We start from the raw sequence: 115,343 nt of genomic DNA, 5'->3' as shown, positions 1-115,343 counted from the left end.
CACTTCGTTAGCCATCAATCGAGATGATCCGCTCTTTGCCGTGGCATCCGAGTGACTTTGGTGTATCACGCAACGCAAACTCGTTCGGCGAATTTTTTAAAGTTTGCGGCACGGATTGAATTCCGGCCGCAAACTCCTTATCCGAGCAGTCCGTAGGCACTGGTTGGCAACGTTACACTTTTGGGCCAATGCGTGGATGTAGCGTGGTCCAAGTCCAGTAAACGACTAATGTGACGGCAAAGCCCAAGAAGTATCCTAAAGATGACGTTCGAAAAATCCCCAAAGCCAAGGGCCCTGTAAAAATGGGTGTAGCGGTGGTGGAAAGGGCAATACCCGTTCCCAAGATCCATGAGGTCATCGCCGCCTTGGCGGATGCTCTGGGCGCATGGGAAACGTTCATTAAGGCAATGGCAGCCCAAGGTGCTAAGAATCCCGCAATAAGACTTAAAAATGCTTCAAAGGAAAAGAGAAATTGTTGAGACACCAACAAGACATAAAGACTGGCACCAATAGAGACAACGGCATCAACACCTATTGTTCGAGAACGAGGCACTTTGACCCCAGCAGCCAGCAAACTTAATCCGGATGAATACGCATCCAGAATCCCGCCAGCGATAATACCAATCATGGTCACGACTAAGTAGGGAATTTCAGCCCAGGCTGGCATCCATTTTAGTAATAACGCAATGGGATTCACCGCTGAAGATAAATCAGGAGCACTTTGACTGAGCAGGAGTCCTGCAAACATCATTAATCCCGTCGAAATAATGGAACCCCATGCCGCCGCTTGAACAACATTTTGCGGCGGAACGGTTTTTGGCAAATGGCGTGTATAGTCAGATGCTGTTGTGACCCAAGACAGGACACTTGCTGCCACCACGATCGTCACGGCTGGGAGAAAACTGGCAAGCCATGGTCCCGGTGCTTTGGTCAGAATCAGATGCCATTTGATATGCGGGATAAATGCCATGAGTACCAGAAGAGTTAATACCCCGAAAATATACGAGAACCATTGCTGAAATCTTTCAATTAGGGCGTGCCCGAAAAAGGCAATAGTTAGTTCTAGAGCGGCGGACAGAATCAAGGACAGTAGTACCCATAAGACCGTTATTGGAACACCTAGCAATAATTTAAGAATGGTTTCCATGGCATAAGTGGCGATGACAAGAACCACTGTTTCCCAACCTAACATGTTTATCCATGAGACAATCGCCATAAATCGATTGCCATGAACACCAAAATAGCGCGCTGAGTATGCCATAGTCGGGATGCCTGTGCGCTGACCGGGAAGTCCCAGATATCCGATGATCCAGTATGCGGATAAACCCACGATCAAGGCGAAAACGCTCTGCCAAAGCGACAGGCCGAACGTCCAAATAACGGCGCCAATAACCAAATAGGCAAACGAAAGATTTCCCGCGAACCATACCCAAAATAGTTGAGGAGCCCCACCATACCGGTCGTGATCGGGAACTGGTTCAATACCAATAGCCTCAATCCTCCATAGAGGGGGTTCGGTTTGACGATCTCGAGATGTCATTAGACTTAGCGCGGCTGATAGTGCCGTCTTCTTTGGCGAAAGCACGCCGCGCTCTTACCTCCTTTCAAACGGCTTTTATGCCGATACCCGCCATGTTGAACATCGGAAATTCATAGATTGCCGTGATGCCATTTCATCTTCCTCAGTTCTTCTGGAATATCACTCGTTTTAGAACCATGTAGAGTTGGTTGTTGTCTTCATGGTGCATCTTGATTCTATGACTTTTTTACCATGATGAGTTTGTCAATCCATGAACCTATCCTACTAAGTCTGATCCGCCATCCCTCGTTGTTCGGGTGCATGGTGTCATTTTTGTTGACTTAACATGTGAATTAAATGAACGAGTGCTTGATGGGTTGAGACATCGATGGCGTGATTGTGACCCATACGCACAATATAGCCATTAATGGCATCGATTTCGGTGACTTTGCGCTGTTCGATGTCTTGCAACATCGAAGATTTATTTGTTGCAGTAGCCTGACAAAGTTGCAATATGCGGGAAGACAAGTCGTCATCGATAGACAATCCTATAGTTTTTGCTACATTGGTTGCTTCATGGATTAGCGCTGTAGACAAGGACCAGAGGGGAAGGCGGGGAAGCTCACCATTGGGTACGTTGGCCAAAGCCGTAAGGGGATTGATGACACTATTGGCAATGAGTTTAATCCATCGCTCCCGTAACACCATCTTAGCGGAGAGAAATTTCCAAGAAGATGTGAGATTCAGGATTTGTAATTGCTTTTGCCACAGAGGTAGAAAAGGATGAGGCAATAGGGGCAGGATCGTTTGGCCAACGGCACTGACGCGTGCAGCAGGAAGCTGTGCTTGGTTATCCCAATAGGCGGTCACGGCATCTGTGGTAATGCCCACCATCAACTGTTCTGGCGCGAGGGGAGGGATTAACGCCTCCTCTTGACCCATACCATTCATGGTTGAGATGACCAATAATTCTTGGGGAGCGTCTTGCAAAAATTCTCTCACAAGAGGCATCGCAGGCCATTTTACGGCTAAAATGACCACGTCGAATAAAAAGGCGTGGGCATCACTCCAAGGCAAAAAGCGCGGCGTCACCAGGGTTTTTTGCTCACCGTTTTTGAGCAGAAAAGGGCCGCCGTGACGGCCCACCATAACAGGGTCTAGAATATCAAAAAGTTTGGCGTAATAGCGAGCCATGGCTCCCGTGCCGATAATAGCTAATCTCATTGTCCATAGTCCTCAAGAAATTTGTTCCATTCGCTATCTGGTATATGGTAGGTTTCGTTATCACTGGGGAAAGATTTCTCCATCACGGCATGGCGGTAATTTTGTAAGCCCTGGATCATCGCGTCACGAATATGAGCAAAGGGCCTTGCAAATTTGGGCAGAGTAGGACTCAATCCAAGACAGTCATGAAAAACCAGGACTTGTCCATCAACCTGTGAACCCGCGCCAATGCCAATGGTGGGTGCCTCAATGTGTTGCGTGACAAACGCGGCGACCCGGTCAGGAATACCTTCTAAGACGATTGCGCTGACGCCATGGTCACTGAGTTCTTTGGCATCACGAATGAGGCGTTCAATACTCGCGGACGTCTTGGCTTGGACTTTATAGCCCCCCATAGTATGAATACTTTGGGGTGTTAATCCTAGATGGCCGATGACGGGGATTTTTTCTCGGATGAGGGCGTCAACCACGTCGATAATTTCATGACCACCTTCTAATTTCACTCCGTTTGCCAAAGTTTCTTGCATAATACGTCCAGCGTTTCTCAATGCGGTTGGGACATCGGGATAAGTTAAAAACGGAAAGTCGACAATCATCATGGTGTGGGGGGCGCCACGCCGAACCATGGTGGCATGATGGATCATGTCATTGAGGGTTACCGGGATTGTGGAGTCATAGCCCATTGTCGTCATACCTAAAGAATCACCGACAAGAATGACATCCACTTTCGCTTCTTCGGCGACTTGTGCCTGTACGACATCATAGGCTGTAATCCACACTGAAGGTCTTTGTCCTTTGAGGGCGCGTAATTCGGGTGCAGTCAGCATACAAATCCTCCGTTTACAAATTTGCTATGTGAAAAACCTAACTAGTGACGATGTACTGACTATGTACGTTTAGTATCTGACAATTTGTTAGATTGACTTCAATTATAGTCGTTCACAGGGAATTCGCGGTAGAATGAATTTGAAATTGACCTATAAAGGGGAAGTCCATGTGAATTGGGATTTAACACCGGATGAACAGATGATTCAGAATACTGTGAGAGAATTTGCCAATGAAAGGGTGCGCCCTGGGGCTGACGAACGGGATGAGACGGGGGAGTTTCCCTGGGATATCATGCAAGAAATGGGCAAGTTAGGGTTTTACGGTTTGCCATTTTCTGAAGAGTGGGGAGGTTCCGGCGCAAGTACTATTAGTTATGCTTTGGCAGTCGAAGAAATCGGTCGTGTGGATGCATCTTTGGGACTCGGATTTGCTGCTCATGTGTCTTTAGGCTGTTCACCTATTGCCTACTTTGGAACATCCCAACAAAAGGAAAAATATCTTGTGCCCGCCATTTCAGGGGAATTTTTGGCGGCTTTTGGTTTAACTGAACCGGAGGCCGGGTCGGATGCAGGTGGTACCCAAACTTTTGCTAAGAAAGATGGAAATGTTTATCATATTTCCGGTACAAAAATTTTCATCACTAATGCGAAACATGCTGGCTATATCGTGGCTACAGCACGAACGGACCGGGAACAAAGACAAATCTCGGCTTTTATTATTCCTCAAGGAATTCCAGGTCTTAAGATTACGGCTAACTATAAGAAAATGGGTATGCGCTCTAGTGAAACCTGCGAAGTATACATGGACAATGTTGAAATTCCTGAAGAAAATGTCTTAGGTGAAGTGGGCAAAGGGTTTCACCAATTTCTTGACATTTTGGATGGGGGCCGCATCAGCATTGGCGCCTTGAGTGTCGGAGTCGCTCAAGCCTGCTTAGATGCCTCATTAAGTTATAGTCGTCAGCGCAAGCAATTTGGAAAAACCTTGGATCATTTTCAAGCGATTCAGTTTAAGCTGGCTGATATGGCTATGGAAGTAGAGCTTGCCCGTATGATGGTTCTCAAAGCGGCTTGGTTAAAAGATCAACATCGGCCTTATGCCAAAGAAGCCGCCATGGCCAAATTGTTTGCTTCCGAAACGGCGATGCGGGCTGCTTTACAAGCGGTACAAATTCATGGTGGAGCGGGGTATATGCATGACTTCCCCGTAGAACGCTTTATGCGGGATGCTAAACTTCTGGAAATTGGAGAAGGGACATCCGAAATTCAGCGGATTGTGATTGCCCGCCAATTGGAGCTTAAAGGGTAATGTCAATAGAATCTTCACAAGGGTTGATGGTGCGTGAACCATGGATGACCCAGTTAACGGAAGATCATCTTCGGTACTGGACACGAATCAGTCATGTTCCGTTTCTCCCGTCATGTTGGGTCGATATATTAGCAGGATGGTTCGGGGGAAGCATATTTTCCGTCGACCGTCCGGGTCCTTGCATGCCTCTTATGCCAGAATCGATTCGTGTAAAGAGACTTCTCAACCATTTTCCTAACCCTTGGGCTTTGAGTGCCACGGCCTTCGGCCGCAGGTGGCTCTTTTCTCACCAGGCGGTAGAGGCGGCCATTGAAGCCTGGGGAGCCTGGGATATCGCATATACGGTGGGAGGACCATATTTTGTCCGTTGGATGAACCACGTGCCTCACCGGCAGCGAGGCAATCAGGTATTTGTTTATCGTTCCTCTCCCATACCGGGATTTTGGGCTTATCAGAGCGGATCAAGAATTTTATTGTGGCATGCGTTAATTTTAGGACCAGTGGGCCTGTGGGACCAAGAAATCATTCAACCATCGCCAGGCTTGGCTTTAAGACGTGATGACCGTAATGTGTGGTATTGGCGTGGAGAAGCTGTAACCGATGGTATATGGTTGACGAGTGGATTTCGTCCCATCATTGCACTTGATGGATGGTTTTCAGAAAAATATATCGGAAACAAAGGGGAATTGAACATATGACAAAGATTGTCGCAAGTTTAGCGGGCACCGTTTTCAAAATTCTTGTTGCGCCAGGGGACGTGATTTCACCCGGACAGGAAGTCGTCCGTCTTGAATCAATGAAAATGGAAATCCCTATTGAAGCGGAAATCGGCGGGCGCGTAAAAGATGTGGTTGTTCACGAGGGCGATTTTGTTAATGAAAGTGATCCTTTGATTATTTTAGACGATGAGATGTGATATCAGGATCTGGGGGTGATTCTTTTAACCTCTAGCGTTCTTAAGTTCAGTATTCATTAAAACGAGTCAAGACCTTGATGTGGTTGCTTTAGAGGACTGCAATTCAAAAAGGTCATTGTGTGAAAGGCGGAAGATATTGTGACAGCTGATGAATTGGCGCAAGCCCGGCAAAAAGCGTTAGCCGGAGGACCTCCTAAATATCATGAACGACTTAGTGCCGCTCATAAATTATCCGTGCGCCAACGGCTCGACCTGTTGCTCGATCCTGGCTACGTAGAAGACGGATTATTTGCCAATGCGTTAGCGGATGACGACTTGGCGGCCGATGGTGTGGTAACCGTGATGGGGACCATTGATGGTCGTCCTGTTGTGGTCATGGCGAATGATCCCACCGTGAAGGCAGGTTCATGGGGAGCAAGAACCGTTGAAAAAATCCTCCGTATTCAAGAAAAAGCCATGGATATGAATTGTCCCATTTTTTATCTTGTGGATTCGGCAGGAGCCCGGATCACTGATCAAGTCGAAATGTTTCCGGGACGTCGAGGAGCCGGACGGATCTTTTATAATCAGGTTAAATTGTCTGGACGAGTTCCCCAGATTTGCTTGCTATTTGGGCCCTCGGCAGCAGGAGGAGCGTATATTCCCGCATTTACTGATGTTGTCATTATGGTGGATAAAAATGCTTCGATGTATCTGGGATCGCCCCGCATGGCTGAAATGGTCATAGGAGAAAAAGTCAGCCTGGAAGAAATGGGTGGCGCTCGTATGCACTGTTCGGTGAGCGGGAATGGCGATTTATTGGCGGCGGATGAAGAGCAGGCCATCTTATGGGGCAAGCAATATTTGTCGTATTTTCCGAATCATTATACGGAAAAACCTCCTGTTCGTTCGCCGAAAGATCCAGTGCCCACCAATTGGGATCAGGTGATTCCCACGAATCAAAATGTTCCATTTGATATGCACCAAGTAATTTGGGGATTGGTGGACGAAGGCAGTTGGTTTCCCATTAAACCGCTGTTTGCCCCCGAAATTATTGTGGGATTTGGCCGCCTTCATGGGGAACCGATTGCGATTGTCGCTAATCAGTCCAAAGTCAAAGGCGGAGTATTATTTGTGGATTCGGCGGATAAAGCTGCGCGGTTTATTAATTTAGCCGATGCCTTTAATATTCCGCTGTTGTTTTTGGCAGATGTACCGGGATTTATGATTGGAACCAAAGTTGAGAGACAAGGGATTATTCGTCACGGCGCAAAATTTATTGCCGCTGTCTCTGAGGCTACAGTGCCTAAGATTAGCGTGATTGTTCGTAAGGCTTATGGAGCGGGACTATACGCCATGGCTGGCCCTGCTTTTGGAGCCGATGCTGTCTTAGCCTTGCCGACCGCACAAATTGCTGTGATGGGACCGGAAGCTGCTGTGAATGCGGTTTACTACAACAAAATTCAGGAGCTCGAAGGCGAAGAACGCCAAGCGTTTATCCGCGCTCAACAAGAGGCCTATCGTCAAGACATTGACATCTTGCGATTGGCATCGGAATTGATTGTGGATGATGTTATTGATCCCCATAATCTTCGAGACGAACTCATCCGGCGATTTCATTTATATCAAAATAAGTCCCGGGACTTTAGCATGCGTCGGCATCCTGTAAATCCCGTTTAAGAAAAGAGGTGCAGACAGATGGCATGGCAATGGAAGGAACCGGAATTTGTGTGGTTTCGGGATGTGTCACCCCGAGATGGACTTCAAGCAGAACACGTTATTTTAAATACGGAAGATAAAGTCCGGCTGGTTAATCAATTAGCGCAAGCTGGTGTTCCTCGAATTGAAGTCACATCATTTGTTAGTCCCAAGTGGCTTCCCCAAATGGCGGATGCTGAACAAGTGATGACGTCCATTGAACGCAAACCAGGGGTTGTTTATTCGGTGTTAGTGCCTAATCCCAAAGGCGCCGAACGGGCTATCGCGACGAAACCTGATGAAATGACTGTTTTTGTATCAGCCAGTGAGACCCATAATCAAAAAAATGTGCATCGCTCCATTCATGAATCGCTTGAGGGATTTCATGATATTTGTGCGATGGCTAAGCCGCACGGAATTACAGTGTCTGCAGTTATTGTAACGGCTTTTGGTTGCCCTTATGAGGGCATTGTCCCGTTGTCCTCGGTATTAGAATTGGCTGAACGATTACAAGATCTCGGTATCTCAGAAATCGCTTTAGGAGATACCGTGGGGGTTGCCAATCCTAAACAGGTGGCTCAAATGGTGCAAGCGTTTCAGCAGAAATTGCCTGGAATTCAATTGGCGTTGCATTTTCATGATACACGAGGGACGGCCCTGGCCAATTTATTAGCAGCGGTCGGCAGTGGGGCATCACGATTTGAAACGGCGTTGGGAGGCATCGGGGGGTCCCCATTTTCTCCCGGAGCGGGAGGAAATTTATCCACTGAAGATAGTGTCTATTGCTTGACAGAAATGGGCATTTCTACGGGAATTCATTTGCAGCAATTACTATCCACGACGCAGTTTTTAGTGGAAAAGTTAGGGCATGATGTGCCGTCTAAGGTGTTTCATGCTGGCGGTAAAATGATTCCGGTGAATGCAAAAAATTAGTTGTGGTTAGTTTTTGTAAGGCTATTTGATGAAGAAGGGATGGTACCGGGATGAACATCCAAATTGAGCGGAAACCCATTGGTAAAATCATTTTAAATCGCCCGGAAGTCCGTAATGCATTAAACCGCGAAACGATTCAAGATCTGATTCATGCATTTTCGACGTTGGGACAAGACCCGGAAGTTCGTGTCATTATTCTCAGTGCGCAAGGAGAAAAAGCCTTTTGTGCCGGGGCGGATTTGAATGAAGTGGCCACACTTAAAACCGTAGAGTCCGTTCGCCATTATTTTTCTTTAATGGCCACGTTAATCGAAACCATTCATCAGGTGTCTGTGCCCGTTATTGCCGCTACATTTGGTTATACATTAGCTGGGGGCATGGGACTAGCAGCAGCAGCAGATTTTGTGATTGCGGCTGAAGATGGGTATTTTGGTTTGCCGGAAGTGAAAATTGGCTTATTTCCTATGGTTGTCATGGCACCTATTTCCCGGCTGATTGGACCTAGAAGAACGTTAGAACTTGCTCTGACAGGGCGTTTGGTGAAGACAGAAGAAATGAATCAATGGGGATTTTGCAATGCGGTAGTTCCTTTTAGCGAAGTACAGCGTCGAGCCATGGAGTTGGCTGAGATGATTAGTTTAGGTAGCCCTTTGATTACACGAATGGGCAAAGAAGCATGGAGCCAAGCCCAGGACTTGGAATATCATAAAGCCGTTGAATATCTTAAAAATATGGTATCCCTCGTTGCGATGTCTGAAGATTCCCGTGAGGGGATCAAAGCCTTTCAAGAAAAACGTCCTCCCCAGTGGTCATCTTCACCGGCATCTAGGTGATGCGGCTATTTTTCGAGGGTCTGGAACTTTGACGAAAAGTTCCAGACCTTTTTGATTGATAAACCCCTATGGGGTGGGTATAATAAAACCAGAAAAGCGAACAAATGTTCCACATGGAGAGATCAAGATGATTATTTATTGGTATTTAGGACATATTGTCCGGTCTGGCCATATCCTTCAAGAACCTTATATTGTCGTCCGCGACCATGTTGTATTTGATGTCGATAGACAAGGATGGGATCTGGGAATTCACCCCAACATGCCAGTTGAAGAAATTAAATGGCATTATCCCCAAGCCAAATGGATCCCTTGGCGTTCTGAAGATTATCAACAGACTTATAATCACCTGTCATCTTGGCTAGAACAACATACGATTTCTTATCGACTGGAAGATGTCCGAGAAGGTTATTGGCAACAGTCTGAAATCCGTTATGATGAATGGCGCCAATTAATTAAAGAATTGGTGCCACGGTGGGCCTTACGTATCCGAATGGGAATATCTATTCACCCATTACTTTCTCGGTGGATCTCCTTATATGGGGAAAAATATCCTCAGTGGGTGGAAAGATGGCAAGAGGATGCACAAATTGCGTATGTTCTTCCATCACAGAATACCGAGAGAATGTGGGAAGAAATACCTTTAAAATGGTTTTCTCATCTGCCCGTACGAACCATTCAGGAATGGAAACGACGTGGATGGGAAAAAGTCGGAGATGTTCCTTATGTCCATCAGTTTTTGCAAGAGCAGAAGAACTCGTTCTCATTGGCTTTTCATAAATCTCGGGAACCTATTCGTGTCACAATGGGTTTTGAAGAACCTCTTCAGCAGGGATTTTTAGAATTAATTCGCTATTTGGCAGAGAAAGTGGGAGAGACTCTTCAAAAAAATCATCAGGGCAGCCGGTATTTCCGGATTATCTGGCAAGATGATCAAGGGATCGAAGTTCGAGAACGTAAATGGCCTTTGCCCACTCAAAATATTCAGCAGGTCGTGACGCGTTTTTTGTCCCTCGTTTTGCGTCTTCCTTCCGCTTATCTGGAACGTGTGACATTGGAAGCTCATCATCCCGAGGCTTTAAATTCGGACCAGTTAATGTGGTGGGCCTCTGTTCCAGCGCACCATACAGAAATGGTACATGGTTTGTCACCCATTTCCCGACGTGATCAATTACTGCAATATTGGGATCCCTGGCGCCGTACTGTTGCCGGAAAGAACTAAAAACTCAAATCGGCTAAATTAGGGCGGTTCTGGATCGTTCAATCTAAAAGAGACATTGCTGTTTTGGGACTCATATAGTGGGCTTTGTCACCGTTAGTTTAAGAAAGACACTAGTTTAGCGGAAGCGAGGATAGATCCATCAGAACGGAGCACTGATTACACAAAGAAGGAGGACGTGGCGCTTCTCCTTGGTCTCAAGGACCGGGTTTTGCGCCGAGAATATCTGATGAATGGATTTTTATTCGGAATTAGAAGATCAATCAAAATCTCTGGTTAAAGTCGAACTAAAAGATCGTGTGCCTTATCGGTTCTGGTGGCACGGTCAATTTCATAAAATTATTCGCATTATTGATTATTGGCGAGATGTTTCGGAGTGGTGGCGTGGAGAACCTGAACTGTGGTTTTGGAGAGTATTAACGGAGAATCAAGGAGTTTATGAATTAGTCTGTTACCCTCAAAGTAATCAATGGTGGATTTATCGTGTTTACGATTAGAAAGGCGGTGTAACTTTTATGGGGAAGGTTATTGTCTTTCCAACAACCACGCATTCAGCTCCTATTCGTATCGGTCATCATGTTTTTCGGATTCGAAAAAATTCTCCTTTGGATCATCTTTACACTCGTGCGCTACCCCTCATTAAAAAACTGCAGGCAATGGCTCTTCAATAGCATAATACCTAGGATCAAGAGGACTTGATCATTATGACGTTGACGCGACCGGGAGCACATTTGCATGTCCATTCAGCTTTTTCATTTCTCGAAGGGGCATCATTACCGCGTGATTTAATTAGGCAAGCGGCCGCAGAAAATATTACGACTGTAGCCCTAACAGATACACACCGTATATCCGGCATTGTGACATTTTTAAACGAAGCGAAACAGTTCGGAATTCGAGCTATAGTCGGCGCAGAAGTTGAAGTAGAGGACCTGGGACGTCTTGTTTTGCTTGTGCCAAACACGGTAGGTTATTCCGCTTTAGTGTCGTTATTATCAGAGGCTCATCTTACATCGCCCCGCTTGAATCCTCGTGTGAGTTGGGACATATTGGAGCGTCATGGTCCGGGGCTTGTGGCCTTAACAGGCGATCGCCGAGGAATTTTGGGACAGGCATGGTTTAAACAACAGAAGACGCAAATGCCTGTGATTCTTGAGCGGTTAGCCGCGATTTTTGGGAGATCTAATCTATTTATTGAAATGGCCGCTAATTATCTTCCCGGTGACGGTGCTTTTTTTCATGCGTTAACCGATTTGTCTGCATGGAAAAAAATTCCGACCATAGCAACTTCTGCTGCCCACTATGCAGAGAAAAAAGATTTTGGGACTTTTGATTTATTAACATGTATCCGACTGGGGCAAAAGATTGAAGAGATTGATCCATCACGACATTTAAATGCTGAAAATTATATTAAGCCATGGTCGGCGATGGAAACGGCATTAAGTCGTTGGCCTGAAGCCCTATCCAATACTTTACAATTAGCGGAACGCTTGGAAACACCAAATATTTTAAATCAACGTTATGCCCCTCGTTTTGCTTTACCCTCAAATGTAAGTGCTCAGGAATATCTTAGGACATTAGTCAAAAAAGGCGCCCAATGGCGGTATAAGGATCGTCTGACCAAAGTATGGCCACGCATTGAACACGAACTGAAAATTATTGAAGCCTCAGGGTTTACCGAATATTTTCTTGTGGTTTGGGATGTTACTCGTTTTGCCAGAGAACATCGCATTCGATTTGCAGGGCGTGGATCGGCTGCTGATTCTGTCGTCGCGTATTGTTTAGGGATTACAGAGGTTGATGCATTTTCTCGCAATTTATTATTTGAACGATTTATGAGTCCGGAACGTCAAGAAATGCCAGATATTGATATAGATTTCGATGCGCGTTACCGGGATCAAGTGATTGCGTATGTTCACAGTCGGTATGGAGAAGAACATGTGGCACGGGTGGCCACGTATCAAACTTTTCGTCAACGTTCGGCTCTACGTGAAGTGGGAAAAGTCTTAGGGTTTCCAATTGAAGAGTTAGACCGCGTCGCGAAATCGCTTCCCGAAAGTTCTCTATCTCATATTATATCTCATTGGAATGAGATTCCTGAGTTGCGGCAATATCCGGAACACTCTAAACTCCAAACGCTTCTGCAATGGGCGGCAAAAATTGAAGGATTACCTCGTCATATTGGGACACATTTAGGAGGAGTTGTGATTAGTGATCGACCGTTATCCGCCATTAGTCCGCGCGAAATCTCACAAAAAGGTGTCCAAATTATCCAATTTGATAAACGTGATGTGGAGACATTGGGACTGCTGAAATTAGATTTATTGGGATTAAGAACTTTTACGGCTGTTGACATTGCAACCCAAACGATCTTGCACGATACACCGGATTTTTCTTATGATGCGATTCCCTTACATGACGTAAAGACCTATGAACAGTTGCAACAAGGAGAGGGGATTGGGGTTTTTCAACTCGAAAGTCCAGCCCAACGCTCTTTAGCCCTCAGATTGCAGCCTGATCGGTGGGAAGATATTGTCGCAAGCCTCGCATTGATTCGACCGGGACCTATTAAAGGGAATATGGTGGATCCCTTTATCGCCCGCAGACAAGGGAGGGAATCTGTAACCTATTTGCATCCAGCATTGGAGCCGATTTTATCGAAAACATATGGCGTTGTGCTTTTTCAAGAGCAAGTGATTGCCATTGCGAGCACCTTAGCTGGATTTACTCCAGGAGAAGCTGATGCTTTAAGACGGGTGATGACTCACGCTCGGTCGGTTGAAGATATGCAAGAACTCGGACAAAAATTCAAAGAAAAAGCCCAGCAACGGGGTGTGTCAATAGAGGTTGCTGATGCGGTGTTTCAGCAAATTGTTGGGTATGCCAGTTATGGATTTAATGAAGCACATGCAGCGGCTTTTGCGGAAACCGCTTACCGTACAGCTTATCTTTTAAGACATTATCCTACAGAGTATTTTATGGGATTACTTAATGCGGAGCCGCTCGGTTATTATCCTATCGATGTGCTTTTGGTAGAAGCTAGGCGTCGGGGTATTAAGATTTATCCTATTGATATTAATAAGAGTGATGTAGGAGTCACAAAAGTGGGAGAAAGGGCTCTGAGAATAGGACTTGGGTTTGTTAAGCATTTAGGATTGAAGTTAGCTAACCATATTGTCAGTAACCGGCCAAAAGAAGGATTTCATTCGCCACGACAATTGCTTGACTTGGGATTAACGGTGACTCAAGCGACGATAACCATTCATATTGGCGCCTGGGATAGCCTCAACGTTCCCCGAAATTTTTTGATAGAAGACTTAATGTTACCGCAGGGTCTCTATTTAAGGGCGCGTTATGCCCAATCGGGTTCTCCTCCTTCTTTGACTACACAAAATGCATGGGACTATCAATATTGCGGGTTCGGACAACATCAGCAATGGATGGCACCATGGCGCGAATATCTTCGTCGTCAAGGATTTCTGTCGACGTCAGATATACGTCAAATGAAAACGGGACGTTTTGCCCGGTGTGTAGGATTATTAATTCGCCCTCATCGTCCGCCCACACGGAGTGGGAAGACCGTCGTATTTTTTTCTCTTCTAGATGAAACGGGAGTTTTAGAAGCACGGTTATCCCCTCAAGGTTATCAACAGTTTGGTCATTTGCTCTTTGGTCCGACGACATCGGTTATTATGGTAGGAGGACGTGTTGAAAATCGTGGAATGGATGTGCGCACTATCACACCGTGGGCTTATCAAGATATTCCTCATTAACAGAATGAAACATCGTGATGAGTTCTAAGACACAGGAAGGAGATGCGAATGGATACAGGAGCGAAGTTTGACTGGACAGAACCTGTTTATGATTTTCGGCGTCGTGGAACGTTTATTATTTCGACATCGGATGGAGAAAAAAGTCATATGCATAATGGGTGCTGGATTAGCCCCATGTCGCACAAACCTCCGCGTATGGGTATTGCTATGGCTAAAGAAATGGAAGGAGCAGCAATCGTCCAACGTGGACGCCGCATAGGCCTATCGTTAGTGGCCGAAGACCAAAAGGATTTATTAATACGTTTTTTGCAAGGAGCCCAGACTCCAGAGAAGCTAGGGGTCGATGAGATTATTTATGGCGAACAGACGGGTGTGCCGCTATGGGCCAACGCGGTAGCACATTTTGAATGCTGGATTGATGACTGGATTGATTTAGGAGATTTTTATTGGCTGATAGGTAATACCGTCACAGCTAAAATCATTCGCGAAGTCCCTGATTTATTAGTGAATGATATTGGCGCTATAACCAAAGTTAAAATGCCATTTCGGGGATATGCAGATGTGAGAACATTGCCTGAACGCCCAAATTAAGTAACAGTTGGCACAAAATTCTTCACAATTTAAAAGGATTTTTTTAATCAGATCGCGAACAGTACAGGATAAATTGGACTGTACTGGGAGATAACGATGCGCGAGCAGTCAATATGGCAACGTTTTGAAACCGATGACGTGATATGGGCGTCTCGTTCGTTAGAATGGACGCTAGCGGCAATATTTGCCGTGACAGTACCATTTAGGTGGGTTGTCTGGATTATTGTGGGCTTATATTGGGCAGCGTCTGTAATCGTACGACAACACCGACACAACAAGAATATGCTCAGCCGGTTTAATATGGTGATGATTCCCATCGATGTCTTTCTTATATCGGTGGGAATTCACATTACCGGCGGATTTGCTAGTCAAGCATTTTTGTTATATACCCTTGATTTATTATTTTTAGCAGTGTACTCTTCTATTTTTTGGGCAGCATGGGGAACGCTCGGCATCTTACTGGCCTATGCATTGGCATCTCATGGCTGGAACAACCCGCAATTTTGGTGGCGTGAATTAATTCTTGGGTTTTTAGGTATCACGGCCACGGCATTAGGGTTATCAATGCGGCAAACCATCCGTGCGCTGTATAATAGCAGCTTGCCCATGGAACAAATTCAAGCATTAAAAAGTTTGCAGGAGTCCGTCGTTAAACTGTCGAGCTTACCAGCTGTAGTGCAGACTATTTTACAAACAGGACTCCAACTACTCGATATCGAAGCGGGTTATGCAGCCAAATGGACCACGTCGGGTAAACTCAAGTTAATTGCCCAGATCGGATTAGATGTCGAAGGCGAATGGGATCCGCGGGAAAGTTATGAACTACCGGCATTAACATCTTTAGATATTACTTATTTTAAAAATTTAGCAAGTCATGAATCGGTCAAAGTGGGACATGGCCTCTTATCCCGTGGTTATCGGGAATTAGTTTTGGTTCCTTTGAAGGATGGCGATCAAATTATTGGCATTTTAGCCTTTGCCGGTGTACGGAAAAAGACTCCCTTGAATGACCATCGCGTTATTCTTGAAGGACTCGCCGATATGGTCGTGAATCAAATTCGTTTTGAAGGGGCACAAGCCAATTCTCTCAAACGGGGAAGACTGCTAGCGGTGTTGGAACGGGTTGGGCGGATTGTTAACCGCAATTTAGAAATGGAGACACTGTTGCGATCATTGCATCAAGCAGTGGCTGACGAACTTGAAACGGATTCTTTTTTTGTGGCTTTAACCTTACCCAATGACCCAGGCCATATTCTGATGCAATATTTATATGATGAAGGGAAAGAATATCCTCCAGAGGTTCTCGCGATTGGGCCTGGAACACCGACGGAACAGGTCTTATTACGGAATGAACCCTTATTATTGCGAGACAATATGGGAACCTCGCAATTGACGGGATCGTTCCGCGTGCCCAAAAGCGCCATTTTTTCTCCATTGGTCTATGAAGGACGGATTATCGGGGCAATGTCGGTTCAATCGTATCGCATTGATTATGATGATGACCATATGGAGTTTGTGTCCTCTGTGGCGTCACAAGCCGCCATCGCTATTCAAAATGCTCAGTTATACCAGAAAACCGAGTCGATTGCTTTGACCGACTATCTCACTAACCTTGGTAATTCTCGTCATTTTTCTCTAGTCTTGCGTTCCGCGGTCGATTATGCCGTGGCCACGAATACAGCATTGTCTCTTCTTCTTATCGACTCAGACAGTTTAAAACAAATAAATGATCGGTATGGACATATCGCTGGTGATACGCATCTCCAAATTTTGGCTAACGTTATCCGCCGGAGTATTCGTGATCGTGATACGGCCTGCCGTTATGCAGGCGATGAGTTTGTAATTATTTTACCGGAAACTGAGCTCAACGAAGCACTTCGCGTGGGGGAACGTATTCGTCGCGAAATGGATGGGAAGTTTGCATGGAAAGATTCTATGATTGGCGCAACGATAAGTGTGGGAGCGGCAGAATTCCATCCGCCCATGACTGCAGAGGAATTATTTGCTGCGGCGGATCGGGCGATGTATGCTGCAAAACGTCAAGGAAAAAATCGCGTAGCTGCTGGTTGAATGTTGACCACAGACCAGGGGGATGATAAAATTGCTTTTGTTGCGACGCCAACAAACGAGCCGAAAGAAAAGTCTTGACCGAAGACCATGAGGTCTTTATAATAAGAAAGCGCGGTTCGCAGTGGACAGTGGCAAATGGGGATGTAGCTCAGTTGGGAGAGCGCTTGAATGGCATTCAAGAGGTCAGGGGTTCGATTCCCCTCATCTCCACCAAAGACCCCATGGTCTAGAGGCCTAGGACATCACCCTTTCAAGGTGGTAACGCGGGTTCGAATCCCGCTGGGGTCACCAAATTGGGCCATTAGCTCAGCTGGTTAGAGCATCCGCCTTTTAAGCGGAGTGTCGAAGGTTCGAATCCTTCATGGCCCACCAAAATTAGGCCAGTAGCTCGAATTGGTAGAGCAGCGGACTCCAAATCCGCGGGTTGGGGGTTCGATTCCCTCCTGGCCTGCCAGATATGCGGGTGTAGCTCAATGGTAGAGCCTCAGCCTTCCAAGCTGATTACGTGGGTTCGATTCCCATCACCCGCTCCAGTGTCGGGGCTTTAGCTCAGCTGGGAGAGCGCCTGCTTTGCACGCAGGAGGTCAGCGGTTCGATCCCGCTAAGCTCCACCATTATTAAATCAATATTGGGGAGTCGCCAAGTTGGTAAGGCACGGGACTTTGGATCCCGCATTCGCAGGTTCGAGTCCTGCCTCCCCAGCCATTTTATGAAACCGCAAGTGATTGCGGCTTTTTGTTTTGCAACAAAAAACTTAAATCATGAAACTTAAATCGTGAATTAAACGGCATACTCTCGAAGGGCCTTTAAATACCATTATGCGATATGGTGGCTATGGAAGAGAAGATCGAATGCATAGTTCCATCAACAACCTCCTCTTAGTCTGTTCAGTTCAGGTGAAGGAAACCCAATACATGGAAGGCATTGCATGGTTCATGTGTCATGTTATAATTTTTATGACATAGTCGCTAAAAAGGTCGGCTCTATCGATGAAGAGGTACTGGACGTGGTTATTGGGTCTCATCCCAAACCCGGCGTGGATTTTGAGAGAGTCATATTATGAAGTTTAAGTAATTTTAGTAACGGAAGTTTGAAGATGATTAGTCCATTACTATGATAATGGACTAATTTCTATGAGGTGGCTGGCGTTTTTTGAGCGGTTGTGGTGGGCCACATTATCATGTGAAGACCGATTGAAGTGCGCCGTCTTGTAACGTGCAATTTTGCTAGAGGTGGAAAGGAGGAGCGGGACGCCAAGATGACGTGTTGTTGGTGTCATCTTGCGTTGGTCTTCAAGCCGAAGGAATCCCGCGAATTTTTGTGAATACACAAAGCATGGGTTTTATCATCGGGGTCGCTGCATTGCTTACGGTGGGCGGGTTATTTATTCCTCAAACCACCTCACTGGGTCAAAATATTACAGAAGCCCATGTAACAGGATGGCAAGGGGAATACGAAAGCGATATTCACGCGTATAAACTGCGTGTCGAGGCAGGGACTCCACAGACGACAGTCGTTATCAATATGAAACCATTGCCGATGAAAGACTTTTCGATTCATAAGGGAATGGATTGGTTTACGCCTGTAGACGCAATTGCACCCATGCGGGCGGCCTTGGCCGTTGACCCTCATCTGGTCGATCAAGCCTTAGGAACTCGCAACAATGTGTTTACGCCATTAACACCCTTTCCTGGCAATCCAGTATCGTACAGCGCTGGAATGTTGCAACAACTGGCAAAAGATCATATTAATCCGGATGAATTTGGAGGCCCCAACATTCCTCCTGGTTCTGTTCCCATATCCCACTTACCGGGTGGTGTGCTACAGATTGATACACTCGCCAATGCAAACACCTTAAAGCAATGTGAGCCCGGAGAAATGCCTCCCGAGCTCACCCATCTTATCCATCAATATGGCTAATGTCTTATGAGGTCTTTTTGGCCAGAGACGAACCCATTTCGGCAAGACCCATGGCGATGATCATAATCACCATATGGGTAATTCCGAGTGCATTACTCTTTACGGAGAAAAAGAGACCAATAAACCCTCCGAGGACAATGAGAATAGCGGCGGCCCACATGGCGCCGCTTCCTCGTTGTTTGGTCCGGCTCAAGGAAATAGCTAAAAACCACATCACAATTGCCACAATAATCCCAGCAGCGATATGGACGTCAAGCGTCGTTGCCGTAAAATGAAAGACGTTGAATAAGCTGCCTAGACCCAGTAAAAAGGCAATGAGAAAGGCAATGCGCATAATCATCACATTAAATTTTAAACTGGCCAGTGAAGAGGAATTGTTATTTGCCATATTTTTGCTCCTTTGTTTTTACTTATTCACCACAATATCCCAACGGTTAACAAAATGCCAATCAGCACATGAATCCGCCCTATTAACGGGACAGCTTTCGGTAAGACTTCCGGTTTGTGCAATGCGCTGAGACTTTTGACCACTAAGGGCAGAGCCAGCCATACTAAAAGAGCACTGAGGGGCAATGAACCAAAGAAAACCATCACCGTAATCCATCCCAAGATGATGGCAATCATGATGTTGAGCGCGAAAAACCCTCCTTGTTGACCAAGAACAATGGCCAAGGTTCTCCGCCCATGATTCCGATCTTTGACATAATCGCGCAAATTGTTGGCGAGAAGAATAGTGGCTACGGAAATGCCAACGGGAATCGATAATAAAACTCCTTGACGAGTCATGATGTCTCCGGCCGCGAACTGGGTCGAGAGCACTTCAATAGGTCCCATAATAATGGTGACCAACACCTCACCAAAGGGGGTTGAGGAGATAGGGTGGGATGTGCCTGTGTATAAAAACCCCGCAATGATGCCCATTAAGCCCATCGCCAACAATATCGGACCTCTAAAGGCAACAAGAATTAGACCGAGAACTAAGGCGATGGCGTAGATGATTAATGCCGAGTACCATACGGTTTCAGGCCGTACTTCTCCGGTGACGATAATTCCGCCGATACCCAGTGACTCGTGATCATCCAGACCTCGTTTATAATCGAAATACTCGTTCAACATATTGGCGCCAATTTGCATAATCAGGGCGATGACAAAAATATCAACCCATGCCCACAAAGCAAAATGATGAGATTTGATAGCCAAAGCTCCCCCAACCAACAACGGAACAACCGTTGCCATCAGCGTTGGTGGGCGACTGACTTTGAGAAACTGCTGCCATGTCATGGCTAATACCCTCGCTTAATTCGATATTAATCGATATTAAATATCATAATATTTCATGAAACGCCCCATTTTGCCACATTTGACGGAGTTCTATGCGTCGTAATTTTCCGCTGGCGGTTCGTGGCAGCGTTTCAGCATGATAATATTTAACAGGCCGCTTGATAGCCGACAAATGCCTGTGCGCCCACGTTATACATTCTGCTAACGTGATAGGGGCCGTTGTCACTAACATGATCAGGGGGACCTGTCCCCATTCTGCGTCCTCCATGGCTAATACGCCCGCATCGGAGACTTTCGGGTGCGCTAGAAAAGCCCTCTCAATTTCGGTTGGCGAAATATTTTCTCCGCCGCGAATAATGAGATCTTTTTGTCGGTCTATGACGTGAATATATCCATTTTCATCGAGAAACCCAATATCGCCGGTTTTCAGCCAATCGTGCCAAAATACCGCTTTCGTTTGATCGGGATCATGCCAATAGCCCTGAAACACCGTGGGACCTTTAACGACAATTTCCCCGGTTTGATGTGGTTTATGGGTGACGGAATGATTGAATAATATGGCCACGTCGGTTGGATAAATGGCATGGCCCGCATTTTTGTGAATGCGGGATTCGTGAAGTAATTGGGTGGCGATTTGAGAACTCGTTTCTGTTAATCCATAAGTTTGCACGACCGGCAGCTGGCGGGTCAGAGCCTCATCAATGAGTGTGGGAGCCGGTGGCGCCCCACCGAGCAAAATTAATCGCAAACTGGTGGGAAACGGCTTGTTGGCCGACAAGAGTCGGTAAAGCATAGTGGGAACCAAAGACATCAAAGATATGGGATAACGGCTCATCATCTCCAAGACCTCGTCGGTCTCAAAACGAGGAAGGAGAACGATACCATTTCCGGTGATCACACTACGAAAAATGATGGACAGGCCGCCAATATGGTATAACGGCATCACATGTAGCCATAGGTCCGAAGCTAAAGTGCCATTATGGATGGCACTAAAACTGGCACTATAGAAAATGTTGCCATATGATAACAAAGCGCCTTTGGGCTGCCCCGTGGTTCCCGATGTGTACATTAAACATTGGATTTGGTCGAGATCGATGAAAGAGGGGTCGGCCAGAGGCTCTTCGTTAAGATGATCCCATAATTCCTCAATGGTGATGGTGTGAGAAAATGATGGAACTTTCGAAGATGGAGCAATTACTACGGCGGGTTCGGCATCATTCAACATGGTTTCTAGATCAGTCAGCATCAGACGGGGATTGAGTGGCACTAATATGGCGTGAAGCCTTGTTAATGCGTGAATCACGGCTACAATGGGCATAGAGGACTCTGCCAAGATGGCAACACGCGACCCGTCATTGATGCCTAAACGCGAGAGCCTGGTGGTCAATCGCCGAACGAGCAAATCCAGTTGTAAGAATGTCCAGAGCTCCTGACCATTGGTTAGAGCCAAACGGTCAGGAGTGAGCTGGGCGCGCATTGATAGCCAATTAGGAATGAGGTTCATCGCCATGAATTAGGGTAGACGCGGAAATTTAGAAAAATCGGGTTTCCGTTTTTCTAAAAATGCGTTTTTCCCTTCTTTAGCCTCCTCGGTCATATAGTAAAGCATCGTAGCATTACCCGCTAATTCTTGTAAACCGGCCAATCCGTCTGTGTCGGCATTAAAGGCTGACTTAAGGAATCGGATAGCAATCGGGCTCTTTTCTAAGATTTCCTTGGCCCATTGTACCGTTTCTTCTTCCACGCGTTCCAAGGGTACAACGGTATTAACAAGTCCCATCTCTAACGCTTCTTGTGCGGAATATTGTCGGCATAAGTACCAGATTTCGCGGGCTTTTTTGTGTCCAACAATGCGAGCGAGCAAAGTGGCTCCGTACCCGGCGTCAAAACTTCCCACTTTGGGACCTGTTTGTCCAAAAACTGCATTATCGGCTGCAATCGTTAAATCGCAGACAATATGAAGAACATGTCCACCCCCGATAGCATAACCTTTAACCATCGCGATAACGGGTTTAGGCAATGCCCGAATTTGTTTTTGTAAATCAAGAACATTTAGCCGGGCAACGCCTTCATCATCCACATAGCCACCTTCACCGCGAATGCGCTGGTCTCCTCCTGAACAAAATGCTTTGTCGCCTTGACCGGTAAGAATGGCCACCCCGATGTTGGGGTCATCGCGAACAATATTAAAGGCATCGGAAAGTTGAAAAAGAGTCTGAGGACGAAACGCATTACGAACTTCTGGTCGATTAATGGTAATTTTGGCTATGCCTTCGTACTCTTCTAATAAGACATCGGAATACTCTTTTTTTAAGGTCCACTGAATTGACATACTTATCACCTCGATAAAATTGTTAGGTAAAACTGTTCAATCGCCGACAGAAACGATGCGGGTTGTTCTAAGTGAACGGTGTGCCCAGCATGGGCGATATTCACCCATTGACTGTTCGGCATCATGTGATGAAGTTTTTGACCAATACGCTGGTATTTGTCATCATATTGGCCTGTCACAATGAGTGTGGGCGCTCGGTAATAGGGTAAAATCGGCCATAATGACGCTTGATGGCCAGTTCCTGCGGCTCTTAGGCTTTGAGCTAGTCCATAGGGATGATGACCAAACCGAATTTCTTCTTGGCGTTGTAGGATAGCATTAGGTAAGGTCCTTTGACTGGCAAATAAAGGAATATGGCTCCAATAGGGGATAAACCATTCAAGACCTCGAGTTTCAATGTATGAGGCCAGTTGCTCATCGTGTTGTTGGCGAAGGATCCGCTCAGAAAGATTATCAATGCCAGCTGTAGCGCTCTCTACGATAAGAAAATCGACCATGTTTGGAGCGTATAATGGCATATGTAATGCGAGTCGTCCTCCCATTGAATAGCCCAATACCCCCGCCTTGGTAATTCCTAATTGTTCTAAAATCTTTTGGAGATCACGAGCTGTGACATGAAGAGACATCTCATGGGGATCAGAGGAATAGAAACTTTGACCATGGCCAGGCAAATCGGGCATGACAACTCTGAACACCTGTGTCAGTGCTGGGAGCAAATCACTCCAAGATGCATGACTTCCGGTAAAACCATGTAATAATAAGAGCGCAGGCAAGGCCGGATTTCCTGCCATAGAAATATGGTAGACACGATTATGATTTATCACTATAGTTTGCGACGTTGAGTTTACCATTTTTCTAACCTTCTTTGGGGACTTTTGTTTCGCGCCTGCATTTATCCGGTATATGGGTCTTAACCTTGCCAGAATTCATAATGCATGACCACATTCTCTGGTCGTCCACGAGTTTGCCATTCTAAAATGCGCAAACCCTTAAGGGATACTAAATCCGAGAAGGCCCTTTGAAGTTGATCATGAGTCTTCGCCAGGCGGTAGTGAGCGCCATATAACAGTGCCGCATGCTCGAATGTTAGACCATGGGGAGTTCCAAATAAGGTTTCAAATTCTTCGTGATCAAGACGGCTTTGGGGAAGAAAAGAAAAAATCCCACCTCCATCATTATTTATCACAATGATTAGCACATCCAAATTATATTTTTTGGCTGCAAACAAGCCATTCATATCGTGATAAAATGCTAAATCTCCAGTTATCAAGACGGCTTGTGATTTCATGGCCGCAATCCCCATGGTTGTGGAAATAATGCCATCAATGCCATTTGCTCCCCGGTTTGCCCAAAATTGAATAGACTTATCGGGATTTTGGGTAAATGTATCAAGATCGCGTACAGGCATGCTGTTACTGACAAAAACGTCCACGGGAGCTACAGGGGTTAGCCACTGATTCAGATGGTAGTATAGAAATGGTTCCGCAGGTTCGCGAAGGGTTGGCATCGTGTTTTCAATACGAGCTAACATCTCGTGATGCTTTTGCATCCAAAATGTGTACCAGCGGGAATCGGATGAGAAAGATTCCAATTCCAGTTGTTGATTAATGGCTACAAGAACCTCGTTGAGGTCGCCCTCAATTACCTGGCCGGGCTGTAACTGGGGTTCCCGGTAACTATTTTCCCCGTCCACAATAATTGCATAGCTATTTTCGGTATATAAATTTAATGCCTTTGAGGTCATTGGCGCTCCAAACCGAATGATACAGTCGATAATGGGTAAATCCGTGCGATTTCGCAAAAAGGCATCATAAGTCCCGATAATGTGAGGGTCTAGACCGCGTATATTGGATAACGGGTCAGCAAAAATTGGCCACTGGAGCTTTTCCGACAATCGTAAGATCTGTGTCAAGGCTGGGCGCATCAATCCAGCTCCCACTAAAATGAGTCCTTGGCGGTAAGAACGCAGAGAATGGACCACATTCCGAATAAGGACCGGATGAGGTGACGCAATGCTGGGAATTACTCGTGGCGTCGGCATCATGGTTGATGACCTCATAGTGTCTTCAATCAGTAACGGTTCTCGAAACGGGAAATTAAGATGAACGGGGCCATGGGGCTGGATTGAGGCATAATAGACAGCTCGTTCTGCGGTAATGGCCGCAAAACGGTTCAGGGCTTCATCCCCATTAGTAATGGGCATGTCTTGAAACCATTTCACGTGACTGCCATATAGGCGTACTTGGTCGATGGTTTGACTGGCACCTGAATCACGCAGTTCAGGAGGACGATCGGCCGTTAATATGATGAGGGGAACATGTGCCCAATAGGCCTCAACAACTGCTGGCATAAAATTGGCGGCTGCTGTTCCCGAAGTGGACAGGAGAACCACGGGTTTGCCACTGACTTTGGCCATGCCTAAGGCAAAAAAAGCAGCCGATCGTTCGTCCATTAAAACGTAAGGAGTGATTTTTCCCTGTCGCTGTAGAGCCAAAGCCAAGGGCGTTGATCGAGAACCTGGGCAGATAACGGCTTCAGTGACTCCACTCGCATAAAGAGCATTGACAAAAGACGATAAATATTGAGTAACATCATGAATTTGAGACATTAGTCATTCACTCCTAAGGCGTTTAACATGGCTTGCAATTTCCATTCCGATTCCGCCAGTTCCCGTTCGGCAATCGAGTCTTGCATTATGCCGCATCCCGCGTAACAATGCGCGGTGCGGTCTCGAATTAAAGCGGAACGGAGAGCAACCCAAATGCTTCCATTTCCCTGTAAGTCCATAAATCCGACACCGCCGGCATACCATCCCCGGTTCAATCCTTCATATTTTTGCAGCCATTCAATCGCTGCTTCCCGCGGCTCGCCGCCTACTGCTGGCGTAGGATGAAGAAGCGTTGCCAAGGACAATAGACTGGCATTTTCCCGCAATTGTCCCTCGATAGGTGTCCACAAATGGTGGACATTAGACAGGGTGAGAACTTGAGGCCGCTTTGGCATCGTTAAATTAGCGTACGGGCTCAGGGTATCGGTAATGCGTTTGACAACGGTTGCGTGTTCTCTCTGGTCTTTCTCACTGGACAGTAAGTCAGTGATCTGAGCGCGATCATCTTCTGCTGTTTTGCCGCGCGGCATAGTCCCGGCCAGCGCCATAGTGCGCAGATGATGGTTGTGTACAGCAATTAAGCGTTCAGGAGTCGCACCTAAAAACGTATGTCCTTGCGATTTTATGGCAAAAATTGTCGTGGAAGGGTTATGATGTTGCAAGCGTTTTAAGATATTCCCCAAATTGGGAGACGTGGCAAAAGTGGCATCCACACGCCTAGCTAAGACTAATTTGGATAGATGGCCTGATCTCAGGGCAGAAATGGCATCATCAACGCGTTTGGTCCATTCTTGGGCTGAGGGATAAGACTGAGACCCGAGTACTTTGGGAGAACATGTAGAAACCGGGTGCATAACACTGTCAAAAATTCCCGCATAATAATCAAGAATTTCATTCAATGATTGATGGCGATCAATAAACAGGGTGAGCTGCGCTGAATACCCATTTGCGGTTTTTCGAATAAAGAGAGCCGGCACTGTCCAATGGGAAAAGCTAAACGCATCCCACAAATGATCCGGACTCGGTGATGAACTAAAAGACCATCCACCGGCTATAAGTGTGTTGGGCCGTAAACCCATTTCGATGAGGTTCAACCTCTCGCGGTCAAAAGACCGTAAAGCGGACACATTTGGCAACTTCCATTGTTTGGCAATACCGAGACCCAGAAATTCGTCTCCACCATTCGTGCGAATATACCAACCATCCTTAACCGCATCTAAAGGAGTGGTGAGATCGGACACAGGAGATTGCACATCGTGTTGATAAAAGCACGAAGGATAATCTGCTTGACATTGTTTATATCGTTCTGTCAGTACTCGTTCGATATTCAATTCCGTACCAACTGAATGCGTGTTCATATTGTCATAATAGGACTGTATGGCCAAGAAATCAATGAATGCGTATGATTCTTGAAAGGAACATTTCGAGGAGGTTTTTGGCGTGGCGTCCAAAATGTGGGGATTGCAAACAAAATTATTGGTGGAACAATATCTAGCCCAAATGTATCCACAACTAGCTAGTCAGCTTACGTTATTTGCCGAAGGATGGGATTATAGAATTTACCTGACGTCAAAAGAGATGGTCATAAGAGTTCCCAAGAATCCCTGGTCACAAACGCACTTACAATATGAAATGGCGAAACTTCATACATTATCCCTCCCTCTAGATTTTCCTCACTACATCAAAACATCCGGAGCATTAGGAGTTTATCCATTAATTTCAGGGAAGGATTTGCGGAGAGCTACACCGACGGATCATATGATTCGACAATTGGCACAATTTTTGCGCACATTGCATCAAGATACATACCTGCCTCAAAAAACGGTTATCAGTCATCACCGCCACCGGTGGGTGAAACGTTTTGAGCATTTATACCAGGAAACGCAAGAGAAAATTTATCCTTTACTCAGTGTTAAAGAACAGCGCCGCACTAGCCATTATTTTGACCAGTTTCTTGATGACATCTCCCAATCTTCATGGTCAGTATCCTTGATTCATGGAGATCTCACCCCAGAACACATAATTGCGGAGAATGGATTCATCAAAGGCATCATCGATTTTGGTGACATGACGGTAGGGGATCCCGCATATGATTTAGCCGGAATTCCTATCCAATGGGAAACAGATGAATTGGCTCTTTATGCTCAGCAAATCGATTCGGACGGCCATAGACAATTTTATCGACAAATGAAGGTCTTACATACCATTTTACATGGTCTTGACCAAGGACATGTGCAAGACGTAGAACAAGCCATCGAAATGTTTCGGAAGGGAATTTGATTTCTAATGCGAATAACGTACTATGTTTTGGATTTGCAGCATAACAATCATAATGAAATAACAGTGCAAGGTTGACGAATTTAGTCGAAAAAAATTATGTAAAATTCGGCATTTAGCACTTGTTATTTTTATCACGAATGGTATAGTGCTTGTATAACATTTTTCGTCGGAGTGTACCTAGGGATCCGCCCATAGTGGGAAGGACCAAGCGGTACAGGCTCCTTGTAGGAGCTACACCATGGGGATAAAAGACCCGTGGCAGGTTCGGCAGTAGTTGAACTTGCTCTGGGTCTTTTTGTGTTACCCAGAGAAAAGTTTCTGCAATGACGGGGAATTATAATCCGTTAACCACTGACAGCGAACCGAGGACGGTGGAAGCTCGGGCTTTGGCCGGATTATTGTCTCACCCCTGAGCATGCTTCCCGAGACCGGCATTGACCGGAGGTAGACGAAGCCGGATGAATTCCGTTATCAGTCGCACGAGTCCTCTTTGAACAAAGAGGAGAAGTAAGGGTGGTACCACGCAACCGCGTCCCTTTCAGCCGTCACGGCGAAAGGGATTTTTTATTTGAGATGTAAGGGGGTTTGCACTTATGAATCCATTTATCGGTGTGGAATTGCAAGATAAGCCAGGCGCAATTCAACGGTTGCTGTTAATGCTTGGACAACGGAACGTGGATATTGAACAAATGACGATTAAAAAAGACCGGGACACATCGCGATTGACCGTTATGATTGGTATTGCGGGCACGCACGAACGAGCTCAATGGATTCGTCGGCAAATGACCCGGCATCAAGATGTGACTCGCACCTTTATTGTGAAAAATAGTTACCATACAGTGCTTGTGGCCGCCGTCCCAACACAAAAGCCGACGCATGTTCCTTTAGTTTCCGCTACACCCATTGATTCCCACGCGGGGTATTACACGGTCGCAGGACCAAGGCATGCCATAGAACAGTGGATTGAAGACAATCACGCCCGTGTTTTCGCACTATTTCCAAGTTGTTTGACACTTAAGATTAGTGACAAAATGCCAAAAAAATCAGTCTACCACACTCGAGGAGGATGGAATCATGAACGCAAAATTATATTACGACGACAACGCCGATCTGAGGTGGTTAACCGGTAAAACCGTTGCAGTCATCGGATATGGGAGTCAAGGTCATGCACATGCATTAAACTTACGCGAGTCTGGTGTTAACGTGATTATTGGAATTCGGCCGGGGCGCTCCCGCGACCGGGCGAATGAGCAAGGATTTCAAACCATGGATGTCAAAGATGCAGCCCAAGCAGCCGATGTCATTCAGATTTTAACACCAGATCATTTACAAGGACCGTTATACGAGGAATGTATCAAACCAGGACTCAAACCGGGTAAAGCCTTAGCCTTCGCGCATGGATTTGCTATCCGTTTTAAACAGATTATTCCACCGAATGATGTCGACGTCTTTATGGTTGCGCCCAAAGCGCCAGGACATTTGGTTCGAAGGCTATATGTTGAAGGACAAGGAACTCCGGCACTGGTGGCCGTGGAACAAGACGCGACTGGTCACGCTCTTGATATTGCTTTGGCTTATGCAAAGGGCATTGGAGCTACACGAGCCGGAGTGATTCAGACCACTTTTGCTGAGGAAACCGAAACAGATTTATTTGGTGAACAAACGGTTTTGTGCGGGGGAGTGTCCCAACTCATTCAAGCAGGATTTGAAACATTAGTAGAAGCGGGATATCAGCCCGAAATTGCTTACTTTGAAACCCTTCATGAATTGAAATTGATTGTGGACCTGATTTATGAAGGCGGAATGGGGGCCATGTGGTATTCGGTTTCCGATACAGCCGAATATGGCGGGTTGAGTGTGGGACCGCGGATTGTAACCCAGGAGACCAAGCAAGAAATGGCACGAGTTCTGAAAGACATTCAGGATGGAACCTTCGCGGAACGTTGGATGGCCGAAAACGCCAAGGGGCGCCCGGAATTCAACCGGATGCGACGCGATGCCAAAGAACATCCGGTGGAAAGCGTTGGACGGGATTTGCGCTCGATGATGTCGTGGTTGAAACCATCTGTAGTAGAGGAGGATGGGATTCAAAAGGAGGTCAAATCATGACAGATACTGTCAGGATATTTGATACAACCTTGCGAGATGGAGAACAATCCCCTGGGGTGGCGTTAAGTACTCAAGAAAAATTAGCGATTGCCGAACAATTGGCGCGCTTAGGTGTGGATTATTTGGAGGCCGGTTTTCCGCAAGCTTCACCAGGAGATTTTGAAGCGGTATCGCGGATCGCGGAAAATATTAAGGGCCCTACCATTACAGCCTTGGCCCGCTGTAACCGTCAGGATATCGAGCAAGCTGCACGGGCACTGGAAAAAGCGGATAAAGCCAGGATTCATGTATTTATTGCGACGTCTCCGATCCACATGCAAGCGAAATTACGGATGACGCCTGAACAGGTCCTAGAGCGCATTGACCAAATGGTACGGGTCGCACGCATGTATGTGGACGATGTGGAATTTTCATGCGAAGATGCTACGAGGTCCCAAGTCGAGTTTTTGGTGCAAGCAGGACGATTAGCCGTGGATGCGGGAGCGACCACACTGAATTTTCCTGATACCGTCGGCTACACCACTCCTCGTGAATACTTTCAGCTCATCACTCATCTCAGAAAGGCCATAGCTGATCCTCGCATTACATTGTCTGTTCATTGTCACGATGATTTGGGCTTGGCCGTCGCGAATTCCTTGTCGGGCATTGAAGCAGGGTGCCGTCAGGTGGAAGTGGCGATCAACGGTATTGGTGAACGCGCGGGAAATGCTTCTTTAGAAGAAGTTGTCATGACCTTAACCGCAAGACAGGACCAATATCATGTCCAGCATCACATCAAGACCCAAGAAATTTACCGGGCAAGCCAATTAGTCAGTCAGTTAACGGGAATGCCAGTGCAGCCCAATAAAGCCATTGTGGGCAAGAACGCCTTTCGCCATGAATCCGGTATTCATCAAGATGGCATGTTGAAAGATCGTTCAACCTATGAAATCTTAACGCCTGAAGCCGTCGGTTGGGGCATGACCAAGCTTGTGTTAGGTAAACATTCAGGCCGTCATGCTTTGCGTCAGCGCTTAGAAGAATTGGGTCTTCATGCCACCCCAAGCCAAATTGACCAGATCCAGCAGCGCGTGAAAACGTTAGGAGAACTGAAGAGTGATATCAACGATCAGGACTTAGAAGCGATCTGGCAAGAAGAAGTTGGGCAAGTTCGCCGCTCACGTAATACGGAATTAGTTCATTGGCAAGTCAGTACAGGAAGCCATAATCGGCCTGTGGCTTATGTTTCCGTCCGCGTTGGCCAAGAAATTCGCGAGGACTCCGGAAGTGGCGATGGGCCTGTACATGCTCTCTTTCAAGCTTTTGCGCGGGCCCTGTCGCTGGATCATGTGCAATTAACCTCATATCATCTGGCACCGATTTCACCCGGAGAAGCGGGGCTCGCCTCAGTTCGTGTCGAAATTCATGGATATGATTGCGAAACTCGGGGCCAAGCAGCAGACAGTGATGTGATGAAGGCCACAGCTGTGGCGCTTCATGAGGCCTTAGCCTATCTCTTTGAGCGGGTCCAAAATGTCGTGGCATAAAGACAGAGCTTATTTAGGAGGATACTATGGCGAATCACCAACTTTTAGTTTTGGCAGGGGACGGTATCGGACCAGAAGTTACAGGCGCTGCATTACAAGTTCTCGATAGGGTGGCGGAAATTGGGGGATGGGTTGTTGAAATAGAGCGCGCCGATATTGGCGGAACTGCTATCGATACTTATGGGGATCCATTTCCGGAAAAAACGCAAAGGGCTATCGACAAAGCTTCCGCGGTATTACTAGGAGCTGTCGGTGGACCCAAATGGGACCAGGCACCCAAAAGACCTGAGGCTGGTCTGCTCGCGATGCGTCAATACATGGGATTATGGGCCAATTTGCGTCCCTATCACGTTTTTAAAGGGCTAGAGCATCTTTCCCCATTACGCAAGGCCCAGGTTGATGGCATTATTTTTCGGGAACTAACGGGAGGATTGTATTTTGGTGAGCCCAGAGGGCGCCGGTTTTTGCCCGGAGATCTCGAAGTGATTGATACCTTGCAATATCGGCGTTCGGAAATGTGGCGCATTATCAAGTTGGCTTTTGAGTATGCACGAGATCATCACCTGACCCTAACATCTGTTGATAAGGCTAACGTCTTAGAAAGCTCACGGGTATGGCGTGAAGTGACTGATGAATTGTCCAAGCAATTTCCCGATGTGCCGGTTGTGCACCGTTATGTTGATGCCTCCGCTATGGATTTAGTCTTGAACCCCGACCGGTATCAAGTCATTGTGACGGAAAACTTGTTTGGCGATATCCTAAGCGACTTGGCGGGAGGCTTAGTGGGTTCATTAGGACTTCTCGGTTCATCGTCCGTGGCCGGAACGCCTGGAACACGGGGCTTGTTCGAGCCGGTGCACGGCTCAGCGCCGGATATTGCCGGAAAAGGCATCGCCAATCCGACAGGGGCCATGTTATCCCTAGCCTATCTTGTGGGGTGGAGTTGGTCAGAGTCAGAAGCTCAACAGTTGATTGAATCGGCTGTGGCTGAAAGTTTGGCGGAAGGGCCTCATACGCCTGACCTGGGGGGCAATGCCAGCACTGAAGAATTTACCCAGGCGGTCATACAACGTCTTGAACACATTTGGCAAAGGAGGAAGATATCATGACTGGAGCAGAGTTAACCTGGGAAGTATTGTCGCGGTTAGGTACCACGGTTGTGTTTGGAGTTCCTGGTGGCGCAATTTTGCCGCTCGTTGATGCGTTAGCGACACGTCAAAATGATGCCATTGAATTTGTGGTTTCTCGCCATGAAGCGGCATCCATCCATGCGGCGGATGGTTATGCACGAGTCACGGGAAAACCGGCTATCGTTTTGGCAACCTCGGGACCTGGAGGCACCAATGTTATTACCGGACTGGTCACGGCTATGACTGATTCTGTACCAGTAGTTCTGATTTTAGGGCAAGTGCCGACAACGTTAATAGGGACTGATGCCTTTCAAGAAGCTGACTTGTTTAGTATGACGATGCCCGTTGTTAAGCATAGTTGGCGTATAACGGATCCCCAAGAAGTGGCGGATGTCCTGCTGCAAGCATGGGAGACGGCCCGTAGCGGACGTCCGGGACCAGTTGTTGTTGAATTCCCAAAAAATATTCAATTCATGGAGTGTCCGGAATGGAAGGGTTTGCCGGCAAAAGACGCACCTGAAAGCGAATGGGAAGAAAAGCCGATTACATGGGCACGAGCCAAATCCTACTTGCGTTCGGCCTCGCGGCCCTTACTGTATGTGGGTGGAGGGGTTGTCTCGAGTGGCACGCAAGATTATGTCATGCAATTTGCAGAAACCTATGATTGTCCTGTTGCACACACCTTAATGGGCATTGGAGCTTTCCCCAGTACACATCCCAAGGCACTGGGGATGTTAGGGATGCATGGGACCTGGTATGCTAACAATGCCATGCAACATGCCGATTTGGTTATTGCATTAGGTGCTCGGTTCGATGACCGGGTCACCGGAAAACTGGATGAGTTTGCGCCTAATGCACGGATTATTCATGTGGATGTGGATGCCGCCGAATTAAGCAAGTTGGTTCGGCCCAACGTCGCTATTCATGGGGATTTGCGGCGCGTTTTACCGAAAATGCTGAAAATCGTACCGAATACGACGCATTCCGAATGGTGGGATACGATTAATCAGTGGAAAGCGTCTCACCCATTACGAATTAATCCGGCACCTGAAGGGACCATCGCATCTCCTGCGGTGATGCAGGTCATCAACCGTCATTTACGACCGGATGACATTGTGGTCACCGAGGTGGGACAACATCAAATGTGGGGAGCACTCTTTCTCCGTCGAGAAAAGCCTCGCACATTTCTTACCTCGGGTGGAGCGGGAACCATGGGATATGGGTTTCCAGCCGCTATGGGAGCACAATTTGCTGCGGGGAATAATCGCGTCATTTTAATTGCTGGAGATGGGAGTTTCCAAATGAATCTCCAAGAGTTAGCCACCGTCGCTCAATACAATATTCCTATCTGGATGATTGTGTTGAACAATGAGGGACACGGCATGGTACGGCAATGGCAAGATCTGTTTCATGGCAAACGCCGTATCGGTGTAGACTTGGTGAATCCCGATTTTGTTCGCTTAGCTGAGTCCTTTGGTATTCATGGATTTAGTGTAAATTCTGAAGAAGCGTTAGACGAAGCTTTGCGCATTATGGAGTCCATTAATGGCCCGGTATTGTTGGAAGTAATGGTCCCCAAAGATGAACACGTATTTCCCATGGTTCCTGCTGGGCAACCATTATCGATGGTGCTAGAAGGTTAAGATGGGATACCGCAAGAGATGCATATACAGGAGGCGCGCATAATGAGTGAACTAAAGATCTTCTTCAATGGGGCCATGGTACCCGCTACTGAAGCACGTGTGTCCGTGTTCGATCATGGGTTTCTTTATGGGGACGGCATCTTTGAAGGTATTCGGGCCTACGAAGGCCGTGTCTTTAAACTGGAAGAACACTTAGACCGTTTATTTGATTCCGCCAAAAGTATCCTATTAGATATTCCATATACGCGCGAAGAACTTGCGGAGGCTGTCTGTGCGACCGTTCGCGAGAACGGTCTTACAGATGCCTATATTCGTCTTGTTGTGTCCCGCGGACCAGGGGATTTAGGTTTGGACCCAACGAAATGTTCGCATCCTAGTGTTATTATTATCGCGGATCGGATTTCATTATATCCTGAGGAACTTTATCAACGCGGTTTAGAGTTGGCCGCGGTATCAACGAGGCGTCCGGCTACCGATGTCTTAAACCCTTCTATAAAATCTTTAAATTACTTGAATAATATTTTGGCCAAGATTGAGGCTAACTTGCGCGGACTTCCCGAAGTCGTACTGCTTAATCACCAGGGCTATGTTGTGGAAGGCACGGGAGACAATATCTTTATTGTTCGCCAAGGTGCCTTGATCACTCCTCCAACATATGCGGGGATTCTCAATGGGATAACACGTCAGGTTGTTATCGCGCTAGCGCGAGAGATGGGGATTACTTGCAGGGAAGAAAACATTACGTTGCATGACTTATATACGGCTGATGAATGTTTCTTAACGGGAACGGCTGCTGAAGTGATTCCGGCTGTGATGTGTGACGGACGTGTCATTGGCACGGGCCGCGTGGGCCCCATAACGGCTAAGGTCTTAACTGCCTTCCGTGAATATTCCCGGTCCTCAGGTGTTCCGGTATACGACACGGATGTGGCTACTGCATGATTGACGGAACCGTCGTTTATTATCAGGGGTCTCCGGGTGCGTTTAGTGAAGCGGCCATTCTGTCACATTGGCCGAATGCGATGCCCCAAGGGTTTCCCACGTTTGCCGAGACCTTCCAGGCCTTGCAAGACAACCCCAATGCGGTGGGATTATTGCCCATCGAAAATGCCTACCGGGGACCTGTCTATGATGTTTTAGATTTACTAACCGCCTCAACCCTGTCCATTTGGGCTGAGGCGGTTCAGCCTGTTGAATTGGCCTTAATGGCCTATGGGCATTCCGATTTGTCCCGTATTAAAAAGGTGCGTTCTCATCCCCAAGCCTTGATGCAGAGTCAAATGTTCTGTCGTGAGCATGGGCTTATCGTTGAAGTGGCGTTGGACACTGCTGGCAGTGCCAAGGAATTGTTAGAATCTCGGAGGGAAGATGTTGGAGCCATTGCCAGTCCCCGAGCTGCGGAAATTTATGGTCTCAATATTGTACGACGTGGAATCCAGGATCATCCCGATAACCGAACGCGATTTTGGCTATTGAGTCAGCGACCGATTCATCTCACCTCACCCTTGAATCGGATGAAGACAAGTGCAGTGTTTGATTTACCCGATAAACCAGGGGCCTTAGTCAATTATTTGCTGTGGTATAAGAAATTTGGGCTAAATCTCTCGAAAGTCGAATCACGGCCACGACCTGGCGCCCCCTTTGCATATCGTTTTTGGATTGATGTCGTGGGAGACGCCCAAAGCCTCGATCAGGCTTGGGAAAGTGGCCTGTCTGATTTGGAATGGTTTAGGCGTTTTGGTACCTATCCTGTTTTGAGTGAATGACCATGACATGGAAAAATGAGAAATAGGTGCCACGAAATTGGTGATATGATAACACTATATTGTTAATGACACAGCAACAAGGCATTCGAGGTGTTATTAAGAATGTCTTGTTTTTCGTGCGTCAAAGGAGGGGCTGCTTTTGCCAAGCTCAGAACTTCCGATTATTGGAAAAATTTCACCGGAAGTATTTCAAGATTATGTTTATCCCAATTTGGGCGAGAAAAGACCTGAAGTGCTTGTCGGACCACAGTCAGGAGTGGACATCGCAATAACGAGGGTTGCCCCGGGGACGGTTATGGCGACAACCACCGATCCTGTTTTTATTGTACCCGCTTATGGCTGGGAGAGGGCTGCATGGTTTGCCGTCCATATTCTAGCATCTGATGCCGCTACATCAGGCTTGCCGCCGTCTTTAATGACAGTGGATTTAAATCTTCCTTTGAGTATAACTACAGCCGAATTTGAGAAGCTTTGGACAGCCTTTGCTCATACCTGCCAACAATTGGGGATTGCGGTTATCTCCGGACACACAGCGCGTTATGAAGGCTGCGAATATCCCATGGTGGGGGGCGCTACGGTGATGAGTATCGGTCCGGAAGATCGTTACATCACCACCGGTATGGCCGAAAAAGGCGATATGGTATTGTGCACCAAAGGAGCAGCCATAGAAGCTACCGGTCTTTTTGCGGCAACCTTTCCCGATTATATTCGACAACATGTTGGGGAGGACATTTGGAAACAAGCCGATGCGCTATTTGATCACATGACGGTGGTAGAGGACGCTCGAATTGCAGCGGAACAAGGGGTTCGTTCAGACGGGGTAACGGCCATGCATGACGCTACTGAGTGCGGGGTGATAGGGGGAGTCTACGAAATTGCAGAAGCTTCGAATCTCGGAGTTGTTTTGCAAGATGACAAGATTATTGTCCGTCCTGAGACGCAAGCCATTTGTACCTTAACGGGAATTGACCCCTTGATTTCGATTAGTGAAGGCACATTACTGTTGACCGTGAAACCCCATGCTGTTGATAAGGTAATGGCCGCACTGGCAGCGCGTCATATTGACGTATCGGTGATAGGCGAAATGCGCGATGCATCAGAAGGTATGTGGCGCGAAAGGCAGGGCAAACGCATACCGTTGGAGCATCCGCGGATTGATCCATTTTGGGCTGCCTTTGGTCGTTTAGCTCAAGGGGGTCAAGCCTAATGGTTGCCAGAGCTCTAACCATTGCTGGATCGGATTCCGGAGGCGGAGCCGGCATTCAAGCCGATTTAAAAACCTTTTCCGCCTTTTCAGTCTATGGCATGTCCGCGATTACCGCTGTGACAGTTCAAGATACGATGGGAGTATATCGAATCGTCGCAATCGATCCCGACGTTGTGGCACAACAAATTGATGTGGTAATTCGCGATTTAGGAGTTGATGCCATTAAAATTGGCATGCTCTTTTCTGCAGACATCATTGATGCGGTAGTCGATCGATTGCGCCATTATCCCGATATTCCGGTGGTATTAGATCCGGTCATGCGGGCAAAGGGAGGGACATCGTTGTTAAGTCCTGGGGCAGAAAATCAAATGCGTGAACAATTGCTCCCGCTTGCTACAGTTATTACACCAAATCTTCCTGAGGCGGAAGCCTTAACGGGTCGGATTATTCGTTCTCCTGAAGATATGCGTAGCGCCGGCACGGCGTTGCTCCAATATGGTGTCCCCTACGTGCTCGTCAAGGGAGGGCATTTGGACGGCTATCCCGCCAATGATTTGCTCGTGTCTCAGCATGAAGAATTATGGCTCGAGGCGCCTCGTGTAAATACGGTGAACACTCACGGTACCGGTTGTACATTATCTAGTGCGATTGCTGCCGGTCTTTCTCAAGGACACGATGTGCCCAAGTCCGTAATCCAAGCCAAGAACTATGTGACTCAAGCTATTTTAGAGGCTCCATCTTTGGGCCATGGGCATGGTCCCTTATGGCATTTTCCGGAGAATCGTCTATGAATCTCCAATTACATGTGCTCATAGATCCTGTGCAAATGTCGCGTGAATCCTTACCGGAAAACATGAAGCAAATGGCTGAGGGAGGAGCAAGTGTCATTCAGTTGCGGGCGAAATCGGCCACAACCCGGGAATTATTGGATTATGGACAGGTTGTGAAAGAACTCTGTCAGCAATTTCGCCTCACATTTATTGTCAATGATCGTGTTGATATCGCTTTAGCCTTAGAGGCCGATGGTGTCCATGTCGGACAAGATGACATGCCTGTGGCAATTGTGCGCAAACTCGCACCATCAATGCTTGTCGGATTGTCTGTCAGCTCCTTGCAAGAGATTATGGGAGCCAAGAATTGTCCTCCTGACTATTTCGGACTGGGACCGGTCTTTGCGACATTAAGCAAAAGGGATGCGGGAGAACCTTTAGGAATAGACCATACAAAGAAATTGACTCAAGTCGCCAATACGATAGCTCCTGTTGTGGCGATTGGCGGCATTAATCAAAATAACGTGGATCAGGTTTGGCGTGTGGGTGTTCACGGCATTGCTGTGATTTCAGCGGTAATGCATGCACCGGATAAAAAACAAGCGTGTGAAGAGCTATTGGCTCCCTATGATGGTCAATAAATATTGGACATATTCCGGAGTCCAGTATTGATCAAACGCGCCGTAGCGCTCAACCGACACTTCCTGGTTGCTCGGTGGTTGAGTTGATGCAACAGGGAGCGTGTACAGCTGATCTGACAAAAATCACTCGTAGAGCAGAAACTGCCACCCCACCGTGTTCGCTCAAACGTGGCATCATATTGTCTGCGAATCTGGCACCGCGCCCTTCACGCCTTTCGCCGGGAATGTGATCAGCCCATACTAGCGTGCTTATAGCTATCAGGCGCATCACGATGGACTTAGTGCGGTGACCATCCTCGACAAAGGATGCATCAGCCGATTCGCCCGGGGGGCTTGTGAGTTCAGGGAGGATTAAGGCATAGGGCCTGAACTCTGCCCTGTAGGACGGTGAGGTTAAGATTTTCAGATAATATTGGGAACAATAGCTGTTCGTTGTTGCGCTTGATGAACACGCAGATGGGGAGCCACATCATTACGTAATGTGTTAAGGATAGACGTTGATGTCGTGGTGGGGATATCACACTCTACGTGAACATTATCTTGAAAATTGACATTGTATGAAATGTTTTTTGTCATAAGAAAATTTTCCGTCCGACCCCATTCTGAATAGGGAATATCAAGGATGACAGTCATCACATCTTCTTCATGCCCCAATTGGGCATGGGACAATGCGTTGGCTGCTGCGTCTTGGTAGGCATGAACCAAGCCGCCCGTGCCTAACTTGATGCCGCCGAAGTACCGGACGGTGACAATGGCGGTTTGAATCAAATGACGCTTTTGAAGCAGATTGAGTGTTGGGGGACCCGCGGTGCCTGTTGGTTCACCGTCATCGGTCATTCGCTCGACCCCGGGCTTGATGATATAGGCCCACACGTAATGAGTCGCTTTGGGCCAATGTTCTGTGGCATGATGAAGAATTTGCTCAAAGGTTTGCGAAGAAGGACAGTAAAATGCGCGGCTGATAAATCGTGAATGGCGCACCGTGATCTCTGTCCAATCTCCGTGTATGACTGCATTCATGCTCTCATTTCGACCGCCTTCCAGATGGCATCCAAATTACGTACCGCTATAGTACTGTCTTGCCAAAATCATTCGCAACTGAACATCTCATGTTATTTTCATTTTATTTTATAGAAATCTTTTATGGGGAGAGACTCAGCACCATTGTATAGCCCGAGAATGTGGTAATAAAAGGCGTTTCACCGATGAAAAATTATACTTTATTCCCATGAGGATAGGCGTGTTAGAAAATCCGTTAAATATTTGTGGTAACATATGAAATTTGGGACAGCACAGAACAGTATCAAGGGCGAAGAACATGATGACGATATAGGGGAGTCGAAAAAAATCCGTGTGGCTGAACATCATGGCGAGAGAAAATGGCTGACAACCTGGCTTAAGAAGTCGCATACACATATTCTATGGAAATGCTATCGGTTTTGTGGCAGACTAGCCACTTTTTGGCGTCCATGGTATCGTACATTTGAGATAGAACACATTATGTCGCTCACGAGCGCAGGCTGGAGGTGAATGGATGGACATGGTGCCCGCTTCAGGCACAGATGTTAAACAGTCTGCCGACTGGATTGACTGGTTAGCAAACCACCATGATGCAACTTTGAGCCTCCATCCCGAAATTATGATATTAGCGGCCAGATACGGGGATGGCCATTTACGTGCGGCAAAGGCTATTGCTTTGCAATTATTAATGATGGATAGTCAATTACGGCTAGGAATTTTGGATTATTACCGTTTTGTGAATCCTGGCCTTGATAATCTCATCCGGTGGGGTTATTTAACCAGCGTTCGGCGTGCGCCATCATTGTGGCGATGGTTTTATACGTCGACACAGAATATTGATCCATTGTCAAGAACTCAGCGCATGATTAATCACATTGGCATCAAGCGATTTTATTCGGCATTGAAAGATATGCCGCCAAAACTCATTGTTTCTACCTATCCTACCGCTGCGGGTGTCGTTTCGACACTCAAGCAGCAGGGTAAACTTGATGCCATTAACTATGTAGTCATGACCGATTATAGTGTGCATACACAATGGATACACCCGGCCGTCGATATGTATTTTGTTGGTAGTGAGGATATGCGCCAAGAATTATTAGACCGTCACATTGATCCCAGTAAAATTATTGTATCGGGTATTCCTGTTGATGAACGTTTTCAAGAAACGGTTGACGAGCATGCGGTCAGGCAAAGCCTTCATATCGATGATAATCTTCCCATTATCTTGTTTATGGGAGGCGCGTATATGCCCATTGCCGAATATGTTCAAGTTTTAAAGATTCTTGATCATGTTCCAGCAAAGCATACGACGATTGTGATTGCAGGGCACGAAGAATTGCGTTTGACATTAGCTAAACAATATGAACAACAGGCCCGTAATCCGATGGTCGTACTAGGCTATGTCAATAACGTGCATGAATTAATGGCGATATCGTCGCTTTTGATTAGCAAAGCAGGAGGATTAACAACTACCGAATCACTGTGCCGGGGATTACCTACAGTCATTTATCGGCCCATCCCGGGGCAAGAAGATGCCAATGCGGAATTTTTGGTGCGAAATGGTGCGGGCCGAAGGGCGCACACGGAAGAGGATTTGGGGGAGATTGTTACGCATTTGTTAGAACATCCATGGGAACTTAAAGCCATGGCTCATCAAGCAAGAAGTTTAGGTCATCCCGATGCGGCTCAAATTGTGGCAAAACATATCTATTTAGCCTTGCGAACTGAGGAAGCCAATGCTCCAGCGTAATCATTTGTCGCTTCCTCAGTCTTTATTGTTAATTGCATTGGGACTCGCTGAATTTGCACGAGGGGCATTAATCATTTCGTTGTTGCCTGCCTATGTCACAGGGCCTTTAGGGGCGTCCTTGACTATCGTGGGATGGGCCTTATCGAGCCATTATTTCTTAGATACCGTGTTTCGTGGGCCAGCGGGATGGCTGGTCGATCACATTGGTGTGCCCCGTGTTTTGACCATGGGCTTGGCAATTGAATGTTTATCTTTGATCGGAGCGATGAACACCCGGCATCCGGCCATGATTATCGTGTTTGTTGCCTTATTAGGAGTGGGGACAGCAACTCACTGGCCTGCGGTGGTTACTGGCACAAATCGTCTTACCGAGCCCGAACGGCGGGCATCCATGATGGGACTGGTTTTTGCTGCCTGGCTAACGGGTTCCGGATTAGGCCCTGTACTCATTAATTTTCTCTTAGGTGGGCGAGACCGGACAGCATTTTTAGTCTTAATTGCCGCAGATGTGGTAGCCTTCGCGGTAACCATTTGGATAGCAGATCCGCGGTTGATTCAACTGCATCATCATCAACCGAAAGCTCGACATTTGTGGCACACGTTATGGCGTTTTCGCTGGGTGATCCCCGGAACTTTTGTGCAAAATATGACTTTAGGTCTTATGCTTCCGATCTTACAGCCTTTTACCACACGCGTATTACACTTAAGTCATTTACAATTTGCCGAATTACTGCTCGGAAGTGGGGCTTTTACCGTTTTGCTTTTGGTGCCCATGGGGAAAATTACGGATCGTTTTGGATTACGGGTTCCTTTAGTGGGAGGTTTTTTTATTGCTGGCATAGCGTTATTGGGGATTGCGTTTTTTCGAGAGTTCTTCGAACTCACGATTTTCGGGGGCATACTAGGTCTGTCCTATGCGATGATTCTTCCGTCATGGAACGCCTTTTTAGCTGGATTGATACCTAAAGAAATTGAAGGGTGGTTATGGGGCGTCTTTATGACCGTCGAAGGATTGGGTATGTCGGTCGGACCTATTGTTGGCACTCGTCTTTTTTCTGTACAAATTTGGTTACCCTTTGTGGCTTCAGCGGTCATTTTATTAATTATGGGATCTTTTTATGCATCTTTCCCGCTGAAAGAGAAAATACAAAGCTAAAATCGTGAATGAAGGAGAAGTCGTATGTGGGGAGTTCTTGGCGGCATTGTATTTCTATGGGCTATCTTTTATCTGTTGCCTGATCTCATTTGGCACCATTTACAATGGAAAGCGATGTTGGGTACACGCGATCATCATCAAATCGCGTTGACTTTTGATGATGGTCCGGGTCCAGATACTCCGAAAATTCTTGAAGTCCTCCGCACTCACAATGCTCATGCGACGTTTTTTGTGGTAGCCGAACGTGCCCGACATTATCCCGAGTTACTACACGAGATGGTTCGCGATGGCCATGAAATCGGATTACATGGCTATCAGCACCGGTCCATGTATCTATTTTGGCCATGGAGCGTATACCGTGAAATCCAGCATGGATTGGATACCATAGAAGCGATTGCTGGTGTACGGCCAGTGTCTTATCGTCCTCCTTGGGGACATCACAATTTGATGACATGGATAATTGCTCAACGTCTAGGTTTGCGACGGGTTTTGTGGACTATTGCTCCAGATGACTGGAAAGCCGGAAAAACAGCACAAACGATTGAACATGATGTTGTTCAATTAGCTCATCCCGGTGCCATCGTCGTGATGCATGATGCCGGGGGAAACCGTGAGGCCACGGTGCAAGCCTTGGGACCCATCATCGATAAGGTACGCAACCTGGGCCTTAATCCGGTTACTATTTCTGAACTGGACCAGGAAAAATCCGAACTCCGGCGTTGGTGGACCTGGTGGGAAATTAGGTTTACACGGCAGTGGGACATTGACACGATCCCCTCTTCGTTAGGTGGTGATCCGGTATTACGTTTAGGTTTGATCAAATACCCCTTCAAGCCGGCGGTATTATCTACTGGGCGAATTATATCGCGGGGACAATGGATGGGTGAAATTCATTTTGGCAATCCCGCCTTATCTCAGCTGAGTTCCAGTCGGGCTGGGGGATTGCGCGCTTTTCACGCTGTGTTACGCAGTTTAACAGATCTGGCAAATTTTGTGGCAGAGAGTGAAAAATACCAGGACATCGTTGTAGTCGGAGGAATCACCTTATTAGATGCGTCAAGCGCTATTGAGAAACTAGGATTTGATCGTATTCCCGTTTCGGGCACACGTAAATGGTCTATGTGGTTTTATCTCATAATTCTTATGGCCATTTACCACGCGGATGGGTGGAGTACCTTAAAACGATTTCTGCGGCTGAAGCCCGTTTTACTGCTTATGGATCGGGATACCTTAATGAGCCGATATCTTCGGTCTTCAAACCCCAGGCGCGCATAAGCTATTCAACGCTTTTTTGGGACATTACCGCTAAAAGGCGTTCCCGAAATCCTGGGTTGTTTTTCATGCGCCCGACTAAATCAAGAACCACACTTTCGAGATAGGTGCGTTCTTCTCCTGCTCCAGGCTTCATCCAAGACATCATCACGTCGGCCAAAATTTTGGAAATCATGGCTTCTCCCTTGGGAGATTCCAAATATTTGCGAAACCATTCATCAATACGCGGTTCAAGAAATGATTCAAATTTTTGCTCGAGCATTTGTTCGACTCCCAGAATTTTCATCGCGGTTTCCCTCCCTTAAGGTCTTGAGTTAATCTTTAAATCCCTATGGCATACTCACGGGGATCGATGCCATTTTGAATGCCCCAGCCTTTTTCTAGATGATCTAAGCGTGACATTCAATGTGGGTACGTTTGTTGTTCTTAGTCATGCTAACATGCCCGGTGCTTGGTTGACGATGGGATCAGGTCCTAATGGAAAATTCCGGGTAACTATCCACATAGGATAACGAATACATATACAGCAGGATTTTTCCAACCATAAACATCGTCACGGAGGGGAGTACACAGATCATGCAATTTGATGCCCATAAAATCATTGATGCGCCACCTAATAGGGTCTTTCCTTTGCTCATGGATCCGGCCGTATTAATTGACAGCATGCCTGGTTTAAAAACTATGCAGGAACAATCCCCAGGTATTTATGCTGTGGAAATGGAATTAGGGATTCCGGGTTTTAAAGGACAATACCGAGGTGAAATGCGTTTAGATCAGGTGGTTGTTCCTCACCGTTATCATCTGCTTCTAGAAGGGCAAGGACCCAACGGGGATATCTTTATGTCTTTAGATGTGACGTTGACTAGTAGTCATGAAGGACAAACAGATTTACACTATCAAGGAGAAGGAATTTTTGGTGACCAATCCAATTCTCTTACGCAAAAAGTCCTATCCGGTGCCGGGAATGTCATTTTAGGGCAATTTTTTAATGCGATAGCGAAAAGGGCTCGGAAAATGCCTCATTAAGATTGAGAACGGGAGGCGTCTAGTGGGTTTCATGAGTAGCATATCGTGAACGGCTCAACAAAGCATAATGGCCGACTTTTGTCATCCAAGGCGGGACCTCCCCTTTCGGCGTGACTCGAGATGTTCTATTGGCCATCGTGAATCACTGGAAAAAGGGAAAGATCAAGATGGGGCCAGGGCTCATTATGAGATTTCAAGGCGAGAGGGTACAAAGAATTCGGATCTATTTCCTATGGTTGCTTGTGGCTCTACATCATCCCGAGCGACTATTCACAAGTCTAAATATGGTGAGCTATATTCGTAATGCCGAATGGGGACAGGGCGTGTTCTGTTGGGTGAATCGATTACATGCTGGTATTCATAGCCAATGAATAAGCGCAATTCTCGCTTTTCATGCGAAATTGACCCATTGTATAGAACATCGCTCACAAGATGACAGCGTTTCCAAATCTCCATTGTTCGCTTATTCGGTGATGCGTGAGTTGCCTTAGGATGTTTTTGATATCCGGTCTTAAGCAAACATAAATTCTTATCGCTATCCATAATTCAAGGTGACCATGCATTGGGGTGGGACGGTCAACTCATCTTTGCCGATTGACCACTTGAAGATTATCCGTTAGCATGGCGTATTTTAGCACTAACACACGTAACGCAAAGAAGAAGAGAATGCCCGAAGGATGGTGGGAAATGCAAACAGTTCGAGGAATTACCTACCACATGTATGGTGAGGGACCTGAGGCGGTGTTGTGTCACCCCAGTTTGGGGTTAGGACAATTCTTATTTCATCGCATCCGTCCCGCGTTATCTCGGGAATATACAGTTGTGCTGTGGGATCCCCGTGGAGTGGGAGATAATGGGCACTTTTATCCGACACTAGAAGATTGGGTCGGCGACACGATCGACATTTTACGGGATATTAATAAACCGGCCCATCTTTTAGGTGTTTCGTTGGGAACATGGGTGATGAGCCGCGTCGCCGCTGTTAACCCTGGTCAACTTGTGCGCTCTTTAACGCTTATTGGGGCAACTCGCGGCTTTTCTCACGGAGAACAAGAGATTGCCGCGAGGCGTCAGCAGTTGGAGCACATGACGATGCGGGAATTTGCTCAGAATTATGCTGATAATACGTTAACTGTGTATGCGTTGCCCGAAGTCAAAGAAAATCTGGTTCTAGAAATGGGTGAAGTTGACAAAGAGAAATATCTGCAAGCGATGCAAGCAATTTATACGGTACGCAATGAAGAGGTGTACCGGCAAATTGCGGTTCCGACATTGGTGATGGTGGGTGTGGAAGATACCCGGACACCGCCAGCAGAAGCTGATGAAGTCCAAAAATTGATTAAAGGTAGTGAGGTGAAAGCGTTACCGCGCTGTGGGCACCTGGCCGTTTTAGACCAACCTCAACGGGTCATTCATGAATGCCGCTATTTTTGGACTAATGGTCATATGGCAGACGATTAAGGGCAACTAGTGGCGATGATGCATGAGGATTTCGTGATATAACAATTTTTTCTTTGCCCCAGTTCACATGTGCAGGTAAAATATATGAGGAGTTTGTTCCGATATAAGCGGCAGGAGGGGGAAGTGATGGACTACGATGACCGTCGACGTTATCGTCGGCTTAAGTTATTGACGACCATCGGTCCCACCCTCTTTGTCGCCGTTGCCGAAACCGTGCGGTTTTATTACTTGAGACGCATTTTGCCTCCCGCAAGTGTCAGTCTGGTGGCGGTTGCCGTCACGTTGGTCGGAGCCGCTGGATTTTCGTCGTATGTTTTTGACGTGATTGAAAAAATGGAAAATGAACGTCGTGAGTATCAAGATGCTATGCTTGCGCTTCAAGAACGAGAGCGTCTAGCACGCGAAATGCACGATGGGCTTGCACAAACGTTGGCTGTTATTAATTTAAAAGTTTATCAAGCAAAAACGCTTTTAGATGGCATGCGGTTGGACGAGCTGCGAAAAGAATTGGACGATATTCGTTGTGCCGTGAATAAATCCTATTCCGAAGTACGACAATCGTTATATGACTTGCGTGCGGGAAAACGGCTGGAAGAAGGATTTTGGACGGCGGTTCGAACGTTGGCTAATGATTTCCAAGAAGGAACAAAAGTTGCCGTGGAAGTCGAAGCTTTACCTAATGATGGCGTACCGTGGAATGATATGGCTTCCGTGCAAATTTTACGGATTATTCAAGAATCCCTTGCGAATGTGCGAAAGCACGCCGAAGCCAAACATGTAAAAATTACCGCAGCAATTCATGATGATATCGTAGAATTAAAAGTGATTGATGATGGTAAAGGCTTTGTTATGGGAACGACTCCGCCCAATCATCATTTTGGTTTGGGGATAATGCAAGAAAGGGCCCAGACTTTTGGAGGACGAGTGTCGATCCATTCACAGCCCGGTCAGGGAACCGTGGTGACGATTACCTATCAGATTGATGGGGATAAAGGGGGAGAGGTTGTTGGAAAAGGCAAGAATTATGTTAGTGGATGATCATGCGCTGTTTCGCTCCGGCATGGCATCATTATTAGCGAGTCGTCCTGACATGGAAGTGGTAGGGGAAGCAGAGACGGGCGAGGAGGCGGTGCGCCTTGCCGAAGAACTCATGCCGGATTTGATTTTAATGGATATCAATATGCCTGGTGGCGGAGGGCTTGAAGCGACTCGGATTATCAAAGAGCAGATGCCCTATGTAAAGATTGTGGTTTTAACTGCGAGCGACGAAAACGATTTATTGTTTGAGGCGGTCAAGGCGGGAGCCCAAGGCTATCTCTTAAAACACCTCGATCCAGAACAATTCCTGGAAGAACTTTCCGCTCAAATTCGGGGGGAAGCGTCTATATCGGGCGATGTGGCCTTGAAGATCATTCGAGCGTTCTCTACACATGACGTGGAACGACAACAAACGCAGTTAACGGGACGGGAACTCGAAGTGCTCAAACTGGTTGGAGAAGGTTTCTCTAACCGAGACATTGCTGCACGCTTATTTATCTCGGAGAACACCGTGAAAAACCATCTGCGGAATATTTTGCAGAAGTTACACTTTGAAAACCGTGTGCAAGCAGCAGCCTATGCTATTCGTCGAGGACTTGTTGATCCTCACTAGTGCTGGTGGTATTGCAGTAGGGGAGTGTCTATGGACGACAAGCAAATGACCTTGACAGAACATTTGACGGAATTACGCAACCGACTCTTCGTGATTTTGGGAGCGGTTGCGGTTGTCTTTTTAGTAGGTTTTTTTTATACCCGGCCTCTGTTGCATTGGATCATTCGTCACACTCCGGTGCATCACGTTATTGTCACCGGGGTGACCGAAGCTTTTTTTGCTTTGATCAAGCTTGATTTGGCCATGTCACTCATTCTCACATCGCCGATTATCTTGTATGAAATTGCGGCGTTTATTTTGCCAGGTCTAACCCAGGTTGAACGTCGAGTGGTGGGGGTTATTGTGGGGCCGGGACTGGCATTATTTCTCATTGGTACCGCCGTCGGATATTTTGTGTTCGTGCCTATTGTGTTGCATGTGATGCTGTCCTTTACCGGTCAGGGTATTGAGCCGATGTGGAGACTGGGAAGTTTGCTTAGTTTTATTATTGATTTATCTGTTCCTTTTGGGATAGTGGCGGAACTCCCATTAATCTCGGGAGTTATGTCGCATTTAGGGCTTGTGCAACCCATTATGTTTTCGCGCTACAGGCGTTATGCGATTCTCTTGTCTTTTTTTATTGCTGCTATCTTGGCACCGCCCGATGCCCTGTCCATGACACTCATGGCTTTACCTATTTATTTAGTCTATGAAATTTCCGCACTAGTTGCTCGTTTTACCTATAAAGCTCCTGTAGTGAGTGAGGAACCTTCGAGCGGTCCGTCAAATAATTCGGAGGGTTCCTTGTGACGCTTTTAGAGGCAGACATCACTACTCTGGTGAAAATTGAACAGATCTCTTTGGCATATAGCCGCATGCAAGCTATCCGGTTGGGATTAGGACCTGGGGCACAGGTTCGTGTTGTTCAAAAACTACCCCATGGGCCTGTTGTGCTGAACTACCAGGGACGAACCATTGCAGTAGGTTATGAACTTGCCAAGAATATTCTTGTCACTCCATCCGACGAGAGGCAATCATAAAATATTTGTATACAACAATATTTGATGTCATGATAAAATAATCCGTGGATACCTCGTCGGTAGAGGAGGCTTTGTGATGTCATTGAATCATTTGGCATTTATCATCGTGGTTCTTTTAGCCATCTTATGGTTCGGGCTTTTGGTAACAGAAAAATGGGAACTAGTCCAGATAGGACAACCCCTTAACCGTTTTGATCAGCCTGGCATCCGGTGGCAAGGTGTTTGGAAAGAGGTCTTCGGACAACATCGGGTGTTACAGGAACGGTTTTCTGGCATGATGCATGTGATGATGTTTTGGGGATTTTTTATTGTATCAATCCAAACGGTGATTTTTTTTCTTAATGGGTTATTTCCTGTGATTCCCATTCCCACTGGCCTTATCGGAACTATTCTTGATACCGCTTTTGATATTACCGCGCTGTTTGTATTGATTGCCGTTATGATGGCCGCCTACAAACGGTATGTGGCCAAGACGCCCCGCTTGGTAAGAAATTGGGATGCGGGCTTGGTCCTTGGATTGATTGCGTTAATTATTCTCGCCCAATTAAGCATTGAAAGTTTTCAATGGGCTTTAAATCCTCATATGTTTTGGGCACCCTTAGGGAGTGTTATCGGTTCTTGGCTCCATCATTTTGGTCATGGTTTTGATCAAAGAGGCCTTCAAATGTCCATATGGGTGAATGCTTTGGGCCTTTTGGGATTTTTAGTTTATCTGCCCTACTCCAAACATTTTCACTTGTTTGTCGCCCCTTTTAATATTTATTTCCGGAATCTTGACAACAAGGGACATTTACCCGCGTTAAATTTTGACGATGATACGGTGGAAAGCTATGGCATTGGACAAGTTGCGGATTTGACATGGAAAGATCTATTAGACACCTATGCATGCGTTCAATGTGGACGATGTACCGCCGTGTGTCCTGCGAATCAAACAGGGAAAACCCTATCGCCGAAAAATATTATTGTGACATTACGCAAACAGTTAGAATTGGTAGGGCCAATCTTAAACGAGGCTGCGGCTAGTCGCACTCCGGAACAACAAGCACTCCTAGAAGTTCCCTTGGCAGGGGAAGTGATTCCTGAACAAGATCTCTGGGCATGCACAACGTGTAGTGCCTGTGTTGAAGTTTGTCCCGTCTATGATGAACATGTGGTCAAAATTGTGGGGATGCGCCGTCATCTGGTGCTGACGCAGGGGGAAATGCCTAATGAAGCCCAAAATGTCTTCCGCAATATGGAAAACCAGGGCAATCCATGGGGATTGGGTGTCGACGCGCGTCAACAATTTGCTGAAGCGATGGGAATCAAAGATGTAAGCCGAGGAGACAAACCGAAGGTTCTGTATTGGATGGGCTGTGCTGCAACCTATGATGACCGGGCCAAAAAAGTGGCAGAGGCTACAGTGACATTGTTGAAAAAAGCTGGGGTCGATGTGGGAGTTCTGGGGGCATTGGAAAAATGCACAGGGGATTCAGCTCGGCGTTTAGGCAATGAATATTTGTACCAGAGTTTGGCGACAGAAAATGTAGAGACATTAAACGCTGCCGATCCGGAAATTATCTTGACCACGTGCCCTCACTGCTATAATACCATTAAAAACGAATATCCAGATTTTGGAGGGCACTATACGGTTAAACATCATGCTGAGTATTTAGCTGAGTTGATAGCCGACGGAAAGTTAACGCCGGTAAAGGAATTGGATGAAACGTTAACCTATCATGATTCCTGCTATTTGGGGCGGTACAACGATATTTATGACGCACCCCGCGACATTTTGCAATCGGTACCCGGTGTCCAGTTAAAAGAGATGGAACGTTCGCGTGACAGAAGTTTCTGTTGTGGGGCGGGGGGAGGCCGTATGTGGCTCGAGGAACGGGAAGGTCAACGAATTAACCAAAACCGGGCACAACAAGCCTTAAATACGGGCGCAACGACTATTGCAACCGCTTGCCCTTTTTGCTTGACGATGATCAGAGATGGCGTGCAATCTCTGGGCCAAGAACAAGACGTTAAGGTTCGGGATTTTTCAGAAATTCTAGCTGATGCCATATTACCGATCGTGAAATAAAATGGCGTGACATGAACTATTGGGTAGGCGTGCATTACCGGGAGATTTGCCTAGCATGCTTTACCCAGGCTTTTTCAATAGCGGCTCCGGTTACAAGAAATGCTGCACCACCTACTGCTCGCCACAATGCTGATATCTGCATTGTGGCGATAATATTGGTTCGGGATAATGCCCAAATCCCGAACTCAGGGGCCATAAAAGCGATAGCTCCAATGATGATGTTATATACGACAATGTATTCGCTCCGGTGTTGAGCCGGGATATGCGCTTGCAATTCGGTAAATAAAAGAAGATTGACCCCGCTCAAAAAGAGACCAGCTTCAAAATTGATGCTGCTTAACACCACAAGATTTTTGGTCAAAATGGTAAGCCAGGGAACCGTTGCCAATCCCAATGCGGCATATCCGAGGGCGATCATTGCTCCCTTGTGGCGGGCAAATTTCCGCCATAGAGGAAAACTGATGGCTTGGCTTACCAATGCCATAACACTAAAGATTCCAAGCCAAAATGCCGTAGCATGGGCTTGCCCGATTTGATAGAGGTTAAATAAGGGCCACGACATCTGCCACCCAAAGTTAAAGAACGCGGACAACAAGGCATAACGTAAGAAGATGCCATTGTGGATGATAGTGCGCCATGGCAGGCGGGGGGATACGGAAGCGGACGTGGATGGGATTTTCAGTTGATGACGGCCTAAGGTCATGACTTCTAAAATGCCTAAAACGGTTGCCAAGACGATGAAGACTTGGAGAGCTCGAGTTGAACCATGTGAGAAAAACTGGGTAATGAGACCTGTGAATAGGCTGGCTCCTAGTGCGACTAACGTTGTGACCACATTGCGCTGACTAAAAAATCCCTCCCGTAAGGAGGCAGGAATCAGATGACCGATGAGGGTTTGCCAACCCATTAATCCCCATGTTTGGGGGATGTTGGCCAACGTGAATACGATGAGGGCAAATTCGGCGGCGTGATGAGGGCTGAGCCATGGTGCCAATGCTAGCAAAACATAAGATAAACGTGTTACGAAAAAAGACCGGGTGGTGCCGCGTACTAGCCTTGGCAGCTGGGGGAGACGAAAGGTTAAAAGGATGCTGGCCAACAGTGCGCCGAGTGCGGGCAAAGCATTTAACAAGCCGACTTGTTTGGCACTCGCATGGAGACTGTCAATAAAATACAAGGGAAAGAATGTCGAAATGATTGTGGTTGACGCGGTAAAAAACGCGCCATGCCATAGTGATCGCCGCAAATTATCCCGCAATGTCGTGGCTCGCATGTTTGATGCCCATCCTGTTCTCCAGCGTGCTCTGTCCCATTATAGTACAAGCCCTCAGGGAGAGCTTAGACTCGGAAAAATATTTGCGGAGATCGTGCGACATGATCACTCTGGCAATATAGTGTCAAATGGCGATACAAGAAGGGGCGGGACGCTCGCTGTATAAGTTTGATTCGCAAAAATTCAAAGCGGGGTGCTGTCACCACATCACAAATGAATGCAAAATATGCGCCATCACTAATCACCCGGGCCGTGCCAACCAGCTGTTTGTTGGACCAGGCATGAATCACATAACTGGAGCGTTGCCAAATCAGGTCAATCGTCTCGAGATCCCGTCCAGCTGTTGAGGGAACCCGGTCCCATAACTGCTTGAGATATTCCAATGGCACATTGCGGTCATGGCGCATGTGGATGATATTCCTCGGACTGCCCAATTATGAACCCCTTTATTCTGACGGTGGTCTTTTTCTGTCTTTAAGTGCATAGCTTGTCCCAGGAGGGATCGGAATATGCCCGGACGGACCATTGTATTAGTAGGAAATCCCAATGTCGGGAAGTCGTTGGTATTTCAGAAACTTACCGGACGTTATGTTGAGGTTTCAAATTTTCCAGGCAGTACGGTCCAGATTCTTGAAGGGGCTTATGGGAGCGACCGAATTATCGATACACCGGGCGTATATGGATTAAGCCGGTTATCCGATGAAGAAAAAATGACAGTGTCCGCATTAGAACAGGCCGATATCGTCCTGAATGTTGTTGACGGGACCCGTTTATCCCGCGATCTGTTTTTGACCCTGCAACTGGTTGAAGCCAGTTTACCCGTTATTGTAGCCATAAACATGATGGACGAGCTTGAAAAAGAGGGAGCCACCATTAACACCGCACTATTGGAAGAGATTCTGGGCGTTCCAGTAGTAGGGATTTCTGCAACCAAAGGTTCCAACTTTGGCGTGTTGCGCTCGCTCATCGAATCGAAAGTGCAACCTAAAGCCCTGGAAAAATCTTGGCAAACGCCCCCGTCATGGCACCTAACAGGGCTGCAATCGTTATTATGGCATGAAGAAGACGAGGAATTAGCACGCCAAGTGGGACAGAAATCCGAAACCGGCATGCGTGAAGAGCTTTATATAGCCCGCCGGATGCGTGCAGATGACATTGCTTCTCGTGTCCTAACGCCCGCATCGTCGCGTCGTCAAAACGATTTATGGTTGGATCGGTTGCTTCTGAGTCCTTGGGGAGGATTTGTTGCGGCCAGTGTGGTAGTGGGCGCGATTTATTATTTCGTCGGCATCGTTGTCGCTGGGACCGTTGTGGATACTTTAGAGCAGTTTACATCGCTTTTGCTGATCCCTATCGTGAAACATGTGATAGCGCTAGTAGTGCCTCCTCAGTCATGGCCCTTCAGATTACTCGTGGGGCAATATGGCATGATTTCCGCCGGATTAATTTATATCGTGGCATTGTTGTTACCGCTCGTAACGGCCTTTTATTTGCTCTTAGCAATTTTAGAGGACACGGGTTATTTACCACGTTTAGCTACGTGGCTGGACCGGTGGTTTTTGCGTTTAGGACTTAATGGGCGTGCAGTTATTCCTTTAGTGTTGGGCTTTGGTTGTGTGACGATGGCGACACTGACTACGAGAGCTTTGGAAACCCAACGAGAACGCACGATTTCAACCATTTTACTTGCGTGGACCATCCCGTGTTCGGCCCAAATGGGAATTATTATCGGATTGTTAAGTGGTGTCGGGGCTATCTATGCCTTGACTTATGCTGGGACCATTATTGGACTGTTTATTGTCATTGGAACCATTTTGGATAAGAGCTTACCCGGTCGTCCCACGCCACTCTTATTGGATTTGCCACGGCTCCGTCTTCCTGACTGGAATAATGTTCTATGGAAGACACAAACCAAAGTGCTCGAATTTCTGCGAGAAGCTTGGCCTTTATTTGTGGTGGGATCTGGGCTCATTGAGCTCGGAGATATGACGGGTCTCTTGCCCGCTTTTGATCGTCTTGTGGGACCATTTTTACAGTATTGGTTAGGATTACCCCAAGAAGCAACCCAGTCATTTCTCTTAGGGTTTATCCGGCGTGACTTTGGTGCTGCCGGATTTTATGAATTAGGACTGACGCCTCACCAAATTGTCACCGGTGCCGTGACCTTGACGCTATTTGTTCCTTGTATGGCATCGACGCTCGTCATTTTGAAAGAACGCGGATGGCGGGATGGGATGTTAATTTGGATTGGTTCCATTGTCTTGGCTCTATTTGTTGGGGGATTGATGGCCCGTTTTGGACCCGTCTGAAGTTCTTGGCATAGACTATGGCGGGGGTTGAAAAATATGGAGACGGTCAAATCTTGCCCGGCATGTGGCTTACCTTTACGAGGATTTGTGGGACGCTGTCCGAGATGTGGAAGCATTATCTCCGAATTGTGGATGAGTTCATGCAGGCAGTGCGCGTTACAAAAATCGTGCAGTCCCTCAGTATCTTTGGAGTCAAAGGCCCATTTACCTAAAAATACTCATAAGCGCCTCCGCCTTTAGGTCAGAGGCGCTTGTCTTGTGTGATTTCAAAAAAGTTTAATTTGTGAAATTTATCAACGATCCTTGAGCGGGCGATAAAAACTGTGCCATCATGGAGATGCATTTGAAGGAGGAAGGAGAGGCTAGCGATAATGGATGGTCATAAAATTGTTTATCATAACGGAACGATTGTAGTGCCTTCCGATCCCATCATCCCTTTTATTGAAGGCGACGGCATTGGTCCTGATATTTGGCGGGCGACCAAGCGCGTGGTGGACGCAGCGGTAAAGGCCAGTTATCAAGGACAGCGACAGATTCATTGGGTAGAGGTATTAGCTGGCGAAAAAGCTCATGACACAGTTGGGGAATGGCTACCTCAACGAACGCTGGACATGTTTCGCGAATATAAAGTGGGAATCAAAGGGCCCCTGACGACACCCGTCGGCGGCGGAATTCGAAGCCTCAATGTCACATTACGTCAAGAATTAGACTTATTTGCATGTGTGCGACCGGTACGCTACATTCCTGGCGTTCCCTCCCCGATGATCCATCCGGAATTTGTTGATATGGTTATTTTCCGGGAAAATACCGAAGATGTTTATGCCGGTATTGAATGGCCTGCAAATTCTCCTGAAGCAAAGAAAATTATTGAATTTATCAATCAAGAAACTGGTAAACATATCGACTTGACAGCAGGAATTGGCATCAAACCCATCACCCGGGTGGGGAGTGAACGGTTGATTCGCAGCGCCATTCAATATGCCATTAGCCACCACCGGCGATCTGTCACCATGATGCATAAAGGGAATATCATGAAGTTTACGGAAGGTGCATTTCGGGATTATGGTTATCAGTTAGCCGAACGCGAATTTCCCGAGCAGGTGATAACGGAAAGCGTCTTATATGAGAAATATGAGGGACATCAACCTGAGGGGGTCATTGTATTAAAGGACCGCATTGCCGATATCACCTTCCAACAAGTGCTGTTGCGGCCCAAGGAATTTGACGTGATTGCCACGCCAAATTTGAATGGAGACTATTTGTCCGATGCATTAGCCGCACAAGTCGGAGGCGTGGGCATGGCTCCGGGCAATAACATGTCCAATGAGATTGCCATCTTTGAAGCCACGCATGGTACAGCGCCCAAATACGCTAATCTCGACAAAGTCAATCCCAGTTCCTTGATTCTATCCGCAGTGATGATGCTGGAGCATTTGGGATGGAATGAAGCCGCGGATAATATTATCAAGGCTTTGGAAGATACAATTCAGGCCAAAACCGTTACTTATGACTTGGCACGCCAACTCCCAGGCGCTAAAGAAGTTAAGACGTCTGAATTTGCTGACGCCATTATCAGTCGCTTACGGTAATCCATTTGATTAAGGGGTGAATGATGATGTTTAAACGGAATAAGATCACCATTATTGGGGCAGGAGCCACAGGAGCCACGACGGCTCACGTGATGGCCCTTAAAGAACTTGGAGACATTGTGTTAGTGGATGTCGCCCCAGGAATTCCTGAGGGTAAGGCGCTAGATATTTGGGAAGCGGGTCCTATTGAACGTTTTAGTTTGAAGGTTGTGGGGACCACGGATTATGAGTTGACTCGGGACTCCGACATTATTGTGGTCACCGCGGGAATGCCACGCAAACCAGGAATGAGTCGGGACGATTTACTGAAAGTTAATGCCGAGATTGTACACCAAGTGGTGGCACAAGCCTCGCAACTTTCTCCGAATGCGATTTTGGTTATCTTGAGCAATCCGGCCGATGTTATGGCGTATGTGGCCCAAAAAGCTAGCGGCTTTCCTTATCACCGTGTGATTGGGCAGGCCGGTGTGCTTGATTCAGCACGGTTTAGAGCCTTTTTAGCGGACGCCCTACAGGTCTCGCCAAAAGATGTGACCGCCTTTGTGATGGGAGGTCACGGCGATGACATGGTGCCTTTAGTGCGCTATTCTTCAGTCGGCGGAATCCCCGTCGAAAAATTATTGCCGCAAGAGACTCTCAACCAAATTGTCCAACGCACCCGCACTGGAGGGGGCGAGGTTCTTAATCTGATGAAGATATCCGCGTTTTATGCACCCGCTTCATCCTTGGCAGAAATGGTTGAAGCGATTTTGAAAGATGAACGCCGGGTGATACCAGTCATCAGTTATCTTGATGGAGAATATGGCGAACATGATATTTTCGTGGGAGTTCCCGCCATTGTCGGAGGCAATGGCATTGAGAAAGTGTTAGAGGTGGAATTTACTGACGAAGAACGGGCAGCGTTTGCCAAATCGGTGGCGGCCGTAAGAAAACCGTTATCGATGTTAAATTACTAACGGATACGAGGAGGACCCCATGCATAGCCGAGATCGGGCATTACAGTATCATCAAGAACATCAGGGCAAGATTCAAGTGATGAGTAAGGTTCCAGTGAAAACTCAAGAAGATTTGTCACTGGCCTATACCCCCGGGGTGGCAGAGCCCTGTCGAGCCATTCAGCAAAATCCGGGATTGGTAGATGTCTATACAAATCGTGCCAATATGGTAGCAATCGTTACCGATGGCACGGCTGTGCTGGGACTCGGCGACATCGGACCCATGGCGGGTCTTCCGGTAATGGAAGGTAAATCGATTTTGTTCAAAATGTTTGGCGGCGTGGATGCCGTTCCCATTTGTTTAGACACCAAAGATCCGGACAAAATTGTTGAGACCGTTCGATTATTACAACCCAGTTTTGGCGGCGTGAATTTGGAGGATGTTTCGGCTCCCCGAGCATTTGAAATTGAACAAAAACTGAAGGATGTCTTATCCATCCCCGTTTTCAACGATGATCAGCACGGGACCGCGGTCGTAGTAGGGGCCGCGGTAATCAATGCCCTGAAATATGTGGGTAAAGCTTTGAGCGACGTACGCATCGTGTTTAATGGTGCAGGAGCGGCGGCGATTGCTACGGCCAAGCACCTTCTAGCTCTAGGCGCTCGTGATGTGTCATTAGTTGATCGTCAAGGCTTAATTTACGACGGCAGACCGGGAAACAGTAATCCATATAAGGAAGAGATAGCGCAAATCACCAATCTCGAACGGAGAATGGGAGGGCTTGCAGAAGCTTTAGAAGACGCGGATGTATTTATCGGCGTATCCGTTGCTGGGGCGCTAACATTAGACATGGTTCGGAAGATGAAGTCCGATGCCATTGTGTTTGCCCTGGCCAATCCCGTTCCCGAAATCTGGCCGGTCTTGGCGCTTGAGGCAGGAGCCCGGGTTGTGGGAACCGGTCGTAGCGATTTTCCTAATCAGATTAATAATGTTTTAGGCTTTCCAGGAATATTCCGTGGGGCTCTTGATGTCAGGGCACGGGATATTAATGAAGCCATGCGCGTCGCTGCTTCCGTGGCCTTAGCCAATTTAGTCAGGGATGATGAATTGCGCGATGATTACATTATTCCGCAGGCAATGGACCGACGCGTCGCTCCTGCCGTTGCCAAAGCTGTTGCACAGGCAGCTCTTAATACGGGTGTGGCGCAATCCACAGATGTTGACCCCAATTGGGTGGAAAAGCACTGTCGGGAGTTGGTGAGTCAGGTTCTAGGACAAGAGGACAAAATCCTGGAAGGAGACGAACGACGATGAAGCAATACGAATATATGGCCAAGGGGATTTTAGCTGAACACGGCATTCCCATTGCACCGGGGCGGTTGGTCGATTCTCCCGAAGGTGCGGCCAGTGCGGTTAGGGATTTGGGCCCAGTAGCACTCAAAGCTCAAGTTTTGGTCGGAGGACGCGGCAAAGCAGGCGGAATTCGCTTTGCCGAAACTCCGGAACAAGGCGCTGAAATCGCCAAGAATATGCTGGGAATGGTATTAAAAGGGTATCGCGTAGAAAAATTATATGCCGAACAAAAATTGCCGATTGAAAAAGAATTATATATCTCCGTGACCACAGACCGTAATGCTAAATGCCCCCTGGTTATGGCCTCTGCTGCGGGGGGCGTAGAAATTGAAGAGGTGCCGGACGACCAAATCGTTAAGCGATATGTGGATCCGGCTGTCGGAGTGCTTCCATATTTTGGACGGGAAATGGCTGAAGCTTTAGGATTGAAAGATGTGTTATTTAAAGAATTTGCGGATTTGGTTGTGAAATTATACCAAATTTATCGAGAAGAAGATGCCGAATTGGTCGAGATCAATCCCTTGGCTGTGGTCCATGGGCATTTAATTGCCGCCGACGCGCGGTTAAATATTGACGATAGCGCGCTGTATCGTCATCCTGACCTGACACGTGTCGATGAAGGGTCGCCTCTCGAAAAACAAGTACATGAAATCGGGTTGGCATATGTCGAGCTGGATGGGGATATTGCAGTTATGGCTAATGGTGCTGGGATGGCTATGGCGACGTTGGATGCCATTCAATATTTTGGCGGACGACCAGCTAACTTTCTGGATGCCGGCGGCGGAGCTTCGGTAGAACCGACAGCTAAAGCCCTAGGTGTTCTCGTATCTATGAAGCCTAAAGCTATTCTGGTCAACATATTTGGTGGAATTACACGCTGCGATGATGTGGCGAAGGCAATTTTACAAGTCAAAAGTACAGTAGGCATTCCTGTACCATTGGTCGTCAGGTTGGTGGGAACCAACGAAAAAGAAGGTGTGGCTTTGCTAAATGAAGCAGGAATCCAGGCCTATTCTGACATGGCAGAAGCAGCGGAACAAGCCGTTCGCCTGGCAAAGGAGGCCGTTTAAATGGCTATTTTATTAACCCATAATGACCGGGTGATTGTTCAGGGGATTACAGGTAATCAAGGACGGTTTCACACCCGGCAAATGTTGGCGTATGGAACCCCCGTTGTCGGTGGTGTCTCACCGACAAAAGGCGGACAAGATGTCGAAGGAGTACCGGTATATGATACGGTGAGAGAAGCAGTTGAAAACACGAGGGCAACAGCTTCGATTGTTTTTGTTCCGGCCCCATTTGCCAAGGATGCGGCTTTTGAGGCTATGGAAAACGGGATCCGCTTAATCGTTATGATCCCGGAACACATTCCAGTTCAAGATTCTATTGATATTGTCAACCGGGCTAAGACTGTGGGGGCGACCATTATTGGCCCGAATACTTTTGGCATTATTTCGCCGAGTGAACATACCAAAATGGGTATTATGCCAAATCATATTTATACCCCTGGTCCTGTTGGGGTCGTTGCCCGGTCTGGCACATTAAGTTATGAAATTGCTTTTAGTTTGTCTCAACATAATCTTGGGCAAACCACTGTGGTCGGAATGGGTGGAGATCCGGTGGTCGGACAAACGTTTATTACCGTATTGGAACAATTTCGGCAAGATCCCGATACCCGTTGCGTCGTGATGGTTGGCGAAATTGGAGGTAGTGCAGAAGAAGAGGCAGCAGAATATTTGAGCACATTAGGGAAGCCCGTTGTGGTGTATTTGGCAGGACGAGCAGCTCCGGCGGGCAAACGAATGGGGCATGCCGGTGCGATTATTGAACGCGGCAAAGGTACTCTAGCAAGTAAGGAAAAGGCTTTGAAAGCCCATGGGGCTGAAGTGGTTACGATGCCCTGGCAGGTGGCAGAAGCGGTTCGCTCTGTCTTAGGATGATTGCGACCAAATTATTGGGGATTGTCTGTTATGAGGAGTGGCCCTGTTTACGACGGGCCACTTTATTTTGAATGAGCGCCCAGACGTCGGTCCAATCTTCATCAGATAACGTCGAAACGGCTTCTTGCCATTGCTGATGATTAATGCCACCATAAAAGACCGGTTCTTCATGTAAAGCCGTATTGAGATAGCCAGCTCGTTCCATAAGTTGTTCATAGGGAATATCGAGTGCTTGCGCTAAACGTCGCAAAACAGCGGGACTGGGCGGATTGCGTAGTCCACGCTCAATACGAGATAAGTAGGAAGAACTGGTTGCGGTCCGTTCGGCTAAAGCGACTAAAGACAGATGTTTCGCTTGCCGTTGTTCACGGAGAAATTTACCGAATTGCAATGCTGTCCGCCTCCTATGATGATGTGACCCTTTGTCTAATCCTATCGAATCTGTTGCCTATAGGCAACATTCGTTTCGAGAGAATCCCAGGAGGATACAAATTGCCAAAATGGAAAAATTACGCTATGATTTTGCCAAAAAGATAATGAGGGATTTTTTTGGCCACTCTGGTAGTTAACGTTGCAGCGTTGCGGCGTTTTATGGAACAACGCGGTTGGTCTGAACGAGATTTGGCAGAGCACATGGATCTCGCCTATTCGTACGTCAATCGTGTTTTGGGCGGTAAGAGAAGACCGGGGGCAAAATTTATTGCAGGAACATTGTTGTTAGGTTTAAGCATGGAAGAAGTTTTCACTATAGAAAAATAGGTCATCAACTCCACGGGATTTAACAAAGGTGATAAAAAGTTAAATTTTATACTTCTAGCGAGTGCTGATAGATTAAACTTTTATAAAAAATCCAAAACAAGGAGAGATCTTTTTTGCATTCCCATGTTATTATAGGCGTAGAGTGACTGACACATAACGAGGACGTGAAGCGGTCACCCTAGATAAGAGGTGGCTTATTGTGCTGATTCAGGTTGTCGGAATAAATCATAAAACGGCGCCGTTAAAAATTCGCGCGCAAGTCGGATTGACGCCCGACCAAATTGTTGAAGCATATAACCGAGTTCATGAATTGGTTGGACAACAGGGCATTGTAATTCTGTCTACGTGTAACCGCACGGAAATGTATGTTGCAGGTAATGTTTCTTACTCGGCTATTGTTGACTGGTGGGGACATATCGCTGGGGTTGAACGTAGAGAGTTTTCTGATGCGCTGTTTTGGTATGCAGACACCAAAGTATTCGATCATTTGTTTCGCGTTGCAGCCGGCTTAGATTCCATGGTGCTGGGGGAAACGCAAATCCTCGGCCAAGTCAAAGAGGCATATGAATTATCTCAGAAATATGGGGTGACCGGTTCTCTGCATCGTTTGTTCCGTGCTGCATTAACCGTCGGGAAAAGAGCGCATGCGGAAACCGCTATCAGTCACAATGCGTTATCAATGGGGCATGCGGTGGTCGAATTAGGCCGTAAAGTGTTTGGAGACTTGTCGAGAACCCACGCGGTGGTAATTGGTGCTGGAGAAATGGGAACACTTGTGGCGCGCCATTTGTCTTCGGCAAAAGTGGGCAATATAACCATTGTCAATCGAACGCCTGACCGGGGTCAACTCCTGGCAGAGGAAATTCATGGCTCTTATGTGCCGCTAAATCAATTGATGACGGTGTTGCCGAGTGCTGACATTATTGTCTCGTCCACGCACGCCTCAAACTTTTTGGTCACGAAACAGATGATGAAAGAGGCTATAAAAGGTAAGGGTGAACGTTTACGGTTTTTGTTTGATTTGTCGGTGCCACGAAACTTAGATCCGGATATTGTTCGTCTGGGGAGTGGAATCTTTTTGTACGATATTGATGACGTAAATGCCGTCGTTGAGGCCAATTTGCATCAGCGGCAAAAAGAGGCTGTGAAAGTCGAAAAAATTATTCAAGAAGAAATTGAGACATTGGCGAGTGATATTGCGGCCTCGGAAGTTGGACCAGTTATCCGGCAACTTCGCGAGAAAGCTGAATCTATCCGCATTAACGAGTTGAATAAAGCCCTCAACCGGTTATCGCATTTGTCGGATGCCGATAAACAAGTGGTTGCCGAGACAACTCGATTAATTTTAAATAAGTTTCTTAATGATGCTATGGTCGGAATGCGCGCTTGGGCAACAGACAAAGATAAGGAAGAATATATCGAAGCCGTGCGCGAACTGTTTCATCTTGATGGCACCACCGAGAACACCAGAACGCCCAATACAGAACACGTATTGCAACCTGAGCGGTGAACTGAGGCGATGGTGTGGGAGCCGTATTCATTGCGTTAGTTTTTTTGGGATATTTGTCATCTTCCGTGTTTTACGTGGCGACGTTATATAACGATACGTGGCGCAAGTGGGGATTTGCGGGTACTCTTATTGGGCTGGCCGCGCAAACCAGTTGGTTCATACAAGAGGCGATCGGTCTAGGAACATGGCCTGATGAAACCTTGTACGACTGGATAGCGACCTTTACTTGGGTATCTGTCATTGTTTTTGCGTTATTTCAATTGTTTCGTCCCACATTACCGCTTGGTGGATTTTTAATGCCAGTGATCACGTTGATGTGGCTTGGCAGTCAGGCGTTGTCACGCCATATCATTGTGCCGCCACATCTCGACAGTACATTGTTGGCGATCCATGTGACCACAGCTATTTTTGCTTATGTCGCTTTTTTGTTGGCAGCCGTCTTTAGTATTATGTATACAGAAAAAGAGCGAGAGTTGAAACGGAAGAAAGTGAGACTTTTTTATTATCAACTACCTTCGCTAGAAGTTATGGACGTAATCAGTGGGCGTTTAATTTTTGCTGGTCTCATTTTCTTCACCGTGACATTGATTGCGGGCACTTTATGGGCCAAACAAGTTTTTCATTTCTATTGGTCGTGGTCAGCCAAGGAAGTTTGGAGCATCATCACGTGGCTTGTGTATCTTGGATACGCTGTCTTGCGGATGACGGGCTCAAGAGGCCATAAAGCGGCAGTTTATGCGATGTCAGCGTTTTTATTTGTTTTTGTCAATTTGTTTGTGGTGGGAGTCTTCTTTCATGGCTTCCATTTTTATGATGTTTGACAGAAGCGTATTATTAAGAACGGGTACAGGAAAGAAGGCAAAAAGTGCTAAAAATTGGAACACGGTCTAGTCAACTTGCTCAGGCTCAGGCCCAAGCGGTGAGTAATCTTTTAACAAGCGCCGGAATAGACAATGAACTGGTATTGTTTGAAACCAAAGGAGACAAAATTCTCGACCGTGCCCTGGATGCCATTGGCGACAAAGGTTTATTTACCACGGAACTGGAAAAAGCGCTTCTGGATGGTTTGATTGATGTCGCTGTTCACTCTCTCAAAGACCTGCCTACAACCCTGTCTTCCCATCTCATGATTGGTGCTTATGTCCTGCCTGAAGATCCCCGAGATGTTCTCATTGCTAAGCCCGGAGTTTCTTGGAATTCATTGCCGCAGGGAGCGCGGATCGGCACGTCGAGTCTTCGCCGGACCGCCTTTTTGAAGGCACTTCGCCCCGACTTGGACATTGTTCCTGTCCGGGGAAATTTGCAAACTCGGGTCCGAAAGTGGAAGGAACAGGGATGGGATGGATTAGTTCTCGCAGCAGCCGGTGTTCACCGCTTGCACTGGCAGGAGTTAATCTCCAGTTATTTGGACCCATGGATTTGTGTGCCAAGTCCTGGACAAGGGGTGTTGGCGGTTCAGGTACGTGATGACAATAAGGACCTCCGTGCAATTTTAGCCCGGTTTAATGATTCTCAGGCCGAAATCACATCAAAGGCCACCCGGGCCGTGTTAGCGGAATTAGGGGGAGGTTGTCAGGTTCCTTTTGGAGCCTATGCAACATGGACCGATGAAAAAACCATCACTATCCGTGGCAAAGTGGCTGATTTAACCGGGAGCCGGGTTATTGTGCGGGATGTCGCTGGTCCTGGAGCCCATGCGGAAGAACTGGGGAAGCGATTGGCTCAAGAACTGATCAGTGCCGGGGCATTACAGCTTTTGTGAGGTGAGAATTGCGTCATGGCGTCACGCATTTACTTTATTGGGACGGGACCTTCCACACGGGTTGAGTGGCTGACCAAGGAAGCTTGGGATATTCTTGAACGGGTGCAGCACGCATTAATTGTTGAAAATGCATGGCCTCCTTACTTGTTGTGGCCGTGGGCAGTGGAAAAAGAATATGTCGCGGCATCCGATGTGTTAGCGCGGATGAAGTTTTGGGCAGCGCAAGAGGATCAGATAGCGGTTTTGGTGGCACAATCCCCGGCCCATCATGTCCAGATGGCGACATGGGTGCAGTGGGCTCAAGAACGGCGGGTCATGGGTACGATTGTGCCGGGCCTATGGAATATGACAGTGATGCTGGATATGAATGGTTTTTGTGTGGCCTCCCCTTTTGAGGCGGAATATCATGACGCGGTCCGGCTACGGCTTAGGGGAGGTGAACATCCTTTCGTTCCTCGAGAGACGTGGACGTTTGGGCCGAGGGGACACTGGACTCATGGCGGCGACATGATGGAAGAGTCCTCGCCGGTTTTGAAAATTTCCACGGATTTGCCTCAACCGCACCTATGGCTATCGAATCAGCCGCTTTACGGGCGAACTTTCCTGCTTCTACACGGTGGAGCCACGGCTAGAAAGGCTAGCAGCCGCCTTCAAGAACTCGGAGCGAATGTCTATGTGGCTCCTGTCAGTCAAATTGTCGATCCTCCTTCGTGGACCATTGTCGATCAGACTTTGAGCCATATTGAACGCTACGATTGGGTCATATTTACCAGTCAAGAGGCTGTGACCCGATTTTTTCAGTCATTGAAGCGGCTCAATATGGATATTCGTCGGCTCCGCGCGCATATCGCGGTAGTTGGTCCCCAAACTGAAGCCCTGGTGAAAGATTATGGATTGTACCCTGTTTTGATGCCAGAAAACGAGTATAGCCAAGAAGGCTTGGCCAGAGCATTTTCGCCCTATTCGCTGTTGGGAGCGAATATCTTATTGCCGCAAGGGAATCTCAATCGCACTTATCTCCAGGACTATTTAGCCCAACAAGGAGCCCTTGTGAGCCCGCTACAATGTTATCAAAATGTTGCGGTACCGCTTTCGCCGAGCGTTGTCGAGTTATTAGAACGCCATAAGATTGATGCGATCTTTTATACTGCATCATCCTCGGTCGATCATTTAGTGAATCAACATCCTCACTTACAAGATATTTTGCGTAAGATTCCCGCCATTAGTATTGGTCGCCTGACGAGCCGCACGCTCACGCATTACGGGATTCCCGTGACACGGGAACCTATTCGGTCATCACTGGATGCGATGATTGACGAAGTGATTGATTATTTTATGAAGGAGTGATTGAGAGATGTTTCCCATAGAACGTCCTCGTCGATTAAGAAAAAATGAAACATTACGTGCTTTGGTAAGGGAGACACATATTCGGCTGGATCAATTAATATATCCGGTGTTCGTACGCCCAGGCACCGGTATGAAACTACCGGTGTCTTCGATGCCCGGTATTTACCAGTGGTCGGTGGACTTGTTGACGGATCATTTAGAAGAGATCTATGAACAAGGCATCCGGTCCTTTCTTTTCTTTGGTATTCCTGCTCACAAAGATGCAGAAGGTTCTGAAGCCTATAGTCCGGAAGGTATTGTCCAAGTGGCTTTACAAACGGTGAAAAAACGCCTTCCCGAAGCGGTATTAATAGCAGATTTATGCTTGTGTGAATATACCGATCACGGCCATTGTGGAATTTTACGGGGCAATGATGTTGATAATGATATGACCATTGACATTTTAGCCAAGACAGCTGTGGTTCAGGCCCGAGCGGGTGCGAGTATTGTTGCACCATCCGATATGATGGATGGTAGGGTAGCCGCCATTCGTCACGCACTTGATCAAGCAGGATTCCAAGATATTCCGATTATGTCTTACGCGGCCAAGTACGCCTCAGGATTTTATGGACCGTTTCGCGAGGCAGCAGAAAATACCCCATCGTTTGGCGATCGCCGGGCTTACCAAATGGATCCCGCCAATCGCCTGGAAGCCTTGAAAGAAGTGTTACTGGACATTCAAGAAGGCGCTGATATGGTGATTGTGAAACCGGCAATGCCGTATCTAGATGTATTATCCGATGTGAAAAACTCGGTGCAAATTCCTGTTGCGGCATACCAGGTCTCGGGCGAGTATGCCATGATTAAAGCGGCATCTCAGCTGGGATGGCTAGATGAACGACGGGTTGTGGAAGAATCGTTATTAAGTATTAAGCGAGCTGGCGCCGACATGATTATTACCTACTTTGCTCCGCTGTTTGCTCACTGGATGCAGCAGAAATAGGCGAAAACATATCGAGCAGGGTACAATATTTTTGGGAAGAGATTTCCCAGGTGGAAAGAGCGTAAAAGGAGGGATTCGTATTGAAAACGGTGATATCAGATGCAAAACCGCAACGGATACGCAATGAAGCCGTGTTTCTTTATGACATGAACGCTGATGATATTTTCCAAGAAAACGGGTATGTCGTCATTGATTCATCTCTCGGGCTCGTTACTCCACGTGTAAACAATCGTAAAGCGGAGAAGGACAATCCTCCTTCACCCCCTTTACAATCATTACATTAATGATGTTTAATAGCCACGCGTATTATTCGCGTGGCTATTATTTAGGAGCGTGTGTCGTGAAAGAAGAGTCTGATCTCCGACGAAAGTTACCGGCGGTCCAGAAGATCTGGCGTGCTCTTCCTGAACCCTTACCAGTTCCTTCTTATTGGGTTGACAGGGCGATTGATGATGTCCTCAACCGTTGGCGGGACAAGGCCCGTCACGGACAAACTCCCCCGCCTCTAACGGTGATTTGCGACGAGATAATTCAAGAAGCGCGAAAATTATCTAGACCAAGTCTTCGCCCCGTGTTAAATGCCACGGGCGTTATGATTCATACCAATTTAGGACGCTCGCCGTTGCCTGACGAAATTATGGAAGCGGTAAAAACGGTGGCAATGGGCTATTCGACACTCGAATATGATTTGAGTCACGGCCGAAGAGGATCACGCCACGATCATGTCGCGCAAGCTCTAGCGGAATTAGTAGGGTCTGAAGCCGCGATGGTGGTTAACAATAATGCGGCCGCCGTATTGATCGCCTTGTCAGCAATAGCTCGCGGGAAAGAAGTCGTCGTGTCGCGGGGAGAGCTGGTCGAGATCGGGGGATCTTTCCGGATTCCTGAGGTCATGGCTCTCTCTGGCGCGCTATTACATGAGGTTGGCGCGACAAACAAAACCCATGCCCGTGATTATGTGGCTGCGATTAATGAAAATACCGGTCTGTTACTCAAAGTCCATCAATCAAATTTCCGGGTCATTGGCTTCACTAAGGGGCTCAGTACGCGCGAATTAGTGGATTTGGGGCGACGATACGGCATCCCTGTGATGGAGGATTTGGGAAGTGGTGTAATTAACCCATTACAAATCGATAATGTTTCCGAGCCTAGCGTCAAAGAGATTGTTCAGGCTGGGGTCGACATTGTCACCTTTAGTGGGGATAAATTATTGGGTGGCCCACAAGCCGGAATCATTGTTGGGAAGACAGAGATTATTGATCAGCTCAAAAAATATCCTTTGGCCCGGGCTATTCGCGTAGATAAAATGACATTAACCGCTCTAGAACATACTATCCGGTGGTATTTAGAAGGCCGCGCTCATTTGTTACCTTTGTGGCAAATGATGAATCAAACAGCGGAGGATATTTATCAGCGGGCACGATTATTTAGTGAATCTTTAAGACAACAGGTTGTTGGGCCAATGTCTATTGATATTCAACAAGACTTCTCCCAAATAGGAGGAGGATCGATGCCGGGAACTCGCATTCCTACCTATGTGGTGAGCCTCACTCCATCCCATTCTAAGGATACAGCGCTTTTAGAACGATACCTACGCGAAGCCGATCCTCCTGTTATTGCTCGGATTAGTCACGGATCGCTAATTTTTGATTTGCGCACAATTTTCCCTAGTCAAGAATCTCAGTTGCTTGCTACTATAGTGATGGCCCTGAATAGAGTTCAAGAATGATTAAGACTTTCGCGCATGGATAGACAAAAGGGAGGGAATAGGGATGAAAGTCTTAGTAATGGTAAAACAGGTCCCTGATACCGCGACTAAAATTCAGATACGCGGAGATGGTCACGGCATTGTTGAAGACGGAATTAAGTGGGTCATCAATCCTTACGATGAATTTGCCATTGAAGAAGCCTTGCGAATTCGGGAAAAGATGGGTGGCGAAACGGTTATTGTCACACTCGGACCGAAGCGGGTGGACGAGGCTGTTCGCCAGGCTCTGGCCATGGGAGCGGATCGGGCCGTGGTTGTCGAAAGTGAAGAAACCTTAGATCCATCGCAAGTGGCTCACGCATTAGCCAAAGTTGCCCACGATGAAGGGTTTGATTTGATTCTGATGGGTAAACAAGCTGTCGATGATGATGCGGCCCAAGTCGGCCCCATGTTAGCGGCGCGCTTGGGATTACCCCAGGTGACGGTCGTGATTCACTTGGATGTTGACGAGTCGCAAAAACGATTACGGGCCGAACGCGAATTAGAAGGAGCCACGGAAATTGTGGAACTGCCTTTCCCTGCGATAGTGACGGCTCAGCGCGGATTAAATGAACCGCGTTATCCAACCTTACCCAACATTATGAAGGCTAAGAAGAAAGAGGTTAAACGCATTCCGCTCGGGTCTTTAGGAGTTGATGACACCCCACGGATCCGCGTCATGAACCTGATCCCACCGCCTGAAAGGCCGGCTCCTACGATTTTAACCGGCGATCCTGAGGAAACTGCCAAAAAATTGGTTCAACTATTACATGACCAGGCTAAGGTTATTTGAAAGGAGGGGGCACAATGTCTTCGGGTGTACTCGTAATTTTTGATCAAAACCAAGGACAAGTCCGTCATGTCGTGTTAGAAATCTTGACTGTGGCTCGTAATCTCGCTTTAGGTTCTGTAACGGCTTTAACTTTTGGGACCGACGCCTCTAAAACCTTGAACATGTTGGGCGAATATGGAGCGGACCAGGTCTTGTTCTGGGAACAAGACCCCTTTACGCGGTATAGTTCAGACGGCTTTGCCGACGCGATTGCTTCGGTTGTTCCCGAACTTGATCCGGCGGTTATCTTGTTTCCGGCATCGGCCTGGGGAAAAGATTTATCCCCACGACTGGCTGAATTGCTCAATGCCGGGTTGGCTACGGATTGCTTGTCTCTTCGCACAAATGAGGAAAATCGGGTCATTGCAACGCGTCCCATGTATGCAGGCAAGGTTTTGGCCGAGGTACAGATTGACACTCCGATTCAGATGTTCTCCATTCGTCCCAATATCAATGCGGCAGTGCCTTCCCCTACGACACCGGTCGTTCTCGACATTGCGCCTGTAATTTCTGAGGATTCTTTTAAAGCTGTCGTTACGGAACGTAGGGAGGTCCAAAGCGGCGTCCAAGAACTCACCGAGGCCGACATTATTGTCTCAGGAGGACGAGGAATTAAGGCGGCAGAAAACTTCAAATTATTGGATCAATTAGCCGAGGTATTGGGAGCGGCAGTGGGGTCGTCTAGACCCGTCGCTGACGATGGATGGGTCCCTCACTCTTACCATATTGGTCAAACCGGTAAAGTGGTGAGCCCTACCGTTTATTTTGCTATTGGTATTTCAGGAGCGATCCAGCACTTAGCGGGGATATCGGGGTCGAAATATATTGTGGCCATAAATAATGATCCGGAAGCTCCTATTTTCAAAGTCGCTAATTATGGCATTGTCGGCGACTTATTTCAGGTCGTGCCGCGTTTAACCGAAGAAATTCGATCATTAAAGGCCAAAAATTAATGTAGATTTCCGCGCATCATGGGAATTTTACAGGGGCGGAAGTTTTTGTAGGTCGTGAATCATCACCATCATAATTGTTCGGGACGAGCATAGGGATATGGATAAGTGTGGTAAGGAGGCATATCCCTATGAAACGTCCCGTTTCTCTCTTTTTGCTGTTCGCCTTTTTGGTGATTCAACTTTATGTCGCTAAAATTCCCGAGGCGCATCAGGTTCAAACAACAAGTTGGCTTGCAGTCAGTTCCGAACCGGGTGGATTGGTCTCCCGCAATGGTGATTATTATTTGGTTACACCCTCTTCATCGTTTCAGTTGCAGTCTAATGGAATTAGTATTACAAGCCGTGCAAGTGGACTCAATTGGGTTGAAGTTCCAGAACCGTCGGGGGCCGGAATTTGGCGTATGGCATTAACGGCACAGGGCGTCCCGTTAGTCGGAATTGGTGGGGCCATCTATCCGGCTCCTAATGCCACTGGTACCCTGTGGATTGATTCAGGTGATCATCGACTCTATTATTCCCAACCTCCTCTTTCCGGTATGCAATCCGTGGGGACGACGCTCAGTTACGTGAAAAAAGTTGTGTGGGCCCAGGATGCGCAAAGCGCTGCCGTCTTAGCTCAAGGTCCAGAAGGATGGGGGATTTATGTGTGGACCCACGCGAATCAAACCTATCCGGCGCTCATTCTTCGTGGAGGACAGCAGCAAATTGCTAATTACGGAATTCTTCGCAATCAAACAGTTATCGCCGCATTAAAAAATGGACACATTCTTCAACAAGGACATGGACTCGTGTCCATTCCGCCAATGGAACAAGTCCGGGTTTCCCGGCAATATGCCTCAGCATTGGGTCATACGGCCACTCAGGCAATTTTTTGGAGCAATGGGAAATGGAATGCGTATACATTACCCAAGCAACTCAAGTGGGTGGGGGTGCCTAGATTTTCAAAAAATGGAACGATGGCGGCGACCTTGGCCCAAAATTTGCAGGGCACATGGCATTTGTTACTATATGGTCACCACTACACTCTTGACGTACACATGCCGTTTACCGATGTGAGTGAATATCATCTACTGGGATTTATGGGCGACCATTGGATTCTCATTACGGTCCCTGAAGGTCCTCATCGTGGCACTTATGCCTGGTGGATCAATCATTGAACAGGCGGAGGCAATAAATATGGGGAATTTGCGTGTAATCCGTTGCGGAAGATGGAGAAAGCGAGTATAATAAACAACGCATCTTGTGGAGCGGGCGGATAGCTCAGCGGTAGAGCACCTGCCTTACACGCAGGGGGTCACAGGTTCGAAACCTGTTCCGCCCACCATTTGCACGCGGAGGCGTGGTGTAGCTGGCCCAACACGCATGCCTGTCACGCATGAGATCGCGGGTTCGAATCCCGTCGCCTCCGCCATGATTCGCCGCGGTAGCTCAGTCGGTAGAGCAGAGGACTGAAAATCCTCGTGTCGGCGGTTCGATTCCGCCCTGCGGCACCATTTTTTTGTCTGAAAGGTTTTCCCCGTTGACAAGTCTGGGGAATTCGAGGATAATTACGCCGTTGGTTAGGACTAAACGGAGGCGTGGTGTAGCTGGCCCAACACGCATGCCTGTCACGCATGAGATCGCGGGTTCGAATCCCGTCGCCTCCGCCATAATTCGCCGCGGTAGCTCAGTCGGTAGAGCAGAGGACTGAAAATCCTCGTGTCGGCGGTTCGATTCCGCCCTGCGGCACCAGATCTTTTGAACACCCGCATTGTGCGGGATTTTTTTATGTCTCCCGTGTGAATACTAACGAAATATTGCCGGGGCGTTGATTGTATGACCACGTTGTTCCCGGAAACACTAGAGTCAACAGTGATCCGTCTAGAAAGCGGGGGAACGCGAATGAATAAGGTGCGGTGGACCATGGCTCTTATGGGCGTGGTATTGGCATTCGCGTTGTGGGGGCATAGTTGGCATGGGCATGCCAAGAGTCATGAATCCCCTCCTGCCAATGTATTACCCCAGTGGCCATGGGTGAGCGGAGGTTTTGCTCAGGAGAAACCGCATTTCGGTTCTGTGCCTTTTCCGACGAAAACAATTGCCGATAGCAATTTACCACAAGGCCAAAGATTAGTTATACAACCGGGTCGGATGGGAACAGATTTTTGGGTCAATGGGACTAATAAAGTAATTTTTCCTCCCATTCCGCAAATTGTTGCCCTAGGAACGGCGCCTGTTCATGTTATTACGATTAATGGTGTCAAATATTCTTATGACCGCGTGTTTACAGCGCTGACTACCGCATATAACGGTCAGTTTTCGATGAATGGCCCTTGGGGTGCAGTTGCTGCGTGGGATGGGTTGCCTCTTCATCAAGGAGACGTTGCAGTTGATCCCCAGGTGATTCCTTTGGGAACGTATCTCTATATTGACGGCTTTGGGCCTGCCCGTGCAGTGGACACCGGTTCCGCCATTTTTGGGGATCACATTGATATTTTCTTTCCCGAGTCAGCTCAAAAAATTGCAGAGTATGGCATTCAATTTCATAAAGTTTATGTGTTAACAAGTCGCCCTCCCAATTATCATGGATAATAAGGGAGGTATTTGCCGTGCAATTAGTCATTACAGGGCGGGTGGATCCGCGTGTTATTCAAGAGATTATTGCGCGACGCCCCGATTTAACATTGAAGGTTTGGAATGAATCAGGGATTATTTCCCGGGAGCAATTTCTGGCATGGGCCGAAGACGCTGATCTGATGATTACCATGTTAACCGAACGTGTGGACACTGAATTGTTGGAGCATGCGCCGCATCTTAAAATCGTTAGCAATATGGCCGTAGGATTTGATAACTTTGATCTGGATGCATTAGAAAAATCACAGGTTTTGGCAACTAATACCCCAGATGTGTTGACGGAATCCACCGCCGAATTAACCATGGCGCTCATGCTTTTGGTATTAAGACGCCTTAGGAGTGCAGAAGACGCCTTACGTCAACATCACTGGACCGGGTGGGAACCCGACGGGTTTTTGGGATTGGAATTGTATGGGAAAACATTAGGAATTGCGGGTTTCGGGCGTATTGCCCGATCAGTCGTTAGGCGGGCACTGGCTTTTGGCATGCGCGTGATTATCTTCACTCGGCGAGCTTTAAAAGATTTGCCCGAAAATGTGCAGCAAGTATCGTGGGAACAATTATTGGAGTCCTCTGATATTCTGTCTCTACATGTCCCCTTAACTCCTCAAACTTTCCATCTGATTAATCGTGAATCATTATCACGCATCAAGCCTACAGCGATTTTGATCAATACGTCACGCGGGGCGGTCATCGATGAACAGGCGTTAGTCGAGGCATTACGCACAGGGAAATTGGCAGGAGCTGGACTGGATGTATTTGAAACCGAACCTTTACCGCGTGATTCGCCCCTGCGTGCATTGCCCAATGTGACTCTTTTGCCTCATGTCGGCTCGGCAACGGTAGAAACTCGTCTAGCGATGGCGCAGCGGGCATGGCATAATATTTTGGCGTATCTGAATGGACAAAAGCCACCGGACTTGTTGCTGCCTAAGCTCTGGTCGGACAAGACCTGATACGATATGATGGTGGAAAAATTCGGCATATCCTAATATACGGACAGTGATTGGGATAACGCGAAAGGTAGGAGAGACAGTGGGTTTACTGGATGGAAAGGTTGCCGTCGTAACCGGAATTGCGAATAAACGAAGTATTGCGTGGGGGATTGCCCGGGCCTTTGTACGCGAAGGGGCACAACTAATTGTCACCTATCAAAACGAACGATTAAAAGAAAATTTAGATAAATTGCTACCCGAAATTGATGCCCCCGTCCAATCATTATTATTAGATGTGACCAATGATGAACTCATGACGGAATTTGGAAAGCAATTGCAACACTTGGCTCCGCAGGGGGTTCATATTTTGGTTCACTCCATTGCCTATGCTGACCGTCAAGATTTAGAAGGTCGATTTTTAGATACGAAGCGTGAAGGATATATGTTAGCTCAAATGGTGAGTGCCTATTCTTTAACTGAGTTAACACGTGCGGTCTATCCATCTATGCAAAAAGCACAGGGAGGCAGCATTATTGCCATGACCTATCAGGGTTCGATCCGGGTTATGCCCAATTACAATGTGATGGGGGTGGCCAAAGCGGCCTTAGAGTCATCCGTTCGCTACTTAGCATTTGATCTGGGTAAAGAACATATTCGCGTTAATGCGATTTCTGCGGGACCGGTTAAAACCTTGGCAGCATCGGGCGTTAAAGGCATTTCTCAGGCTTTACACAACACGGAAGAACGAGCTCCTATTCCCGAAAATATTTCTACGGATGATGTCGGGAATGCGGCCGTATTTCTTGCTTCTGATTGGGCCAAGCACATTACCGGTCACATTCTTTTTGTTGATAGCGGATTTCATATTATGGGTTTTTAGGGGGATAACCTATGGAACCAATCAAAACACTGGGAGTGGTTGGCGCTGGCACGATGGGCTCGGGAATCGCGCAATTGGCCGCCATGCATGGTATCCGTGTGCTGTTATATGACAGTCAAGAAGGTGCGATAAACAGGGCGCTGTCGAAAATCCGGGAACGCTTGATGCGTGCCGCGGAGCGCGGACAAGTGGAAACAGCGCATATTGATGAGATGATGAGCCATATCATCGAAAGTTCTCTGGATGATTTTGTGCAGGCTGATTTCGTCATTGAAGCGGTGGTCGAAGTTATGGCCGTCAAAAAGACGGTATTTGAGCATTTGAGTCGTATTGTTCGACCCAGCACGGTATTGGCCAGTAACACATCTTCGTTTTCGATCACGGAATTAGCCAGTGTCTGTACACGGCCTGAAACCGTCGTGGGAATGCATTTCTTTAATCCAGCTCCGATTATGAAATTGGTGGAAATTGTGCGGGGAGAAGATACTCTCGAGACGACGATTGAACAGGCACAGCTTTTGGCGCAACAAATGGGCAAAGAAACCATCGTTGTGCAAAAAGACACACCAGGATTTGTGGTCAACCGTATTTTGATGCCATTGTTCATTGAAGCTATGAGAATATTGGAAGAAGGCGTGGCCAGTAAGGAAGACATTGATAAAGCCGTCAAGTTGGGCCTAAATCATCCGATGGGACCGTTAACATTGGCGGACTTTACCGGATTGGATGTCGATCTGGAGGTCATGGATTACCTGTATAACGAGTTTCATGACGACCGATTTGCCGCCCCACAAGTTTTGCGGCGATTGGTGCGTGCCGGACATTTGGGCAAAAAAAGCGGACGAGGTTTTTATCATTATTCCCGGAAATAGGCTTGCAAACTGACGAAAGTCTTGTTACAATAGCAGAGCGTGATGCGGAAGTAGCTCAGTGGTAGAGCATTGCCTTGCCAAGGCAAGGGTCGCGGGTTCGAATCCCGTCTTCCGCTCCATCTGCCGCCTTAGAAATAAGGCGACGTAGCCAAGTGGTAAGGCAGGGGTCTGCAAAACCCCGATGCCCCGGTTCGAATCCGGGCGTCGCCTCCAGTTGTAGTGGGTGGTTAGCTCAGTTGGTTAGAGCGCTCGCTTGACATGCGAGAGGTTCACAGGTTCGAGTCCTGTACCGCCCACCATTTCTATATTGTAAGGCTTTTTTTATTTTGCGCTGTCAAATGCTTTCGCGGAGAATTGCGTTTCCAACCAGAAAACCTTGAATTAAAACGATGCCACTTCCTTTGACTCTATGTGCTCAAAAACCGTTATGCACTGCAACATCATGATTTTGATTCCAGATGATCTCATCGGACGTTCAAATTCTGCTGAAAACGCGTTTCGCTTTTCCCGGACATTTTGAAGACTACGCACGAATTGTGCCATTTTGCGGCGATGAGGTCTTAACATTCTTCCAGTGCTCTACTTCTTACTTATGGAAAAGACATCACGCGATAATCGCCGAATCGATTAGGAAATGTAGATTTCCAAATTTCTAACCAATAACAGAAAAGTATCGCTTGCCATTGCGAGTTTTGAGGATGATTACGGTGGGTTCGGTAATCAAGAAGCAGTACATAATGACTGAAGGCCAATGAATAGTGTCTGTAACGTGGGATATTGAAACCCGGCAATGATTTTCACATAAGGTTCTAATAATGAATAGGCTCGTGAAAACTGGAATATACTAACAGCAAATATTGCACAATCAGATTGGATGGGATATATGCGGTGGGTTGTCGGGAGTTTCATCTGCATGCCTAAACTTCCTCTCCATGATTTTTCGGTCTCATGGCAGTCTTGGCATGAACAGGGGATGTACTGGGTTTTGTATGACGTGCCGGAAAACCAGATTACGGAATGGCTGTATCCGTTGGCTCGGGCTATTGCAGAGTTTATCGAAGCGAATCGGGAACTGTGGATGCGCCGTCTGCTGCGTCAACAGTTTGATTACTTGTCATCTGAAGAAAGATTATGGGTATTAGGACGCGCTTTGCAAATTTTGGATAACCGAGAAAATACAAGTCAACGCCGCCGGGTCGATCTTATGGCCATTTCCATCATGCTCTTTGTGGCCGAACATCAAACCGTGATTATCGAAGGGATTCAGGACTTTTTGTTGCCGGCAATTCGCGATGAGATGCTGGCCGTGCTGGGTGAAGCAGTGGATGACTATTTTTTAGAACGCGAACATCGGGAGTACATTCGGTTTTTGCGTCAGTTTAGTGAACGTCAAATGTCTATTCGCGCAGTGGTCCATGTAACATACCCTGACCTGCGAATTACCGATGAACGCGGTCGGAGCGTTGCAACAGGTCTCATCGAACAGTTACAAGACGGGCTACCTTTAGACCAGGACTTAGCCGACGAACTTTTGCTGAGTGCTCTTGTGCTTTTGGCCCCGGGTCAAATTGTGTTGCATGGGAATTTTCCCCACGATTTAGACCATACCATTCGCGACGTGTTTCCTGGCCGTGTGCGGTGTATTTCGGAACTTCCTGGCGAATCCCACAGGGTAGAATTGACAGGTCCTGCAGATTCTTATAAGGTAAAAGTACTCTATAAGCAATCGCGATGAAGAGACGATAATTTCCGTATTCTCTACAGAGAATGAGGTTCATGGGCTGAAAGACCTCAGAGTAACGCGGAGATTTAACCAACTCGGAGTGACTAACGAAAGCAAAAAGTTAGCGGTGCGACCGATATCTCGCATAAAGTTGGGCAATGTGAATTGCCAATGGCGGTGGAACCGCGGAAGATATTTTCCGTCCCCAATTTGGGAGACGGTATTTTTTTTAGAAAGGATGCGTGAACCCATGAATGATTTAACGGTCGAAATCCATGGTGAAGTGCTCGTCAAAGAGCCGGGCGTAAGACCTTTGGATTTTCGCGAAGAAATACCTGAGAATGCATTAGCAGCGTGGATCGATGGAGATGTGGTCGATCTCAAACGGCCCTTGCCACATGGTGGACAATTGCAATGGCTAACATTTGAGGATAGCAGTGGTCAACGGGTGTTTCGCCATTCCAGTGCGCATCTATTAGCGCAGGCCGTCAAGAGATTATGGCCAGAGGCGAAACTAGGAACTGGCCCGGCACTGGACGACGGTTTCTATTATGACATTTGGCTGCCAAACCCATTAAAAGAGGACGACTTGCAGCGCATTGAAGAAATGATGCGCACCATTGTGCAGGAAAACTTAGATATTGAGCGTGTCGAACTATCTCGTGAGGAAGCTTTGGCCTTATTCAAGGATCGGCACGAGGATTTCAAACTCGAGATTATCCAGCGAATCCCGGAGGGGACGACGATTTCGGCGTACCGCCAAGGAGAGTTTATTGACTTGTGTTCTGGTCCCCATTTGCCCAGTACGGGATTGATTCAAGCCATCAAGTTAACCAATGTATCCGGTGCCTATTGGCGAGGTAACGAAAATAATCCTATGATGACCAGGATATATGGGACGTCGTTTCCTAGCCAAGCTGCTCTGCAACAGTACATGGAGCGGCTAGAGGAAGTAAAGCAACGCGATCACCGAAGACTAGGTCCCCAACTCGATTTGTTCAGCTTTCGAGAAGAGGCACCTGGCTTCGCCTTTTGGCATCCCAAAGGATTTCAATTGTACCGGACCCTTGAAGAATTTTCCCGGCGTCTGCAATCGGAGCGTGGCTATGAAGAAGTGTCAACCCCCTGGATTTACCGGGTAGGGCTCTGGCAACGGTCGGGTCACTGGGACCACTACCGGGACAATATGTTTTTAATGGAGCGCGAGGACGAGCTTTTGGGTGCTAAGCCGATGAATTGCCCAGGACATGCCTTGTTGTTCAAAGAGAGTATACGTTCTTACCGGGATTTACCCATTCGTTATGCGGAATATGGTCCGTTATCGCGATTTGAACGGTCTGGGACGTTACATGGGCTTCTTCGGGTTCGGGGATTTCACCAAGATGATGCCCACTTATTTGTTCGTGAGGATCAAATTAATCAAGAAATGTTTGGCGTCCTGGATTTGGTCGACATTGTCTTTCGGGCGTTTGGATTACCGTATGAAGTCGTCTTTTCTACTCGTCCTGATGATTACATGGGATCGTTGGAATTATGGAACAAAGCCGAGAAGGATTTAGAAGCCGTCTTACATGAGCGCGGAATTAAATATCAAATCAATCCGGGTGATGGGGCATTTTATGGACCCAAACTGGACATTTCGGCCATTGATTCCTTGGGTCGTCACTGGCAATTGGCTACGGTGCAGCTTGACTTTCAACTTCCCGAAAAGTTTGATTTAACCTATGTGGATCAAGATGGTAGCGAAAAGCGTCCAGTAATGATTCATCGTGCAATCATGGGTTCTGTTGAACGTTTTGTGGGGATTTTGGTGGAACATTATGGCGGTGCATTTCCGTTGTGGTTAGCTCCGGTGCAAGTCGTAGTGATTCCCATAACTGACCAACAGTTGAACTACGCGCAGGAAATTGCGCAAAAGCTTAAGAGACAAGGTCTCAGAGTGGAAGTGGATGCCCGTAACCAAAAAATGAATTATAAGATTCGCGAAGCTCAGTTACGGAAGATTCCTCGCATGTTAATTGTCGGAGGAAGAGATTTAGAGAATCACACGGTTTCGGTACGAACCCGGGAAGAAGGCGACATCGGTGCTAAACCGTGGCCAGAATATATCGATGAGTTAGTCGAACAAGCGCAAATGCCTTTAGGATAAGTTGACGTCATATTTGCGGGACGTTACAATAAAGATGTTGTATACCGAACAAAGCAGAAGCAAAGGCTTCTCACCCTCCGGTACGAACCAAAAGGGTTGATGCAAGGGGTTTCTGTTCTTGGGCGGGTTTCCCCGCCCTTTTTGTTTGGATAATATTGGCAGGAAAATAAAGGAGGGATCAAGGCTATCAAAGATCTCAGGATTAACAATGAGATCCGGGCGCGTGATGTGCGCCTTGTTGGTGAAGAAGGAGAACAACTTGGAGTTGTTTCCCTTCGAGAAGCGCTTGCCTTAGCCCAGGAGCGTCATCTCGATCTCGTTGAAGTATCTCCCACGGCTCGTCCTCCCGTTTGCCGGCTCATGGATTATGGGAAATATAAATATGAGCAGGCCAAAAAAGAACGCGAATCGCGAAAGAAACAAAAAGTCGTCAGTGTCAAGGAACTGAAAATTCGTCCTAACATTGAAGAACATGACTTTGAAGTCAAAGTCAGAAGTGCTCATCGATTTTTGGAGGACGGAGATAAAGTTAAGTGCACGATGATGTTTCGAGGCCGGGAAATTGTTCATGCCGGATTAGGACAAGAAACATTGGCTAAGTTAGCTGATCTCGTCAAGGATGTTGGGGTTATCGAAAGACCGCCTCGGGTTGAAGGCCGAAGCATGATCATGATATTAGCGCCTAAAAAAGGAGTGTAGTGTTATGCCAAAAATGAAAACACATCGAGGGGCGGCAAAGCGTCTCAAGGTGACTGGTAACGGAAAAGTTGCGCGTTACCATGCGGGTAAGAGTCACTTATTAGAACACAAGTCGCCGACCCGCCGTCGTCGACTCCGTCAAGATGTTTTGTTGTCGCATGCCGACTATCACCGGGCCAAACGTCTTTTGCCCAACGGACGCTAATGGGTTAGAACATCATTAATCGTGGAGGGGTTTCATCATGGCACGTGTCAAACGCGGAATGGTTCGTCACCGTCGTCACAAAAAGATTTTAAAAATGGCTCGCGGATACCGGGGTGCGCGATCACGTCATTTTCGCCCTGCTAATGAAGCAGTCATGCACTCCTTATGGTATGCCTACCAGCACCGGCGTAAACGTAAGGGAGATTTTCGCCGCTTGTGGATAACCCGCATTAATGCGGCAGCCAGAATGCACGGATTGTCATATAGCCGCTTTATGAATGGGCTGCACCGAGCGGGAATTGGATTAGACCGCAAGATTTTGGCAGATATGGCTGTGCGCGATATGGACAGTTTTAAAGTCTTAGTCGCTAAAGCCAAAGAGCAACTCTAAAGATGTCGGTCATTCAGCCTTTAGACTCATTGGATAATAAGGCGGTGCGTGTTGTTCGCCGACTATTAACAAACCGTAATTTTCGTGAACGGCAGCAACAGGCAGTTATTGAAGGATTTCATATGCTGAAAGACGTGGTGGATGTTGGAATGCCCATCCACCTCGTTCTCTATGGGAAGCGGATGACGCAAAATGAGTCAGGTCGCAGCCTGCTAGCTCGCTTACAGATGAGCCGGGTTCGACTGATTTATGTCACAGACAAGGTCTTGGATGCGTTATCGGCTGTGGAAACCCACCAAGGAGTATTGGCGGTTGTTAACCTCCCAAAGCCCGTGTCGGGCTGGCCGTTGCCGGAGGGTGTTCCTCCTTTTATCGTCATTGCTTATCAAATTCAAGATCCGGGTAATTTAGGAACATTAATTCGTAGTGTTCAGGCAGCAGGTGCACATGTCGTTGGTGTGACCAAAGGAACGGTTGATGTCTATAATCCTAAAACCATCCGTGCTGCCGCCGGGAGTGTCTTTAAATTGCCGATTGTATCCTTGTCAGACGACTGGGTAGAGGAGTTGGCTGAGAAACACGTCACGGTGGTATCCACAGTTGTTGCGGGAGGACAAAAGTATACGCAATTTGATTGGTGTCAACCCTTTGCCATGGTAATGGGCAATGAAGGAAATGGCCTGCCACAGGAATTGGTGACGAAGGCGCAAACACTTACCATTCCCATGGTCCCGACCGCTGAATCGTTAAATGTCGCGGTGGCGGGATCTATTTTGGCATTTCATGCGATGCGGGTGCGAGAAGAGCATCATATTCCCTTAGCACCACCAGTTATGATACAATAACACGCAAATCATTACGGTAAAGCGATGATCCAGAACGTGTGAATTCCGCGACAGACCAGAGAATCCGGGGTAGGTGTGAGCCGGAGCTGTTAGCCATTCAACATTCGCTGGGGAGTGGGCTCTGAATAGAGTAGGAGCCAACGGGTTGTGTCGTTATCCACAATGAGATGATCCAGGACAAGTTCCCGGGTTAATAAAGGTGGTACCGCGAATCGTTCGCCCTTGAGGTGAACGATATTTTTTTTAAAAGGAGACTAGAATGGACAAGCAATTTGAAGAGTGGCACACCGAGATTATGCAACAAATTCATGCCGCGCAAACCTTAAGTGAACTGCAAAGTCTTCGGAGTCATTGGCTTGGACGCCGAGGCATCATTACCTTGGCCATGAAGGGATTATCGAGCTTATCCATTGAAGAGCGGCGGAGCCAAGGGCAACAGCTTAATGCCTTACGAGAAACCGTTTTGGACTTACTCACCAGTCGGCAACAAGAGATGGAAATGGCTGAAGAAACAACGCAGCTACAGCGCGAGCAATTCGATATGACCTTGCCGGGATCCTGGCCACAGACGGGTTTGTTGCACCCTATTACACGAACCCGGCGCTTTATCGAAGATGTCTTTTTGCGAATGGGCTTTTCTTTAGAATATGGACCAGAAATCGAACACGAATGGTATAACTTTGAAGCGCTCAACATGCCGGCTAATCATCCCGCACGAGATATGCAAGATTCCTTTTTTATTAATGTTCCGGGCATGGTCTTGCGGACCCATACCTCACCCGTGCAAATACGGGCGATGAAAAAGTACCAGGGTAGACTTCCCGTCCGCATTATTGCTCCGGGAAGGGCATTTCGTCGTGATGATGATGCCACCCATGTTCCCATGTTTTTTCAAGTCGAGGGTTTAGTCATTGATCACGGAATTACTTTGGCCGATCTCAAAGGGACACTTACGACGATGGCTCAAGAACTTCTCGGTACGGATATCCGTACCCGGTTTCGTCCTTCTTATTTTCCATTTACAGAGCCTTCTGTAGAAATGGACGTGACGTGTGCATCCTGTGGAGGAACGGGTTGCCGGGTATGCAAAGGAACGGGATGGGTCGAGATTCTTGGCTCAGGCATGGTGCATCCGGTCGTTTTGACCAACGGGGGGTATGATCCGAGCCAGGTTAGCGGTTTTGCGTTTGGACTAGGCATTGAACGATTAGCCATGAGAATTTTTGGAATTGACGATTTGCGATTGCTGTATCAAAACGATATGCAATTTCTCTCTCAGTTTCAATCTTACATTGGGAGGCCGATTTTATGATTGTGAGTTATCGTTGGCTTAAACGTTATGTGCCCGCACTACCGTCTCCGCAGTTAGTGGCAGACAAATTAACCCAACTGGGATGGGAGATTGTTTCACAAGAAACGTGGGGAACGTGGTATCAGCCCGTCGAATTGGTTGAAATTATTGGTCGCATAAAGCACCCTAATGCCGATCATTTATCGGTTGTTACCGTACAACGTCAGAATCATTCCCCGATAGAGGTTGTTACCGGGGCACGAAATGGTATGGTCGGAGATCGTGTTTGGTATGCGCCAGTGGGAACGCATTTGATTGATGGACGCGTATTAGAAAATGTGAATATGCGCGGAATTAATTCGCCTGGCATGTTACTGTCTGCTGAAGAACTAGGATTTCAAGCTGGTGAGCAAGATCTCTGGATTTGGGACGGGAATGAACCTCTTGGAACCCATTTCATCGACGTGATCGGTGGATTAGATACCGTGTTTGAAGTGGAATTAACCCCCAATCTTGCCGTGTTTGGTCAAAGCATGCGAGCCGTGGCGCGGGATTTGGCAGCTGCTTTTGATATACCGTGGCATTTGGAGCTGGGCGATTTTGTTTATGATGACGCGACTTTGGCATCGGTAGATAACCGTGAGGATTGTCCCCTCTATGGGTTGGTGGATTTTCAAATTGAGCCCGGAAAAATGACCCCTTTATGGTTACAGGTCCTGCTCCGTAGCATTGGCCAACGGGTCATTTACCCGGCTGTGGACATTACCAATTTCCTATTATGGGATATCGGGCAACCGCTGCATGCTTTTGATGCGGACAAGGTTTCCGGACGTATTCACGTTCGACGGGCTTTCGAAGGGGAAAGGCTATTGACTTTGGATGGCGTTGATCGCCAATTAACGCCAATGGACTTAGTGATTGCCGATGAGCGACAAGCCTTGGCGCTAGCTGGAGTGATGGGTGGTAGTGCTACTGCCGTGTCTCGAGAAACAACGCATATTCTCTTGGAATCGGCCCATTTTAACCCATCTTTAATTTTTCAAACCATGAGACGTCATCAGATATTCTCGGACGCAGCCTTGCATTTTGGCAAAGGGACAAATCCTGAAGCCGTGTTTACGGCTCCGTGGTTGTATCAGCATTTGTTACAAGATATGGGCATATTGCAGAATATTGGTCCGAGCCAGGTGGTGGGGACACGTCCAAATCCCCGTCATATTCCCTTTCATCCTGAAGCCATCAGGCGTTTACTGGGCGTGCAGTGGAGTGATGAAGAGATTGCGGGCGGCCTTAGACGACTAGGGTTTGTCCAAGAGGGCCATGACATCATCGTGCCCTTAGACCGACATGATGTGGAAGGGAGTCACGATTTAGCTGAAGAAGTGGCGCGCCTCTACGGCTTGGATGAAATCCCCACGACGATTTTCTCCTCGCCAGCGCGTCCAGGTCAGCGTTCTGAGGAAGTGGCCTATCATGAGCTGATCAAGAATTCTTTAGTGGCCGCTGGCTATTGGGAAGTTATTACCCGGTCCTTTACCTCAAAAGCCCGTATTCTTCGAGCCGGATTAGACGTGCCAGCAAACGTTGTGGAGGTTGCCAATCCGCTCCGGGAAGAGGAAAGTCTCCTGCGCTTCTCGTTACTGCCGGGATTGTTAGAAACCATCGAGACCAACCGCGCACGGCGTGATGTTCCCTTATCGCTGTTTGAACTTGCCCCAGTTTATGTTAAAGGCGACCAAACACAGTGGCAGTACGAGGAATTAGCCGTGGTACAAACCTTAGAGGAAACCCCACACTATCCCAAGAATTATGCGCCACATCTTTTAGATCTTAAAGGGGTCATGGAATGGCTCAATGAGCGATGTGCTCTTGGTTTAACGTGGAAACAAGTGACAAGTGGTCCTGAATATATGCATCCAGGACGTCTATTGGCACTGTACACGGCGGATGGCACGTTGGTGGGATATTTGGGTGAAATTCGTCCGCGAATAGCCCAACAATATCACGCCAAACGCATTGGAGCCTGGATTATGCGGGTGCCCGCCACGGCGCGTTATCATAGGGAATCTCACATCACCAAACCCCTGCGGTATCCCGAAGTCGTGCGAGATTTGTCATTGATTGTTCCCACTACGGTATCCTATAACGACATCTGGCAGCTATCGCGTCAACTCGACACGGACGTGTTGCGCTCTGTGGCACCGATCGATCATTATCGCGGCGACTTTGGTGAATCGTGGACATTACGATTAGTGTTTCAGTCGGCAGAGAGAACATTAACCGATGAAGAAGTCGATGGAGTGATAGCGGAATTTCTTCAACGTCTCCGGCCCTTGGGTATCACGATGCGACAATAATTGAAGAAATTTTCCCAGATTGGCAGGAAATGTTTGCCGCTGTCGAGAAATATAGGACAAACACCTTTTGAGGGGGAGCGGCACGATGACGGAACCGGTTCGTACGACGGTGACGATTAATGGGGAAGAGTATCTAATTAAGGGAGATATGCCCGAGGATGTCATTAAAGCGATAGCTCAACATGTCGACAGCCGTCTTCGAATCCTTAAATCGCGTCATCCTCATTTGGGTATGACACGATTAGCGATGTTAGCACTATTGAACATGGCCGAGGATTTGTATCATCTTCAGGAACAAAATGAGGAATTAGTTCGCAGCATGCAAGAAGATTGGCGAACGCGCGCAGTCAAAAACGGTAAAAGCGGAAGTCCATGATTCTTAGATTCAGGCCACTATGCATAAAAGCATAGTGGCCTGAGTTCTGGTGCTATAATACAATAAGATATTGGTCCGGTATTTTGATCCGACAGGTTATAGAGGATATATCAATACAATAACAGGATAAAAGATTGCCTGAGAGACAGCTCATCACGACCGTGTGACGATGTGGGCTGCGTCTATTTTCTTGAGTGCCGGGAGTATTCTTTTTATACACTGGGTTTGAGGGAATTTTGGCGGGAAATAATGCGCTCGGCAGATGGTTATAGGCGCGTGAAAACGGCACGGATGGGCCCTTCTGTGGGGCTGAAAATGGATGTTGTGAAACACAATGCAGATCGCAGCGTTATAAATAAATTTTAAACAGGGACATAGGTCCCTGACCATATTGGTCGTGGACAAACCGAGAGTATCGTCCTTTTGGTTTTGCTAAGTCGTGAAACGATATGTCAACGAATGCGTGTGGCACATTAAAGAGTGCCCTGGATAGGAGTGTACATTGAATAACGGAGATACCATTGCAGAGAGTCGTCTGAGGGTGAGTCTGGATCTCGTCCAATTTCCCGAAGTCTTAGAACGCATTGCCGGGTTGTCCGACACGGTAATGGGGAAAAAACGTATCAAATCCGCCCAATACATCAGAGATTATCAACAATTACTCGAGCGTCACCGCTATCTTGACGAAATCGTTCGCTTATTAAATGCTGGTGACAATCATCACATTTCGTTGCAAGGTGCTACCGAAATTACACGAGATGTCAAACGTGCTGCCAAAGGCGGCATATTATCTCAAGAACAGTTATTAGGGATTGGATTGACCTTAAAAGCGGCACAAGAAGCCAAAAGTTGGGTAACGGCGGAAGATTATCCCATTTTATTTCACATGCTGGATGCCATCCCGTCGTTAACCCCTGTAAGTCAAGCCATCTTTCGGATTATTGACGAAGAGGGTCAAATTCGCGATTCGGCAAGCCCTCAATTAAGGCAAATCCGCAGAAATATTCAGCAAGCAGAACTAGAAATCGACCGCATCCTTGAAGGCATTCTTCATTCCAGTCACTGGGCGGAATACATTCAAGATGCTATTGTAACAATTCGTGCCGGGCGCCGTGTTATTCCCGTTAAAGCCATGTTTCGCCATCAAGTACCAGGCATCGTTCATGATCGATCCTCAAGCGGTCAAACGGTCTTTGTTGAGCCAATGCCCGTGGTGCAAAAGCAAAATCAGCTCACCGAATTGCATCAACAAGAAGATGAAGAAATTCGGCGCCTTTTAACCGAGTTATCCCGGACGGTCGGCGTTTATCATCAAGAATGTGCACAGGTGGAAGACGCCTTAGGAACACTGGATGAGTTACTCGGGATTGCTCGTTATGGACTTAAAACGCAATCGATATTGCCCACTGTGGGGGGCGATGAATTGCGGTTGGTCGAGGCCAGGCATCCATTAATTGACAATCCGGTGCCTCTGGATTTGTCTTTAGAGCGTACGCGACACATTTTAATTGTGACGGGACCTAACACCGGAGGTAAGACCGTAACCCTAAAAACCACTGGCTTGATTGTAAGTATGGCTTTAAGCGGTATGATGGTTCCTTGCCGAGAAGGTACATCGATTCCACTTTTTGATCGGATTTGGGTGGATATTGGTGATGAACAAAGTATTGAACAAAACTTATCCACGTTTTCCAGTCATATGGCCCGCTTAATTCCGATGATGGAATTTGCCGATGACAAAACGTTATGTCTTATCGATGAACTGGGCGCCGGGACGGATCCCGATGAAGGTTCAGCACTAGCGGAAGCCATGATTCATCATTTACGGGAGCGCAAAGTTTATGCGATTGTCACCACCCATTATAGTCGCTTGAAACTGTTGGGATTTCGCTTACCCGATGTAGAAAACGCGCAAGTGGCATTTGATCGGGAAACTCTTACCCCAACCTATCATTTAATCATGGGACAACCGGGAAGTTCGCATGCATTATATATTGCTCGCCGGCTTGGCATGCCGGAAGAAATCATTCAACAGGCCCGCACATTGATGGATGAAGAAGGGACAACGTTGGCCGACGTGATTGAACAGGCCAACCATCTTCAAATGGAGTTGCGTGAAGCTAAACAACAGGTCGCAGACCAACAACGTGTTCTCCGTCAAAAAATTCAAGAAATGGAAAAAGAGCGCCGAGTATGGCTGGAGCGTAATGAACGCGAAAAATTACATATGCGCGATCAATGGCAAAAAGAGTTGCAACAACTCCATGATGAAATGATGGCAGCTATTGAAACCGTTCGACAATCCCAAGGTCCCGATCAAGCGCGGGCTGTGGAGGCTTTACGGGAAATATGGCGCCAGCGTGGCATTCTGCCTCAGTCATTACAACCGCCCAAACGCCGGCCCTCGCAGATGATTTCACCCGGGGATTATGTGCATGTGCGTGATTTTGAGGGCTTAGCCCGGGTTCTCGAAGTTAATGGCAAAATGGCTCTGGTGGAGGTGGGCACCTTGCGGGTGAAGCTGCCTATAGAAGATCTGGAACGCGCAGAAGCACCTAAGCGGTCTCAGGGTGGACATGCTCGCACGGCCATGGCCTTGAAGGCGCAAAATCTTCGCATTGAATGTGACGTGCGGGGAATGACCGTCGATGAAATGCTAGATGTGGTTGATAAATACTTAGACGATGCCGTCTTGGCAGGGGCGTTTCAAGTACGGATTATTCACGGAAAAGGCACGGGAACGCTAAGGAAAGCGGTGACACAAATGTTGAAGGACGATCCCCGTGTTAGCCAATTTCGTCTCGGTGAACGCGGTGAGGGAGGAGATGGAGTAACAGTGGTGACGCTCGGAAGCGGGGAATAACGACGCTTTTCGGATGTTTGCAGGATATGATATACTCGCGCCAGTATATTCGGGGAGGATTCTCGTGCTAAATATTGACCAGCAGGTACAATGGTTATTACAAGGAACCGATGATGTTGTCAGCCCAGCCCAATTAAAAGAGAAATTGGAAAAGTCTTCACATACTGGAATTCCTTTGACGGTGAAGTTAGGTGTAGATCCCACGGCGCCCGATATCCACCTAGGACATACAGTGGTTCTTGAGAAACTGCGCCAATTTCAAGAATTGGGCCATCGTGTCGTGTTCTTGATCGGCGACATGACAGGACGGATTGGGGATCCTACGGACCGAGCCGCAACGCGAAAACAACTATCCGCTGACGATGTCCGCCAATTTGCTAAAACCTATGTGGACCAAGCCAAAAAAATTCTCGATCCCGATCGATTAATTCTTCATTACAATAGCGAATGGCTCGAACCCATGCAATTGGCAGATATTATCCGCTTAATGGCACAGACAACTGTGGCGAGAATATTGGAGCGTGATGATTTTCATAATCGCTTCACAGAGCATGTTCCTATCCATCTCCATGAATTGCTGTATCCCTTGATGCAGGCATATGATTCTGTGGTGTTGAAAGCTGATGTGGAATTGGGAGGAACGGACCAACGCTTTAATATTATGACGGCCCGCCAGATTCAAGAGGCTTATGGTTTGGAACCCGAAGTCGGCGTGTTTTTACCCATTTTGGAAGGAACGGACGGGGTTCGGCGGATGGGGAAAAGTTTAGGCAATTATGTGGGCATTAGCGAACCGCCGCAAGAAATGTTCGGCAAGATTATGTCGATTCCCGACACGTTGATTACCAGATGGGCGGTATTACTATTAGGGGAGGATGCGCATATCTGGAATCAACGCGTCCAAACAGAAAATCCGCGGAATGTTAAAGCTGACTTAGCTAACCGGCTTGTCGCGCGTTTTTGGGGACAAGAGAAGGCGAATGAGGCTCAGGAACAATTCGACCGAACTTTTCGGGAACATCAAGTGCCTGAGGACATGCCTGTCCTGAATTTACCCACAGAGCCGTGGCAAGTTTCAGCCATTGAATTAGTGGCATCATTGCCTGATATACCGAGCAAGCAGGAAGCCCGGCGCATGCTGCAACAGGGTGCCGTGGCTGTGGATGGCAATAAGATTGGCATGACAGACACTGTAGAAGTAAAGTCAGGTTCATGGATTCGGGTTGGCCGGCGACGGTATTACCGGTTTCAGAAGAGAGAAATACAATAAAACTGTCGTTGAGGCTTCAAGACGTGTTGTCATTTCAGCCAAGGTTTTGAATGGCTAAGGTGGTGGGATCAAGAATTCCATAAGAAAGGAATGAGGTATGTGCGAGTTGCAGTGGTGGGATGTGGAGCCGTTGGCTCACCTCTTGTCATTCAGTTATTGGCTGAATCAGCCGTCTCCGAAATCCGGGTCATTGATCCCGACCGTATCGAGTTATCGAATTTGCCCCGGCAGCCGTGGTTTACGCTTGGAGACGTGGGTAAATACAAAGCCGAAGTGATTGGTGATTATGGATCTGACCGGATTCATAGCGTCCCGGAAGCTTTAACCGAGGAGAACGCCCACGTTCTTTTGAATGGTATGGACATTGTATTTGATGGTTCGGATAACTGGATGGCTCGGCAGGCCATCCAAAACTGGTCATTTGTGTCGGGCCGACCGTGGATTTTTTCCTCGGCATTGCGTTTAGAAGGGATGACAGCCTTTTTAGCTCCCGAGTTTACGTGTTTATACTGTCTCTTTGGTTCCTTACAACAAGGTCCACGATGTTTTGAAGCTGGCGTGTTGGGAACCGTAACGCTAGCGGTTGCGGGTCAGGCGATGCTCCTATTCCATCAATATTACCATCATCAAAATGATCCGCAAAAATGGCCTAACGGTCTGTTTTTGATTGATGGACATGCAACGCGTGTGAGAAAAATTGGTTTGAGCGCAGTGAGGTGCGGTCATGGAGTTGGATAATACCTTATTGGAGCGTTACTCACGGCAAATATTAGTCGATGATATCGGATATGATGGACAGCTTCGACTCTTGAATCACCGTGTTACGATTCAAGGGCCGCCTCAATGGATGCATCTTGCTGGGCGTTATTTGCAAGCAGCTGGTGTGGGCGTATCCTACCACAGTGGGGAGCCGTCTGCCGACCGTATTGGAATCCATCTTGAAACCGGCGAGATGGATGACTTTTATATTCCCCTTGATGAGTCAGGGGATTCCGCTCAAATTGTGACGACGATGGGTCTTGCCTTGAGCCAGTTGCTGTTAATGCTTGTGCACACGGAGGTGCGACGATGAATCCCTTAAATATCCGGCTTGTTCAAATGAATAGTACGGTGGGTGATGTCAGTGGCAACTTGGAAAAAATTTTACATGCTGTGACTCAAGCCCGTCATGACGATATTGATATTGTTGTGTTTCCCGAAATGGTTTTGGCCGGATATCCCCCCGAGGATTTATTATTTCGGCCCGATTTTTTGCATGCGTTGCAACAAGCCTGTGATGAGATTGTTTCCCAGTCCCAAAATATTATGGTGATTTTTGGATATGCTTATGCGCAGTTTGGACTCTTTAACAGCGCGGCTGTGGCATATAATGGCGATCTCTTGACCCGGATCAATAAACAGTTACTTCCCAATTATGGCGTTTTTGATGAAGCACGCTATTTTACACCGGGACGTGAAACTCAAGTCATTTCCGCGGGGGAATGGTCGATTGGCGTCTCAATTTGTGAAGATATTTGGTATCCGGATGGTCCCTATTTACAGCAGGCACGACACGGTGCCAATTTATTAATTAATATTAGTGCCTCACCCTATTCACGAGGGAAACAAGCTGAGCGGGAACATATGTTGCGCACCAGAGCCGATGATGTTGCCGCGTATTTAGTGTGGACGAACTTAGTGGGTGCCCAGGATGAACTCATTTTTGATGGTATGAGCGCAGTTTATGGACCTGATGGTCAAGTGTTGGCACGGGCTTTAGCCTTTCAAGAGGACTCTGTGACCGTGTCGCTTACGGCCATTCCCAGTTTGCACCGACGGTTTATTGATCCCCGCTGGCGTCTTGGCCCCGTGGAGGATAACGTGGGATCCATTACCATAAGTCCCTTAGGAAAATCTCCTAAAACCCCGTGGACCCCAAAGATTTCTCCTCTTTTAGGAGATGAAGAAGAATTGTACCGGGCTTTGGTCCTTGGGGTGAGAGACTATGTAGAAAAAAATCGATTTCATGACGTGGTCATTGGACTATCCGGAGGAATCGATTCAGCACTGACTGCAGTGATTGCCGTCGATGCGTTGGGCCCTGACCGGGTTCATGGCGTCCTGATGCCCTCGGAGATCACTTCGCAAGAAAGCCTCGATGATGCCCGCGAGCTGGCACGGAACTTGGGCATTGATGCGAAGGAAATTGCTATTGGCCCAGTCATGGCGGCTTTTGAGAAGCAGCTCCAGCCACTCTTTCAGGGTTTCTCCCGAGATATTACCGAAGAAAATCTTCAAGCCCGCATTCGTGGAACCTTATTGATGGCGTTGTCGAATAAATTTGGGTGGTTAGTGCTGACAACCGGCAATAAAAGTGAAATGGCGACGGGATACAGTACGTTATATGGGGATATGGCGGGGGGATTCGCGGTTCTTAAAGATGTTCTCAAGACGCAAGTGTTCCAATTGGCGCGTTGGGTCAATCAAAAAGAAGAACGGATTCCCTCAAACATTTTAATTAAGCCACCGAGTGCAGAATTGCGACCGGATCAAAAAGATGAAGATACATTACCTCCATATGCTATATTAGATCGGATTCTTGAGGGGTATATCGAAGATGATTTATCGGCGGAGGCACTGGTTGCCGAACAATTGGATCCCGCGTTTGTTACCCAGGCTATCAAACTGGTTAACCAAAACGAATACAAAAGGCGACAGGCACCCGTTGGGATAAAAGTGACTCCCCGTGCTTTTGGACGGGACAGGCGTATGCCCATTACCCGCCGATTTGAATAACTGGCGGAAGAGGATTATGACATGGTAAGGTTGATGTTAGAAGGTGCATTAAGGAGGACTCGATTGTATGTCAGGACATTCGAAATGGGCCAATATTAAGCGGAAAAAAGCAAAAGTAGATGCCGTTAAGGGGACGGTATTTTCGCGATTGACCAAGGAAATTATGGCAGCTGCCAAGCGTGGTGGTGGGAATCCGGAAACCAATTTTCGCTTACGGCTCGCTATTCAAAAAGCTAAGGCCAACAACTTGCCTCAGGCCAACATTGATCGGGCGATTCGCCGTGCAACCGGTCAAGAAGAAGGGGTGCACTATGAAGAGACCGTTTATGAAGGATATGGACCCGGAGGTGTCGCGGTTTATTTACAAATTTTAACCGATAATCGTAACCGCACTGCTGGTGAAATTCGGCACATTTTTTCCCGTCACGGCGGGGCTTTAGGAGAAAGCGGTTGCGTGGCCTGGATGTTTGAACCTAAAGGTCGATTGGTCATTACCGATACGGATAAAAGTGAAGAGGAATTGCTAGATTTAGCGATTGAAGCCGGAGCTGACGACCTCAGGCGCGAAGACGATGAATTTGTGGTGCTAACGGCACCCGATGCGTTAGACCAAGTACGTGAAGCCTTTGAAAGCCAGCACGTCAAAGTTAGCGAAGCCGAACTCGTGCAATTGCCGAAGACGACAACAGAAGTCTCAGGAAGTGATGCGACACAGCTCGCGACCTTAATTGAACTCCTAGAAGATCATGACGATGTGGAAAAAGTTTTCTTCAATGGTGAGTTTCCTGATGACTTTGAACTGGACGAGGCTTAATCGCCCTGCCTTGCACCACCGGAAACAAAATCCCCTGATGAGGGCAGCTGAGATCGGTTATCACAAAACCTGTCTGTTTGAGTGCTAAAAGAGTGGGGCGGTTTAACTGACAACCGCCCCCGACCTTTTCCCATAAGGGCGTCAGGGTATTTTGAACTCTGTGCCACCACGGTGCATCGTGCGCAACGTGTTCAAGAAACAAGAACTGCCCGTCTTGACGTAATATGCGCCAGATTTCCTGAAGAGATTGGCATAAATCTTGTACCGAGCACAGAACAAGCGTGGAGATCACGGTGTCGATACTTGCGTCGTCTAAAGGAATTTGTTCGGCTGGCGAGTTCAGACAGGAGAATGCGGGATAATGGGTTTTTAAAAAGGTGTAGAACGTGGGATCCGGTTCCAATAGAGTGACCTCGTGGGCATTTTGAGACAGGGTGGGAATATCAAGACCTGTGCCCGCACCAATGATGAGCGTTTTTCCCAAAGCGCGTTGTCCTTGTTGTGCCCGCCAAGGGTGAACAATGGATTCCAACAGAGATTGGGTGAGAATGTAAGCTCGTGAAAACCATGGGTGATGGACCTGTGAAAGTCGGCGTTGATGATCATCTCGTCTCATGTTCAGATAATAGCACCCCATCTCAGGAATAAGAAGGAAAACAAGTGTTTTTAGCGTATTGTAATAAATAAGGTTGTGATCAGCAAAAAGGGGAGGATTTCTGCATCTTAGGCAGAAACACACGTGAGAATATTAGGAATAGATCCAGGAACGGCCATTTGTGGGTGGGCGATTGTCGATAAAGAACGTCATGAAAGCCTTGCCGTGGATTATGGGGCCATTCTTACGCCCGGGGATTTGCCTGCTGCCCAGCGATTAGAACGGGTGTATGATGAATTATTAGCTATCATTGATCGTTATCGACCGGAATATGGCGCGGTCGAAAAGCTATTTTTTGGTCAGAATACCAAGACGGCCTTAGCGGTTGGACAAGCACGGGGCGTCGTCCTGCTTGCATTGAGTCAGCGACAGGTTTCTTTGGTCGAAATGGCTCCGACAGAAGTGAAGCAGACGGTGACGGGCTATGGCAGGGCAGACAAACATCAGGTGCAATTGATGGTAACACGCTTATTGCATTTGCCGAAAGTTCCTAAGCCTGATGATGTGGCTGATGCGTTAGCTATTGCCATGACGGGGTTGGAATGGGTGAAATATCGGGAGGTTCTTCGTGATTAGCGAAATTACGGGTATTGTGGTGCACAAGGATCAAGACACCTGCGTGGTGAATGTTCATGGGATTGGATTTTTGGTCGAAACCTCGCGTATAACGAGTTCCCAGCTACCCGCGTGCGGTCATGAAGTGCATTTATATACCCATCTGGTTGTCCGGGAAGATAATTGGCGTCTGGTAGGATTTATCAGTCCTGAAGAACGAGAAACGTTTCTTGACTTACTGAGTGTTGGGGGATTAGGTATTAAAGGAGCTCTGTCTGTACTGAGTGTCCTTGGCATAGATGGATTGGAAAATGCTATTGTCCAGGGCGATTGGCAGCGAATCAAAGAAGCACCGGGAGTGGGAGCGAAATTAGCCCAACGCATTCAACTTGAATTGTCAGGAAAATGGCAAAATCGTCCCGTAAAAGTTGCAACACCTCTCAAGCCTTCGGCTGACGAACCGGGAGACGAGATCGTACAGGGACTCATGGCACTGGGCTATTCGCGTGAAGAAGCTCAATATGCAGCCCAACAAGTCGATTCCCAAGGCGATGTTGCCACTCGTATCCGCCAAGCGCTTCGAGCTTTGGACCGACGCTAAGGGAGGGAAAGAAGACCGTGGATGATCGTGTGATTTCAGGTCACAGCACCCAAGATGGGGAATACGAATTAAAATTGCGGCCGAGCCGATTACAAGAATACATTGGACAAGATGATTTAAAAGAAAAACTCTCGATTTTTATTCAAGCCAGCTTGGCCCGCCACGAAGCATTAGATCACGTTCTCCTTTATGGACCGCCAGGACTTGGCAAGACAACATTGGCGCATATTATTGCCAATGAATTAGGCGTATCCATCCGTTACACGTCAGGTCCAGCGATTGAGCGCCCAGGCGACTTGGCGTCTATTTTAACCAATATTGATGAACGGGAAGTCTTATTCATTGATGAAATTCACCGCTTATCTCGGTCGGTCGAAGAAGTTCTTTATTCGGCGATGGAAGATTTTGCGCTCGATTTAGTGTTGGGAAAAGGACCGGCAGCGAGATCAGTCCGTTTGGATTTGCCACATTTTACCCTCATTGGGGCCACCACACGTCCTGGTCTGTTAGCATCCCCTCTAAGGGACCGATTTGGAGTATTATTACATTTAGATTTTTATCAAGCTGAGGAATTGTCCCTCATCATCCACCGATCGGCGAAAGTGTTAGGAATTTCCATTGAATCCGAGGCAGCTAATGAAATTGCCCGGCGCAGTCGCGGTACCCCGCGTGTGGCGAACCGCTTACTAAAGCGTATTCGGGATTACGCTCAAGTGCGCGCATCTGGACACGTCACATATATGATTGCCATGGAAGCTCTAGATTTACTTGATGTCGATCGTTATGGGCTGGATCAAGTTGACCGCCGTTTGTTATTGTCGATAGCCGAACGATACCAGGGAGGACCCGTGGGACTTGAAACTTTAGCTGCCGTGGTGGGAGAAGAAAGCGGGACCATCGAGGATGTTGTAGAGCCTTATCTACTTCAACAAGGATTTTTGCAGCGGACGCCGCGTGGTCGCGTCTTAACTCTTCGCGCGTACCAGCATCTGGGCATACCCGTAGCTCCCGGATTTTTCGATGGTCCAAGTTCTGATCGTTGAGATCTTTTATGGAGGTGAGGGCCCTTGGGATTAGGGTTGCCACGGCGACGTGTTGAACCTCCAGCATTATTATCATTGGCTCAAGCGGGTGATGAGGGAGCGCGCAACCAGCTCATTGATGATTTTACGCCCTTTATTTTGAAAGTGGCCAGTCAGGCAGCGGGACGATATTTAAATCTCGGTCAAGATGAAGAAATCTCCGTTGCTTTACTTGCCTTCAATGAAGCGATTAGCGCCTACAATGAAAAAAAAGGGACCTTTTTGACCTTTGCTCGTACGGTAATTGCCAGACGCCTGGTTGATTATTTTCGGCGTCAAAAAGTGCGCTTACAAGAGATTTCCCTGAGCGAGTTAGAGCGCGAAGATGATGAAGGATACGTCTTGTATGCGCAAGTCGATGGATTGGCTAAAGAACGATGGACCATGGGCCAGCACGATGAAAATCGTATATTTGAGATCATGGAATTTCAAGAACAGTTAGCGGTTTATGGAATATCGTTGGACGAGCTATCTCGGATTTCTCCCAAGCATCAAGACGCCCGTGATCGATCGATTCAGATTGGCCAACTTATCGCAGGAACCCCAGCTTACCGCACCTATCTTGAACACAAAAAGGAGTTGCCTTTAAAAGAATTGGTCAAACACCCAGGTATTACCCGTAAAACATTGGAACGCCATCGAAAGTATATTATAGCGGTAGCCATCATTCTGATGTCCGATTGGCCTTATTTACGGAGCTTCGTGCTGGACCGAATACGAGGTGAATAGTGTATGGGATCCCGAGCTGTTGTCATTGCTGTTGATAAACATTATGCTACCGTTTTGTTAGCAGGAGGCCAGTTTAAACGCATACGGGTCACGCGCGAGCCACTAGTTGTGGGACAAGAATTTCGGGTATCTTCGTGGCCCCATTTGCGCGCCGTGAAACGAGCTATCGGCGCTGCGGCTGCCTTAGCTGCTATCATGATGGGAGCCAATAGGTATTTGGCTCATCCGTTGCCGGGAGCGACGGCCGTGATTAGTTTAGATATTCAGCCGAGTATTAATTTGGTCGTGGGTGGCCATAATCCGGTCGTATTACAAGCTTCGGGCCTCGATCGGTCGGGACGTCAGCTTCTCCATCAAATTTCTTTGCAAGGTCTGCCTATCAATAACGCGTTATGTGTGTTGACCAGGCTCGCCAAACATGATGGATATCTTAAAACTCACCCGTCCTATATTGTGTTGGGGGCAGTTTCTCAATCTCACTTGGCTTGGTTCACAAAGCTATGCACGGTAGAGAAGACCTTCTTGGCAGACAATAGTTCGTGGCATGGGCATCTCATCGCACTGTCTATGGTGACGCATAAATCGTTAAAAAATTATGCTCGCCGTGATCTTTCCATTGGTCGATATCTTTTGTGGAAAAAAGACCATGAGTTTCGAAGCTTGCCGGTAAATCTGTCCCAACAACTACAAAGTTCTCCGTTAAGTGTCTTAATCAATGACAAATTGTCTCCATCCGTGCGCTCTGTTCCTTTAAGCCAGAAGATGCCCGCCGAACCCCTTGCTTTTCCGCAAAGACCTCGGTTTAACGCGAGGTCGGTTACATCTCTTCATATCACTGCAACATCTCCTCTGTATCCTATAAAGCCTCCTCATTTATCACAGCCCTCATCGCCTGGTCACTCTCTAAGGAACTCCGTACCGCTGGTGAGAGAAGTGACAACGATAGTGACACCTAACAGGGTGCGCAGTTTACCAAAAAGGGCCGTGGTTCCCCCCATTAAATGGCTAATACACTTGCCTCATCGCCACAATTCTCCCAGGTGAGTGCATAGGTGAAAAATCTTCAACCACAATATGGTTGCGCGCTGCGGGGAAAATCTGTAAGAATATGGTGAGATACAGGCCTTCGCGTTGAGCGCGGCGGGCTCAGGAAATGGGGAGATTATTACGCACACACATGGTACGAGTACTTTATATTGGATATTTTTTGCGGTTTTGATTGGGATGACTGTGTGGATGTTTATGCAGCAATCTCGCACACAAAAAAATCGTCAACAATTGCAAAATAGTTTGCAAAAAGGCGATCGGGTGGTGACCGTTGGGGGAGTTATTGGCACGGTGATGCAAGTCGATGAACGCCGTGTTGTCTTACAAATTGCCGATGGTGTGCGCATCGATGTTTTAAAGACCGCTATCGGGGGAAAATATCAAGAATCGTAATCGTTCCTAGTTTTGTTCCGAGGTGTGCTATAATACGGGCGAATTCCGCAGTTGCGGCAATTCCATGAGACACACTTGGGGAGGCGGAAATAGTGGCGGATTCGTCACTTAATCCATTTTTGCGAGCACAGCAGGCATTCAAAGAAGCTGTAGAGACACTGGGTCTAGAGCCTGCCGTATATGAGATTCTTAAGCAGCCACTCCGATCATTCGAAGTGGCAGTACCTTTTATTCGGGATGATGGCACGTTACAAGTGTTCAATGGTTACCGGGTCCAACACAATGATGCTTTGGGTCCAACAAAAGGTGGGCTACGCTTTCATTCGTCGGTGACGATGGATGAGGTGAAAGCACTGGCCATGTGGATGAGCGTCAAATGCGCCTTGTTAGGACTTCCTTATGGCGGTGGTAAAGGTGGAATCGCTTGTGATGTTGATCAGTTGTCCGAAAGCGAAATAGAGCGACTAAGCCGGGAATATATTCGTGCCGTCAGTTTGGTGATTGGTCCGGACAAGGATATCCCTGCCCCAGACGTGTCAACGAATCCTCAAATCATGGCATGGATGGTGGATGAATATTCCCGGATTCGCGGCGAAAATACGTTTGGGTTGATTACCGGAAAACCGATTGTGATTGGCGGATCGGCAGGACGTGTCGAAGCAACGGGACGAGGTCTGGTATTTGCAACCAAACAATTAGCCAAGGAATTGGGGATTGACTTTGCTAAAAGCCGTATCGCTATTCAAGGCTTTGGCAATGTGGGTTCGGTTGCGGCCGAAATTTCTTATGACATGGGCGCAAGTGTTGTTGCTGTTTCTGACAAGGACGGAGGTTTGTATAATCCGGCTGGCATTAACATTCCGGACTTGTTAGAATATAAGCGCATTAATCGGCGCCTCCAAGGATACCCCCATGCGGAACCGATTTCCAACAGTGAACTCTTAGAGCTACCTGTGGACATTTTATTCCCTGCGGCATTGGAGAATCAAATCACGGCAGATAATGCTCCCAATATCCGGGCACGTATTGTGGGAGAAGGAGCCAACGGGCCAACGACACCAGAAGCCGACCGCATTTTGTTCGATAAGGGTATTATGGTCATTCCAGATGTATTAGGAAATTCCGGCGGCGTGACGGTTTCGTATTTTGAATGGGTCCAAAATCAAACCCGATTCTATTGGTCGGAAGATGAAGTGAATCAGCGATTGGAAGAGTATATGTCAAGGGCTATGGCACAAATGCATACGATGCATGAACGATTTGGTGTAACGCTGCGCAAGGCCGCGTATTTGGTGGCGGTTGAGCGGATAGCGCAGGCTATGCGCTACCGAGGATGGTTAAAATAGGATGAAGCAAAGGGTTCTCGTATGAGAACCCTTTGAGGAGGATTTTGTGTGGATCATGATCCGTTACGTGAACTGAAAGTCCGACAACAAAAAATTGAAGCCATGGGCGGTCCCGCTCGGATTGCCAAACAACATCAAGCGGGGAAGTTGACCGCACGAGAGCGAATTGCTCTGTTGCTGGATGAAGGGACTTTTGAAGAAATTGGGGCGCATATTCGGCACCGGTCTACATTTTTTGGCTTAGATAAACAAGACATTCCGGCAGATGCGGTTGTCACGGGTTCCGGACGAATCAATGGCCGGGTTGTCTATGTGTTTTCCCAAGATTTTACTGTAGCTGGTGGATCGCTCGGCGAAATGCATGCGCAAAAGATTCAACATCTTCAAGACCTAGCGTTAAAAACTGGCAGCCCTATTATTGGTTTGAATGATTCAGGAGGAGCCCGTATTCAAGAAGGCGTTGATGCGTTATCCGGGTACGGGGAAATATTTAAACGGAATACGTGGTCATCCGGGGTAATTCCACAAATTACTGTTATTATGGGCCCCAGCGCGGGCGGTGCGGTCTATTCGCCGGCCCTTACCGATTTTATTATTATGGTGCGACGGACCGGACAAATGTTTATTACAGGACCCCAAGTCATTAAAACCGTGACGGGAGAAGAAGTGACGGGTGAGCAAATTGGGGGAGCCGATGCACAAATCCGTAAAAGTGGTGTGGCCCATTTTGCCGCAAATAATGACGAAGAAGCCTTACAATTAGTGAGGCATTTACTCTCGTATTTGCCCAACAATAATCGGGAACTGCCCATGGTGGTACCGAGCCAAGATCCGTTAGACCGCATGATTCCCTTCCTCGGTCAAGTCGTTCCGCAAGATGCCAATAAGCCATATGATGTGAAACGGATTATTGAGCATGTTGTCGATTCCGGGTCTTTTTTAGAAGTCCAGCAAGGATATGCCGACAATGTCGTTATTGGCTTTGCGCGTGTCGGGGGGCATACGATTGGCATCGTGGCCAATCAACCCCGAATTCTAGCTGGCACGATGGATATTAACGGTTCGGACAAGCTAGCCCGTTTTGTGCGTTTTTGTGATGCTTTTAATATTCCCTTGGTAACTTTTGTCGACACCCCAGGATATTTACCAGGCACGGCGCAAGAATATGGCGGCATTATTCGGCATGGCGCTAAAGTTCTTTTTGCTTATGCCGAAGCCACCGTTCCCAAAGTGACGGTCATTCTGCGCAAAGCCTATGGTGGCGCGTATCTGGCGATGTGCAGCCGCTCATTAGGGGCTGATTGGGTTCTGGCATGGCCGACGGCTGAAATCGCGGTGATGGGACCAGAAGGAGCAGCCAATATTATCTTTCGAGATATTATTAATCATGCCGAGGATCCCGTAGCGATGCGCCAACAAAAAGCCGAAGAATACCGTGAAGAATTTGCCAATCCCTATGTGGCGGCATCCCGCGGCTATATCGATGCCGTGATTGATCCCCAAGAGACAAGATTTCGCATTGCTCGCGCTCTGATGACGCTCACCAATAAACGGGATGACAGACCTCACAAAAAGCATGGCAATATTCCCTTATAGGGACGATACATGAGGTGGCAAGAAATGAAGTTTACACCGGAGGAAAGTCGTGAACGAAACAGAAATCACTAAGGAAGTATCCTCTGAAGTACTGGCGGCAATAACCGCTGCGCTATTATGTATGGAGAATATCGATTGGGATACAACGCGAATGCGAATTCGTGAAGTCTGGCCAGAAGAGAGCGCATGGCGCTGGGTCGGTTGGTAGGCCGTTCGATATTCCTTTTATGACGTGCATTTTCTGATAATTTGAGGAGGTTTTCGTGTTCATGGCAGTTCGCAAGTTTCGTATTCGCGTTAATGGGGTCGTTTATGACGTCGAGGCAGAAGAAATATCCGTTGAACAATCCGCAACATCAACGTCAGCGCCTTCAGTACCTAGTGCCCCGGTTGCGACCCCGCCTGTACCCTCAGAGCCCCCCAAAGCCGCGGCGCCGGTGGTGATGCAAGATGGAGAAATGGTCATTGAAGCGCCACTCCCAGGTGCGGTCCTTGATGTCAAAGTCCAAGAAGGTCAACTTGTTGAGGTCGGTCAGGTTTTGATTATCTTGGAAGCGATGAAAATGGAGAATGAAGTAACGGCTCCCGTCTCAGGACGGATTAAAAGTTTACGAGTGCAAAAAGGCAGCTCAGTTGATGCCAACGAGGTACTCGTGATCATCGAACGGGTTTAATCATGGCCAAGATTTTAGTGGTAGCTCCTCATCCGGACGACGAGGCATTAGGAGCGGGAGGCGTCATTCACCGCGCTATTCAAGCTGGTAATGAGGTTCGCGTTATCTTGATGTCAGCGGGGGATGGGTTTGTCCAAGATGCGGAACGGTACTACTTATCGTTGCATGTGACGCCCGAAGAATACCTTCATTTAGGTTATGAACGGCAACTCGAAAGTCAACGGGCCATGGCTCAACTCGGATTAAGTCCTGAACACGTTGCGTGTTTGGGGTTTCCTGATGGGGGACTCGATCATTTACTATTACATTATGGCGATTCATTACCGTTTGAGAGCCAAACAACACATCAGGCTTCGGTGCCTTATATTCATCTGCCGTCATATCATACACCCTATACGGGTTATCATCTTTTGAATTTATTAATTCATGAACTCAAGACATTCCAACCCGAGTGGGTTGTCAGTCCGATTCTTGTTGATCAACATCCCGATCATTGGGCTACGTCCGCATTTGCCACGTTGGCATTACTCCAATGCCAGGCAGCCCATTTACCTTGGGCTCAATCGGCCCAGCAATGGGGATACCTGATCCACTGGACAGGTTGGCCATTGCCTTTGGGATATCATCCGGAATTGAGTATGGAAATGCCCCAAGCACTGAAAACCCATCCTTTTATAACATGGTATCCCCAGGACGATTATGCGGAACAAGAAATTCAGACCAAACGCCAAGCTCTGCTCTCTTACGACAGCCAAGTGGAACTTATTAAACCCTTTTTACAGGCCTTTGCCCGCCGTAATGAAATTCTCGGCAAAGTTTTGCCACTGCCATGGGGACCGCGGGTGGTATTGCCACGGCCTAAGTCTGTGGCCTTGCCGAAATTGATCCACAAAGATTTTGGGCTTATAGGTAGTACATGGTGGTTTGATGGGATGCAAATGCATGCCTTGTTGGACCTTAATGGGCGTCCAGAATGGACCATTCGTTTGGCGAGCTTTATCTTTGGTTCAGACCTCCAGTTTTTCGGTGCGGAAATTAAAGGTGACGTAACCCGTGAAGAGATCCAGCGGATCGATACGGAACGTGGAGTGGAACTGGTGTGGTCCCCACAAAACAACGCGATCCATGGCATGGCTCTGATGGGGATCGTTATCTATGACGAGGAAAACAAAATGATTGCCCGGACGGGATTCTGGCCCTGGCAGTCTTTAAGATGATGAATCGCAAAAAGAACGAGAGCCATCATTTGCGGCTCTCGGCAAGATATGTTTAGTGAATGGCGTTGGATTGGTGGCTTGGTTCTGAAATCTCACTTAATGCTTGACCCGATTCAGTCACAAAAATATTGACCCGGGCTAAATCAGCAATAGCTAAAATACCGACTAACTTGCCGTTTTCGACAACGGGCAATCGGCGAATTTGGTGATCCGCCATCATATTCGCTGCTTCCTTGGCATCGGCATCAGGTGAAATCGTCACGACCTTGGAAAACATTACGGATTTAACGGGCGTGTCAGGGCCCTTTCCTTCCGCTACAGCGCGAATGGTAATATCGCGGTCAGTGACCACCGCAGTGACCTTGTCATTGTCTAATACCGGTAGACTGCCACAATCTACTTTCTTCATCAGTTCAGCAGCCTTTTGAATGGAGTCGGATGGCGAAACGGTGAAAACCTTTTTCGTCATAATTTCGCTTACCTTCAAGTGGTATTCCCCTCTTTCTTTAATTGATTCGTTTTAGTATGAGTTTTTGGCTAAGCTTCATGCATAACCCGGATATTGTGATGGAGGTGTTGAAGACGGGACCGCGTGAAGGACCGCGATGTCAAAGCTATTAGGAGTTTTGTCGACTACCGGAATTTTCCGGTAAGTGGGGATTGAGCAATGTGCCAATTAAGCAAAAGAGGCATCGTAAAGTCAGGAAATGTCGTTCCCAAAGTAAGCCATCACGTCGAGTCAACATAAAAAATCCGTAAACCTTTTTCGGTTACGGCTTGATTAATATATATAAAGTATTTTTGGTGGAGACGAGGGGAGTCGAACCCCTGACCTCTAGAGTGCGATTCTAGCGCTCTCCCAACTGAGCTACGCCCCCGACGCATGCCATATTATATCGAGCCACGGTCTGATTGTCAATGCAAAGAATTCCTTTTGCAAATTCCGTCACAAAGAGTCTAACCCGTGAATGTTCTTTCTAATGTTTCGAAGATTTTTGACGGCATCTTTAATATCTTGCTCTTCGTGGTCGGACTAGACCAGTTTTTGGCATGAAATTCTTTTTAGGAAAAAGCAGGAATGAAGGATTCCATGGCGAATTGAAAAGTGGAATGAAGTGGAGGGTTGTGGAGGAAAAGGGGGGATCTGACCGTGTTGATGGGTGAATATGAGCACACATTAGACGATAAGGGTCGGATCACGATTCCCGCAAAACTCCGCGACGATTTAAATGGCCACTTCGTGATTACCAAAGGTCTTGATGGGTGTTTGTTCATTTATCCGATGGATGAATGGCGCAAATTAGAGGAACGTTTGAAAGCGTTACCCATGACAAATGCTAATGCACGAGCATTTGCCCGACTGTTCCTTGCTGGGGCGCAAGACGTTGAAATGGATAAGCAGTATCGGGTAACGATTCCCCCACGCTTACGGGAACATGCTGGAATTGACCGGGATGTTACGTTGGTCGGGGTGAGTACACGAGTTGAAATGTGGGCAACCGAACGGTGGACGGCTTATCAACAATCTGCCCAAACAAGTTACGAGGAAGTCGCGGAAAAGATGGTGGATTTTGGATTTTGATCGGGGTGTTGGCATGACGTTTTCACATGTGTCGGTGTTAAGTAAGGAAGCCCTGGAATATTGGGCCCATGATGACAAGGGCATTTATATTGATGCCACAGTGGGAGCTGGAGGCCACAGTTTTCAATTGTTGTCGCGGTTTCCCATGGTACGTCTCATTGCCGTCGATCAAGATCCCGTCGCCTTAGAAGCGGCGAAGGAACGGTTAACACCATTCCTAGACCGGGTTAGATGGGTACATGCCAATTTTCGCGACTTACCTTCTGTGATCGAATCCGAGTTCCACGGACGAATTGCGGGAATGCTTTTTGATCTGGGTGTATCGTCACCACAATTTGACGTTCCCGAGAGAGGATTTACCTATCAATACGATACCGCATTGGATATGCGAATGGATCCCTCAAACCCGGTGACAGCTTTTCGCTTAGTCAATATGCGTTCTAAAGAGGAAATTGCTCAGGCCCTTCGTGACTGGGGGGAAGAGCGATGGGCTCAGCGTATCGCAGATTTTATTGTGAAAGCTAGAGAAAAGGAACCTATTCGCACAACCGGGCAGCTGGTGGAATTAATTAAAGCGGCAATTCCTGCATCTGCGCGGAGAACGGGAGGACATCCCGCTCGACGAACCTTTCAGGCATTAAGAATATGGGTAAACGACGAGTTGGGGGCCTTGAGTGAAGGACTTGAAGGGGCGCAGCGTTTATTGGCTCCTCATGGACGTATTGTGGTGATTTCCTTCCATTCTTTAGAAGATCGCATTGTCAAGCATGCATTTCGGCGATGGGCACAAGAGCAAAAGGGACAAGTTTTAACCAAACATCCTCTGACTCCGACAGACGATGAAATTCAGGATAATCCACGTTCCCGTTCAGCAAAATTACGCGCTTTCGAACGGCTTTGATTTTGATGAAACAATTCACGAGACGGTAAACGGGTGATTTATGACGTTGGTGTCGACACCAAATGCGGTAATTGGCTATTAACCTTAATAAATCGACAAAAATCAAGGAGGAACATGTTCAATGATCGACCGCGAACCCTACAATGGCTTGAACGAAGGCAATTTGGCACGAACTTGGGAAAAAAGGCTTCGCTATAAGGAAGTCGTCAAACCGCGGCGTAAACTGAAGCCATGGCTTCACACGATCTTGTGGATTGGATCATTGTGGGCGGCGGCTATGGTGGCATCGGTATTAGCGATTCATGTCATGGTTATGGGATATCAAGTCGACCAATTACAGAATCAATATACCCAACTCAAACGTCAACAACAGATGCTGACACTTGATGTCACTACCTTAAGTTCTCCAAAAGCATTGGCCGCTGATGCATCAAAACTGAAAGTGACTATGGTTGAACCCAAGCAACCGATCGTTCAGATGTCTACATTCAAAGGACATTCAAGTCATATTACGTGGATTCAGTTGGTCGATCAATGGATTAATCAGCTTCGAGGAGCCGTCGTTAAATCATGAAAACACGACGATCAGTGCAGTGGCGCGCTTTATGGACGTTAATCTTCACAGCCGTGTTCATGCTGGTGCTGATCATTCGATTGGTCATCATTCAAATTGCTGACGCTTCAAGTCTAAAGGCTTATGCGCGGAATATCCATGTTCATAAGATCATTTTGCCAGCGCCGCGAGGCAAAATAATTGATCGTAACGGAACAATTTTAGCGATGGATGTGCCGACCTATCAGATTGTCGCCGCTCCCAAATATGTCTCCCATCCAGCTCAAGAAGCGGCCGTCTTGGCTAAATATTTACCGTTCTCTCAATCCTTGTTGAAGAAAGTGTTGAGTAATAATTCTTGGTATGCCCTGTTGGACCGTTCTGTACCACAAAGTTTAGCCACAAAAATTGAACAGCTCAATTTAACCGGCATTAGTGTCATTCCCACCAGTGGCCAAGAATATCCTAATGGCACGCTGGCTTCGCAAGTTATCGGGATGGTGGGAGCCAATGGTCAGGGACTAGCCGGTATTGAGTATGAAGATAATAAGATCTTATCAGGGAAACCTGGGTATTGGATTGTGCGGACGGATGCGAGCGGCAATCCCTTGCCCCAATGGCAAGAGGCATATAAGGCGCCCCAGCCTGGCGATACCGTGCAATTAACAATTGATGCGAACATTGAGGCTGTGGCACAAAAATGGCTGAAGTGGGGTGTAAAACGAGCCCATGCCTTGAATGGAACGGTCATTATACTCAATCCCCATACCGGTTCCGTCATTGCCTTAGCCAACTGGCCGAACTTTAATCCTAATAACTATTACTCAGCGACTCCGTTAGAGATGACAGATTATGCCGTGCAGGACCCTGTTCCACCAGGATCCATTTTCAAACCTGTAACGGCTTCGGCAGGCTTAGGATTAGGGCTCTTCACGCCGAATAGTATGTTCGATACGCGCGGTTATAAAATTGTGGATGGCGTGCGCATTAACGACTGGAATCCGGTAGGCTGGGGATGGATTACCTTAACACGCGGGTTAGAAGTCTCCTCGGACCAAGTGTTTATGGATGTCGCCTTGAAAGTCGGCGTGGACGGAATGTACCACTACATTAAGGAATTTGGATTGGACCACCCCAGCAATGTGGGGTTACCGGGCGATTCTAGCGGAATTTGGATTCCCAAAAATCAAGTCAATGCGGTGGATTTAGCAACGATTGGATTTGGCCAAGGCATGGCGGTGACGCCCATGCAGATGATCACTGCCGACTCTGCCATTCCCAACCACGGCATCATGATGCAGCCTCATATTCTCAAGGCTATCCTGTCGCCCACGGGCCAGGTCATTAAAACGGTCAAACCGCAGGTGGAATCACGACCTGATACACCCAAAGTGGCTAAAGAGATAGAGCACATGATGGTTTTGGAAGCGACTCAGGGAACGGGGGTTCCCGCTCAAGTCCCTGGTTATGTAATCGGCGGGAAAACGGGAACAGCTCAGAAGATTGTTGATGGGAAAACATCGAGCAACTTATTTGTGTCGTCTTATATGGGATTTGGGCCAGTTCCCCACCCGCGGTTTATCATGCTTGTGATGATCAATCGACCGATTGGCAAGCTGTTCTATGGTGATCAGGTTTCAGCTCCAGTCTGGCAACATATCGCGTCTTACCTATTTAAATATTGGAAGATTAAACCTTATGCAGGCCCAGATAATGGGTCCAAACCGTTCGTCAAGCCGTAACGGGTTCTGCCAAGGTCGATGAGGACATACATATGGTGAGTAACCAAGCCTGAATTTCAGGCGAGGAGGCTCACAGTATGACTAATCGGCCGACATTAGTGATTAAACGCCGTACTTTTATTGTCATGGTCTTGGTCGGACTATACGATTTCGTTTTGCTGGGCAGGCTCGGGGATATTCAGGGCGTCGAATCGGCTCATTTAAAGGCATTGGCCGATGGGATCCATTTTCGGGGTGTTCCTTTGGCTCCTTTTCGCGGAAATATTGTTGACCGCCATGGCCGTCTCTTAGCGGGAAGTCATCATGCTTATTCGGTTTATGCGATCCCGATTCAGACCCGAAAACACCGAACGGAGGAGGTTATCTTACTTTCCACATTATTGGCGATACCAGAAAAGACCGTTCAAAAACGTTTGTCACGCCGTCAAGGTTTTGTATGGATTAAAAGACGTTTATCGCCTGGGGAATTAGCGACCTTACGCAGCCAGCTGAGTGCGTTACCGGGCATCTATCTTTTGACGGAAACGGCGCGATACTATCCTCAAGGAGCATTGGCGGGTCCTGTGTTAGGATTTACGGGAATCGATAATCAAGGGTTATCCGGTATTGAATTGACTTACGACAAGTACCTGACGGGAAAACCTGGCAGCCTGCAAGAAGAATTTGACGTGACCGGACAAACCGTAAAGTTTGCTCAAACCCGGGTAATTCCTTCCGTGCAAGGAGATACTGTCGAGCTCAGTTTGGATGAGAATATCCAATGGATGGCCGAGCGGGCTTGCGAACAGGCGATGATTCATACCCAAGGGAAGTCTGTCAGTATCGTCGTCATGCACCCTAGAACAGGAGGAATTCTAGCCATTGCGCAACGACCATCAATCGATCCGAACCACTTTCGGGATTACAATCCTAAACAATACCGTGTATTATCGGTTTCCGATGCGATTCCTCCCGGTTCCATTTTTAAACCCGTAACCCTAGCAGCAGCGTTGCAAGAGGGAACGGCTACGGTCAACTCTCATTATTTCTGTCCGGGTTTTAAGAATGTTTTGGGACGTCGTGTAAATTGTTGGCGACCCCAAGGACACGGCGGTGAAACGTTGGCTGATGTTGTGAAGAATTCGTGTAATGTGGGTTTTATGGACTTGGGCTTAGGACTAGGAGTTCAAAAATTTTATGAGTATCTTGACCGATTTGGATTACGCTCACGGACTCATATTGACTTACCAGGAGAAGCCTTAGGCATTTTCCCGGCAATGAAAAGAGTCACAGCCTTAGATTTAGCCATCATGGCTTTCGGCCAAACGCTTACTGTGACACCGATTGGCCTCCTAACCGCGATTGCCGCGTTAGCCAATGATGGTGTCCTCTTGACACCCCATGTTGCAAAACGCATTATTAACCAACGTGGCGATATTGTCAAAAGTTTTGATGAAGAAGTGGTTAGGCGTGTGGTGTCCGTTGACGTGGCACGTACGGTGCAACAAATGATGGTTGGCGTGGTATCGGAAGGCACAGGCAAATTGGCCCAAGTCCCCGGCTACCGAATTGCAGGGAAAACTGGTACGGCGCAAAAAGTGGTTAACGGCCGCACCGAAAAGGGCATTTATATTGCATCATTTATTGGTTTTGGTCCCGTTCCCCATCCGGAAGTGGCTGTGATTGTGAATGTCGATGAACCGGTGGGAGCCTTTTATGGAGGGCAAGTGGCTGCACCAATTTTTGGACATTTGGTCCGTAATATTTTTAGGTATTTAAAAATTCCTGCGACTGAACCGATTAAACCGCCAAAGCCAGGTGAACCAGCCATGGTGCCGAGTTTGGTAAATTTGGATCCGGAAACGGCCCAACAAGATGCCGCAGCGTTTGGTTTTCCGGTACAATTTGTAGGGCAAGGTGATGTCGTGGTTGACCAATCCATTGAATATGGCGGGTATCGACCGGCAGGAACGGTTCTACAACTGAAATTGGGTCGGTCTCCCCGTATCTATTTAGAATGGGTAACCGTGCCTCGATTTACGGGACTGACGATCAGCCAAGCAACCCAATTGGCATGGGAACTTGGCGTGAATGTCTCACACCAGGGCAAGGGGCAAGGCCACGTTCACAGGCAATCGATCAAACCAGGAACCCAGGTGCGAGCTGGAACGACCATTCAGGTCTGGACTGGGTAATTTCGGCTAACGGGGAGATAAGGCGGATCGGAGAGCAAGGACGGTTACGGTTAAAGGTAGGAAAGTAGGAGGCCTCGAGGATGACTTTTAAGGATCTTATCGCAGCGATTCCCGGTGCAACCAGTGTCGGCGACACCAATATTGAATTAACAGGAATCGCCTATGATTCGCGGCATGTAGAAGCGGGCAATTTGTTTTGTGCGATTCCAGGATTTCGGACAGATGGTCATTTATTTTGTCAAGAAGCTTCAAACCGCGGGGCCGTGGCATTTTTGGTGGAGCGAGCAGATGCTATTCCGAGTGGCAAGGCTGGCGTCATCGTGCCTAATGCACGTCAGGCAATGGCTTTGGTCGCCGACAAGTTTTACGGAAGCCCATCGAGTCGTTTGGCGATGATCGGTGTAACGGGTACCAATGGTAAAACGACAACGACGCATATTATCCGGGCCTTACTCGAGGCAAATGACATTCCCACCGGGTTGACCGGGACATTGTATACCTTAATGGGTCAAGACACATACAAAGTGACGCGAACAACGCCAGAATCCCCAGATTTGCAAAGTATTTTGCGGCATATGGTTGACCGCGGAATGCGAGCAGCAGTCATGGAGGTTTCGTCGCATGCGCTGGTGTTATCGCGAGTTGATGAAGTTCAGTATGATATTGGAGTGTTTACCAATTTAACCCAAGACCACTTGGATTTTCATAAGGATTTAGAATCCTATTTTCAAGCCAAGGCTATCTTGTTCAAACGGCTAGGCCAGACCAAAAAGACGGGACCGCAAGCGGCGATTATTAACATTGATGATGAGTACGGACGGCGTTTGATTAACATGTGCTCTGTTCCCGTCATTACCTATGGACTCAGTGAAGGAGCTGATGTCCGCGGCAGCATGGTGACGGTCGGAAGTCGCGGGGTACAGTTTTTGGCCACGTTCCCAGGAGGCGAGAAACAGGCTGTTGAATTTGATATGACGGGCACCTTTAATGTGTTAAATGCCTTGGCCGCAATGAGTGTCGGTTATATTTATGGCCTTTCGCCCCGGCAAATGGCTGAGGCCTTGGCGCGCTATCCCGGGGTTCCCGGACGATTCGAACGGATAGACGAAGGGCAACCCTTTACGGTTATTGTGGATTACGCTCATACTCCTGACGGGGTGGAAAATGTTCTTAAGACGGCCAGAGAATTTACGGTCGGGGCTGTGCGTGTGGTGTTTGGAGCAGGAGGGGATCGTGACCGGGGCAAGCGAGCTCTCATGGGTGAGGCAGCTGGCCGTTTGGCGGATTGGGTGATGTTAACGGCGGACAATCCGCGGTCCGAGGATCCGATGGATATTATCGCGCAGATTCGGGAAGGATTGGCGCCAACAGGTACACCATTTGAAATTGAACTTGACCGGGAACGGGCCATTCGCTTGGCATTACAAAAAGCTCAACCCGGCGATGTGGTTTTTATTTTAGGCAAGGGTCATGAAACCTATCAAATTTATCGTGACGGCACGATTCATTTTGATGACCGGGAAGTTGCACGCCAGGCCTTACGGGAGCTTAAAAAATCATGATGGTTGTGAAAGTTAAGGATATCGTCGATTTCTGTTCCGCGAGAGCTTGGGGAGTCGAATTAGACGATGTATTAAAAGATGTTACCATCCATAGTCAAGAAGTTCGACCGGGATCATTATTCGTGGCCCTCCCCGGAACTCGAACGCATGGACATCAATTTGTTCCGGACGTTTGGGCCCAAGGCGGCATTGCCATGGTGGAAAAGACGTATGCACCCATCACCGGTCCTAGCCTTGTGGTAGATTCGCCTCTCATGGCCATGGGAACACTGACCCGGAGTCTAGTGGATACCCGGCATATTACGGTTGTTGGAATAACCGGTAGTGTGGGAAAAACTAGTGCCAAGGAACTTATTGCGGCGACCTTACAATCCAAGTTTGTGGTAGGGAAATCCCAGGGAAACTATAATACGGCGATTGGTATTCCTCTGTCCTTTTTGCGCAGTCCCGATTCGATGACCCATTTTGTCGCCGAAATGGGTATGAGGGCTTTAGGAGAAATCGCGCAGTTGACAACTATCACACCACCCGATGTCGCAGTGATTACAAATATTGGTCCAAACCATTTGGAATCTTTAGGGAGCATCAAAAACATTCAACGGGCTAAAGGAGAAATTTTGCAGGGTCTGAAACCCCAAGGCACGGCTGTGCTTAATGCGGATGATCCCTTGGTACGTGAATTAGGAGAACATCTATCCGATCATCCGATTTTGTGGTTTGGCCATAAATCGGGGGATGTCATCATTGACCGCGTTCACATGCTGGATACGGCGACGGAAGTCACATTATTATATCAGGGCGATGCCGTGACAATTCGTATTCCCTGGTTAGGGAAACAACATGGCGCCAATGTTGCGGCAGCGTTTTTGGTAGGTACCGCATTAGGACTTTGTCCTGACGAAATTCGGAGGGGCCTTGAACAGGTCGACCCGGGAACGGGCCGGTTGCAGCGGCGGTCGGTTGGATCCCTAACGATTTTGGCCGATTATTACAATGCCAGTCCCCTATCTACGACGATGAGTCTTCAAATCTTAGCAGCCCATAAGACGATGGGGCGCCGCATAGCGGTCCTGGGCGATATGTTAGAGTTGGGTAGCCAAGAAGAACCTGGCCATTGGCAAGTCGGAACGGCAGCGAGCCGCAACGCCGATATGGTTCTTGCTGTTGGCTCTAGAGCGCGGATTATCGCGAAAGCTGCTAACTTAGAGAAATCGGGAGTGGCAACATGGGTCGCTAATTTGAATGAAGCTTTTGCCTGGCTTCAGACTCAGGTGCGAGCGGACGACGTTATTTTATTGAAAGCTTCACATGGGATGAATTTTGATGAACTGTATCAAAGGCTAAAAGATTGGGGGGGACCATCTTGAACGTTGTTTACGCTGGTCTCCTGGGTTTTGTTGTGGCCTTTGGACTCGGACCCATTGTCATTCCCGTATTGCACCGGCTCAAATTTGGGCAGATGGTTCGAGATGTTGGTCCCCAGTCACATTTAAAAAAACAGGGGACACCAACTATGGGCGGGTTATTGTTTCTCTTACCTTTGCCATTGGCCGTCTTATTATTTGCGGACAATAACCTGGAAGCATGGGCATTGGTGACGTTAATTTGGTCCTACGGGATGATTGGTTTAGCCGATGATTTGTTAAAAGTAGTATTTAAGCGCCCACTAGGACTCAAAGCACGCGAAAAATTACTTTTTCAGATCCTTTTTGCCGTGGCGTTTACGTGGTTGGCGGCACGACGATTTCATGCGGACGGGCCATATGTACTACCGTTTCATTGGGGGACAGTGGCGCTGCCTTGGATTTTCGGTCCCTTGTCCGTTCTAGCCATTTTAGGGAGTGGTAACGCGGTTAATCTTACGGACGGTCTCGATGGACTAGCAGCAGGGGCTGTCACCTTGACGATGGCGTTCTTTGCGTTTTGGGGGGTAGTTCATCATCAAATGGCTCTAGCTCTGGTCTCAACCGCTCTTATTGGTTCTCTTATTGGCTTTTTACGCTACAATATCCATCCGGCCCGGGTATTCATGGGGGACACGGGATCGTTAGCTCTGGGTGCGGCATTGGCTGGAGCCGCTATTGTATCGCGCACAACCCTGATTTTGCCGATCATTGGCTTATTATTTGTCCTTGAAACACTTTCCGTGATCATTCAAGTCTTAAGCTTTCGTTTAACGGGCAGACGCGTTTTTCGGATGAGCCCCTTACACCATCATTTTGAATTAGGGGGATGGCCAGAAGAACGCGTTGTGGCAGTGTTTTGGCTCATTGCCGCTATGGGTGCTGCGGTGGCATGGTGGTGGATGTAACACCGTGGGAGAAGGCGGATGAAGGAGGAATCATTGATGAATACAGAAAGACGACGCATCGATTATCTATTGTTGGCCGCTGTTTCAGCCCTGTTGGCTTTGGGAACGGTAGTCGTCTTTTCTGCGAGCGCCTCGACATCATTTAAGCAATTTGGAAATCCTTATTACTATGTGGAACACCAATTGATGTGGGCAGTTATTGGTATCCTGGCTATGATCATCACAAGCCGAATAGATTATTGGCGCTATACCAAATTAATTTTTCCGGGTTTTGTTCTATCCGTCCTGTTATTAATCGCGGTGCTCATTCCTCATGTCGGTATCGACATAAACGGGGCCCGGCGTTGGCTGGGAGTGGGATCACTGCAGATTCAGCCTTCAGAATTAGCCAAGTTAACCATGGTATTTTTGTTCGCACGGTTATTTAGTCTGCACCGGGAGCAGTTGGGTGATTTTTGGAGAGGCGTCATGCCCCATATTTTATTGGCGTCGATTGTGTTTGTGTTAGTGTTGGCGGAACCAGACCTAGGAACCACGGTGGCTATTGCTGGTACGTTTTTCGTGATGTTATTCGTCAGCGGGGTTAAAAAACGACACTTATTTGAATTAGCGGGGGCGGCTGTTCCGGTGCTGGCCTGGGCGATGATTGCTGAACCCTACCGGCGCCAGCGTTTATTAGCATTTCTTGACCCATGGAAGCATCCATTAGGCGAGGGCTTCCACACCATTCAAGCACTGTTGGCGCTTGGCTCGGGAGGTGTTCTAGGGGTCGGATTAGGCTATTCCCGGCAGGCCCTAGGTTACTTGCCAGAAGCTTTTACGGATTTTATTTTCGCCATTTTAGGGGAAGAATTGGGGCTCATGGGAACGATTACTGTGGTCTTGTTATTCCTTTTGGTGGCTTGGAGAGGTTACCGGATTGCCATGAGAGCTCCTGATATGTTTTCAAGTCTGGTGGCAACCGGGTTGACGACGATGATTGCTATCCAAGCCGCGATTAATATGGGGGTCGTAACAGCAACTCTTCCTGTTACCGGGATTACCTTGCCCTTTATTAGTTATGGCGGCTCATCTCTTGTTCTGAGTATGGCTGGCGTTGGAGTTCTTCTAAATATTAGTAAGCACGCAATGTAAGGGAAAGCATAATCTGAAAGTGGTCTCATCTTTTGGCAGAGATACCGGTGAAGGAGCGATTGGGTTCATGCGTTTGATAATTGCAGGAGGAGGTAGTGGTGGGCATATTTATCCAGCGATAGCCATTGTTAAGTCTGTCAGGGATTTGGTGGGATCCTTGGATGTGCTTTACATTGGCACCAACCATGGACTGGAACGGGATCTCGTTCCTCGCCATAATATTCCTTTTGCCACCATTCATGCCAAAGGGCTGCTCGTAAAAGGGTTAAACGGCAAAATGCAGGGAGTATGGGCGGCGCTGCGAGGATTGTTAGAGGCGATGGGTCATATTCGACGGTTTAAGCCCGATGTCGTGGTCGGTACGGGAGGCTATGTCTCAGGACCGGTGGGATTAGCTGCGGTGTTAATGGGGGTGCCCTTAGTCCTGCAGGAACAAAATGTGTGGCCCGGGTTTACCAACAGGACATTGGGCCCCAGGGCTAAGCGAGTCATTGTGCCTTTTGAAGAAGCCAAAAAATATTTTCGGGCAGGCACCTCTTTTGCTGTGATCCCCAATCCTGTGGTTATCACCGTCGAACAAGATCGTGCTGCTCTGCGTCAAGAGATGGACATCGCCGC

At 47.6% G+C, this 115,343-nt stretch carries 108 protein-coding genes and 16 tRNA genes (1 of these 124 running past the window's edge); 106 read left to right on the top strand and 18 right to left on the bottom strand.

The window, feature by feature from the left end; all coding sequences use genetic code 11:
• A protein-coding gene (locus B8987_RS20085) for a succinylglutamate desuccinylase/aspartoacylase family protein (RefSeq protein ID WP_139793434.1) crosses the window boundary here: on the top strand, positions 1-55 show its end. 518 nt of this gene lie to the left of the window's left edge; 55 of the gene's 573 nt are visible here — the last part of the coding sequence; its start codon lies beyond the left edge, outside the window; the stop codon is at positions 53-55.
• A gap of 117 nt (positions 56-172) precedes the next feature.
• On the opposite strand, the gene B8987_RS00615 is transcribed toward B8987_RS20085, so the two are convergent.
• The 3 genes from B8987_RS00615 to panB form a co-directional block, all read right to left on the bottom strand.
• A complete protein-coding gene (locus B8987_RS00615; protein WP_020374472.1) occupies positions 173-1,585 on the bottom strand; it encodes a purine-cytosine permease family protein in 1,413 nt (470 codons plus the stop codon).
• A gap of 261 nt (positions 1,586-1,846) precedes the next feature.
• Positions 1,847-2,743 (bottom strand): ketopantoate reductase family protein, encoded by an 897-nt coding sequence (locus B8987_RS00610; protein ID WP_020374473.1) that lies wholly within the window; start codon positions 2,741-2,743, stop codon positions 1,847-1,849.
• Positions 2,740-3,570, bottom strand: a complete 831-nt coding sequence (gene panB / locus B8987_RS00605; protein ID WP_020374474.1) for a 3-methyl-2-oxobutanoate hydroxymethyltransferase — start codon at positions 3,568-3,570, stop codon at positions 2,740-2,742. Before panB ends, B8987_RS00610 begins: the two co-directional genes overlap by 4 nt.
• A 169-nt stretch (positions 3,571-3,739) precedes the next feature.
• Here panB and B8987_RS00600 point away from each other — a divergent pair, with 169 nt between their 5' ends.
• From B8987_RS00600 to B8987_RS00510, 19 genes are all read left to right on the top strand, one after another.
• Positions 3,740-4,879: an acyl-CoA dehydrogenase family protein gene (locus B8987_RS00600; protein ID WP_026040605.1), complete on the top strand. Its 1,140-nt coding sequence runs from the start codon at positions 3,740-3,742 to the stop codon at positions 4,877-4,879.
• On the top strand, positions 4,879-5,577 hold the full coding sequence (locus B8987_RS00595; RefSeq protein ID WP_020374476.1) for a hypothetical protein: 699 nt from the start codon (positions 4,879-4,881) through the stop codon (positions 5,575-5,577). Before B8987_RS00600 ends, B8987_RS00595 begins: the two co-directional genes overlap by 1 nt.
• Positions 5,574-5,795 carry an acetyl-CoA carboxylase biotin carboxyl carrier protein subunit gene (locus B8987_RS00590; RefSeq protein WP_020374477.1) on the top strand — a complete coding sequence of 74 codons (222 nt, stop codon included), beginning with the start codon at positions 5,574-5,576 and terminating at the stop codon, positions 5,793-5,795. Before B8987_RS00595 ends, B8987_RS00590 begins: the two co-directional genes overlap by 4 nt.
• A 138-nt stretch (positions 5,796-5,933) precedes the next feature.
• Entirely contained in the window at positions 5,934-7,454 is a 1,521-nt protein-coding gene (locus B8987_RS00585) for an acyl-CoA carboxylase subunit beta (RefSeq protein ID WP_020374478.1), read from the top strand.
• 18 nt (positions 7,455-7,472) lie between these two features.
• Complete coding sequence (locus B8987_RS00580; RefSeq protein ID WP_020374479.1) at positions 7,473-8,405, top strand: hydroxymethylglutaryl-CoA lyase; 933 nt, start codon at positions 7,473-7,475, stop codon at positions 8,403-8,405.
• A 50-nt stretch (positions 8,406-8,455) separates the two neighbouring features.
• Positions 8,456-9,238 carry an enoyl-CoA hydratase/isomerase family protein gene (locus B8987_RS00575; protein ID WP_020374480.1) on the top strand — a complete coding sequence of 261 codons (783 nt, stop codon included), beginning with the start codon at positions 8,456-8,458 and terminating at the stop codon, positions 9,236-9,238.
• Between the two features lie 127 nt (positions 9,239-9,365).
• The gene (locus B8987_RS00570; protein ID WP_020374481.1) at positions 9,366-10,457 is read left to right on the top strand and encodes a hypothetical protein; all 1,092 of its coding nucleotides are present in this window, start codon (positions 9,366-9,368) and stop codon (positions 10,455-10,457) included.
• Between the two features lie 230 nt (positions 10,458-10,687).
• The gene (locus B8987_RS00565; protein WP_020374482.1) at positions 10,688-10,951 is read left to right on the top strand and encodes a DUF6504 family protein; all 264 of its coding nucleotides are present in this window, start codon (positions 10,688-10,690) and stop codon (positions 10,949-10,951) included.
• A 207-nt stretch (positions 10,952-11,158) separates the two neighbouring features.
• Positions 11,159-14,224, top strand: a complete 3,066-nt coding sequence (locus B8987_RS00560; protein ID WP_084660659.1) for a DNA polymerase III subunit alpha — start codon at positions 11,159-11,161, stop codon at positions 14,222-14,224.
• A 48-nt stretch (positions 14,225-14,272) separates the two neighbouring features.
• Complete coding sequence (locus tag B8987_RS00555) at positions 14,273-14,815, top strand: flavin reductase (protein WP_020374484.1); 543 nt, start codon at positions 14,273-14,275, stop codon at positions 14,813-14,815.
• A 96-nt stretch (positions 14,816-14,911) separates the two neighbouring features.
• Complete coding sequence (locus B8987_RS00550; RefSeq protein WP_020374485.1) at positions 14,912-16,885, top strand: sensor domain-containing diguanylate cyclase; 1,974 nt, start codon at positions 14,912-14,914, stop codon at positions 16,883-16,885.
• Positions 16,886-17,022: 137 nt separating this feature from the next.
• Positions 17,023-17,098: transfer RNA gene (locus tag B8987_RS00545), tRNA-Ala, on the top strand.
• A gap of 2 nt (positions 17,099-17,100) precedes the next feature.
• Positions 17,101-17,176 (top strand) — tRNA-Glu (locus B8987_RS00540).
• A 4-nt stretch (positions 17,177-17,180) separates the two neighbouring features.
• Positions 17,181-17,257: transfer RNA gene (locus tag B8987_RS00535), tRNA-Lys, on the top strand.
• Between the two features lie 5 nt (positions 17,258-17,262).
• Positions 17,263-17,339: transfer RNA gene (locus tag B8987_RS00530), tRNA-Trp, on the top strand.
• 5 nt (positions 17,340-17,344) lie between these two features.
• A tRNA-Gly gene (locus tag B8987_RS00525) sits at positions 17,345-17,418 on the top strand.
• Positions 17,419-17,423: 5 nt separating this feature from the next.
• A tRNA-Ala gene (locus tag B8987_RS00520) sits at positions 17,424-17,499 on the top strand.
• Positions 17,500-17,514: 15 nt separating this feature from the next.
• Positions 17,515-17,590 (top strand) — tRNA-Gln (locus B8987_RS00515).
• Between the two features lie 558 nt (positions 17,591-18,148).
• Positions 18,149-18,805, top strand: coding sequence for a hypothetical protein (locus tag B8987_RS00510; RefSeq protein ID WP_084660658.1), 657 nt, complete (start codon positions 18,149-18,151; stop codon positions 18,803-18,805).
• Positions 18,806-18,809: 4 nt separating this feature from the next.
• Here B8987_RS00510 and B8987_RS00505 read toward each other — a convergent pair whose 3' ends face one another.
• Genes B8987_RS00505 through B8987_RS00475 form a run of 7 tightly spaced genes read right to left on the bottom strand, consistent with a single transcriptional unit; the run spans position 18,810 to position 26,384 of the window.
• Positions 18,810-19,193, bottom strand: a complete 384-nt coding sequence (locus B8987_RS00505; protein ID WP_084660657.1) for a hypothetical protein — start codon at positions 19,191-19,193, stop codon at positions 18,810-18,812.
• 26 nt (positions 19,194-19,219) lie between these two features.
• Complete coding sequence (menA, locus tag B8987_RS00500) at positions 19,220-20,086, bottom strand: 1,4-dihydroxy-2-naphthoate octaprenyltransferase (protein ID WP_084660656.1); 867 nt, start codon at positions 20,084-20,086, stop codon at positions 19,220-19,222.
• Positions 20,087-20,129: 43 nt separating this feature from the next.
• Positions 20,130-21,596 carry an o-succinylbenzoate--CoA ligase gene (menE, locus tag B8987_RS00495; protein WP_028962416.1) on the bottom strand — a complete coding sequence of 489 codons (1,467 nt, stop codon included), beginning with the start codon at positions 21,594-21,596 and terminating at the stop codon, positions 20,130-20,132.
• Positions 21,597-21,599: 3 nt separating this feature from the next.
• A complete protein-coding gene (gene menB / locus B8987_RS00490; protein WP_020374491.1) occupies positions 21,600-22,418 on the bottom strand; it encodes a 1,4-dihydroxy-2-naphthoyl-CoA synthase in 819 nt (272 codons plus the stop codon).
• Positions 22,419-22,423: 5 nt separating this feature from the next.
• Positions 22,424-23,269 carry a 2-succinyl-6-hydroxy-2,4-cyclohexadiene-1-carboxylate synthase gene (gene menH, locus B8987_RS00485; protein WP_084660655.1) on the bottom strand — a complete coding sequence of 282 codons (846 nt, stop codon included), beginning with the start codon at positions 23,267-23,269 and terminating at the stop codon, positions 22,424-22,426.
• A gap of 59 nt (positions 23,270-23,328) precedes the next feature.
• On the bottom strand, positions 23,329-25,026 hold the full coding sequence (menD, locus tag B8987_RS00480; RefSeq protein ID WP_084660654.1) for a 2-succinyl-5-enolpyruvyl-6-hydroxy-3-cyclohexene-1-carboxylic-acid synthase: 1,698 nt from the start codon (positions 25,024-25,026) through the stop codon (positions 23,329-23,331).
• Positions 25,026-26,384 (bottom strand): isochorismate synthase, encoded by a 1,359-nt coding sequence (locus tag B8987_RS00475; protein ID WP_084660653.1) that lies wholly within the window; start codon positions 26,382-26,384, stop codon positions 25,026-25,028. The genes menD and B8987_RS00475 overlap by 1 nt, the downstream gene beginning before the upstream one ends.
• 82 nt (positions 26,385-26,466) lie before the next feature.
• Between B8987_RS00475 and B8987_RS00470 the strand changes: the two genes are divergently transcribed.
• The 11 genes from B8987_RS00470 to thiE all read left to right on the top strand — a co-directional run bounded on the left by B8987_RS00470 (position 26,467) and on the right by thiE (position 38,098).
• Positions 26,467-27,306, top strand: a complete 840-nt coding sequence (locus B8987_RS00470) for a phosphotransferase family protein (RefSeq protein WP_084660652.1) — start codon at positions 26,467-26,469, stop codon at positions 27,304-27,306.
• 593 nt (positions 27,307-27,899) lie between these two features.
• The gene (locus B8987_RS00465; RefSeq protein ID WP_084660651.1) at positions 27,900-28,436 is read left to right on the top strand and encodes an ACT domain-containing protein; all 537 of its coding nucleotides are present in this window, start codon (positions 27,900-27,902) and stop codon (positions 28,434-28,436) included.
• On the top strand, positions 28,381-29,415 hold the full coding sequence (gene ilvC / locus B8987_RS00460; RefSeq protein ID WP_084660650.1) for a ketol-acid reductoisomerase: 1,035 nt from the start codon (positions 28,381-28,383) through the stop codon (positions 29,413-29,415). The genes B8987_RS00465 and ilvC overlap by 56 nt, the downstream gene beginning before the upstream one ends.
• Complete coding sequence (locus B8987_RS00455; RefSeq protein WP_028962411.1) at positions 29,412-30,941, top strand: 2-isopropylmalate synthase; 1,530 nt, start codon at positions 29,412-29,414, stop codon at positions 30,939-30,941. Before ilvC ends, B8987_RS00455 begins: the two co-directional genes overlap by 4 nt.
• Positions 30,942-30,967: 26 nt before the next feature.
• Positions 30,968-32,050, top strand: a complete 1,083-nt coding sequence (gene leuB / locus B8987_RS00450; protein ID WP_084660649.1) for a 3-isopropylmalate dehydrogenase — start codon at positions 30,968-30,970, stop codon at positions 32,048-32,050.
• Positions 32,047-33,714, top strand: a complete 1,668-nt coding sequence (gene ilvB, locus B8987_RS00445) for a biosynthetic-type acetolactate synthase large subunit (RefSeq protein ID WP_028962409.1) — start codon at positions 32,047-32,049, stop codon at positions 33,712-33,714. Before leuB ends, ilvB begins: the two co-directional genes overlap by 4 nt.
• A gap of 42 nt (positions 33,715-33,756) precedes the next feature.
• The gene (gene ilvE / locus B8987_RS00440; RefSeq protein ID WP_084660648.1) at positions 33,757-34,656 is read left to right on the top strand and encodes a branched-chain-amino-acid transaminase; all 900 of its coding nucleotides are present in this window, start codon (positions 33,757-33,759) and stop codon (positions 34,654-34,656) included.
• Entirely contained in the window at positions 34,653-35,480 is an 828-nt protein-coding gene (locus B8987_RS00435) for a prephenate dehydratase (RefSeq protein ID WP_084660647.1), read from the top strand. Before ilvE ends, B8987_RS00435 begins: the two co-directional genes overlap by 4 nt.
• Before the next feature lie 139 nt (positions 35,481-35,619).
• Positions 35,620-36,687 carry an AIR synthase family protein gene (locus B8987_RS00430; RefSeq protein WP_084660646.1) on the top strand — a complete coding sequence of 356 codons (1,068 nt, stop codon included), beginning with the start codon at positions 35,620-35,622 and terminating at the stop codon, positions 36,685-36,687.
• Positions 36,687-37,478, top strand: coding sequence for a bifunctional hydroxymethylpyrimidine kinase/phosphomethylpyrimidine kinase (gene thiD, locus B8987_RS00425; RefSeq protein WP_084660645.1), 792 nt, complete (start codon positions 36,687-36,689; stop codon positions 37,476-37,478). Before B8987_RS00430 ends, thiD begins: the two co-directional genes overlap by 1 nt.
• Positions 37,475-38,098, top strand: a complete 624-nt coding sequence (gene thiE / locus B8987_RS00420; RefSeq protein WP_084660644.1) for a thiamine phosphate synthase — start codon at positions 37,475-37,477, stop codon at positions 38,096-38,098. The genes thiD and thiE overlap by 4 nt, the downstream gene beginning before the upstream one ends.
• 402 nt (positions 38,099-38,500) lie before the next feature.
• Here the strand turns inward: thiE and B8987_RS00415 are convergent, their stop codons facing one another.
• On the bottom strand, positions 38,501-39,118 hold the full coding sequence (locus B8987_RS00415) for an IMPACT family protein (protein ID WP_051351054.1): 618 nt from the start codon (positions 39,116-39,118) through the stop codon (positions 38,501-38,503).
• Between the two features lie 514 nt (positions 39,119-39,632).
• On the opposite strand from B8987_RS00415, the gene B8987_RS00410 reads away from it, so the two are divergent.
• Genes B8987_RS00410 through B8987_RS00400 form a run of 3 tightly spaced genes read left to right on the top strand, consistent with a single transcriptional unit; the run spans position 39,633 to position 43,299 of the window.
• Positions 39,633-40,868: an MGDG synthase family glycosyltransferase gene (locus B8987_RS00410; protein ID WP_084660643.1), complete on the top strand. Its 1,236-nt coding sequence runs from the start codon at positions 39,633-39,635 to the stop codon at positions 40,866-40,868.
• A complete protein-coding gene (locus B8987_RS00405; RefSeq protein WP_084660642.1) occupies positions 40,855-42,024 on the top strand; it encodes an MFS transporter in 1,170 nt (389 codons plus the stop codon). Before B8987_RS00410 ends, B8987_RS00405 begins: the two co-directional genes overlap by 14 nt.
• A gap of 24 nt (positions 42,025-42,048) precedes the next feature.
• Complete coding sequence (locus tag B8987_RS00400; RefSeq protein ID WP_084660641.1) at positions 42,049-43,299, top strand: polysaccharide deacetylase family protein; 1,251 nt, start codon at positions 42,049-42,051, stop codon at positions 43,297-43,299.
• Position 43,300: 1 nt separating this feature from the next.
• Here the strand turns inward: B8987_RS00400 and B8987_RS00395 are convergent, their stop codons facing one another.
• Positions 43,301-43,582 (bottom strand): hypothetical protein, encoded by a 282-nt coding sequence (locus tag B8987_RS00395; protein ID WP_084660640.1) that lies wholly within the window; start codon positions 43,580-43,582, stop codon positions 43,301-43,303.
• A 290-nt stretch (positions 43,583-43,872) separates the two neighbouring features.
• Between B8987_RS00395 and B8987_RS00390 the strand changes: the two genes are divergently transcribed.
• The 7 genes from B8987_RS00390 to B8987_RS00360 all read left to right on the top strand — a co-directional run bounded on the left by B8987_RS00390 (position 43,873) and on the right by B8987_RS00360 (position 50,521).
• Complete coding sequence (locus B8987_RS00390) at positions 43,873-44,322, top strand: SRPBCC domain-containing protein (RefSeq protein WP_084660639.1); 450 nt, start codon at positions 43,873-43,875, stop codon at positions 44,320-44,322.
• A gap of 687 nt (positions 44,323-45,009) precedes the next feature.
• Positions 45,010-45,783: an alpha/beta fold hydrolase gene (locus tag B8987_RS00385; RefSeq protein ID WP_037912697.1), complete on the top strand. Its 774-nt coding sequence runs from the start codon at positions 45,010-45,012 to the stop codon at positions 45,781-45,783.
• Between the two features lie 126 nt (positions 45,784-45,909).
• Positions 45,910-46,821, top strand: coding sequence for a sensor histidine kinase (locus tag B8987_RS00380; RefSeq protein ID WP_020374513.1), 912 nt, complete (start codon positions 45,910-45,912; stop codon positions 46,819-46,821).
• Entirely contained in the window at positions 46,790-47,434 is a 645-nt protein-coding gene (locus B8987_RS00375) for a response regulator (protein WP_026040612.1), read from the top strand. Before B8987_RS00380 ends, B8987_RS00375 begins: the two co-directional genes overlap by 32 nt.
• Positions 47,435-47,464: 30 nt before the next feature.
• On the top strand, positions 47,465-48,223 hold the full coding sequence (tatC, locus tag B8987_RS00370; protein ID WP_076007296.1) for a twin-arginine translocase subunit TatC: 759 nt from the start codon (positions 47,465-47,467) through the stop codon (positions 48,221-48,223).
• Positions 48,220-48,453, top strand: coding sequence for a FeoA family protein (locus B8987_RS00365; RefSeq protein WP_084660637.1), 234 nt, complete (start codon positions 48,220-48,222; stop codon positions 48,451-48,453). The genes tatC and B8987_RS00365 overlap by 4 nt, the downstream gene beginning before the upstream one ends.
• Before the next feature lie 76 nt (positions 48,454-48,529).
• Positions 48,530-50,521, top strand: a complete 1,992-nt coding sequence (locus tag B8987_RS00360) for a (Fe-S)-binding protein (RefSeq protein ID WP_084660636.1) — start codon at positions 48,530-48,532, stop codon at positions 50,519-50,521.
• Between the two features lie 34 nt (positions 50,522-50,555).
• On the opposite strand, the gene B8987_RS00355 is transcribed toward B8987_RS00360, so the two are convergent.
• Both B8987_RS00355 and B8987_RS00350 read right to left on the bottom strand, forming a co-directional pair.
• On the bottom strand, positions 50,556-51,794 hold the full coding sequence (locus tag B8987_RS00355) for an MFS transporter (RefSeq protein ID WP_028962394.1): 1,239 nt from the start codon (positions 51,792-51,794) through the stop codon (positions 50,556-50,558).
• Between the two features lie 65 nt (positions 51,795-51,859).
• Positions 51,860-52,201: a hypothetical protein gene (locus B8987_RS00350; RefSeq protein ID WP_020374520.1), complete on the bottom strand. Its 342-nt coding sequence runs from the start codon at positions 52,199-52,201 to the stop codon at positions 51,860-51,862.
• A gap of 102 nt (positions 52,202-52,303) precedes the next feature.
• On the opposite strand from B8987_RS00350, the gene feoB reads away from it, so the two are divergent.
• From feoB to sucD, 6 genes are all read left to right on the top strand, one after another.
• A complete protein-coding gene (gene feoB, locus B8987_RS00345) occupies positions 52,304-54,103 on the top strand; it encodes a ferrous iron transport protein B (protein WP_084660635.1) in 1,800 nt (599 codons plus the stop codon).
• Between the two features lie 371 nt (positions 54,104-54,474).
• Entirely contained in the window at positions 54,475-55,692 is a 1,218-nt protein-coding gene (icd, locus tag B8987_RS00335) for an NADP-dependent isocitrate dehydrogenase (RefSeq protein WP_084660633.1), read from the top strand.
• A gap of 26 nt (positions 55,693-55,718) precedes the next feature.
• Complete coding sequence (gene mdh, locus B8987_RS00330; RefSeq protein WP_020374522.1) at positions 55,719-56,648, top strand: malate dehydrogenase; 930 nt, start codon at positions 55,719-55,721, stop codon at positions 56,646-56,648.
• Between the two features lie 19 nt (positions 56,649-56,667).
• Positions 56,668-57,942 carry an NAD(P)-dependent malic enzyme gene (locus B8987_RS00325; RefSeq protein WP_028962390.1) on the top strand — a complete coding sequence of 425 codons (1,275 nt, stop codon included), beginning with the start codon at positions 56,668-56,670 and terminating at the stop codon, positions 57,940-57,942.
• A complete protein-coding gene (sucC, locus tag B8987_RS00320) occupies positions 57,939-59,051 on the top strand; it encodes an ADP-forming succinate--CoA ligase subunit beta (protein WP_084660632.1) in 1,113 nt (370 codons plus the stop codon). The genes B8987_RS00325 and sucC overlap by 4 nt, the downstream gene beginning before the upstream one ends.
• Positions 59,052-59,921, top strand: coding sequence for a succinate--CoA ligase subunit alpha (sucD, locus tag B8987_RS00315; protein WP_084660631.1), 870 nt, complete (start codon positions 59,052-59,054; stop codon positions 59,919-59,921).
• A 28-nt stretch (positions 59,922-59,949) separates the two neighbouring features.
• Here sucD and B8987_RS00310 read toward each other — a convergent pair whose 3' ends face one another.
• Positions 59,950-60,312 carry a helix-turn-helix domain-containing protein gene (locus B8987_RS00310; protein WP_020374526.1) on the bottom strand — a complete coding sequence of 121 codons (363 nt, stop codon included), beginning with the start codon at positions 60,310-60,312 and terminating at the stop codon, positions 59,950-59,952.
• A 158-nt stretch (positions 60,313-60,470) separates the two neighbouring features.
• On the opposite strand from B8987_RS00310, the gene B8987_RS00305 reads away from it, so the two are divergent.
• From B8987_RS00305 to B8987_RS00120, 38 genes are all read left to right on the top strand, one after another.
• Positions 60,471-60,680, top strand: a complete 210-nt coding sequence (locus B8987_RS00305; protein ID WP_020374527.1) for a helix-turn-helix domain-containing protein — start codon at positions 60,471-60,473, stop codon at positions 60,678-60,680.
• A gap of 199 nt (positions 60,681-60,879) precedes the next feature.
• A complete protein-coding gene (gene hemA, locus B8987_RS00300; RefSeq protein ID WP_084660630.1) occupies positions 60,880-62,190 on the top strand; it encodes a glutamyl-tRNA reductase in 1,311 nt (436 codons plus the stop codon).
• A gap of 14 nt (positions 62,191-62,204) precedes the next feature.
• Complete coding sequence (locus B8987_RS00295) at positions 62,205-63,011, top strand: cytochrome C assembly family protein (RefSeq protein WP_020374529.1); 807 nt, start codon at positions 62,205-62,207, stop codon at positions 63,009-63,011.
• A gap of 44 nt (positions 63,012-63,055) precedes the next feature.
• Positions 63,056-63,952 carry a hydroxymethylbilane synthase gene (hemC, locus tag B8987_RS00290; RefSeq protein WP_084660629.1) on the top strand — a complete coding sequence of 299 codons (897 nt, stop codon included), beginning with the start codon at positions 63,056-63,058 and terminating at the stop codon, positions 63,950-63,952.
• Positions 63,953-63,967: 15 nt separating this feature from the next.
• A complete protein-coding gene (locus B8987_RS00285) occupies positions 63,968-65,299 on the top strand; it encodes a uroporphyrinogen-III synthase (RefSeq protein WP_084660628.1) in 1,332 nt (443 codons plus the stop codon).
• 7 nt (positions 65,300-65,306) lie between these two features.
• Positions 65,307-66,281: a porphobilinogen synthase gene (gene hemB, locus B8987_RS00280; RefSeq protein ID WP_084660627.1), complete on the top strand. Its 975-nt coding sequence runs from the start codon at positions 65,307-65,309 to the stop codon at positions 66,279-66,281.
• Positions 66,282-66,361: 80 nt separating this feature from the next.
• Positions 66,362-66,565, top strand: coding sequence for a hypothetical protein (locus B8987_RS00275; RefSeq protein ID WP_037912481.1), 204 nt, complete (start codon positions 66,362-66,364; stop codon positions 66,563-66,565).
• A gap of 56 nt (positions 66,566-66,621) precedes the next feature.
• The gene (gene selA / locus B8987_RS00270) at positions 66,622-68,010 is read left to right on the top strand and encodes an L-seryl-tRNA(Sec) selenium transferase (RefSeq protein ID WP_084660626.1); all 1,389 of its coding nucleotides are present in this window, start codon (positions 66,622-66,624) and stop codon (positions 68,008-68,010) included.
• A 43-nt stretch (positions 68,011-68,053) separates the two neighbouring features.
• Positions 68,054-68,821 (top strand): electron transfer flavoprotein subunit beta/FixA family protein, encoded by a 768-nt coding sequence (locus B8987_RS00265; protein ID WP_084660625.1) that lies wholly within the window; start codon positions 68,054-68,056, stop codon positions 68,819-68,821.
• Between the two features lie 14 nt (positions 68,822-68,835).
• Positions 68,836-69,813, top strand: a complete 978-nt coding sequence (locus B8987_RS00260; RefSeq protein WP_084660624.1) for an electron transfer flavoprotein subunit alpha/FixB family protein — start codon at positions 68,836-68,838, stop codon at positions 69,811-69,813.
• Between the two features lie 128 nt (positions 69,814-69,941).
• The gene (locus tag B8987_RS00255; RefSeq protein WP_084660623.1) at positions 69,942-70,970 is read left to right on the top strand and encodes a hypothetical protein; all 1,029 of its coding nucleotides are present in this window, start codon (positions 69,942-69,944) and stop codon (positions 70,968-70,970) included.
• 92 nt (positions 70,971-71,062) lie between these two features.
• Positions 71,063-71,137: transfer RNA gene (locus B8987_RS00250), tRNA-Val, on the top strand.
• Between the two features lie 9 nt (positions 71,138-71,146).
• A tRNA-Asp gene (locus B8987_RS00245) sits at positions 71,147-71,224 on the top strand.
• 6 nt (positions 71,225-71,230) lie between these two features.
• Positions 71,231-71,306, top strand: a tRNA-Phe gene (locus B8987_RS00240).
• A gap of 78 nt (positions 71,307-71,384) precedes the next feature.
• A tRNA-Asp gene (locus B8987_RS00235) sits at positions 71,385-71,462 on the top strand.
• Positions 71,463-71,468: 6 nt separating this feature from the next.
• Positions 71,469-71,544 (top strand) — tRNA-Phe (locus B8987_RS00230).
• Positions 71,545-71,628: 84 nt separating this feature from the next.
• Positions 71,629-72,384, top strand: coding sequence for a 3D domain-containing protein (locus tag B8987_RS00225; protein WP_242940602.1), 756 nt, complete (start codon positions 71,629-71,631; stop codon positions 72,382-72,384).
• Positions 72,385-72,401: 17 nt separating this feature from the next.
• Positions 72,402-73,382 carry a 2-hydroxyacid dehydrogenase gene (locus B8987_RS00220; RefSeq protein ID WP_084660621.1) on the top strand — a complete coding sequence of 327 codons (981 nt, stop codon included), beginning with the start codon at positions 72,402-72,404 and terminating at the stop codon, positions 73,380-73,382.
• Positions 73,383-73,461: 79 nt separating this feature from the next.
• Positions 73,462-74,241: an enoyl-ACP reductase FabI gene (locus B8987_RS00215; protein WP_028962378.1), complete on the top strand. Its 780-nt coding sequence runs from the start codon at positions 73,462-73,464 to the stop codon at positions 74,239-74,241.
• Positions 74,242-74,252: 11 nt separating this feature from the next.
• Positions 74,253-75,113, top strand: a complete 861-nt coding sequence (locus B8987_RS00210) for a 3-hydroxyacyl-CoA dehydrogenase family protein (RefSeq protein WP_084660620.1) — start codon at positions 74,253-74,255, stop codon at positions 75,111-75,113.
• 44 nt (positions 75,114-75,157) lie between these two features.
• Positions 75,158-75,232: transfer RNA gene (locus B8987_RS00205), tRNA-Gly, on the top strand.
• A 19-nt stretch (positions 75,233-75,251) separates the two neighbouring features.
• Positions 75,252-75,326: transfer RNA gene (locus tag B8987_RS00200), tRNA-Cys, on the top strand.
• A gap of 8 nt (positions 75,327-75,334) precedes the next feature.
• Positions 75,335-75,412 (top strand) — tRNA-Val (locus tag B8987_RS00195).
• 614 nt (positions 75,413-76,026) lie between these two features.
• Positions 76,027-76,848, top strand: a complete 822-nt coding sequence (gene ytxC, locus B8987_RS00190; RefSeq protein WP_176213119.1) for a sporulation protein YtxC — start codon at positions 76,027-76,029, stop codon at positions 76,846-76,848.
• 238 nt (positions 76,849-77,086) lie between these two features.
• Positions 77,087-78,985: a threonine--tRNA ligase gene (gene thrS / locus B8987_RS00185; protein ID WP_084660618.1), complete on the top strand. Its 1,899-nt coding sequence runs from the start codon at positions 77,087-77,089 to the stop codon at positions 78,983-78,985.
• Positions 78,986-79,171: 186 nt separating this feature from the next.
• On the top strand, positions 79,172-79,684 hold the full coding sequence (gene infC, locus B8987_RS00180; protein ID WP_053960602.1) for a translation initiation factor IF-3: 513 nt from the start codon (positions 79,172-79,174) through the stop codon (positions 79,682-79,684).
• 4 nt (positions 79,685-79,688) lie between these two features.
• Positions 79,689-79,889 carry a 50S ribosomal protein L35 gene (rpmI, locus tag B8987_RS00175; RefSeq protein ID WP_020374545.1) on the top strand — a complete coding sequence of 67 codons (201 nt, stop codon included), beginning with the start codon at positions 79,689-79,691 and terminating at the stop codon, positions 79,887-79,889.
• A 37-nt stretch (positions 79,890-79,926) separates the two neighbouring features.
• Positions 79,927-80,280, top strand: a complete 354-nt coding sequence (gene rplT, locus B8987_RS00170; RefSeq protein ID WP_020374546.1) for a 50S ribosomal protein L20 — start codon at positions 79,927-79,929, stop codon at positions 80,278-80,280.
• A gap of 2 nt (positions 80,281-80,282) precedes the next feature.
• A complete protein-coding gene (locus B8987_RS00165; protein ID WP_084660617.1) occupies positions 80,283-81,125 on the top strand; it encodes a TrmH family RNA methyltransferase in 843 nt (280 codons plus the stop codon).
• A gap of 259 nt (positions 81,126-81,384) precedes the next feature.
• Positions 81,385-82,437 (top strand): phenylalanine--tRNA ligase subunit alpha, encoded by a 1,053-nt coding sequence (gene pheS, locus B8987_RS00160; RefSeq protein ID WP_028962372.1) that lies wholly within the window; start codon positions 81,385-81,387, stop codon positions 82,435-82,437.
• Positions 82,434-84,773, top strand: coding sequence for a phenylalanine--tRNA ligase subunit beta (gene pheT / locus B8987_RS00155; protein ID WP_084660616.1), 2,340 nt, complete (start codon positions 82,434-82,436; stop codon positions 84,771-84,773). Before pheS ends, pheT begins: the two co-directional genes overlap by 4 nt.
• 85 nt (positions 84,774-84,858) lie before the next feature.
• The gene (locus tag B8987_RS00150) at positions 84,859-85,149 is read left to right on the top strand and encodes a cell division protein ZapA (RefSeq protein ID WP_020374550.1); all 291 of its coding nucleotides are present in this window, start codon (positions 84,859-84,861) and stop codon (positions 85,147-85,149) included.
• A 502-nt stretch (positions 85,150-85,651) separates the two neighbouring features.
• Complete coding sequence (locus B8987_RS00145) at positions 85,652-88,012, top strand: endonuclease MutS2 (RefSeq protein WP_084660615.1); 2,361 nt, start codon at positions 85,652-85,654, stop codon at positions 88,010-88,012.
• Positions 88,013-88,076: 64 nt separating this feature from the next.
• Positions 88,077-89,282 (top strand): tyrosine--tRNA ligase, encoded by a 1,206-nt coding sequence (tyrS, locus tag B8987_RS00140; protein WP_084660614.1) that lies wholly within the window; start codon positions 88,077-88,079, stop codon positions 89,280-89,282.
• A 99-nt stretch (positions 89,283-89,381) separates the two neighbouring features.
• Positions 89,382-90,020 carry a HesA/MoeB/ThiF family protein gene (locus tag B8987_RS00135; RefSeq protein WP_176213118.1) on the top strand — a complete coding sequence of 213 codons (639 nt, stop codon included), beginning with the start codon at positions 89,382-89,384 and terminating at the stop codon, positions 90,018-90,020.
• A complete protein-coding gene (locus tag B8987_RS00130; protein ID WP_051351049.1) occupies positions 90,007-90,354 on the top strand; it encodes a hypothetical protein in 348 nt (115 codons plus the stop codon). The genes B8987_RS00135 and B8987_RS00130 overlap by 14 nt, the downstream gene beginning before the upstream one ends.
• Entirely contained in the window at positions 90,351-92,057 is a 1,707-nt protein-coding gene (locus B8987_RS00125) for an NAD+ synthase (RefSeq protein WP_084660612.1), read from the top strand. The genes B8987_RS00130 and B8987_RS00125 overlap by 4 nt, the downstream gene beginning before the upstream one ends.
• Before the next feature lie 67 nt (positions 92,058-92,124).
• The gene (locus B8987_RS00120) at positions 92,125-92,871 is read left to right on the top strand and encodes a YebC/PmpR family DNA-binding transcriptional regulator (protein ID WP_020374556.1); all 747 of its coding nucleotides are present in this window, start codon (positions 92,125-92,127) and stop codon (positions 92,869-92,871) included.
• Here B8987_RS00120 and B8987_RS00115 read toward each other — a convergent pair.
• Positions 92,828-93,487 carry a class I SAM-dependent methyltransferase gene (locus B8987_RS00115; protein WP_176213117.1) on the bottom strand — a complete coding sequence of 220 codons (660 nt, stop codon included), beginning with the start codon at positions 93,485-93,487 and terminating at the stop codon, positions 92,828-92,830. The two genes, B8987_RS00120 and B8987_RS00115, sit on opposite strands and share 44 nt — an antisense overlap.
• Positions 93,488-93,610: 123 nt before the next feature.
• On the opposite strand from B8987_RS00115, the gene ruvC reads away from it, so the two are divergent.
• From ruvC to B8987_RS00065, 11 genes are all read left to right on the top strand, one after another.
• Positions 93,611-94,102: a crossover junction endodeoxyribonuclease RuvC gene (gene ruvC / locus B8987_RS00110; RefSeq protein WP_020374558.1), complete on the top strand. Its 492-nt coding sequence runs from the start codon at positions 93,611-93,613 to the stop codon at positions 94,100-94,102.
• Positions 94,095-94,682 carry a Holliday junction branch migration protein RuvA gene (gene ruvA / locus B8987_RS00105; protein WP_020374559.1) on the top strand — a complete coding sequence of 196 codons (588 nt, stop codon included), beginning with the start codon at positions 94,095-94,097 and terminating at the stop codon, positions 94,680-94,682. Before ruvC ends, ruvA begins: the two co-directional genes overlap by 8 nt.
• Before the next feature lie 17 nt (positions 94,683-94,699).
• Entirely contained in the window at positions 94,700-95,725 is a 1,026-nt protein-coding gene (gene ruvB, locus B8987_RS00100; protein ID WP_028962364.1) for a Holliday junction branch migration DNA helicase RuvB, read from the top strand.
• A 24-nt stretch (positions 95,726-95,749) separates the two neighbouring features.
• The gene (gene sigI, locus B8987_RS00095) at positions 95,750-96,493 is read left to right on the top strand and encodes an RNA polymerase sigma-I factor (RefSeq protein ID WP_242940601.1); all 744 of its coding nucleotides are present in this window, start codon (positions 95,750-95,752) and stop codon (positions 96,491-96,493) included.
• A 3-nt stretch (positions 96,494-96,496) separates the two neighbouring features.
• On the top strand, positions 96,497-97,537 hold the full coding sequence (locus B8987_RS00090) for an anti-sigma-I factor RsgI family protein (RefSeq protein ID WP_084660609.1): 1,041 nt from the start codon (positions 96,497-96,499) through the stop codon (positions 97,535-97,537).
• An 87-nt stretch (positions 97,538-97,624) separates the two neighbouring features.
• Positions 97,625-97,933, top strand: a complete 309-nt coding sequence (yajC, locus tag B8987_RS00085; RefSeq protein ID WP_278245797.1) for a preprotein translocase subunit YajC — start codon at positions 97,625-97,627, stop codon at positions 97,931-97,933.
• A gap of 92 nt (positions 97,934-98,025) precedes the next feature.
• The gene (locus tag B8987_RS00080; protein ID WP_020374563.1) at positions 98,026-99,279 is read left to right on the top strand and encodes a Glu/Leu/Phe/Val family dehydrogenase; all 1,254 of its coding nucleotides are present in this window, start codon (positions 98,026-98,028) and stop codon (positions 99,277-99,279) included.
• A gap of 102 nt (positions 99,280-99,381) precedes the next feature.
• Positions 99,382-100,875, top strand: a complete 1,494-nt coding sequence (locus B8987_RS00075; protein WP_051351069.1) for an acyl-CoA carboxylase subunit beta — start codon at positions 99,382-99,384, stop codon at positions 100,873-100,875.
• Positions 100,876-100,924: 49 nt separating this feature from the next.
• Complete coding sequence (locus tag B8987_RS19820) at positions 100,925-101,083, top strand: hypothetical protein (RefSeq protein WP_020374565.1); 159 nt, start codon at positions 100,925-100,927, stop codon at positions 101,081-101,083.
• 61 nt (positions 101,084-101,144) lie between these two features.
• Positions 101,145-101,549, top strand: a complete 405-nt coding sequence (locus tag B8987_RS00070; protein WP_076007273.1) for a biotin/lipoyl-containing protein — start codon at positions 101,145-101,147, stop codon at positions 101,547-101,549.
• Positions 101,550-101,551: 2 nt separating this feature from the next.
• Positions 101,552-102,766, top strand: a complete 1,215-nt coding sequence (locus B8987_RS00065; protein ID WP_084660608.1) for a PIG-L deacetylase family protein — start codon at positions 101,552-101,554, stop codon at positions 102,764-102,766.
• Positions 102,767-102,818: 52 nt separating this feature from the next.
• Here B8987_RS00065 and B8987_RS00060 read toward each other — a convergent pair whose 3' ends face one another.
• Both B8987_RS00060 and B8987_RS00055 read right to left on the bottom strand, forming a co-directional pair.
• On the bottom strand, positions 102,819-103,235 hold the full coding sequence (locus B8987_RS00060) for a CBS domain-containing protein (RefSeq protein WP_338012016.1): 417 nt from the start codon (positions 103,233-103,235) through the stop codon (positions 102,819-102,821).
• Between the two features lie 333 nt (positions 103,236-103,568).
• Positions 103,569-103,644 (bottom strand) — tRNA-Ala (locus tag B8987_RS00055).
• Positions 103,645-103,916: 272 nt separating this feature from the next.
• Between B8987_RS00055 and mraZ the strand changes: the two genes are divergently transcribed.
• From mraZ to B8987_RS00005, 10 genes are all read left to right on the top strand, one after another.
• Entirely contained in the window at positions 103,917-104,348 is a 432-nt protein-coding gene (mraZ, locus tag B8987_RS00050; RefSeq protein ID WP_020374569.1) for a division/cell wall cluster transcriptional repressor MraZ, read from the top strand.
• A 13-nt stretch (positions 104,349-104,361) separates the two neighbouring features.
• A complete protein-coding gene (gene rsmH, locus B8987_RS00045) occupies positions 104,362-105,249 on the top strand; it encodes a 16S rRNA (cytosine(1402)-N(4))-methyltransferase RsmH (protein ID WP_084661860.1) in 888 nt (295 codons plus the stop codon).
• Between the two features lie 121 nt (positions 105,250-105,370).
• On the top strand, positions 105,371-105,823 hold the full coding sequence (locus B8987_RS00040) for a hypothetical protein (RefSeq protein ID WP_020374571.1): 453 nt from the start codon (positions 105,371-105,373) through the stop codon (positions 105,821-105,823).
• Entirely contained in the window at positions 105,820-107,544 is a 1,725-nt protein-coding gene (locus B8987_RS00035; protein WP_084660607.1) for a peptidoglycan D,D-transpeptidase FtsI family protein, read from the top strand. Before B8987_RS00040 ends, B8987_RS00035 begins: the two co-directional genes overlap by 4 nt.
• Positions 107,545-107,621: 77 nt before the next feature.
• Complete coding sequence (locus tag B8987_RS00030; protein WP_028962357.1) at positions 107,622-109,718, top strand: penicillin-binding transpeptidase domain-containing protein; 2,097 nt, start codon at positions 107,622-107,624, stop codon at positions 109,716-109,718.
• 80 nt (positions 109,719-109,798) lie between these two features.
• Positions 109,799-111,280, top strand: a complete 1,482-nt coding sequence (locus B8987_RS00025) for a UDP-N-acetylmuramoyl-L-alanyl-D-glutamate--2,6-diaminopimelate ligase (RefSeq protein ID WP_084660606.1) — start codon at positions 109,799-109,801, stop codon at positions 111,278-111,280.
• Positions 111,277-112,647: a UDP-N-acetylmuramoyl-tripeptide--D-alanyl-D-alanine ligase gene (locus B8987_RS00020; RefSeq protein WP_051351046.1), complete on the top strand. Its 1,371-nt coding sequence runs from the start codon at positions 111,277-111,279 to the stop codon at positions 112,645-112,647. Before B8987_RS00025 ends, B8987_RS00020 begins: the two co-directional genes overlap by 4 nt.
• On the top strand, positions 112,644-113,591 hold the full coding sequence (mraY, locus tag B8987_RS00015; RefSeq protein ID WP_020374576.1) for a phospho-N-acetylmuramoyl-pentapeptide-transferase: 948 nt from the start codon (positions 112,644-112,646) through the stop codon (positions 113,589-113,591). The genes B8987_RS00020 and mraY overlap by 4 nt, the downstream gene beginning before the upstream one ends.
• A 36-nt stretch (positions 113,592-113,627) precedes the next feature.
• Entirely contained in the window at positions 113,628-114,725 is a 1,098-nt protein-coding gene (gene ftsW / locus B8987_RS00010) for a putative lipid II flippase FtsW (RefSeq protein WP_020374577.1), read from the top strand.
• A gap of 67 nt (positions 114,726-114,792) precedes the next feature.
• Positions 114,793-115,343 (top strand): UDP-N-acetylglucosamine--N-acetylmuramyl-(pentapeptide) pyrophosphoryl-undecaprenol N-acetylglucosamine transferase (locus B8987_RS00005; RefSeq protein ID WP_139793433.1); only part of this gene is annotated, 551 nt, incomplete at its 3' end.

Source organism: Sulfobacillus thermosulfidooxidans DSM 9293 (assembly GCF_900176145.1).
In the GTDB taxonomy this organism is placed as follows: domain Bacteria; phylum Bacillota; class Sulfobacillia; order Sulfobacillales; family Sulfobacillaceae; genus Sulfobacillus; species Sulfobacillus thermosulfidooxidans.
The sequence above is the reverse complement of the archived record's forward strand: the minus strand, read 5'-3'. Positions and strand labels throughout refer to the sequence as shown.

Bases quoted from the DNA above. Each gene is read 5' to 3' on its own strand.
- B8987_RS00120 (WP_020374556.1), top strand. From the start codon at position 92,125: ATGTCAGGACATTCGAAATGGGCCAATATTAAGCGGAAAAAAGCAAAA.
- rpmI (WP_020374545.1), top strand. From the start codon at position 79,689: ATGCCAAAAATGAAAACACATCGAGGGGCGGCAAAGCGTCTCAAGGTG.
- thiE (WP_084660644.1), top strand. From the start codon at position 37,475: ATGAATCTCCAATTACATGTGCTCATAGATCCTGTGCAAATGTCGCGT.
- B8987_RS00405 (WP_084660642.1), top strand. From the start codon at position 40,855: ATGCTCCAGCGTAATCATTTGTCGCTTCCTCAGTCTTTATTGTTAATT.
- B8987_RS00285 (WP_084660628.1), top strand. From the start codon at position 63,968: ATGGCGTCACGCATTTACTTTATTGGGACGGGACCTTCCACACGGGTT.
- B8987_RS00455 (WP_028962411.1), top strand. From the start codon at position 29,412: ATGACAGATACTGTCAGGATATTTGATACAACCTTGCGAGATGGAGAA.
- B8987_RS00025 (WP_084660606.1), top strand. From the start codon at position 109,799: ATGACTTTTAAGGATCTTATCGCAGCGATTCCCGGTGCAACCAGTGTC.
- B8987_RS00325 (WP_028962390.1), top strand. From the start codon at position 56,668: ATGCATAGCCGAGATCGGGCATTACAGTATCATCAAGAACATCAGGGC.
- thrS (WP_084660618.1), top strand. From the start codon at position 77,087: ATGAATGATTTAACGGTCGAAATCCATGGTGAAGTGCTCGTCAAAGAG.
- hemB (WP_084660627.1), top strand. From the start codon at position 65,307: ATGTTTCCCATAGAACGTCCTCGTCGATTAAGAAAAAATGAAACATTA.
- icd (WP_084660633.1), top strand. From the start codon at position 54,475: ATGGATGGTCATAAAATTGTTTATCATAACGGAACGATTGTAGTGCCT.
- B8987_RS00165 (WP_084660617.1), top strand. From the start codon at position 80,283: ATGTCGGTCATTCAGCCTTTAGACTCATTGGATAATAAGGCGGTGCGT.
- B8987_RS00595 (WP_020374476.1), top strand. From the start codon at position 4,879: ATGTCAATAGAATCTTCACAAGGGTTGATGGTGCGTGAACCATGGATG.
- pheS (WP_028962372.1), top strand. From the start codon at position 81,385: ATGGACAAGCAATTTGAAGAGTGGCACACCGAGATTATGCAACAAATT.
- B8987_RS00035 (WP_084660607.1), top strand. From the start codon at position 105,820: ATGAAAACACGACGATCAGTGCAGTGGCGCGCTTTATGGACGTTAATC.
- B8987_RS00040 (WP_020374571.1), top strand. From the start codon at position 105,371: ATGATCGACCGCGAACCCTACAATGGCTTGAACGAAGGCAATTTGGCA.
- B8987_RS00030 (WP_028962357.1), top strand. From the start codon at position 107,622: ATGACTAATCGGCCGACATTAGTGATTAAACGCCGTACTTTTATTGTC.
- B8987_RS00505 (WP_084660657.1), bottom strand. From the start codon at position 19,193: ATGGCAAATAACAATTCCTCTTCACTGGCCAGTTTAAAATTTAATGTG.
- pheT (WP_084660616.1), top strand. From the start codon at position 82,434: ATGATTGTGAGTTATCGTTGGCTTAAACGTTATGTGCCCGCACTACCG.
- B8987_RS00465 (WP_084660651.1), top strand. From the start codon at position 27,900: ATGAATCCATTTATCGGTGTGGAATTGCAAGATAAGCCAGGCGCAATT.
- ilvC (WP_084660650.1), top strand. From the start codon at position 28,381: ATGAACGCAAAATTATATTACGACGACAACGCCGATCTGAGGTGGTTA.
- B8987_RS00020 (WP_051351046.1), top strand. From the start codon at position 111,277: ATGATGGTTGTGAAAGTTAAGGATATCGTCGATTTCTGTTCCGCGAGA.
- rsmH (WP_084661860.1), top strand. From the start codon at position 104,362: ATGACGTTTTCACATGTGTCGGTGTTAAGTAAGGAAGCCCTGGAATAT.
- B8987_RS00555 (WP_020374484.1), top strand. From the start codon at position 14,273: ATGGATACAGGAGCGAAGTTTGACTGGACAGAACCTGTTTATGATTTT.
- menD (WP_084660654.1), bottom strand. From the start codon at position 25,026: ATGTCTCAAATTCATGATGTTACTCAATATTTATCGTCTTTTGTCAAT.
- B8987_RS00565 (WP_020374482.1), top strand. From the start codon at position 10,688: ATGGATTTTTATTCGGAATTAGAAGATCAATCAAAATCTCTGGTTAAA.
- B8987_RS00090 (WP_084660609.1), top strand. From the start codon at position 96,497: ATGGGATCCCGAGCTGTTGTCATTGCTGTTGATAAACATTATGCTACC.
- B8987_RS00400 (WP_084660641.1), top strand. From the start codon at position 42,049: ATGTGGGGAGTTCTTGGCGGCATTGTATTTCTATGGGCTATCTTTTAT.
- feoB (WP_084660635.1), top strand. From the start codon at position 52,304: ATGCCCGGACGGACCATTGTATTAGTAGGAAATCCCAATGTCGGGAAG.
- ftsW (WP_020374577.1), top strand. From the start codon at position 113,628: ATGAATACAGAAAGACGACGCATCGATTATCTATTGTTGGCCGCTGTT.
- B8987_RS00435 (WP_084660647.1), top strand. From the start codon at position 34,653: ATGATTGACGGAACCGTCGTTTATTATCAGGGGTCTCCGGGTGCGTTT.
- sucD (WP_084660631.1), top strand. From the start codon at position 59,052: ATGGCTATTTTATTAACCCATAATGACCGGGTGATTGTTCAGGGGATT.
- menA (WP_084660656.1), bottom strand. From the start codon at position 20,086: ATGACATGGCAGCAGTTTCTCAAAGTCAGTCGCCCACCAACGCTGATG.
- B8987_RS00065 (WP_084660608.1), top strand. From the start codon at position 101,552: ATGGCCAAGATTTTAGTGGTAGCTCCTCATCCGGACGACGAGGCATTA.
- B8987_RS00130 (WP_051351049.1), top strand. From the start codon at position 90,007: ATGGAGTTGGATAATACCTTATTGGAGCGTTACTCACGGCAAATATTA.
- thiD (WP_084660645.1), top strand. From the start codon at position 36,687: ATGGTTGCCAGAGCTCTAACCATTGCTGGATCGGATTCCGGAGGCGGA.
- tatC (WP_076007296.1), top strand. From the start codon at position 47,465: ATGGACGACAAGCAAATGACCTTGACAGAACATTTGACGGAATTACGC.
- ytxC (WP_176213119.1), top strand. From the start codon at position 76,027: ATGCCTAAACTTCCTCTCCATGATTTTTCGGTCTCATGGCAGTCTTGG.
- B8987_RS00210 (WP_084660620.1), top strand. From the start codon at position 74,253: ATGGAACCAATCAAAACACTGGGAGTGGTTGGCGCTGGCACGATGGGC.
- B8987_RS00580 (WP_020374479.1), top strand. From the start codon at position 7,473: ATGGCATGGCAATGGAAGGAACCGGAATTTGTGTGGTTTCGGGATGTG.
- B8987_RS00570 (WP_020374481.1), top strand. From the start codon at position 9,366: ATGATTATTTATTGGTATTTAGGACATATTGTCCGGTCTGGCCATATC.
- B8987_RS00610 (WP_020374473.1), bottom strand. From the start codon at position 2,743: ATGAGATTAGCTATTATCGGCACGGGAGCCATGGCTCGCTATTACGCC.
- leuB (WP_084660649.1), top strand. From the start codon at position 30,968: ATGGCGAATCACCAACTTTTAGTTTTGGCAGGGGACGGTATCGGACCA.
- B8987_RS00360 (WP_084660636.1), top strand. From the start codon at position 48,530: ATGTCATTGAATCATTTGGCATTTATCATCGTGGTTCTTTTAGCCATC.
- B8987_RS00575 (WP_020374480.1), top strand. From the start codon at position 8,456: ATGAACATCCAAATTGAGCGGAAACCCATTGGTAAAATCATTTTAAAT.
- B8987_RS00560 (WP_084660659.1), top strand. From the start codon at position 11,159: ATGACGTTGACGCGACCGGGAGCACATTTGCATGTCCATTCAGCTTTT.
- sucC (WP_084660632.1), top strand. From the start codon at position 57,939: ATGAAGCAATACGAATATATGGCCAAGGGGATTTTAGCTGAACACGGC.
- B8987_RS00380 (WP_020374513.1), top strand. From the start codon at position 45,910: ATGGACTACGATGACCGTCGACGTTATCGTCGGCTTAAGTTATTGACG.
- menB (WP_020374491.1), bottom strand. From the start codon at position 22,418: ATGTCAATTCAGTGGACCTTAAAAAAAGAGTATTCCGATGTCTTATTA.
- B8987_RS00150 (WP_020374550.1), top strand. From the start codon at position 84,859: ATGACGGAACCGGTTCGTACGACGGTGACGATTAATGGGGAAGAGTAT.
- B8987_RS00075 (WP_051351069.1), top strand. From the start codon at position 99,382: ATGGGCGGTCCCGCTCGGATTGCCAAACAACATCAAGCGGGGAAGTTG.
- B8987_RS00225 (WP_242940602.1), top strand. From the start codon at position 71,629: ATGACCACGTTGTTCCCGGAAACACTAGAGTCAACAGTGATCCGTCTA.
- B8987_RS00255 (WP_084660623.1), top strand. From the start codon at position 69,942: ATGAAACGTCCCGTTTCTCTCTTTTTGCTGTTCGCCTTTTTGGTGATT.
- B8987_RS00415 (WP_051351054.1), bottom strand. From the start codon at position 39,118: ATGAATGCAGTCATACACGGAGATTGGACAGAGATCACGGTGCGCCAT.
- B8987_RS00410 (WP_084660643.1), top strand. From the start codon at position 39,633: ATGGACATGGTGCCCGCTTCAGGCACAGATGTTAAACAGTCTGCCGAC.
- B8987_RS00355 (WP_028962394.1), bottom strand. From the start codon at position 51,794: ATGCGAGCCACGACATTGCGGGATAATTTGCGGCGATCACTATGGCAT.
- B8987_RS00395 (WP_084660640.1), bottom strand. From the start codon at position 43,582: ATGAAAATTCTGGGAGTCGAACAAATGCTCGAGCAAAAATTTGAATCA.
- B8987_RS00550 (WP_020374485.1), top strand. From the start codon at position 14,912: ATGCGCGAGCAGTCAATATGGCAACGTTTTGAAACCGATGACGTGATA.
- ilvE (WP_084660648.1), top strand. From the start codon at position 33,757: ATGAGTGAACTAAAGATCTTCTTCAATGGGGCCATGGTACCCGCTACT.
- menE (WP_028962416.1), bottom strand. From the start codon at position 21,596: ATGGCGATGAACCTCATTCCTAATTGGCTATCAATGCGCGCCCAGCTC.
- B8987_RS00265 (WP_084660625.1), top strand. From the start codon at position 68,054: ATGAAAGTCTTAGTAATGGTAAAACAGGTCCCTGATACCGCGACTAAA.
- B8987_RS00060 (WP_338012016.1), bottom strand. From the start codon at position 103,235: ATGACGAAAAAGGTTTTCACCGTTTCGCCATCCGACTCCATTCAAAAG.
- B8987_RS00390 (WP_084660639.1), top strand. From the start codon at position 43,873: ATGCAATTTGATGCCCATAAAATCATTGATGCGCCACCTAATAGGGTC.
- B8987_RS00115 (WP_176213117.1), bottom strand. From the start codon at position 93,487: ATGAGACGAGATGATCATCAACGCCGACTTTCACAGGTCCATCACCCA.
- B8987_RS00125 (WP_084660612.1), top strand. From the start codon at position 90,351: ATGAATCCCTTAAATATCCGGCTTGTTCAAATGAATAGTACGGTGGGT.
- ilvB (WP_028962409.1), top strand. From the start codon at position 32,047: ATGACTGGAGCAGAGTTAACCTGGGAAGTATTGTCGCGGTTAGGTACC.
- B8987_RS00590 (WP_020374477.1), top strand. From the start codon at position 5,574: ATGACAAAGATTGTCGCAAGTTTAGCGGGCACCGTTTTCAAAATTCTT.
- menH (WP_084660655.1), bottom strand. From the start codon at position 23,269: ATGGTAAACTCAACGTCGCAAACTATAGTGATAAATCATAATCGTGTC.
- B8987_RS00350 (WP_020374520.1), bottom strand. From the start codon at position 52,201: ATGCGCCATGACCGCAATGTGCCATTGGAATATCTCAAGCAGTTATGG.
- rplT (WP_020374546.1), top strand. From the start codon at position 79,927: ATGGCACGTGTCAAACGCGGAATGGTTCGTCACCGTCGTCACAAAAAG.
- mdh (WP_020374522.1), top strand. From the start codon at position 55,719: ATGTTTAAACGGAATAAGATCACCATTATTGGGGCAGGAGCCACAGGA.
- B8987_RS00475 (WP_084660653.1), bottom strand. From the start codon at position 26,384: ATGAACACGCATTCAGTTGGTACGGAATTGAATATCGAACGAGTACTG.
- B8987_RS00260 (WP_084660624.1), top strand. From the start codon at position 68,836: ATGTCTTCGGGTGTACTCGTAATTTTTGATCAAAACCAAGGACAAGTC.
- B8987_RS00070 (WP_076007273.1), top strand. From the start codon at position 101,145: ATGGCAGTTCGCAAGTTTCGTATTCGCGTTAATGGGGTCGTTTATGAC.
- panB (WP_020374474.1), bottom strand. From the start codon at position 3,570: ATGCTGACTGCACCCGAATTACGCGCCCTCAAAGGACAAAGACCTTCA.
- B8987_RS00385 (WP_037912697.1), top strand. From the start codon at position 45,010: ATGCAAACAGTTCGAGGAATTACCTACCACATGTATGGTGAGGGACCT.